Below are 86166 nucleotides of genomic sequence, written 5' to 3'. Positions count from 1 at the left end.
CTTGCCCTCGACGCGCCTCCGGCGCGGGCGCCACGCTGCCGCGCCGCGGTTGCCTCCGGAGGGTGGCTCAGTCCGCCTGGCGGCAGGCCTGGGCTCTTCGCCGGACTCCCGGTGGTTGAGGTGCGACGAGCGCCAGCGAGGAGCCTCGAAACCTCCGGGCCTTCTGGGCGGACTGCGGTGGGCACAGTCCGGTGCGCCGGTGCCGGTGGTTTCGAGGCTCGGCCACGGGCGGCCTCGCACCTCAACCACCGGCGGCTTGAAGCCGGTCGCGCTAACCCGTCCGTGACCGTGGCCACACGGTGATCCCGTGAGGCCGGTGAGGTTGTGAGGAGTAGTTGACGTCGAGGTCCACGGCGCGCGCCGGACGTGAAATGTCGCGCCACCACGATGGAGACATGACCGAGAGCCACCGCCCCGACCAGCCGCTGGAGCGGCTCGTCGTCGTCGGCTCCGGCATGGCGGCGACCCGCCTGGTGGAGGAGCTGGTGGCCCGCCGGGCGACCGAGCGCTACGCGATCACGGTGCTCGGCGACGAGCCGGTGGCGCCGTACAACCGGATCCTGCTCTCCGCCGTCCTCGAGGGCACCCACCGGGTCGAGTCGATCACCCTGCGCTCGCCCGGGTGGTACGCCGAGCACGGCATCGACCTGCGCCTGGGCGCCCGCGTGCTCGGGGTCGACCGCGACCACCGCGACGTGATGCTCGTCGACGGCACCCTCGTCGAGTACGACGTGCTCGTGCTCGCGACCGGCAGCATCCCCACGCTCCCGCCGATCCGCGGCCTGGTCCGGATGGACGGCTCGCTGCACGACGCGGTGCACGCCTTCCGCAGCCTCGGCGACTGCGAGCGCCTGCTCGCCGCGGTCACCGCCACCGACGCGGACGGCCGGCCGGCCAACCGACGCGCGGTCGTCGTCGGCGGTGGCCTGCTCGGCCTGCAGGTCGCGCGGGCGCTGGGCACCCGCGGCCTCGACACCGAGATCGTCGAGGGCGCCGAGCACCTGCTGCACCAGCAGATCAGCACGGCCGCCGGACGGATCCTCGCCCGCGACCTGAAGAAGCTCGGCGTCGCCGTCTACACCGGCGCCCGCGCGATCCGGCTGCACACCCACGACCACGCCCACGTCCACGACCCCGCCAGGGACGGCGCTCCTGCCGCCGACGCCCCCGGCGGCGTCCTCGGCCAGGGCCAGGTGCGGGTGCTCGACCCGCTGCCGCGCAACCCGGGCCGGGTCGCGCTGCGCCTGGACAACGGCTTCACCCTCGACACCGACCTGGTCGTGCTCACCGCCGGCGGGCGCCCCTCCACCGCGCTCGCCCGTGGGGCCGGCCTCGAGGTCCGGCGCGGCATCGTCGTCGACGACCGGCTCGCCAGCGTCACCGACCCGTCGGTCCACGCGCTCGGCGACTGCGTCGAGCACGCCGGGCGGACCACCGGATTCGTCCCGCCGGCCTGGGAGCAGGCCGGCATCCTCGCCGCCGCCCTGTGTGGCGAGCCGGCGAGGTACGACGGAGCGCGGGTCGTCGCCCGGCTGCGGGCCACCGACCTCGACGTCGCCGTGCTCGGCGACGCGGAGCGCGAGGTCGCGGCCGGTGGCGAGGTCGTCGAAGTGTCGAACCCGATCTCCGGCTCGCACCGCCGGCTCGTCGTCCGCGACGGCCGGATCGTGGCGGCCACCCTGGTCGGCGACCTGTCCCGGGTCGGCCTGATCACCCAGCACTTCGACCGGCAGACAGTCCTCGGCGCACGCGAGCCGGGGAACCTCCTCATGCCGGAGCGCACCGAGGAGGACAGCGCGGGCAACGTCGCCCGGGCGCTCCCCGACGACGCCGAGGTGTGCGCCTGCGCGGGCGTCACCGCCGGCCGGATCCGCGCCTGCTCGTCCCTCGAGCAGGTCCGCGACACCACCCGTGCGACCACCGGCTGCGGTGGTTGCGCCTCCACCGTCAGGGAGCTGCTCGCGACCACGAGCAGCGCTGACCTGGCGACCTCCAGGAAGGGGTCCTGACATGGCACCGCACCTCCGCAAGCAGCTGGTGGTCGTCGGCCACGGCATGGTCGGCCACCGCTTCGTGCAGGCCGCCATCGAGCGCGGCCTCACCGAGACCTACGACGTGGTCGTGCTCGGCGAGGAGCCGCGCCCGGCGTACGACCGGGTCGCGCTGACGTCCTTCTTCGAGGTCGGTGCCGAGGCCCTCTCCTTCCTCCCCGAGGGCGCGTACGACGACCCGCGGGTCACGCTGCGCACCGGCGCCGTGGTCACCGGCATCGACCGGGAGGCCCGGCAGGTCGCGCTGGCGGGCGGCGAGGTCGTCCACTTCGACGAGCTGGTGCTGGCGACCGGCGCGGCACCCTTCGTGCCGCCGGTGCCGGGCAAGGACCTCGACAACGTCTTCGTCTACCGCACCATCGAGGACCTCGAGGCGATCCGCGAGGCCAGCAGGGGCGCCCGTGCCGGTGCGGTGATCGGTGGTGGCCTGCTCGGCCTCGAGGCCGCGAACGCGCTGCACCAGCTGGGCGTGCAGACCCACGTCGTGGAGATGGCGCCGCGGCTGATGGCGGTCCAGGTCGACGACGCCGGTGGCGCGGTGCTCAAGCGCCACATCGAGGAGCTCGGCCTCACCGTCCACACCGGCGTGATGACCGAGCTCATCGACGGCGACGACGACGGCAAGGTCTCCGGGATCAAGTTCAAGGACGAGGAGACGATGCCGCTCGACATCGTCATCTTCTCCGCCGGCATCCGGCCCCGGGACGCGCTGGCCCGCGAGGCCGGGCTCGAGGTCGCCGAGCGCGGCGGGGTCCTGGTCGACGAGCAGTGCCGCAGCTCCGACGAGCACGTCTGGGCGATCGGCGAGTGCGCCGCGCCGGGCGGGCGGATGTACGGCCTGGTGGCGCCGGGCTACACGATGGCGGAGGTCGTCGTCGACACCCTGCTCGGCGGCGGGGCCGGCGCCTTCACCGGCGCGGACATGTCGACCAAGCTCAAGCTGCTCGGCGTCGACGTCGCCTCCTTCGGCGACGCGTTCGGCGCCGCCGACGACTGCCTCGAGCTGGTCTTCGCCGACGCGGTCGCCGGGATCTACAAGAAGCTGGTCGTCACCGAGAACGCGGACGGCGGCTTCGAGCTGCTCGGCGGCATCCTCGTCGGCGACGCCTCGGCCTACGGCGTGCTCCGGCCGATGGTCGGCTCGGGCATGGCGCTGCCGGAGAACCCGGAGGAGCTGATCCTCCCCGCCGGTCGCGGTGGCGGCGTCGAGCTCGGTCTCCCCGACGAGGCGCAGGTCTGCTCCTGCAACGACGTCACCAAGGCGCAGATCAAGGCTGCGGTCTCCGACGACGCCACCCTCAACGACGGCGGCCCCTGCACCGACGCCGGCTGCGTCACCCGCTGCACGAAGGCCGGCTCCACCTGCGGCTCCTGCAAGACGGTCGTGAAGAAGATCGTGGAGGACCACTTCGCCGCCACCGGCAAGACCGTCGACAAGTCGCTGTGCGAGCACTTCGCGATGACCCGCCAGGAGCTCTTCGAGGTCGTCGCCGTGCACGGCTACAACCGCTTCGACGCCATCATCGAGGGCCACGGCCGCGGTCGCGGCTGCGACATCTGCAAGCCCACGGTCGCCTCCATCCTCGCCAGCCTGCTCAACCACCACGTGCTCGACGGCAGCAACGCGACGCTGCAGGACACCAACGACGCCTACCTCGCGAACCTGCAGAAGAACGGCACCTACTCGGTCGTCCCGCGCATCCCGGGCGGCGAGATCACCCCGGACAAGCTGATCGTGATCGGCGAGGTCGCCAGGGAGTTCGGCCTCTACACGAAGATCACCGGCGGCCAGCGGATCGACCTCTTCGGCGCCCGGATGGAGGACCTGCCGAAGATCTGGAAGAAGCTGGTGGACGCCGGCATGGAGTCCGGCCACGCCTACGGCAAGTCGCTGCGCACCGTGAAGTCCTGCGTCGGCTCCACCTGGTGCCGGTACGGCGTGCAGGACTCCGTCGGCCTCGCGATCGAGCTGGAGATGCGCTACCGCGGCCTCCGCTCGCCGCACAAGCTCAAGGGCGGCGTCTCGGGCTGCGCCCGCGAGTGCGCGGAGGCGCGGTCGAAGGACTTCGGCATCATCGCCACCGAGAAGGGCTGGAACCTCTACGTCTGCGGCAACGGCGGCGCCATCCCGGCCCACGCCCAGCTGCTCGCCGGCGACCTCGACCGGGAGACGCTGATCCGCTACCTCGACCGGTTCCTCATGTACTACATCCGCACCGCCGACCGGCTGCAGCGCACGTCGTACTGGATGGACGCGATCGGCGGCCTGGACCGGATCCGCGAGGTCGTCGTCGACGACAGCCTGGGGCTCGGAGCGGAGCTGGAGGCGGCGATGGCGCGCCACGTCGACTCCTACTTCGACGAGTGGAAGGCGACCCTGGAGGACCCGGAGAAGCTCGCCCGCTTCGTGTCCTTCGTCAACGCCCCGGACACCCCGGACCCCAACATCACCTTCCGCGAGGAGCGCGGCCAGGTCCAGGCCGCCACCAACGACGGACCCGTGTCGCTCGGGTCCACGATCCCGGTCGGAGGCGCCCGATGACGATCGAGACCCAGACCGGTGTCGGCACGGCCGTGTGCCGGCTCGMCCAGGTCCGCCGCGAGGCCGGCGTCGCCGCCCTCGTCGACGGCGAGGCCGTCGCCGTCTTCCGCACGTACGACGACGAGGTGTTCGCGCTGTCGAACTTCGACCCGTTCGGCAAGGCCTCGGTCCTGGCCCGCGGCATCGTCGGCTCGCGCACGGTGCGCACCGCCGCCGGCGAGGAGGAGGTGCCGTTCGTCGCCAGCCCGCTGCTCAAGCAGGCGTTCGACCTGCGCACGGGCGTGTGCCTCGACGACCCGGCGGTCGCCGTACCGACCTGGGACGTCCACGTCGTCGACGGGATTGTCGTCGTGGGTGGCCGACGAGAGACACTGTGAGCGTGGTGACCAGCGACCAGCCGCTCTCGGGCTTCCGGATCGGGGTGACGGCTGCGCGCCGTGCCGAGGAGCAGGTCGCGCTCCTGGAGCGGCGCGGCGCGGAGGTGCTGCACGCCCCGGCGCTGTCAGTCGACCCCAACCGGATCGACGAGGTCGCCCTGCTCGACGCGACCAAGGACGTGCTGTCCCGGCCGGTCGACATCTTCGTCGCCACCACCGGCATCGGGCTCAAGTCCTGGTTCTCCGCCGCCGAGCGGTGGGGGATGCTCGAGGAGCTCACCGGCCACCTCGGCCGCGCCGAGATCCTCGCCCGCGGCCCCAAGAGCGTCGGTGCGCTGCGCCGGTTCGGCCTGCGCGAGCTGTGGGCGCCGGAGTCCGAGGAGTTCGAGGACGTGCTCGGCCACCTGCGCGGCCGCGACCTGCAGGGCCTGCGGATCGTCGTGCAGGAGCACGGGCAGTCGCTGTCGATGGCCGCGCACGCGCTGCGCCGCCTCGGCGCCGAGGTGACGACGGTCGCCGTCTACCGCGTCGAGGGCGCCGCCGACCCCGAGCCGCTCTTCGGCCTGATCGAGGAGATCGCCGCCCGCCGGGTGCACGCCGTCACCTTCACCGCCGCACCGGCCGTCGCCGCGGTCATGCAGGCCGCCGCGTCGACCGGGCACCGCGACGAGGTGGTCACCGCCTTCCAGGCCGACGTCGTCGCCTCCTGCGTCGGACCGGTCACCGCGGCCGCCTTCGAGATGTGGGGCGTGCCCTCGATCTACCCCGAGCGCTCGCGGCTGGCCGCGATGGTCAAGCAGCTCGAGGTCGAGCTCCCGTCCCGGGCCGCCGGCACCTCGCTCGAGGTCGCCGGCCACACCCTCCTCCTGCACGGCGACGACGTGCTGCTCGACGGGGTCGAGGTGAAGCTCTCGCCCGCCCCCTACGCCGTGCTCCAGGCGCTGCTCGTCAACCCGGGCACCGTCGTGTCGCGCCGCGACCTGCTCGGCGCGCTGCCGTCCGGCACCGCCGGCTCCGAGCACGCCGTCGAGATGGCCGTCGCCCGGCTCCGCGCCGCACTCGGCACCCGTTGCATCCAGACCGTGGTCAAGCGCGGCTACCGGCTGGCGGTGACCCCGTGACCGCCCCGCTCGAGGGGCTCCGGCTGGTCACCGTCGCGCACGGCACCCGCACCACCGCCGGCAACCTGGTCGCCGCCGAGCTGACCGCTGCCGCGGGGGAGCGCCTCGGCGTCGAGGCCACGACGTCGTACGTCGAGCTGTGCGAGCCGCTCCTCACCGACGTGGTCGCGACCACCGACCGGCCGACCGTGGTCGTGCCGCTCCTGCTGTCGACCGGCTACCACCTGCGCCACGACCTGCCCGGGTCGGTCGCCGCTGCGCAGCGGCCCGAGCTCGTGCGCCTCGGCGGCGCGCTCGGCCCCGACCCACTGCTCGCCTCGGCGCAGGTCGACCGGCTGCGCGAGGCCGGCGCCACGCCGGGCCAGCCGGTGGTGATGGTCGCGGCCGGGTCCTCCGACCCGCTGGCCACCGACGACCTGGAGGCGGCCGCGGCGCTCCTCGCTGCTGCGTGGGGGGCACCGGTGCGGCTCGCCACCCTCTCCGCGCTCGGCACGCGTCCCGAGCACGTCGTCCGGCCGGGGGACGCGGTCTCGCCGTACCTCCTCGCGACCGGGCACTTCCACCGCAAGGCGCGCCACGACAGCCTCGCCGCCGGTGCGTCGGTCGTCGCGGACGTCATCGGGCCGCACCCGCGCCTCGTCGACCTGGTCTGCGCCCGCGCCACCGCCCTGGTCGGGACGGGGCGCGGCCGCCTCCTGGCGGGCTAGGAATCGCGGGGGACGCCCGTCCTCAGACCTGGATGGTCGTGCTGGCGTCGATCGCGCGCAGCGCCACGGCCAGCTGGTCGGCCTCCTCGGGGAAGGCGTAGGCGTTGAGCTGCAGGACGTAGAGGTCGTCGCCGTCCGGGATCACCACGGTCTTCTGGGCGATGACGAGCTCGTGGCCGCCGTTGGAGTAGCTGCCGCTGACCTGCACGGCGTCGTAGGCGCCGAGGGTGCTGGGCGTGCCGGGACCGTTCGGCGTGAAGTGCTCGAGCTGCTCCAGCTCGCCGGGCGCCAGCTCCAGGATCTTGCCCGGGTCGGCCTCGCCCTCGATGCGCACCAGCAGGGCCAGCACCCGCGGCGGGTCGGTCGGCTCGGTGGCGGCGTCGTAGACCAGCGCGCCGTACGGCGCCTCGGCGCTGTAGTCGTCGCTCGGGCTCCAGCCCTCCGGCTGCGGCAGGTCGATGACCGGGCCGTCGTCGTCGGGACCGAGCGCGGTCTGCCCGATGCCCTCGGCGGCGAAGTAGTCGACGAGCGTCGTCGCGTCGCCCTCGTCGGTCGGCTGGTCGCTCGGCTGGTCGCTCGGCTGGTCGCTCGGCTGGTCGCTCGGCTGGTCGGTCGGGGTCTCCTCGACGTCGGGGGTGGCGTCGGGGACCTTGGACAGCACGGACGGGCTGGCGACCTTGCGCGGACCGGGATCGTCGCCGCCGCAGGCGGCGATGCCCAGGGCGAGCACCAGCACGGCAGGTGCGGCGAAGCGGGCAGGGTGGTGCACGGGTGGCTCCTCGTCGGACGGACCCGCCGCGGACGGCGTGCGGATCGGTGGTCTGCCCGGCGGGCGGCACCCCCACAAGGCGCCGCCGGCCGGTTCGCCGAGGACGCTAGGAAGCCGCGCTTGGAGTTCGCTTGGAGTCTGGTGGTGGCGTGCTGGCGGCCCGGGGGCAGGCACGTCGCCGCGGCCCGGGAATCACCGCCTAGGCGGCGATTCCCGAACTTGTTGGCCGCTGCAGCAGCCAACAAGTCCGGGAACCGGCCGACAAGTACGGCGTCCGGGGCCGGTGGGAGCCGTGGTGGCCTACGTCAGCGCGACGAGCTCGTGCAGCGTGGTGCCGGTCTCGACGATGGTCTCGCCGTCGACGGTCACCGTGAGCTCGAAGTCGGAGAGGAACCGGAAGTAGCCGGGCTGGCCGACGACCTTGTGGATGATCGGCTTGAGGAGCGCCCCGCCGATCTTCGTGCCGACGACCGGGATGTCGTCGAGCAGGTCGTGGCCGTGGATGACGTCCCGGACGTTCATCTGCAGCGTCACCTGGGCGTCGGTGACGCCGTCGGCGGAGGCCTCGGTCTCCATCCGGATCCAGGTGGGGTAGCTGCGCCGGGCGTCGGCGTTGTAGGCCGTCGGGCCCTCGGTGAGGGTGAGCTCGCCGGTCGACAGGATGATCTCGCCGTCCTTGGCCAGCATGAGCGGCTGCGACTGGTGGTGGTCGAAGCGCTTCTGGGTGCCGACCATCGCGTAGATCAGGGAGAACCGGTCGGTGTAGAGCCGGCCCCAGTGCCAGCGCTCGATGACGCGGGTCATGTTGCCGACGCCCCAGTTGTGGTCGGCGTAGCCCAGGCCGTCGACGGGGATGTCCTGGCCGTCGATCGACAGGGTGCCGGTGACCTTCGCCCGCGGCGCGGGGACGACCCACGCGAAGAAGTCGGTGTCGCCGTACTTCGTGTAGCCCTCGCCCGGCATCCACGAGGGGAGCTCGTTGGTGAAGGTGAAGTCGAACTCGACGCCGTCCTCGGCGACCTGGACCCGGTGCACCGGCAGCGGGTCGGTGCTGATCAGCTCGCAGGTGTTGTGCGCGACGCGCGCCTGGCACTTCTCGGCCGACGCCTCGAACGCCATCCGCGGGTAGTGCTTGATGATCTGGCGCCGGGTGCCGTCGGGGAAGTAGACGACGACCTCCACGACCGGCTTGCTGTTCGGCGGCTCCTCGGGGCGGCGCTTCTGCAGGAACACCACGACCGTGTGGCCGGTGTCGAGGCGGGCGTCGAAGTACCAGTGCTCGAAGGACCACTTCGAGTCGCTCGGGTGGAGCGCGTTGTCCCTGGGCTCGACGACGGTGAGCTTGCCGTCCTTGCTGCCGGGGCCGTTCCAGCCCTCGGTGATCGTGATGGCCACGGGTTGTCCTTGCCTGTCGGTGCGGTCGGTGCGGTCGGTGCGGTCGGTGCGGTCGGTGCGTTGGTGCTGCGGGTGCAGTCGGGTGGGGAGCGGGATGGAGTGGGTTGGCTCTGGTGCAGGACGTCAGCGGCGCAGCGCGCTGCTGGCGTCGAACTCGGCGCGACGCCCCTCCATCTGGGCCTCCCACCAGGACTTGCGGTGCCAGTCCATGACGTCGCCGTGCAGCTGCTTGAGCACCGGCAGCCGGCGCAGCAGCTCGACGACCGTCATCAGCGGCCAGCGGGCGAACACCAGCAGGATCCACGGGAACGCCGACGGCATGTCGTAGAGCCGGCGGGTCTCCGGTGCCATCCACAGTGCGCAGTACGCCGAGTAGATGCGGTAGTTGTACGCCGCACGCAGCCGCTTGAGGCCCGTCTGGCCCGGTCGCGGGGCGAAGGCCGCAGGGAAGGACTCGATGAGCTCCTTGCCGGCCTTGCCCGAGTCGTAGCTGCGGGCCGCGGTCGTCATCATCAGCGTCTGGACCTGCTCGATGATGGTGTCCGGCGCCCAGCGCGGCTTCACGCCGAGCAGGTGCCCCATGTAGCGGTTGAAGTGGATGAGTGCCCGCATCTCCTTCGGCGTGGTCTGCACGCCCGCCAGCCACAGGCTGAGCGCCGGCGCGACGGCGCCGCCGATCTGGGTCATCTGCTCGTAGGTCTGGCTGATCGGCAGGCCCCAGCCCTCGAAGTTCCACTCCGGGTGGTCCTTGACCCGCTTGCGGACCGCGACGTGCATGACCCGCACCTGCATGGCGGTCTTGCGGGCCTGGGAGTTCTTCTCGAAGAGCTGGCCCGGCTGGGAGACGTCGATCCAGAACTTGTTGGTCTCCAGGAACCGGCGCAGGGCGTTGTCGCCGGCGTACCCACCGGCCAGCGACAGCGGCATCGCGACCGCCCCCTCGGTGTAGATCTCGAGGGTGATGGCGCCGGCGACGCTGAACAGCATCGTGCCCCAGCGGCGCCAGGTGGCGGCGCCGAGCTCCACCAGCTCGCGGTCCACCCAGTCCGGCACGGTCTCCATGTCGGCGAACAGCGCCTTCATCGACTCCGGGGCGTCCGGGATCGACTCGATCCCGTGGTCGAGCGCCTGGTCGAGCAGCTTGCGGCCCCTGGCGTGGCCGTACTCCTTGCCGAAGAACACCTCGGCCACGAACTCCTCGGCGAGCGGGTCGCCGGCGAACTGGTCCTCGCACAGCATCCGGGCCTGCTCGTCGGTGGGGAACAGGTCGTGGCCGGTCAGCTTCTGGAAGATGCGGCGGCGACGCTGCCAGTGCGGCAGGTCCTTGCGCTCCCAGTACTTGAACCGGGTCGGGCAGACCTCGCCCGGCGCGCCGGTGGGGGCGGGGGCGGTGCTGACGTCGGTGCTCACGGGTGCTCCTCGGGAAGGGTCGGGTCGGGGGTCAGGGGGCCACCACGTGCAGCGGCAGCATCATGTCGTGGTCCTCGTGGTCGAGCATGTGGCAGTGCCACACGTAGCCGCGGACCTTGCCGTCCGCGGTGGTGGACCCGCCGCCCGGGCCGTGCTCGCCGGTGGCGGCGGGCGTCGTACCGGCCGCGGGGGCGTCGTGGCCGTTGTGCCCGTCGTGGCTGCCCTGACCGTCATGACTGCCGTGCCCGGCGGCCAGCGCCGCGCGGGCCGTGGCGCCCTGCGGGACGTAGGCGAGGTCGGGGTCGAAGCCGAGCTCCTCGGCGGTGGGCCAGCGCACCACGACGCGGGTGACGGAGTGGCCGTGGGCGAGGACGGTGTCCTTGAGCCCGGCCTCCCACGGCGCGGGCCCGGTGGGCGCGCCCTGGAGGTAGCGGTCGGGCGAGGGGGTCCAGCGCCTGCCGTGGCGCGGCCGCGGGTTGGCGGCACGCAGCGCGGCGTTGTTGATCCGCTGGCGGTCCAGGATCCGCATGTGCACGAGGTGGACGTGCATGGCGTGCGGGTCCGGGGTCACGTTGACCATGTCCCAGACCTCGGTGGTGCCCTGGACCGGCTTCTCGACGTCGGTCGTGGTGAACCCGAGGTTGTTGAGGCTCATCAGGGCCGGCGGGATGCGCAGGTCGGTGTCCTGCAGGATGCTCACGACGCGCCGGCGGGTCGGCCGGAGGACCGGTGGGAGCGCCTCGGGCAGTCCGCGGCCGCCGCGCAGCCGGGTCGGCACCGGACCGGCGAAACCGCGTGCGGCGGTCGCCCGGAACCGGCAGAACAGCGGCATGGTGACCTCGCCCAGGACGGCGGCCTGGCCGGGCGGCTTCTCGTCGTTGCGCAGCTCGACGGTCTCGCCCGCGGCCAGGCCCGCGAAGTCGACGAGGATGTCGACGCGCTCGGCGGGCGAGAGCCGCACGCTGGTGGTCTGCACGGGGGCGTCGAGCAGGCCGCCGTCGTTGCCGATCACCCAGAACTTCATCTGGTTGGAGAAGAACAGCCGCCACACGCTGAACGACCCGGCGTTGATCACCCGGAACCGGTAGAGCCCGCGGGCCACCTGCATCTCCGGCCAGACCACGCCGTTGACGAGGCCGACGTCGCCGACGGCACCGCCCTCCCACTTGCCCTGCGGGACGATCCAGGTCGAGCGGATGTTCTGCCGGCCGCCGGCGCCGAAGATCTTCTCCTGCAGCACCAGCGGGACCTCGAAGTCGCCGGCCGGCAGGCCGAGCGGGTTGTCGGGTCGCCCGGTGTCGAACTCGTCGCGGACGATGTTCATCCCGGCGAGGCCGGCGGCCACGTTGAGGCGGGTCGTCGCCATCGAGTGGTCGTGGTACCAGAGGTGGGTCGCCTCCTGGCGGGTCGGGAACCGGTAGACCAGCTCCTCGCCCGGGACGACGAAGTCGAGCGGGTGGCCGTCCTGCGAGGCCGGGGTGATGCCGCCGTGCAGGTGGGTGGTCGTGCGCGGACGGGTGCCGAAGTCGGCCGCCACGTCGTGCAGCGAGTGGTCGACGTCCCTGGCGAACGGGTGCAGCCCGAGCTCGTTGCGCGTGCGCAGGGTCCACGGCTGGTCGCGGTGGCTGACCAGGGTCGGCCCGAGGTAGGTCTGGTCGCCGTACCCGAAGCTCGGCACGGCGTCCCAGTCGCGGTGGAAGCGGTGCAGCGTCGTGCGCGCGGACAGGGTCACGTCCGTGCTGTCGATGACGGGCGGCACCGGCAGCACGTCGCGGAAGGGCTGGACCTTCGGCGAGTGGAAGAGGAGGGGAGACTTCAGCGCCGACACCTCGGCGGCGCTCGGGCGGGCGGTCGCCGAGCGCAGCACGGAGCTGGCGCCCACGATGCCGGCACCGGTGATGAAGGCGCGGCGGCCGAGGGAGGTCACGACCGGGACACTATCCCAAAACCGTACATTTGTGTACGGTTTCTTCCCGTGCCCCGACTTCGCGCCCCGTCCCGGGCCCCGCTCACGGTGCTGCTGGCGGTGCTGCTCGCGGCCGCGCTGGTGCTCGGCCTGCCGGGGCCGGCGGCCCGCGCGGACACCACCCCCTGCCGCGGTACGACGACCGCTCCGCCCGTCGTGCTGGTGCACGACCTGCTGGGCACCCCGGCGTCGGTGTCGGGCCTGGCCGCGGTCCTCGCCGCAGACGGGCGCTGCGTGGTCGCCGAGGCGTGGGGTCCGGCACCGGCCCTCGCCCCCGTGCTGCCGCTGCTCTCGAACCTGCTCCCCGCCGTGGTCTCGAACCTGCCCGGCGGGCTCGCCTCGATGGAGCAGGCCGCCCCCGCCCTGTCCCGCCGGGTGGCCGCGACCGCTGCCACCGCCCCCGCGCGGGAGGTCGACGTGGTCGCGGTCGGTGCCGGGTCGCTGCTCGCGCTGCGCTCGGTCCAGCTCACGCCGGGCCTGCCGGTGCGCCGGCTGGTCTCCGTCGGCTCCCTGTGGGACGGCACCAACCTCGCCGGGCTCGGCGACCTCGAGCAGCTCAGCCGCGACGCGGGCACCTACGACCTCGTGCTCGGCGTCGAGAAGCTGCTGATGGATGGCGCCTGCGCGTCGTGCCGCGAGCTCATCAAGGGCTCGGACTTCCTGCGCGGCCTGCAGGCCGCAGGGCTGCGCCCGGCCGGCCTCCAGCAGGTCGACGTCGTCTCGCGCACGGACGGCCTGGTCGTGCCCTGGACGTCGGGGGTGCGCGACGGCGTGTCTACGCTGGTGGTGCAGGAGCACGACCCGGCTGCCCGGTCCTCCCACTTCGCGCTGCCGCGCGACCCCGTGGTCCAGGGCCTCGTCCGGGCGGCGCTGCGGTGACCGCAGCACGGACGAAGGAAGGAGCGGTCGTGACGACCTCGGTACGCCGCTCCCGCGGCAGCCGGCTCACCGCCGACGACTGGGCCGCGGCCGCGCTCGAGGTGCTGGTCGCCGAGGGCATCGCCGGCGTCGACATCAACACGGTGTGCAAGCACGCCGGCGTCACCCGCGGCAGCTTCTACTGGCACTTCTCCGACCTCGGTGCCCTGCACGCCGCGATGGCCGAGCGCTGGATCGCCGAGACCCGCACCGTCCTCGAGCAGCTCGCCGAGCTCGACCAGCTGCCTGCCCGGGAGCGGCTGCACGCGATGACCATGCACCTGGTCGACGACTCCAACTGGGGCGTGGAGCGGGCGCTGCGGGAGTGGGCGCGCTCGGAGCCGCGGGTCGCGGAGATGATCGCCGAGGGCGACAGCTTCGTCTTCTCGCTCGTCGAGGGCGCCCTGCTCGAGCTGCGCGGTGACGCCGCAGAGGCCCGCGTCCTCGCCGGCCTGCTCGTCTACGCCGGCATCGGCTTCGCCCACGGCCAGTCGGGCCTGCCCAAGCCGACGGCCGAGGAGATCGAGGAGCTGCTCCGCCTGGTCACCCGCTGACGGGCGCCGGGCCCGGCTCAGGCCGGACGGGGCTCAGACCGGGTCGATGCTGTCGATGCGCCACTCGCCGTCGACCTTGCGCACGCCGACGAGGACGCGGACCTGGCTGACCTTGACCGGCTGGTCGGCCGCCTGGCCCTTGCTCGAGACCAGGACCTGGTCGACGAAGGCGAGCGCCACCGCCTGGTCGTCGTCGGCGGAGCGGACCAGCCCGGCGGCCCGCACGTGCGCCTCGGAGACGGCGCCCTTCGACGTCGCCAGCGGGCGCACGGTGGCCTCGAAGGTCGTCGTGTAGTCCTTCGCGAAGGCGGAGGTCATCGTGGCGGTGGCCGCGGCGAGGGAGGCGTCGAGGTCGCCGTGGTCGTAGGACAGCGCCGTGGGGAGCAGGTCCGCCACGGCCTGCAGCGAGCCCTCGGGCGCTGTCGGCACCGTGCCGGCGGTGTACGACGCGTCCTCGGCCAGCGACGGGCGCTGGGGCCGCGGGTCGGGGCGGGTCGCCAGCCAGCCGACCAGGCCGGCGGCGAGGGCGACCGCGACGAGCAGGGCGACGACGCGGCGGCTCATCCGACCTGCTCCAGGCCCGAGACCAGCCAGGTGTCGTCGGTGCGGTCGAGCACGACCCGCATCCGGTAGTGCGCCGTCTCGGCCGCGCCCCCGCTGTCCTCGGTCGTGGCGTCGACGGCGACGAGGACCTGCGCGTGGTCCTCGTGGAGGTACTCCACGGCCGTGCCCTGCTCGACGATGGTCGAGGTGATGACCAGCTCCTTCGTGGTCACCTGCTCGGCGAGCTTCTCGCGCTCGGCGCCGTACGCCTTCGCGAACTCGCCGGTGCTCAGCGCGGCCATCGCGTCGAGGTCCTCCTCGATGGTCTCGTGGTCCATGTCGAAGAACGTCGTGACGGCCGTGCGGGCACTGCTCAGCGCACCGGCCGGGGACCCGTCGTCGCGCTGCGACCACCACAGCCAGCCGGCGGCGACGAGCAGCGCGGCCAGCACCACGGCCAGGCCGAGGGAGACCACCTTGTCGCGCTGCTCGCGGCGGTCCGTCCCGCCCTCCTGAAGGTCCTCTTCCACGTCAGTCCTCGAGGTTGCGGGTCAGGAGCCAGCCGAGCCCGTCCGACCCGGTCGGCGCCGTCGGGCTGGTGACCTGCGTCGAGCGGCCGTCGGGCGTCACCATGATGCCGCTCGTCGGGTTGTAGATCGCACGGCCCCACTGTGATGCGGCCCGGTGGAGCGGCGCACCGCCCCTCGGCACGTTCTGGAAGCCGCGAACGTTCGGCCCGGTCGGGTCGTACGGCGACGAGGTGCACGTGATGTCCTCGGGGACCGGGGCGTCGTCGGGCTGGTTCGGGCCCTTGCCGTCGACCGGCGTGCCGTCGGGGTTGTAGCGCTTCTTCGACTCGTAGCCCTTCGTGCACGGCGGCGCGAGGGGGACCGTCGGCAGGACGATCGCGATGTGTGCGCTGTAGATCGGGTTGCCGTCCTCGTCGTAGTGGCAGGTCGACTCGATCGCCTTGCCGGTGACGGGGTCGAGGCTGTCGCAGTGCCGCAGCGTCTGGATGTTCTGCTCGAGGATGTGCGGGAAGATCACCAGCCCCTTGCGCAGGTGCGGGAGCCGGTCGGCCGCGACGTCGGTGATCGCGACCAGGTTGCCGAGCAGCACGGGGAGGGCGTCCTGGTTGTCGCGCAGCAGGCCGCTGAGGTCGCCCCCGGCCGCGATGCCCTGGCGGAAGACGTCGTCGAAGGTGTCGTCGAGCTCGCGCAGGCGGGTGGTCAGCGCGGCGAGGTCGGACTGCCCGGCGCGCGTCTCGCCGAGCAGGTCGACCTGGGTGTCCAGCACCCGCTGGGCACCGTCGATCAGGGCGGTCAGGTCGTCGGCGCTCTCGACCGCGCTGCGGGTGAGCTGGTCGGCGTCGTCGAGCACGGACTGCAGCGTGGGGCCGACGCCCTCGAGGCCTGCAGCTGCCTCGGTGAGGATGACGTCGAGGTCGTCGGGGTCGACCGATCCCGCGAGCGCGTCGAGGTTGCTGACCAGCGCGGCCAGGTCGGGTGGCGCGCTGGTGCGCTCGAGGGGGACGACGTCACCGTCGTCGAGCCGCGGCCCGCCGGCGGAGCCGGGCGTGAGGGCGACGTACTGCTCACCGATGGCGGACTTGCTGCTCACCACCGCGGCGACGTCGACGGGGACCTCGGCGTCGTGGCGCAGCTCGACGACGACCGTCGACGCGGTGCCGGGGCCGGGGAGCACCTCGACGACCGAGCCGACGCGGGTGCCGAGCAGCTCGACGTCGGCGCGCCGGTAGATCCCGCCCGGGTCGCTGAACTGGATCTCGACCCGGTCGGGGCCGTGGAGCAGGCTCGTGACGTCGAAGAACTGGGTGGTGCCGTAGGCGAGCGTCACCGCGATCACGCCGAGGAAGGCGACCAGCTTGAGCCGGATGGTGGAGGTCATCGGCCACCCCCGGTGAGCAGCTCGCCGAGGTCCTTCGGCGGGGCACCCTTCGCGGCGCTTCCGGTCGGCTTGAGCAGGGAGGAGAGGTCGAGGGCGCCGGTCAGCCCCTCGGTGACCTCGCCGACGATCGTGGACAGGTCCAGCGACTCGAGCAGCTCGGCCACCGTCGCGGGCTTCCTCCGCCCGCCGTCCGTCGTCCCCGCGCCGGCCGGGCTGCCCGCGTCGCCGCCGGTGCGGGCCGGGGACTGCCCGCGGCTGCCGGCCCCGCCGGGCGCCAGCTCGGCCAGCGAGGCAAGCAGGGCGTTGACGGTGTCGACGTCGATCAGCACCTGGCCGTACATGCCGGCGTAGTCACCCTTGATCGTCGACAGTGCGTTGCGCGAGAACGGGAAGGAGGCCAGCCGCTCCACGGTCTGCGACAGGTCCCGCTTGGCGAGGTTGAGCTGGGCGAGCACCGGCTCGAGGTTCTCCAGGTCCCGCACCGTGGCCGCCCGGGTGTCCCGGATCAGCGGGACGGCGGTGCGCGAGAGCCGCGAGAGCCGGCGCAGGGTGCGGGTCAGCGCGGGCCGCTGCCGGTCGAGGGCGGCCAGGCCGTCGGGCACGGCGTCCAGCGCCTGACCGATCACCGAGCGCTGGTCGGCGAGCGTGGCGCTGAGCCGGCTGAGGGACTCGAGCGCCTGCACGAGGCTGTCGCGCCGGCCGTCGAGGGTGCTCACCAGCGCCTCGAGCCGCCGGGTGGTGGTGCGGACGTCGCCGGGCTGCTCGAGGGCGGTGCTGAGCTCGCGGGAGATGGTCTCGATGCTGCCGAGCGAGCCGCCGTTGAGCACGAGGGACAGCGCGCCGAGCACCATCTCGGTGTCGGGCTGCGCGGTCGTCCGGCTGGCGGGGATCTCCGCGCCGGGGGCCAGGCGCCCGGTGGGCTCCTCGTCGGTCGGCGGGTCGAGGGCGACGTACCGCTCGCCGAGGAGGCTGGTCTCGCGCAGGGTGGCGACCGCGTTCGCAGGCAGCTCGACGTCCTGGTCGATGCGGCACACCACGCGCGCGTCGAGGTTCTCGTCGAGCTCGACCGAGGCGATGCTGCCGACGACGGTGTCGCCCGAGCGGCAGGTCGCCTTGGCGACGAGGTTGGTGGCGTCCTCGAGGGTCACCACCACCTCGTAGCCGCCGGCACCGGCGCCGCCGGGCAGCGGGATGCTCTGGGGGCCCTCGTAGCCGCAGGCGGTGGCGACCAGCGCGAGCCCGAGCAGTCCGGCGGCCGGGGACGTCCGCCGATTCACTGCCCGCCCCCTGCCGCCCGCAGGGCCGCCTGGACCGCGGCCACGATGTCACCGAGCGGGCCGTCGAGACTGCCGGTCTGCTGCCCCTTCGCGATGGCGGTGAGCAGGGTGCCGATGCTGTTGCCGGCGGCGCGCAGGGCCGCGCAGAAGGGCAGCAGCCGGGCGGCCTCGGCGCCGGTGGCCTGGGTGCACACCGCACCGAGCGTGTAGGACAGCTGCACGCCGAGGTCCTCGGTGAAGTTGCCGCGCAGGGCCAGCGAGCCGGTGCGGCCACCGACGACGCTGTCCTCGGGGTGCTCGGGGTCCCAGTTGTTCGGCGCGTAGATCGCCATCGCGTTGGCGAAGCCGACCGGGACCAGGTCGAGCAGATCGGTCAGGTCGTCGAGGTGGTCGTCCAGCGTCTGCGAGACGATGGTCAGCCCCTTGATGCTGGAGGTGATGGTGGCGCGGTTGGTGCGGGTGAACTCCCGGACCTCGCCGAGGGCCTCGGAGAGTCCCTCGACCGCGCGGGTGAGGTCGGTGCGCTGGGCCGAGAGCTGCGCGCTGACCTCGGCGAGGCTCAGCACCAGGCGCCGGACCTGGTCGTCGTTCTCGGCGAGGGTGCGGGTCAGCCGGGCGGCGTCGGCGACGACGTCCTGGGCGTCCCCGTCGACCTCGGCGAGCGTGCCGAGCGCGCGGGAGAGCTGGTGCAGGGTGGTGTTGAGCCGACGGCCGTTGCCCTCCAGTGCTTTCGCGCCGGCGGCGGTGAGCCGGGACAGGGCGCCGTCCCGGTCGGCACCGTCCGGGCCGAGTGCCACGGCGAGGTCGTCGAGCTGCTGGAAGGTCTCGTCGAGCTCGAGGGGCACGGCGGTGCGGTCCTGGCCGATGCGGGCGCCGTCGGCGAGCACCTCGCCGCCGGCCCAGGCCGGGGCGAGCTGGACGAAGCGGTCGCCCACGATCGACGGCGGGACGATCGCGGCGGTCACGTCGGGGCGCAGCCGCACGTCGGGGTCGTAGGTCATGGTCACCTCGACCGCCGTGCCCTTCACCTCGATGTCGGTGACGGTGCCGACCCGGACGCCGAGGACCTTGACCGGGGCGCCCTCGTAGAGGCTGGTGGTGCGCGGGAAGGTGGCGACCAGGGTGCGGTCCGGCGGGGTGCTGGCGCGGTCCCACGCGAGCACGCCGGCCACCACCGCGAGCACCACGGCGAGCCCCAGGACCACCCGGGCCGCCTTCGACCGCCTCGTCGCTGCCATCACTGCTTCGCCTCCACGGCCGAGGTCGCGGCCGGTCCCAGCGGCAGGCACGGCGAGGTGCTGCCGTTGAGGGCCTCGTTGAGCTGGGAGAGCACCGGGTCGAGCAGCTGGTTGACGATGGTGCGCTCGTCGGAGGCGCACACGGCGTACCCGGCGGGCAGCTTGATCGTGCCGTCGAACCACGGCCCGGTGCCACCGACGTTGGTGAAGGTCTTGCCGTAGCGCACGGTGCCCTCGATGGACTCGCCGAGCTGCTCCTCGTGCTCGCGGAGCACGTCGAGCACCCGGTCCAGCCTGGTGAGCGTCGGCTCCAGCGCCGCCTTGTTGTCGGTCACCAGGCTGCGCAGCTGAGTGGCGAAGGCGCTGGTGTCCTTGATGATCGCGGAGACCACCTCCTTGCGCCGGTCCAGCATCTCCAGCACCGCGGAGGTGTCGCCCAGCAGCTCGGCGAGCTCGGAGTCGCGCGCGGCCAGCACCTCGGTGACCTGCTCGGCGTCGCGGAACAGCCGGCGGACCTGGGCGTCCCGGCTGGCCAGCGTCGTGGAGAGCCGGCTGAGCCCGTCCAGCGCGCCCTGCGCCTCGGGGGCGGCCGCCTCGACCACCTCGGCGAGCGAGTCGAACGCCTCGGCCAGCCGGTCGGTGTCGATCCCGGCGAGCGTGCCGGTGGCCTGCTGGAGGGTCGGCACGATGTTCATCGGCGTGGTGGTGCGCTCGAGCGGGATGGTGGCGCCGGCCCGCAGCGGCTCGGTGCCGGCGGGGGTGAGCGCGACGTAGTGCTGCCCGAGCAGGGTCCGGATCTCGATGCTCGCGGAGGTGCGGTCGCCGATCTCGACGTCGTCGAGCTCGAGGTCGACCACGACGGTGTCGCGGACCAGCTCGATGCCGGTCACCTTGCCGACCTTGATGCCCGAGATGCGCACCTCCTCGCCGCCCTGGAGTCCGGACGCGTCGCTGAAGACCACGCGGTAGGGCGTGCCGGCGAACAGCGGCACCCGGTCGAGGTTGAACACGAGCAGGGTCGCGGCGACGAACAGCACGATGCCCTGCAGGGCCAGCAGCGCCGGGTAGCGGCGCCCGAAGCGGATGAGCGAGGGGACCTTCACTGCAGGTTCCCCTCCTCGGTGCCGGCGCAGATCGTCGAGCGCTCGTTGGCCGAGATCCCCGGCGAGGACAGCAGGTACTCCCCGCCCAGGAGGCGCACGTTGAGCTCGATGCCGCACATGTAGAAGTTGAACTGCGAGCCGTAGGAGCCGGTGCGGGTCTGGGCCCGGTTGCGCCGCGGCAGGCGCTGGAGGGACTCCTCGATCAGGGGTCGGTCCTTGTCGAGCACCGCGACGATGTCGGACAGGTGCGCGACGTCCTTGCGCAGCGGTCCGCGCACGTCGCGGATCAGCCCGGTGGAGACGGTGAGCAGGTTCGAGAGGTCCGGCAGGGCGGTGGAGATGGCGTCGCGGTCCTTCGCGAGGCCCTGCATGAGGTCCCGGAAGGTGACGATCAGCCGGGTCAGGCGGGCGTCGCGGTCCGCGATCGTCGACAGGACGGCGCCGAGGTTGTCGACGACGTTGCCGATGACCTGGTCGCGGTCCGCGAGCTCGGAGGTGAGGCTAGCGGTGCTGCGCAGCAGCGAGGCGTACGTCGTGCCCTCGCCCTGCAGCGTGCGGACCATCAGGTCGGCGAGGCGGTTGGTCTGCTCGGGGTCGAGCGCGCGGAAGAGCGGCTGGAAGCCGTTGAAGAGCACGGTCAGGTTGAGCGCCGGCGAGGTCCGGCCGACGTCGATGGTCGTGCCGGCCTCGAGCGGGGTGGCCCCGGGCTCCTGGCTGATCGCCAGGTAGCGCCGGCCGACGATGTTCTCGTAGCGCAGCGCCAGTGTCGCCGAGTCGTGGAGCGGCACGTCCTCGTCGACGGTGAAGGTGATCCGGGCGTGCCGGGCGTCCAGCTCGCCGTCGAGCTCGACCCCGGTGACCCGGCCGACCTCGACGCCGGATAGCCGGACCTTGTCGCCCACGGTCACGCCGGTGGCGTCGGTGAAGTTCGCGTGGAAGGTCCGGGTCGGGGCGAAGGAGATGTTGCCGACGATCGTCGCGAGCAGGCCGAACAGCGCGATGGTGACCGTCGCGAAGACGAGCATCTTGTAGGCGGAGGTGGGGATCCGCGGCTGCCTCTTCACCTCGGGCGCGGGGATGCGGACGTCAGCCATCAGGGCACCTCCAGCGGGTCGCCGCCCAGCAGCGGGGCGATGAGCAGGCCGCCGAGCTCGGCGTCGCCGCGCTCCTCGTCCTCGCCGTCTTCGCCGGCCGAGCCGTCCAGCCGGGCGAGCAGGTCGCGCGCCAGTGCCGTCGCGACCGCGAGGCGACGGCCCTCGACGTCGACGGCGCGGCTGCGGGCCGACGAGCCCGCCTGCGGCTGCGGGGTGCGCTCGTCGCCGTGCTCGCTGGTGATGACCTGGTTGGGCAGCGCCGGCAGGCTGCGGGGCAGCGCGTCGACGGCTTCGTGGACCTGCTGGCCGAAGCGGGGGCAGTGCGGCTCCCACGACCGGATCGGTGCCGGCAGGGTGTCGAGCGCGGCGTCGCTCTCCGGGTTGGACGGCAGGTCGGCGGGCGCGGAGTAGGGCTGGCGCACGATGAACATGTCGATGCTCAGCAGCACGTAGGGCCCGCGGGCGCCGGTGGTCTGGTTGCCGTGGAGGTCGACGCGGCGCAGGCCGTCGATGGAGCAGGCGAGCATGGGGGAGTACTCCGCGAGGAGCGCGGTGAGGGGCTCGCCGCGGACCACGAGCCGGACCAGGTCGTCGCGGTTCTCCGCCAGCACCTCGCGGGCGGTGTCGGACAGGTCGGTCAGGGTGGCGAGGAACCGGCCGAGCCGTTTCTCGGCCGGCACCAGCAGGTCCTCGGTGAGGGCGGTGACGTTGGCGAGGTTGGTCAGCACGTCGGGTGCGGCGGCGTCGTACCCGTCGAGGGTGCGGGCGAGCAGCCGCAGGTCGGTGTCGAGGGTGTCGAGGTGGGGGTCGAGCTCGGCGAGGAAGGTGTCGAGGTTGTCGAGGGTGTCGCGCACCTGGCCGCCGCGGCCCTCGAGCGTGGCCGCGAGCGTGGTCAGGACCGTCGAGAGGCGGGCGGGGTCGATCGCGCGCAGCACCGGCACGAGCTTGTCGTAGACGTCGCCGATCTCGGTCGCGGTCGCGGTCTGCTCGATCGTCGCCCCGTCGGTGAGCCGGGGACCGGACGCGCTGGCGGCGGCCGTGCCGCTGGCGCCCCGTCCGGCGGGGCCGGTGGTCCGGGGGAGCAGGTCGACGTACTTCTGGCCGAACAGGGTCTTCGGCACGATGGCCGCGTCGACGTCGGCGGGGATCCGCTCCAGCTCGTCGGGCTGGATGCCGAGCTCGATCACCGTGCGGCCGTCGCGGGAGCGGATGTCGCGGACCTCCCCGACGACGCGCCCCTGCAGCTTCACGTCGGCGTACTTGTTGAGCTCGAGGCCGGCGCGCGTGGTGAGGACCTCGACGTGCGCGGTGCGCTGCCAGGGCAGGTCCTTGTTGTAGGCCGCGATGCTGACCGAGACGAGCAGCGCGAGGACGACGAGGTAGCCGACACCCAGGAGGGCGTGCCGGTGCTGCTGCCAGGCGGTGGGGGCGGGCACGTCGCTAACCCGCCAGCCTGACGGTCGTCGTGGACCCCCACAGCGCGAGGCTGAGGAAGAAGTCCGCCACGATGATCATCACGATGGAGAGCCGGACCGCGCGGCCCACTGCGACCCCCACGCCGGCGGGGCCGCCGCTCGCGGAGTAGCCGTAGTAGCAGCAGACGAGGGTCAGGATGACCGCGAAGACGAGCACCTTCCCGAAGGAGTAGGCGACGTCGACGGGCGGCAGGAACAGGCTGAAGTAGTGGTCGTAGGTGCCGCCGGTGAGGCCGTAGTAGTGCACCGAGACCGCCTGCGTGGAGGCGTAGGTGCCGACCAGCGCGATCAGGTAGAGCGGGATGACGGCGACGAACGCCGCGATCATCCGGGTGGTCACCAGGTAGGGGATGGAGCGGATCGACATCACCTCGAGGGCGTCGATCTCCTCGCTGATCCGCATCGCCCCGATCTGCGCGGTGAACCCGGCGCCGACGGTGGCGACGAGCGCGTTGCCGGCGATGAGGGGCGCGACCTCGCGGGTGTTGAAGTACGCCGACAGGAAGCCGACGTACGGCTCGATCCCGACCTGCTGCAGGCCCTGGTAGCCGACGAGGCCGACCACGCTGCCGACGGCGACGACCTCGAAGACGAGGATGCCGACGGTGCCGGCGACCAGCACGAGGGCGCCGCGGCCGAAGGAGACCTCGGTGAGCAGGCGCAGCACCTCGCCGCGGTGGTGGCGCACGGCGTGCGGGACGCCGCGCAGGACCTGGCCGTAGAAGGCGACCTGGCGACCGAGGTCGGCGAGGCTCGCGTAGCCGGGCATCGCGCGCCGCTCGGCGCTGCGGGTCGTGGGTGCCACCTCAGAGTCCCTTCGGCGGGACGAGCTCGTAGTAGAGCGCCGTCAGCAGCGCGTTCGCGAGGAAGAGCACGACGAACGCGATCACGACCGACTGGTTGACGCCGTCGCCCACGCCGCGGGCGCCGCCCTTGGCGCGCACGCCCTGGTAGGTCGCGACGATGCCGGCGAGGATGCCGAAGAGGAACGCCTTGAGCTCGCCGACGTAGAGGTCGGGCAGCTGGGCGAGGGCGCTGAAGCTGGCGAGGTAGGCGCCGGGGGAGCCGCCCTGCACCAGCACGTTGAAGGCGTAGGCGCCGATGATGCCGACGCTGGTGGCGATCGCGTTGAGCAGCGCGGCGACCACGCCCATCGCCAGCACGCGGGGCACGACGAGCCGGTCGATGACGTTGAGGCCGAGGACCTCCAGCGCGTCCAGCTCCTCGCGGATCTTGCGGGAGCCGAGGTCGGCGGCGACGGCGGTGCCGGCGGCACCCGCCACGATGACCACGGTCGCGATCGGTGCGGCCTGCTGCACGATGCCGACCACGGCGACGGCGCCGGTGAAGGAGCGAGCGCCGAGCTGGTCGAAGAGGGAGCCGATCTGCAGGGCGAGCACCGCGCCGAACGGGATGGTGATCGCGCACGCCGGGAGCAGGGAGACCCGGGTGGCGAACCACGCCTGGTCGGAGAGCTCGCGCCACGCGAACGGGCGCCGGAACAGCCCGCGCAGCACCTCGAGCGCGAAGACGAGCAGCTCGCCGACCGGGACGAGGGGACGCGTCAGCACGGCCGTGCGCGCGGCCGCGCTCATGCCGCCCCTCCGGACATCGTGCCTCCCTGCCGTCGCCGGCTGCCTGCGTGACCCTGCCGCACCCTAGCCCACAACCGTACACATGTGTACGGTTATCGCCGGTTGGGCTGGTAGGCCGACCGTCCAACGGACACCGGGTCCGCGGGTCACGACGGCCGGGCGGACATCGGGACCAACGTCCCGGGCGCCGCAGGCGGGCCGCACCGGCGCCGCAAGCCGGCCCCAAGCGGGCTGCAAGCGGGAACGCCCACGCTCGGAGGGTGAACAGGAAGCTCTCCCTCGTCCTCGCCGCCGCGCTGCTGGGCCCGGCCAGCCTCGCCCTCGCCGAGAGCGCCGACGCGGCCACGCCCAGGTGTGCGGGCCTCAAGGCGACCATCGTCGGCACCAACGGGGCCGACCGCATCAACGGCACCGGCGGCCGGGACGTCATCGTCGCCCGCGGCGGCAACGACGTCGTCGACGGCCGGGGCGGCCCCGACGTCATCTGCGGCGGCGCCGGCAACGACACCATCCGCTCCGGCGCCGGCACGGGCGGCCTGCTCTACGGTGACGCCGGCCGCGACCTCGTCATCGCCCAGGCGCCCGGCATCGGCCTCTACGGCGGGGACCACGACGACGTGCTGCGCACCAGCAGGAGCGACACGCTCATCGAGGGTGGCCGCGGCGACGACCGGATCGAGGGGAGCGGGTTCCCCGACGTGATCGACGGCGGGGCCGGCAACGACCACGTCCTGGCCAACGGCGGCGCCGACCAGATCACCCCGGGGCCCGGTGTGGGCGGCNTCGAGGGTGGCCGCGGCGACGACCGGATCGAGGGCGGTGCCGGGAACGACCGGATCTACGGCGGTCCCGGCACCGACGTCCTGCGCGGCGGCGGGGGCGACGACCAGATCACCCCGGGGCCCGGTGTGGGCGGCTTCGCCTTCGGCGAGGCCGGCAACGACACGATCGTCACCGGCGACGACGGCCAGGCGCTTCACGGCGGCCCGGGCAACGACCTGATGAAGACGTCGTGGGAGGGCACCCTGCTCGACGGCGGTCCCGGGCACGACCGCCTGCACGGCGGCGCACATGCCGACGTCATCTCCGGCGGCGACGGCGACGACACGATCTCCGCGGGTGGCGGGGACGACGTCGACCTGAAGGGCGGCTTCGGCACCGACACCTGCGACGGCGGTCCGGGCACCGACAACTGCCACGGCGGCGCGCCGGGTGGTCCCGGCAACTCGCCGACCGACCCGGACACCTGCACCGCCGAGGTGATCCGCTCCTGCCGGGGCGAGGAGCTGCCCGAGCGCTGGCTGGCCACGCTGCACGGCCACGAGACGACGCCGTACGAGGTGCGCAACTGGACGGTGAAGATGGTGCTCAAGCGGGCGGGCGACCCGGCGACGACCACCTTCTGGCGCGAGGAGAGCGTCACCGGCACCTTCGACGTCAAGGGCAGCAACGAGAACTGCGCGTGGACGCACGTCGGGTCGTTCGGCGGCGCGGACTTCACCGGCGACCTCGGCCTGGTGCCGTCCGCGGACCTCTACTGGCTCGACGTCGTGGCCGGCGGCCACGGCACCTACTCGAAGAGCTGCGGCAACGGCACGACCACCACGCCGGACGAGTACTTCCAGGTCTGGGTCGCCAGCAACGGAGGACCGGACACCCTGCCGTGGGACCGCACGAAGCGCGAGATCACCGGCAGCTGGCACGAGGACGGCTACACCGACATCGACGTGGACTGGGTGGTCACTCCGCTCGAGTGAGCGGCCCGCGGCCGAGGGTCTCCGGCGTGTGCAGCCGGACCAGGAACCGCCGGGCGTGCGCGGGCGCGCGCCCGGCGGTCGCCAGCGAGACGCCCGCCATGACCGCGAACGCCAGCGGCACGCTCCACGCGGCCGGCTGGGTGAGCAGGGCGCCGGCCCAGCCGTCGGCCTGGAAGCCGAAGAGGTTCAGCACAGCGGCGCCGCCGGCGCCCAGGCCGCCGGCCGCGAGGCCGGCGATCGCGCCGGCGTCGGTGAGCCCGCGCCACCAGATCCCCAGCACCAGCAGGGGGCAGAAGGTCGACGCTGCCACCGCGAACGCCAGGCCGACCGACTGGGCCACCCCGACCCGGCCGACCAGCAGCGTCACCAGCAGCGGTACGACGACCGCCACCGCCGCCGCGAGCCGGAACGCCGTCGCGACGGAGCCGGTGGAGCCGCCCGCACCGGAGTGCTCGCCGACCCAGCGGCTGGTCACGTCCTGGGTGAGCACCCCGGAGACCGCGATCACCAGCCCGGACGCGGTCGACAGGAAGGCCGCGAACGCGCCAGCCGTGACCAGGCCGGTCAGCAGCTCGCCACCGATGCCCTGCAGCATCAGCCGCGGCAGCTCCAGGACGAGCACGTCCGCCCGGCCGTCGCGGACCAGCGGGTCGCCGTACACCCGGCCGAGTGCGGCGTAGACCGGCGGCCAGAGGTAGAACAGCCCGAGCAGGGCCAGCACCGCGAGCGTCGTGCGTCGCGCGCCGCGGCCGTCGGGGTTGGTGTAGAAGCGGACCACCACGTGCGGCAGGCCCATCGTGCCGAGGAAGAGCGCGATGATCAGCGAGTAGGTGGAGTAGAGGCCGATCGCGCCGTCGCCGGCGACCGGGTCGGACCACCCGCCGCCGAGCCCGTGCCCCGCGGGTCGCCCGTCGCCCCACCACACGACCAGCAGCACCATCGCCGGCACCAGCAGCGCGGTGAGCTTCAGCCAGTACTGGAAGGCCTGCACGAACGTGATCGAGCGCATCCCGCCGGACATCACGTTGACCACCACGACCAGGCCGACGATGACCGGGCCCACCCACTCCGGCGCGCCGATCGCCGACTCCAGGGTGATCCCGGCGCCCTTGAACTGCGGCACGAGGTAGAGCCAGCCGACACCGACGACGAGCAGGGACGACGCGGCGCGCACCCACCGCGACCCGAGCCGCGCCTCCGCGAAGTCGGGCAGCGTGTAGGCGCCGGAGCGGCGCAGCGGTGCGGCGACGAGGACGAGCAGCACGAGGTAGCCCGCGGTCCACCCGACGGGGTACCAGAGCATGTCCGCACCGCCGACCAGCAGCAGGCCGGCGATGCCCAGGAAGGACGCGGCCGAGAGGTACTCCCCGCCGATCGCCGAGGCGTTGAGCCGCGGGCGGACGGTGCGGGAGGCCACGAAGAAGTCGCTCGTGGTGCGGGAGAACCTCAGCCCCCACGTGCCGATCGCCACCGTCGCGACGGTGACGGCGAGGACCGCGAGCAGGCCGGGCAGGGCGTCGGTGCTCAGCACGGGCTCACTCCGGGCCCTCGACGAGGTCGGCGAAGTCGCGCTCGTTGCGCTCCACGCTGCGCACGTAGCGCCAGCCCAGCAGGAGCAGGAACGGGTAGACGACCACGCCGAGCAGCAGCCACGCCAGCGGCACGCCCCCGACACTGACGCCGCCGAGCTCGGGCCACAGGTGGAAGGCGAGTGGCAGCAGGCCGAGGGTGAGCGCCAGCGCGGCCAGGACGGCGATCGCCAGGCCGAGCTGCTCGCGCAGCAGCGAGCGCAGGTAGACGTCGCCGAGCGCGGTCTGCTCGTGCACGTCGCCGAGCCGGCTCGCCCCCCGCCCGGCGGCCGTGTGCCGGGGCGGTCCGGTGACCCGGACCCGCTCGGTCACCGCGCCGGGCCCCCGGCCCGGGCGCGGCGGACCAGCACGTCGCGCAGCGCACGGGAGTGCCGCCGGCTCACCGGCAGCTCGGTGTCGCCGACCATCACGGTCGTGCGCCCGGCGTCGCTGCGCACCTCGGTCACGTGGGCGAGCGCGACGAGCAGCGAGCGGTGGATCCGGTGGAAGCCGGCCTCGGCCCACTGCTCCTCGAGCGTCGTGAGCGGCACCCGCACCAGGTAGGCGTCGCCGGCGGCGGTGTGCAGCCGGGCGTAGTCGCCCTGCGCCTCCACGTGCGTGATCTCGCCGCGGTCGACGAAGCGGGTCACGCCGCCACGCTCCACGGCGACCTGGGTGTCGGGAGCCGGCTCGGGCGGGGCGCCGGCCGCGAGCACGCGTCGTACCGCCTCGGCGAGCCGCTCCGGGCGGACCGGCTTGAGGACGTAGTCCACCGCGCGCAGGTCGAAGGCCTCGACGGCGTGCTGCTCGTGCGCGGTGACGAAGACGACCGGCGGCGGCTGCTTGAAGCGGCCGAGCACCTCGGCCAGCTCGAGCCCGCTCAGGCCGGGCATCTGGATGTCGAGGAAGACGCAGTCGACCTCGCGCTCGCGCAGGATGCGCAGGGTGTCGGTCGCAGACGGGCAGGCGACCACCTCGGCCACGCGGGGGTCGGCGTCGAGCAGGTAGGTCAGCTCGTCGAGCGCCGGCCGCTCGTCGTCGACGACCAGGACGCGCAGGCCGCTCACGAGCGCATCCCGCCGACACCGCTGACGCTGACGCCGGGCGCGAACTTCGGCACCCGCACGATCACCTTCGTCCCTGCTCCCGGCGCGGTCTCCACGACGAGACCGTAGTCGTCGCCGAAGGTCGCGCGCAGCCGGGCGTCCACGTTGCCCAGGCCCACCGAGTCGAGGGCCGCGTCGCCGGCCAGGGCCCGGCGCACCTTCTCGGGGTCCTCGCCGACGCCGTTGTCCTCGACCTCGATCACCGCCTCGTGGCCCCGGTCGTGGGCGTCGATCGTCAGCTTCCCGGTCTGGTCGGCGCCCTCGAGGCCGTGCCGCACGGCGTTCTCCACCAGCGGCTGGATGCACAGGAACGGTACGACGACCGGCAGCACCTCGGGCGCGACGTTGAGCGTGACCTGGAGCCGGTCACCGAAGCGGGCCTGCTCCAGCAGCAGGTAGCGCTCGATGGAGTTCAGCTCCTCGGCGAGCGTGGTGAACTCGCCGTGGCGCCGGAAGGAGTAGCGGGTGAAGTCGGCGAACTCCAGCAGCAGCTCGCGGGCCCGGTCGGGGTCGGTGCGCACGAAGCTGGCGATCGCGTTGAGCGAGTTGTAGACGAAGTGCGGGCTGATCTGCGCCCGCAGCGCCCGCACCTCGGCCTCGATCAGCCGGTTGCGGTGGGCGTCGAGCTCGGCCAGCTCCAGCTGCCCCGACACCCACTCGGCGACCTCCTCGGTCGCGCGCACCAGGCCGGCGGTCGGGATCGGCGAGAACGCCTGCACCGTGCCGAGCACCCGGCCGTCCACGACGAGGGGGCTGACCACGCCGGTGCGCACGGGGCACCCCGGTTGCTGGCAGCCGAGCTGCGAGCGGTCGACGGTGCGGGTGCTGCCCTTCTCGATCGCGAGCAGCCCGACCTCGGCGGCCTGGTCGGCGTGGTGGGCGCCGTCGCCGTCCCAGGCGAGCACCGCCTCGGTGTCGGTGATCGCCAGTGCCGGCGTGCCGAGCAGCGTGCGCAGGTGGCGGATCGCGCGTTCCGCGCTGGTGCTGGTCAGGCCCTCGCGCAGCGCGGGGGAGGCGAGGGAGGCCTGGTGCAGCGCGCGGAAGGCCGCCCGGTCGGCATCGCTGCCGAGGTGGCCCCGTCGCCACAGCCGCCTGCTCACCCGTCCATCAAAGCGCACGACGTGGCAGGTTCTGGCACGCGAAGTGTCAAGCTTCGGCGTGCGAGGTGGCAGGCCGTGGCACGTGAGGTGGCAGAGATGGTCGTCCGGGGTGCCCGTCCGCGCGGTCCGTGCTCAGCTGCGCAGCACTCCGTCGAGGAAGTCGAAGAGCAGCGACTGCACCACCTCGGGAGCCTCCTGGGTGGGGCTGTGCCCGACACCGTCGAGCTGGTGGTGCCGCACGTCGGGGAGCCGGCGGACGACGTCCGCCGTCCAGGCGGGTGGGCGGGCGACGTCGTCGGTGCCGTTGATGACCAGTGCGGGAACCTGCAGCCCGTCGAGCAGGTCGCTGGCGTCCTCGCGCTCGACGACGCCGCGTGCCGCGTGGCACAGCCCGGGGGACAGGGAGGCGATCTGCCGGCGGAAGGCATCCACCAGGTCCGCCTTGGCGGCGTCGGCGCGAGTGGTGGCCCCGAGCATGATCTCGAGCACGACCTGCTGCAGGCCCTCGTCGAAGCCGCTGGCCTCGATCTGGTCGCAGACGCCGCCGAACGCCGCGCGCTGGTCGTCGGGCTCGTGGCGGGCGGAGCTGCCGACGAGGACGAGGGCCTGTACGGCGTCCGGCTGGGCAGCGGCGATGCGGACCGCGACGTCGCCGCCCATCGACTGCCCGAGCAGTGCGTACCGGCTCAGGCCCGCCGCCTCGAGGGTGGCCACGACGTCCTTGGCCGCCTCGTCCATGGTCACGGTCGCGGTCGCCTCGTCGGTGCGTTCGCCCTGGCCGAGGAAGGTCGGCCGGACGAACCGGAACCGGCCGCGACCGGCCTCGACCAGGTCGTCGAAGGACGACGCATCGAGGAAGAGGGAGTGCAGGCACACGACGACCGGCAGGTCTGTCTCGCCGGTGTCGCGGAGGTTCTCGTCGACCATCGTTTCGCTTCCTGTCGTCAGAGGAACGGGTGTGACCTGCACCATAGTCGAACTTGACGTCGGTCTCAACTAAAGTGGAGGAAAGTTCCGCTGAAACGAGGAGATCCCATGCCCGTCACGCTCATCAACCCGCCCGGCCTGGCCGAGCCGCCGGTCGGCGCCTACCACCACGTCGCGATCGCCAGCGGCACCCGGCACGTGTACGTCGCCGGGCAGATCGCTCGCGACGCGACGGGTGCGCCGGTGGCCACCGGTGACCTCGCCGGCCAGGTGGAGCAGGCGTACCGCAACATCGCCGTGGCGCTCGAGGCAGCCGGGGCGACCTTCGCCGACGTGGTCCGGCTGACCTTCTACGTCGTCGACTGGTCGGCGGAGAAGTTCGAGCCCCTCGTGGCCGGCATCAACCGCGCCACCGAGGAGCTCGGGGTCACGGCGCCCCCCGCGTCCCTCATCGAGGTGGTCTCGCTGTTCGAGCCCGACGTGCTCGTGGAGATCCTGGCGACCGCCGTCGTCGACTAGCACCAGCCGCGCCGTCAGCGCGCCGGGTGAGACGCACGCGGCCGGCACTCCTGCAGGGGAGTGCCGGCCGCGTTCCGGCGTGGCTCGTTCAGCGCAGCGAGAACAGCCCGGCGGCGCCCATGCCGCCCCCGACGCACATCGTGACGACCACGTGCCGTGCCCCCCGGCGGCGCCCCTCCAGGAGGGCGTGACCGACCAGGCGCGCGCCCGTCATGCCGTACGGATGCCCGATGGAGACCGCGCCCCCGTTGACGTTGAGCCGGTCGGGGTCGATGCCGAGCTCGTCGCGGCAGTGGACGACCTGGCAGGCGAACGCCTCGTTCAGCTCCCACAGGTCGATGTCGTCGACCTTGAGGTCGTGCTGCTCGAGCAACCGGGGGATGGCGAAGACCGGGCCGATGCCCATCTCGTCGGGCCGGCAGCCTGCGACGGCGATGCCGCGGTAGACACCGAGTGGCTCCAGCCCGCGGCGCGACGCCTCCCCGGCCTCCATCAGCACCGAGGCCGAAGCTCCGTCGGACAGCTGCGAGGAGTTGCCTGCCGTGACCGACGCGGCCCCGACATCGAGCACCGGCTTCAGTGCGGCCAGGCCCTCGGCGCTGGTCGTGGGCCGGTTGCCCTCGTCGGCGACGAGGGTGACCTCGCGCATCGTGACGCTGCCGTCGGCCTCGCGCACCCGCTGCACGGTCGGAAGGGGGACGATCTCCTCGTCGAAGAGCCCGCCGAGCTGGGCGGCCGCCGTGCGGCGCTGCGACTCCAGGGCGAAGGCATCCTGGGCCTCGCGACTCACGGCGTACCTGCGAGCCACGACCTCGGCGGTGCGGAGCATCGGCAGGTAGACGTCGGGCACGTTCTCGACCAGCCACGCATCCTCGGCGCGATGCTGGTTCATGTGCTCGTCCTGCACCAGGGAGATGGACTCCACGCCCCCGCCGACGACGACCTCCATGCCGTCGTGGACGATCTGCCGTGCCGCCGTGGCGATCGCCATCAGGCCCGACGCGCACTGCCGGTCGACGCTCATGCCGGGTACGCCGACGCCCAGGCCGGCGCGCAGGGCGGCCTGCCGGGCGACGTTGAAGCCGGTCGTTCCCTGCTGCATGGCCGCGCCGAGCACGACGTCCTGCACCTCGGGCCCCTCGAGGCCGGCGCGCTCGACGGCGTGCCGGATCGCGTGCCCGGCGAGCGTCTGGGCGGAGGTGTCGTTGAAGGCGCCGCGGTAGGCCTTGCCGATGGGGGTGCGCGCCGTCGAGACGATCACTGCTTCTCGCATGTCCCTGCTCCCCTCAGGCCGTCGGTCCGCCGGCGACGTACAGGACCTGGCCGGACACGAACCCGGCCTCCTCGCTGGCGAGGTAGCCGACCGCGGCGGCCACGTCCTCGGGTCGTCCGGCCCGGGCGACGGGGATGCCCGCGACGACGGTGCGGGACAGCTCCTCGAAGTCGAGCCCCATCCGGGCCGCGGTGGCACGGGTCATGTCGGTCTCGATGAATCCGGGCGCGACCGCGTTGGCGGTGACGCCGTACCGGCCGAGCTCGATCGCGAGGGTGCGGGTGAACCCCTGCAGGCCGGCCTTGGCCGCGGAGTAGTTGGACTGGCCGCGGTTGCCGAGGGCGGAGGTGCTGGAGAGGTTGACGATCCGTCCGAACCCGGCCTCGACCATGTGGCCCTGGACCGCGCGGGTCGCCAGGAAGGCTCCGCGGAGGTGGACCGACATCACCTGGTCCCAGTCGTCGAGCGTCATCTTGAACAGCAGGTTGTCCCGCAGGATGCCGGCGTTGTTGACCACCACCGTCGGGGCGCCGAGATCGGCGGTGACCTGGGCGACCGCAGCGGCGACCGCGGCCTCGTCGGTGACGTCGGCTCCGACGGCGAGGGCCTTGCCGCCCGTCCCGGAGATCTCGTCGACGAGCGGTTGGGCCGCCGTGGCGTCGAGGTCGAGCACGGCGACCGCGTGGCCGTCGTGCGAGAGTCGGCGGGCGATGGCGGCGCCGATGCCCCGGGCTCCGCCGGTGACGATCGCGACTCGCGCAGTGGTGGGCATGAGGGGTGTTCCCTTCGTCGTGGCCGGCCCGTGTGGCCGGCTCAGAATCCCGCGTCGGTGGCCACCTGGTGGGCGTGCTCGACCAGGACGTCGATGCGTTCGCGGGGAAACTCGTGTTGCGCAGCGGGTGCGGGCTCGGCCTGGGCGCGGTGCAGGATTCCCTCGGCGATGATCGCGACCTTCCAGAGTCCGAGCACGTGCCAGAAGCCGACTCCGTCCACGTCCCGACCGGTGGCCGTCGCATAGGCCTCGACCAGGTCGTCACGGGTCGCGAAGCCGGGGTGCTGGGAGGGTGCGAGGTGCTGCATCGCCGGCTCACCGGCTTGCGGCCAGTAGGCCAGCAGGGTGCCGAGGTCGGCGAGCGGCTCGCCGAGGGTGCTCAGCTCCCAGTCGAGAAGGGCCACCACCTCGCCGGTCCCGGGGGCCGTCACGACGTTGAGGACGTGGCCGTCGCCGTGGACCAGCGTCGTCTCCCGCTGGGGTGGTACGGCCGCGCGCAGGCGTTCGGTGAGGGCGTCGAGGGTCGGCAGGTCCCGGGTGCGCGACGCCTCCCACTGCCGTGTCCAGCGCCGGAGCTGTCGCTCGGCGTACGGTGCGTGGCTGGCCAGCGTGCTCAAGCCGGTGGCGTCGAGGTCGACGGCATGGACCGCGCCCAGGGTGCGCACCAGGGAGAGCCCGATCGTCCGGCGGACCTCGTGCGGGGTGGCGTCGAGAGCAGCCCTGCTGTCGAGCACGACGCCCTCGACGCAGGACATCAGGAAGGCCGGCGGGTCCTCGAGGGTGCCGTGCACGTGGGGCACGGGCACCGGGGTCGGCCCGAGGGCCGACATGATCCGCGCCTCGCGCAGGACGTCGTGGGCGGAGTCCAGGTGGGGCCCGGCCGGCGGCATGCGCAGCACCCACTGGTGGCCGGTCCGGTCGTGCACACGGAAGGTGAGGTTGGACTGCCCGGCGCCCAGCGGCGAGAGCGTCACGTCGCCGACGGGCGCCAAGCCGAGGTCAGTCAGCCAGGCGCGTACCCCGGCGGGGTCGGACGGACGGATCCGGCTAGTCATCGGCCGTCGCCTTCGGGACCAGCAGCGCGCCTCCGTCGACGACCAGGGTCTCGCCGGTCACGAAGGACGAGGCGTCGGAGGCGAGGAAGAGGACGGCCTGGGCGACCTCCTCCGGCTCACCGATGCGCCCGAGGGGCGTCGCGGCGCCGACACCGGACTCGTCCTCCTTCCAGAGCGCCTCTGACAGGCGGGTGCGGATCACGCCGGGGGCCACGGCGTTGACCCGGACCCGCGGAGCGAGCTCGACGGCCTGCTGCCGGGTGAGGTGGAGCAGGGCCGCCTTGGTCAGGTTGTAGACGCCGAGGCCGGGGGTGACGGACAAGCCACCCACGGAGCCGGTGTGCACGACCGAGCCCCCGTGCTCACCCATCCAGGCCCGAACCGCCAGGGTGGTCCACAGGATCGGTGCCCAGACGTTGACGTCGACGGTCTTCATGAATCGCGGGTGGTCGACGCCGACGAGTGCCCCGTGGGCCGGGTTCGTGCCGGCGTTGTTGACCAGCACGTCCAGCCGCCCGAACCTCTCGAGGACCAGGTCGACGCAGGCTCGGGCTGCCTCGGCGTCCGCGGCGTGCGCGCCGACCCCGAGCACGGTCCCGGCGCCCGGAGGCAGGTCGGCCGCGACGGCTGCGCGAGAGGCCCCGGTCACCACCGCGACGCGGCCGNGGACCAGGTCGACGCAGGCTCGGGCTGCCTCGGCGGTCCGGGAGGTCAGGACGACGCCGGCACCTGCGCCGGCGAGCGCGCGGACGGTGGCCAGGCCGATGCCGCGAGAGGCCCCGGTCACCACCGCGACGCGGCCGCGGAGCCCGCTCACCGGCGGACGGCGGTCGTGCTGGCGTCGCGGTGCTTGCCCAGCTCCTGGTGGGCGATGCTCCGCTTGTGCACCTCGTCGGGCCCGTCGGCCAGGCGCAGGGTGCGCAGGTTCGCCCACCACTCCGCCAGGGGGAAGTCGTTGCTGACCCCGCCCCCGCCGTGGACCTGGATCGCCCGGTCGACGACGCGCAGCGCCATGCTCGGCGCGTCGACCTTGATCGCCGCGATCTCCATCCGGGCGGCCTGGTTGCCGACCGTGTCCATCATCCACGCCGCCTTCATGGTGAGCAGGCGGGACTTCTCGATGTCGATGCGAGCCTCGGCGATCCAGTCCTGGATGTTGGCCCGTTCGGCGACCGCCTGGCCGAAGGTCGAACGGCTCAGGGCGCGACGGCAGAGCAGCTCGAGCGCCCGCTCGGCCGTGCCGATCGCCCGCATGCAGTGGTGGATCCGTCCGGGACCGAGGCGGGCCTGGCTGATCGCGAAGCCCTCGCCCTCGCCGGACAGGAGGTCCGTCACCGGAACGCGCACGTCCTCGAAGAGGATCTCGGCGTGGCCCTCCCGGTCGTGGTAGCCGAACACGGGCAGGCTGCGGACCAGCGTGACGCCGGGGGCGTCGATGGGCACCACCATCATCGACTGCTGGCGGTGGCGCGCGGCCTCGGGATCGGTCTTGCCCATGACGATCAGGACGCGGCAGTTCTTGTGCAGGGCGTTCGACGCGAACCACTTGCGCCCATTGAGGACGTACTCGTCGCCGTCGCGGACCATGCGCAGCTCGATGTTGGTCGCGTCGGAGCTCGCCACGGCGGGCTCGGTCATGGCGAAGGCCGACCGGATCTCTCCGGCCAGCAGTGGCTTGAGCCACCGCTCCTGGTGCTCGGGCGTTCCGAACCGGGTCAGCACCTCCATGTTGCCGGTGTCGGGTGCGTTGCTGTTGCACGCCTCCGGCGCCAGACGGGGCGAGCGCCCCATGATCTCGGCCAGCGGCGCGTACTCGAAGTTGGTCAGGCCGGGGCCCCAGGCGGGGTCCGGGTGGAAGAGGTTCCACAGCCCGCGGCGCCGGGCCTCGGCCTTCAGGTCCTCCAGGACCTGGGGGTGGTGGTGCGGGTCGCCGGACGCCGCCATCTGCTCCTCGTAGACGGACTCGGCGGGGTAGACGTGCGCGTCCATGAAGTCCAGGAGCTCCTCCTGGTACTTCTTCGCGCGCTCGGAGGTCTCGTAGAAGGACATCGGCACTCCAGGGGTGGTGGCGGCGGGATCAGGTTGCTAACTTGAAGTTAATCTCAATTTCAAGTTGGAGGCAACTATGACGCAGCACACGTACCCGCTCCGACCGGCCAACCTCAGCGACCTGCTGGCGTTGGTGGGCGTGGAGATCGGGCCGACCGGCTGGCGTCCGGTCGACCAGGCGGCGGTCACGGTGTTCGCGGACGTGACCGAGGACCGGCAGTGGATCCACGTCGACCCCGTGCGCGCCGCGGCCTCCCCGCTCGGCGGGACCATCGCCCACGGCCTGTTCACGCTCTCGCTCGGCCCGGCGCTGTTCTACGAGCTGGTCTCGCTGGAAGGCTTCGCCCACGGGCTCAACTACGGCTACGACCGGGTGCGCTTCCCGGCGCCGCTGCCGGTCGGGTCGCGGGTCCGGATGACCTGGCGCCTGCTCGAGGTGGACGCGGTCGCTGGCGGGATCCAGCTGCGGTCGCGACAGACCTTCGAGCGCGAGGGCGGCGACCGGCCGGTGTGCGTCGCGGAGTCGGTGGCCCGGGTCGTGCCGGTCGGCTGAGTGGGCCACGAGTCGCACGGCTCGCAGGCGCGGCGCCTTGGCACACTGGTCGAGCGATAAAGTGGCGGCCGCCGGGCCGGTCCGGCAGACGCGTGTCGACGGGAACGACGAGCCGACGAGGAGTACGGATGGCACGGGAGGCATCGCCCCGTAAGGGCCCTGCGGCGCCGGAACGCGTGCCCCCGCGCACAGCCCGTGGGGCGCGTACCCGCGCCCGCCTGGTGCAGGCGGCGCGCACGGTGTTCGAGCGTGACGGCTACCTCGACGCACGGCTGGCCGACATCACGTCCGAGGCGGGTACGGCCTCGGGGTCGTTCTACACCTACTTCGACAGCAAGGAAGAGATCTTCCGGGCCGTGCTCGAGGAGCTCGAGGACGAGATGCTCCACCCCCATGTGCGTGAGCTGAACGAGCACGACCCGATCGGCGCGATCGAGGCCAGCAATCGTGCCTACCTCGAGTCCTTCCAGCGCAACGCCCAGCTGATGCGACTGCTCGAGCAGGTCGCGACGATCGACGACGACTTCCGCGAGATGCGCAAGCGTCGCGCCGACGCCTTCATGCGCCGCAACGCGCGGGCGATCCAGGACCTCCAGGCGGCAGGCCTCGCCGACCCGACCCTCAACCCGCTGCTCGCCGCCGGTGCCCTCTCGGGCATGGTGGCCCGGGCCGCCTACACCAACTGGGTGCTCGGCGAGGACTGGGACACCGACGAGCTGGCCGCCACCCTGACCCAGATCTGGGTCAACGCGCTGAAGCTCCAGCAGCCCGAGCGCGGCTGACCGACCCAGGTCGCGCTGCCGAGCGCCCGTGCCCCCTCGGGGGCGCGGGCGCTTCTCGCATCTCCTCCCGACGTCTCGCCCGCGGGACCGGACCGGCGCCGATTCGCCCTTGAACTTGAGTCCGGTTTCAACTACGGTGCGGCGAGCCAGTGTTCCACGTCACACGGAGGAGACCCATGGTCAACATCGCGGCCGCTGTCTGGAGCCATGCCGACACCGATCCCGATCGGCTGGCGGTGCGCAGCCCCGTCGCGCAGACCTACGGGCAGCTGCGGGAGGCCAGTGCACGCGTGGCCGGCGCTGTCCGTGAGGCGGGTCTCGCGCCGCTCGACCGGGTGGTCCTGATCGCGCCGTCGGTGCCGGAGTTCGTGCCGACCTACTACGGCCTCCACGCCGCAGGGATCACCGTCATCACGATGAACACCATGTCGACGGGGCACGAGATCGGCTACGTGCTCGACGACTCCGGTGCCTCGCTCGTGATCGCGTGGCACGAGTGCGCGGAAGCGGCGCGGGAGGCCACTGCCGAGCGGAACCTGCCGCTCTGGGAGCTCCCCGCCGGCCGTCCGCCGGCCGGTCCCGCCGTCGCCCGCCCCCACGAGCACTCGGCCGACGACACCGCGCTGATCCTCTACACCTCCGGCACGACGGGCCGCCCCAAGGGCGCCGAGCTCACGGCCGGCAACCTGGTCGCCACGGTCGAGGCGTTCGTCCCGGCCCTCGGGCTGACGGCAGCGGACCGCGTCGCGACCGCACTGCCGCTGTTCCACGTGTTCGGGCAGGCGGTCTGCATGAACAGCACGCTGTCGACCGGCGCCTCGCTCTCACTGCTCTCCCCCTTCGATCCTGCTGCGATGCTGCGCCTGACCCGCGACGACCGGGTGAGCGTGCTCCTGGGCGTCCCCACGATGTGGAACGCGATGCTGCACGCGAGCGACGAGCTCGGTGCCGAGGACTTCGCCGACCTGCGCCTCGCCGGGTCCGGCGGGGCCTCCCTGCCCGCCGAGGTGATCAAGGCCTTCGAGGGCCGCTTCTCCTGCACGATCCTCGAGGGCTACGGCCTGACCGAGACCACGGGAGCCGGCACCTTCAGCGACATCCACCTGCCGCACCGGCCGGGCACCGTCGGCCTCGCGCTGCCGTCGCTCCGGGTCGAGGTGCGTGACACCGAGGGTTCCCCCGTGCCGCCGGGCGAGGTCGGCCGGGTCTTCCTGTCCGGCCCGACCCTGATGAAGGGCTACTGGAACCGGCCCGAGGCGACGGCGGCGGACCTCTGCGACGGTTGGCTCGACACCGGCGACCTCGGGCACCTCGACGCCGACGGCTACCTGACGATCGTCGACCGGGCGAAGGACCTGATCATCCGCGGGGGCTACAACGTCTACCCCCGCGAGGTCGAGGAGGTCCTCTACGAGCACCCCGACATCGTCGAGGTCGCGGTGGTGGGCGTGCCCGACCGCCACTACGGCGAGGAGATCGCGGCGGTGGTGGTGCGCGCGGACGGTGCGCGGGTCAGCGGCGAGGACATCCGCACCTGGGCCAAGGAGCGGCTCTCGGCGTACAAGGTGCCGCGGCTCTTCTCGTTCGTCGAGGAGCTGCCCCGCGGCGCCACCGGAAAGATCCTGAAGCGGGCGATCGATCGCGACGCGATCTCGCGCGGCCTGCAGGAGTCCACGACGTGATCGGGCCTACCCGAGCGGCCCGACGCACAACAGCGCCCCGTGCGCTGAGAAGGAGGTTCCCATGATGTCTCGAAGGCTGGCTGCCGGCCTGTCGTTGACGGCGCTCTCGCTGGTCGTCGCCGCCTGCGGCGGCGAATCGTCGGCGGAGGAAGGTGCCGACGAGCGCTACACCATCGGCATTGTCCAGTTCTCGTCGAGCGACGAGACGACGGAGACCGTGATCCGCGGTTACGTGGAGTACGCCGAGGAGCAGGGCTGGGAGTACAGCAAGGTCGATCCGCAGGGGTCGGTCGACCGGGCGATCAGCGCCATGAACGACTTCGTGGAGAAGGGCGTGGACGCGATCGTGGTCTCCGTCTTCCCGAGCGACTCCCTCACGGCGGGCGTCCGGGCGGCGAGCGCTGGGGACATCCCCGTGATCTCGATCGTCGGCGGCACGGCCGAGGGCGTCCCGATGAGCGCCGACGCCGGACGCCCCAACGCGGAGGAGATCTCGGACCTGCTCATCGATGACCTCGGCGGCTCGGGTGAGGTCCTCGTGCTCGGGTACTCCGCAGGCCTGCCTTGCGTCGGCCGCGAGGAGCAGCTCATGGACGCCCTCGACGGGACCGACATCGAGGTCACCCGCGAGGAGGTGCCCATCCCCGGCCAGGTCGAGGCCGGCACGCGCATCGCCCAGGGCTGGCTGGCCGACCGGCCGAAGGGGAGCGGGCCACTCGCGGTCTGGGGCTGCTTCGACGACCCGTCGCTCGGCGCGGTCAGCGCGCTGCGCCAGGCCGATCGCGACGACGTCCTCGTCTACGGCATCAACGGGACCCCGGCGGCCGTGCGGGCCGTCCGGGATGGCGACATGAGGGCGACCGCGTTCGCCGACGCCTTCGGGGTCGGCCGCGACCTCGCCGAGCAGACGCCGGCGGTGATCGAGGCCGGCCCGGGCGCCGACGCCCGTGACGTCCCGCTGCCGACCTTCCTGGTCACCGAGGACACCTACGACGAGTTCGCCACGACCCATCCCGAAGCGGTCAAGTGAGCGAGATCGTCACCACGATCGACGACGACGCCGCCGACGAGGGTGCGGTACCGCCCCTCGTCGGCGACGGCCAGGTCGGCGAGCAGCCCAGCACCGCTCGCGGGGTCCGCACCCGGGAGGCGCTGGTCGCGGCCGCGCGGCGGGTCTTCGAGCGGGACGGCTTCATCGACGCCCGCCTCTCCGACATCACCCGCGAGGCGCGGTGCTCCACCGGGACCTTCTACACCTACTTCGAGAGCAAGGAGGAGGCGCTCACGGCCGTCCTCCATGCGGCCCAGGACGACATGATGCATCCGGGCATGCCGCACGTCGACGCCGACCCGGGGAACTCCGCGGCCATCATCGCCGCTGCCAACCGCGCCTACCTGGACGCCTACGGCCGCAACGCGAGGCTGATGAAGCTGCTCGAGCAGGTGGCCACGATCGACCCGGCCTTCCGCGAGCTCCGCCTCGCCCGCTCGCGCGCCTTCGCCGAGCGCAGCGCCCGGCGGATCGCATGGATGCAGGACCACGGGTACGCCGACCCCACGCTCGACCCGTTGATGACGGCCCGGGCGCTGGCCGGCATGACCAGCCGGATGGCCTACCTGGCCCTGGCCCTGGAGGAGGACTGGAACCTCGATGGCGTCGCCGCCACCATCACCCAGCTCTGGCTGAACGCCGTCGGCGTGCCGAAGGACGACCACACCGGGCGCGGCCCCCGCGCACCGCACACCACGCAGGAGGAAGCATGACCACCATCCCAACGATCACCGGGGAGATCGGCCTCGACGACCTCGGCCGGACGCTGGTCCACGAGCACGTGTTCGTGCTGGGCGAGGAGTACCGGATCAACTACCAGGACGACTGGGACGAGGAGGAGCAGGTCGAGCGCGCCGTCGCCGCCCTCGAGGAGCTTCGTGGCCTTGGGTTCGACACGATCATGGACCCGACCGTCCTCGGGCTGGGCCGCTACATCCCTCGCATCCAGCGGATCGCCGAGCGCACGTCGCTGCAGATCCTCGCCGCGACCGGTCTCTACACGTTCAACGACGTGCCGCACCAGTTCCACTACCGCGGTCCGGGCCTGATGTTCGACGGACCCGAGCCGTTGACCGAGCTCTTCGTCAAGGACCTCACCGTGGGCATCGCGGACACCGGCGTGCGAGCAGCCTTCCTCAAGTGCGCCATCGACGAACCGGGTCTCACCCCCGGGGTCGAGCGCGTGATGCGGGCGGTCGGCCAGGCGAGCGTGCAGACGGGGGCGCCGATCACGGTCCACACGAACGCCGCCACCCAGTCCGGTCTCGTGGCCCAGAAGGTGCTCGCCGACGAGGGTGTCGACCTGCGCAAGGTCATCGTCGGTCACTCCGGTGACAGCGACGACCTGGACTACCTCGTGCAGCTCGCCGACGCGGGCTCTCTGCTGGGGATGGACCGCTTCGGGCTGGACCCGTGGATGGACACCGAGCGGCGGATCGACGTGATCGTCGAGCTGGTCAGGCGCGGCTATGCCGAGAGCATCGTGCTCTCGCACGACGCGCACTGCTTCATGGACTTCGTGCCGGAGGACCAGCTGGTTGCCGCGCTGCCGAACTGGAACTACGTCCACATCCCGCGTGACGTCCTGCCGGCCCTGCTCGAGAAGGGCGTGACCGAGGCCCAGCTCGAGACGATGCTCGTCGCCAACGTGCGCCGGCACTTCTCGTGAGCCCCCCGGGGCGTCGGTCGACCGAGCGGCGCCCCGGGCGGCAGGCCCCTGCTGCGCAGGTCGGACCAGCCTCAGTCGAGACCCTCGAGGAAGCGCAGCAGGAGCGCGTTGACCTCGTCCGGGCGTTGCTGCTGGAGCCAGTGCCCCGCCTGCGGGACGACGTGGTGGCCGCGTAGGTCGGTGCAGCTCTCGGCGAGGCGGTCGGCCGGCTGGAACCGGCGGACCAGGTCGTCGGCGCCGGTGGCGAACATCGCGGGCTGGTGGACGTGGTGGCCCCGGGCGCGGGCGAGCTCCCAGTTCCGGTCGATGTTGCGGTAGTAGCGCAGTCCGCCCGCGAAGCCCGTGCGCTCGTAGGCGTCGAGGTAGACCTGGAGGTCGTCCGGATCGATCCACTCGGGCAGGGCGGCGTCGTGGGCTCGCGCGTGCAGGCAACCGGGCGCCTCCGCGAAGAGGCCGGTGAACGTGCGGCGCAGGTCTCCCGAGAGCGCACCCTCGGCCCGCCCCGGCTCCTGGTACCAGATCATGTAGAAGTCGTCGCCCAGCCGCCGGCGCAGCACCTCCGTGGGCGGTACGGCGGCCGGCGGTCCGTGCGGGACGCTCAGTCCCACGACCGCGCGGACCCGGTCCGGGTGCAGGACCGCGGTGGCCCACGCTGCGGCGGCACCCCAGTCGTGGCCGACCAGGACGGCCCGCTCGTGCCCGAGGGCGTCGAGCAGCCCGGCCAGGTCGGTTGCGACCTGCTCGACGCCGTAGGCCGCCTCGTCGTCAGGACGGTCGCTGTCGCCGTACCCGCGCATGTCGGGCACGACCACCTGGTAGCCGGCCGCGACGAGGGCCGTGACCTGGTGGCGCCACGAGTGGCCGAGCTCCGGGAAGCCGTGGGCGAGCAGGACCGGGGGACCGGTGCCCGCGACGAGGGTGCTGAGCCGGATGCCGTTGGTCTCGACCAGCTCGACGCGGGTGGCCGGCGGGTGCGGGCCCGTGCTCACCGGTCGAGCACCCGGTCGAGGAAGGCGCGCACGGCCGCGTTGAACTCGACCGGGTTCTCGATCATCGGGTAGTGACCGGTGCCGTCGAGCGTGACGACCTCGACGTCGCCGATCCCGGCCGCGGTGGCGGCCACCTTCTTGGCATCGACCAGCCAGTCGTCGCTGCCTCGCAGGAGCAGGGTGGGTGCGGCGATGTCGGCGAGCCGGTCGCGCAGGTCGAAGGCGGCGTAGCCGGTCAGGTCTCCCTGCGCGATCCACGGCGCTGCCCGGCACAGCTGCCAGACGACCTCCTCGGCGCGGTCCGGCGGGGTCCGGCGACCGGTGAGCGATCGCGCGAACGGCTCGAGCACGACCGCGGCGTGGGTGGTGATCATGTCGAGGGTGAACTCGTCCAGCGAGGGCGTGTGGGCCGCGCCCTCGGCCGAGACGATCGCACGGTAGGCGTCAGGGCGACGAGCGCCCAGCTCCAGCACGGTGTTCCCTGCCATCGAGCAGCCGAGGACGACCGGCAGATCGAGCTCGAGCACCTCGATCAGCCGCTCGGCGAAGGCCGCGAGCTCCGTGGTGCTGGTGAATCGCCCACCCGGAGGGGGGAGGGACTTGCCGTGGCCCGGCGCGTCGACCGCGATCACCCGGAAGCGGTCGGCCAGACCGGTGAGCACGTGGCGGTACATCACAGTGTCCTGGCCGGCGGCGTGCAGGCACAGGACCGGTACGCCGTCGCCGGTCTCCTCCACGTGGACCCGCAGGCCGTCCACGTCGACGTAGCGGCCGCGGACCTCGGTCGAGGTGGGCTCGGGGGCGGGGGACGGCGCGGGCGTCGGTGTGCCGGCCAGGCGGCGCAGGGCCAGCAGCGTGTTGTGCAGCGTGCGCAGCTCGTGCATGGTCGCGACGGGATCACCGTGGGTGGTGACCGTGCCGGCCGGGCCGCCGGAGAGGAAGTCGGCCTCGCCGGCCAGCAGCGACGACCATGTGTCGGCACCGGCCTCGACGACGAAGTCGGCGCCGCCCTCGGGAGCGCCCTGCGCCACCTGCGGGGGCTCGCAGGGGATGGATCGGACGGTCAGACTGCCGTGGTCGTGGCGCAGCTCGATCGTGCCGGCGAGCCACCGAGCGTCTGCACGCCAGCGCGCGTCCGCAGCGAGCTCCTCAGCGAGCCGGGCGGCCAGTCGTGGGTCGGTGAAGAGGTCGGTCGTGCTCATCGCTCTCCTAAGTTGAAGTTGACGCCAAGTTTAGAGAGCGGCGCGGTGAGGGGCAATGGGTCGCCGCCGACTGCTGTGGTCAGGCGCTGAGCATCGCGAGCCGGCCGGCCGCTTCGTCGTACTCGCGGGCGAGGCGCTCGACGAGCTGGGCGACCGGCACGGTCCGGTCGACCGCGCCGATGCCCTGGCCGCAGCCCCAGATGTCCTTCCATGCCTTGGCGTCGGTGGTGCCTCCCGAGCCCCAGTCCATGGTGGAGGGGTCGGAGACCGGCAGGTCGTCCGGGTCCAGGCCCGCGGCTGCGATGCTGCCGCGCAGGTAGTTGCCGTGCACGCCGGTGAAGAGGTTGGAGTAGACGATGTCGGCGGCGGTGCTCTCGACGATCATCTGCTTGTACTCGGGGCGGGCGTTGGCCTCGTCGGTGGCCAGGAAGGCGGACCCGACGTAGGCCAGGTCGGCTCCGGCCGCCTGCGCGGCGAGGACGGAGCTGCCGTGGGCGATGGCGCCGGACAGGAGCAACGGGCCGTCGAACCAGCGCCGGATCTCCTGCACGAGCGCGAACGGCGACAACGTGCCGGCGTGCCCGCCGGCGCCGGCGGCCACGGCGATGAGGCCGTCGGCACCCTTCTCGACCGCCTTGCGGGCGAACCGGTCGTCGATCACGTCGTGCAGCACGAGCCCGCCGTAGGAGTGCACGGCGTCGTTGATCTCCGGGCGCGCCCCGAGCGAGGTGATCACGATCGGCACCCGGTGCTCCACGATGCGCGCCATGTCCTCCTCCAGCCGGTCGTTGGAGCGGTGCACGATCTGGTTGACGGCGTACGGCGCGACGACGGCGTCCGGGTGGGTCCGCTGGTACGCCGCGAGCTCCTCCTCGATCTGGTCCAGCCAGTCGTCCAGCAGCGAGGCCGGGCGCGCGTTCAGGGCGGGGAAGGAACCGACCACCCCCGCCTTGCACTGCGCGACCACCAGCTCCGGACCGGAGCAGATGAACAGCGGGGAGGCGACGACCGGGACGGACAGGCGGCCTTCGAGCAACGTGGGCAGTGACATCGGATCTCTCCTCGACGGGACGGGACGGGATGGGTGCGGAGGGCGGCGAGGCCGGACCGCGTGCGGTTGCGGGGGTGTCGGGTCGGTGGGTGCTAGCGGCCCAGCGGCGCCAGGCCGGGGAAGACGGGCGGTCGTCCTTCGAGGTGGCTGGCCACGCCCTCCTCGCAGTCGGGTGCGGCGAAGGAGTCGAGCATGAGTCGGTGGGCCTCGGTCGCGGCGGACTCGAAGTCGCTGTCGAGCGCCCTGTGCACCTGGGTCTTGATGAGGTGCATCGAGGTGGGCGAACAGTGGTCCGCGAGCTGCTGCGCGTAGTCCACCGCGGCGTCGAGCAGGTGGGCCGGTTCGACGAGGCGATCGACCAGTCCGATGGCTGCGGCCTCCCGCCCGTCCACGATCCGTGCGGAGAGCAGGAGGTCGAGCGCGCGGCCCGGCCCGACGATGCGGGGGAGCAACCAGGCGATCCCGTACTCGGCGATCAGGCCCCTGCGCGCGAACGCCGTCGTGAGCTTGGCGTCCGGGGCGGCGAAACGGACGTCGCAGTAGAGCGCCTCGACCAGGCCCAGGCCGGCGGCGGCGCCGTTGATCGCGGCGATGAGCGGCTTGCGCAGGAGCAGGGGACGGTGCCGGGGTGCGGCGGGCTCGGGCAGTGCGCTCGCGCCGTCCCGGCTGACGGTGGTGAGGTCGGCCAGGTCGGCCCCGGCGCAGAACCCGCGGCCGGCGCCGGTGACCACGACAGCCCGGACGTCGGGGTCGTCCTCCGCCTCGTCGAGCAGCCCGAAGTAGCGCCGCTCGAGCTCGTCGGTCCACGCGTTGAGCCGCGCCGGGCGGTTGAGGGTGAGCACTGCGACGGCGCCCCGTCGCTCGGCGAGAACGGTCTCCTGGTGGTCGAGCGCACCTGGCACAACGGACCCCTGTCAGTGGGTGCGCCTGGCTGCCCGGCGCAATCGGTCTCGGATGCCCCCAAGGATTACTTGAAGTTGACGCCAGTCTCAACTAATGTGCGGTGAAACACAACCGCGGCGGCGACGCAGGGAGCGCCGGCCCACCGCTGATCAAGCCGGCCAGCCTCGACGGCGAGGCGTGCGACGCCGGCTCGACGCCCGCGCCGTGCTCGCCGCGCCGATGCGGCGTGCTCGGGGCGTGCCTCCGGTCGGCTCCGCTGCGCGGGGCCGACCCGACAACCGGCCCCGGCCGTCACCAGTCCTGAGGAGGACCGATGATCATTCGGAGAATCGCGCGAGGAGTGGCGCTGCTGGCGGTGGTGCCCACCGTCGCGTCGGCCTGCGGGGACACCGGAGGGGGTGACGACCCGGCGTACTCGATCGGCGTCGTCCAGTTCTCCTCGAGCGAGGAGACGAGCGAGACAGCGCTCCGGGCCTACCTCGACCACGCCGACGACCAGGGCTGGGAGGTGACCAAGGTCGACCCGCAGGGCTCGGTCGACAAGGCGATCAGCGCCATGAACGACTTCGTCCAGAAGGGGGTCGACGTCATCGTCGCCACCGTCTTCCCCAGCGAGTCCCTGACCGCCGGGATCCGTGCCGCGAGTGCCGCGGGCATCCCGGTCATCTCCTTCGCCGGCGGGCCCGCGGACGGTGTCGTCGTCGACATGGACGCCGGTCGCCCGACCGCGACCGAGATCTTCGAGATGCTCCTCGAGGACCTCGACGGAGAGGGCGACCTGCTGTTCTTCGGCAACAACCAGGGCCCGCCGTGCATGGGACGGGAGGCCGAGCTCATGGAGCTGGTCGCGGGCACGGGCATCGAGGTCACCCGCAAGGAGGTGCCGATCCCGGGCCACGTGGAGGCGGCCACGCAGTTCATCCACGCCTGGCTGGCCGAGCACCCGGCCGGCAGCGGCCCGCTGGCCGTCGTCGGCTGCCTGGACGAGGCGGCACTGGGCGCGGTCAGCGCCCTGCGACAGGAGCGGCGCCAGGACGTCCTCGTCTACGGCATCAACGGCACGTCGGCGGCACTGCACGCCGTCGAGTCGGGTGACATCCGGGCGGTGTCCTTCATCGACGTCGCGGCTGCCGGGAGGACCGCAGCCGAGCGCACGCCCGAGGTGATCGAGCAGGGCACCGATGCCGAACCGAGCGTGATCCCCATCCCGGCGGTGCTGGTCACCTCGGAGACCTACGCGTCGTTCGCCGAGAAGTACCCGGGCGCGGTCCAGTGACGAGCGAGGTGGGCATGCACGACCTCGCCGTGCGCGAGCCGGGGCACGCGTCGGACGCGCCCGTGACGCACGGGGTGAGCCTGGCGATGGAGGGGATCTCCAAGCGCTTCGGCGGCGCGGTCGCGCTGGAGGACGCCTCGGTCCGCCTTCGGCCCGGCACCGTGCTCGGGCTGTGCGGGGCCAACGGCGCCGGGAAGTCGACGCTGGTGCGGATCCTGGCAGGCGTCGAGCAGGCCGACTCCGGCCGGATCCTGCTCGACGGACGGGAGGTCCGCATCGACAGCCCGCGCGCGGCGACCGCGCTCGGGCTGAGCTTCGTCCACCAGGAGCTCAACCTGGTGCCGAAGTTCACCGGCGTGCAGAACCTCGCGCTCGGTCACTCCGCCAGCCGACTGGGCCTGGTCGACGAACGACGCGTGCGTGCGCGGGCCGCAGAGGTCGCGGACATGCTCGGTCACCCGCTGGTGCTGGACGTGCCTGTCGACCGGCTGCCCGTCGCGGAGCGGTGGATGCTGTCGCTGGCGCGAGGACTGATGCGGCCGGCGAAGGTGGTGGCCCTCGACGAGCCCACCGCGTCCTTCACCGAGGAGGAGGCAGAACGGCTCTACGCGGTCATCGAGCAGCTCACCGGCAACGGGGTGGGCCTCCTCTACATCTCGCACCGGCTCGAGGAGGTGCTGCGGGTCACCGACGACATCTGCGTCCTGCGCAACGGGCGACTGGTCGGGACCTTCGAGTCCGACACCCTCGACGTCCACACCCTGACCCGCCACATCGCCGGGCGAGAGGTCGAGTCCATCGAGAGCCAGGGCCCCACGCACCCGCCCGGGGAGCGGGTCCGGCTCGCCGTGCGCGGCCTGTCGCGGGCGCCCCTGGTGAACGGGATCGACCTCGACCTGCACGAGGGCGAAGTCCTCGGCATTGCGGGACTCGTCGGATCCGGCCGCACCGAGCTCGCGCGACTGCTGATCGGCGCGGACGCCGCCACCAGCGGCACGGTCGTGCTCGACGGGGAGCCCTACGCCGTGCGCAGTCCCCACGAGGCCATCCGGCGCGGGATCTGCCTCGTCCCGGAGGAGCGCCGCAGCCAGGGGCTCGTGCTGTCCGACAGCATCGAGGACAACCTCCAGATGGCTGAGCTGGGCGCGGCTCGGCGCGGCGCTGCCCTCTTCCGGCCTCGGTCGGCGCGCAGGGTCTCGAGGTCGCTCATCAAGCGGTTCGGCGTGAAGGCCAGGTCGTCCAGGGACCCGGTCCACTCGCTCAGCGGCGGCAACCAGCAGAAGGTCGTGCTGGGGAAGTACGTCCGCACCGAGCCTCGTGTGCTGATCCTCGACGAACCCACCGTGGGCGTCGACGTGGGCGCGCGTGCCGACATCTACCGGATCATCGGCGACCTCGCTGCCTCCGGTTGCTCGGTGCTGGTCATCTCCAGCGACTTCGACGAGCTCGCGATCTGCCACCGCGTGGTCGTGGTGCGTGCCGGGACCGTCGTCGCATCGGTCGAGCGGACCGCCGCGACGAAGAACCGCCTCACCGAGCTGTGCTTCACCCCCATCGACGAACAGGAGACGTCATGACCGCGACGACCATCCAGCCCGCGCTGGTGCAGCAGCCACGCTCGGCACAGCTCTGGCTCCTCCTCGGCCGGTACGGCGCCCTGATGATGCTCGCCGCCCTGGTGCTGGTGATGTCGGCGCTCAAGCCCGACACCTTCGCCACCGGCAACAACGTGGTCAACATCCTCAACCAGAGCGCCCTGTCCGCCGTGATCGCGATGGGCCTCACCTTCACCCTCGTCACCGGGGAGTTCGACCTCAGCATCGGCAACACCGCCAGCCTCGCCGGGGTCGTCGCGTGCACGGTCATCGTGCGGCACGACCTGTCGATCCCCGTGGCGATCCTGTCCGGGATCCTCGTCGGCATCCTCATCGGCCTCCTCAACGGCTTCGTGGTGACCGTGCTGGGCGTCAACGCCCTGGTCGCCACCCTGGGTGTCGGCACCCTCGCCGTCGGCGTGAACTACGCCATCGCCGGGGGCACTCCCGTCTCGCTGAGCGACCCGGACGGCTTCCTGGAGATCAGCCTGGGCCGCTTCCTCGGCATCCCGTATCCCGTCTACATCATGGCCGGGCTCGCCCTGCTGGCCTGGGTGGTCCTCAACCGCACCGTGCTGGGCCGCTCGATGCAGGCCGCCGGCGGGAACGCCACCGCGGCCGAGCTCTCCGGCATCCGGGTGGACCGGGTCCGCGTCGTGGGCTTCGTGATCTGCGGGGCGCTGGCCGGCCTCACCGGCGTGCTGCTGGCCACCCGGACCGGGAGCGCTGCGGTCTCCGCGGGGGACACCTACCTCCTGGCGGCCTTCGCCGCAGCGTTCTTCGGCTCCGCCGTGCTCCGCGACGGACAGTTCCACATCATCGGGACCGTCATCGGCGTGATCACCGTCGCCGTCGGCTTCAACGCGATCGCCCTGCTCGGGATGGAGACCTACTGGCAGTACTTCTTCCAGGGCCTCGTGCTGATCATCGGCGTCGGGGTGGGCACCGTCGCCCGGCGCCGCGCCGCCAAGTGACCCGCACGGTGGCGCCCGGCCTGGGCGCCGCCGCCTCCCAGAACGGAGTGCTGATGACCATTCCCGACCCGACCCTCGCCGACCTGCGGGCCCATGCCGCCTCGCTGACCCTCGACCTCGACGACACCGCGCTCGAGACCTTCCGGGCACTGATGGGGCCGAACCTCGACGTCTACCGGCAGCTCGACGCCATCGAGGACGAGATCCTCGCGCCGTCGTACCCCCGCGGGGCGGCGCACCGACCGCAGGACGAGGAGAACCCCTACAACGCCTGGGCCTCGAGGATCGACGTCCCGGGCGCGGCGGACGGGCCGCTGGCCGGCCGCACGGTCGTCCTGAAGGACAACATCAGCCTCGCCGGTGCCCCGCTGCTCAACGGCATGCGCTCGATGGACGGCTTCGTGCCCGACAGCGACGCGACCGTCGCGACCCGGGTCCTCGACGCCGGCGGGCGGATCGTGGGCAAGGCGCACTGCGAGTTCATGAGCGGCTCCGGCGCCAGCCACACCAGTGCGTGGGGCCCGGTGCGCAACCCTCACCGGCCGACCCACTCGACCGGAGGCTCGTCGTCGGGCTGTGCTGCGCTGGTCGCCGCCGGCGAGGTCGACATGGCGGTGGGCGGCGACCAGGGCGGATCCATCCGGGTCCCCGCCAGCTTCTCCGGGATCGTCGGCATGAAGCCCACCCACGGGCTGGTGCCCTACACGGGGATCGCGCCGATCGACCCGACCATGGACCACGCCGGCCCGATGACGGCGACCGTCACCGACAACGCCCTTCTCCTCGGCGTGCTCGCCGGCTCCGACGGGCTGGACCCGCGCCAGCACGCACCGCAGGTCAGGGACTATCTCTCCGGCATCGAGGACGGGGTGGAGGGCCTCCGCATCGGCGTGGTCAAGGAGGGCTTCGGCCTGCCCGGGTCCGAGGCGGACGTCGACGCCGCCGTGCGGGCGGCTCTCGACGAGCTCCGCGGACTCGGCGCGGTCGTGGAGGAGGTGTCGGTCCCGGTCCAGGCGACCGGCGCGACCGTGTGGCTTCCCATCACGGCCGAGGGCGCGCTCCGCACCATCTGCCACACCAACGGCTTCGGCACCGCGGCTCGGGGCTTCTACCCGATCGACTTCCTCGACCGGCTGGGGGGATGGCGGGAGATCACCGGCGAGATGCCGCCCAACGTGATCTCGGTGCTGCTCCTCGGGCAGCACATGCACGCCCGGCACCGGGGGCGGTACTACGCCAAGGCACAGAACCTCCTGCGCCGCGCCCGGGCGTCGTACGACGACGCGCTGGGGCGCCACGACCTGCTCGTCATGCCGACCACCCCCATGAAGGCGACCCCGTTGCCCGCGCCCGACGCGCCGGTCGAGCTGGTCGTCCAGCGTGCCTACGAGACCCTGGTGAACACGGCGATCTTCGACGCGACCGGACACCCCGCGCTCAGCCTGCCCTGCGGCGTGAGTGACGGCCTGCCCATCGGGATGATGATGGTCGGTCGCCATCACGACGAGCCGACCCTCTACCGGGCCGCGCGGGCCCTGGAGCGGCACCTCGCGCTGGACCTGGTCCCGGCCGGCGGCCGGCGGGAGGTCAGCGGAAGTCGATGAGCAGCATGCCCGAGTCGTCGTCGGCCGGCGGCTCGACCGCGGGAGCGAGTGCCACGGGGACCGTCGGCTCGCCGACGTAGTCGTCCGCCCCCTCCTCGGTCGCGCTGGCCCGGGCGTCCTCGGGCTCCTGCGGCGCGGGGGTCTGCCGGATGGTCTTGGGCTGGATGCCCACCACGGCGCGGAAGCACTCGGTGACCCACGGCAGCTGCATGCCGTCCATGCCGCGGCCGAAGTCGTCGTAGAAGGCCACGACCTCGCGGACCCGCGACTCCTGGCTGGTGCGCTCCAGCACGGCGACGTCGGGCAGCGAGCGGACGAGGTCCTGCACCGACGAGCGGTCGATGACCTGCCACTGCTTGAAGCTGGCGTCCTCCGCCGGGCCGAAGTACGGCGACGCCTCGATCGCGTCGTCGAGGCCGGCGCCCGCGGCGTGGTGGCCGATCAGGTTGCCGAGCCGCTTGACCCACGGGATCCGCTCGTCGCGCACGTTGCGGACGACCGCGAAGACGCCACCGCGCTTGAGGACCCGGGCGATCTCGGGCAGCGCGCGCTCGGCGTCGAAGTGCTCGAAGGACTCGGCCGCGACGACCAGGTCGAAGGTGGCGTCCGCGGCGGGGATCTCCTCCGCGGTCGTCTGCGAGACGCGCAGCTCGGGCAGCCGCAGGGCCAGCCGGTCGAGCATCCGCGGGTCGGGGTCGGTCGCGTGCACGTCGTGGCCGAGCTCGACCAGGTGCTCGGTGAGCTTGCCCGTGCCGGCGCCCAGCTCGAGGACGGTCAGGGGCTGGTCGCCGGTGAGCCACGCCGCCGCCTCGCGCGGGTAGCCGGGGCGACCGCGGTCGTAGGCCTCGGCCACGGCGCCGAAGCAGAGCGCGGCCGGAGGTGGGGTGGTGTCGTCGGTAGCCATCACGGCGAGGGTACGGCGGCAGCGACCCCGCGTGGCGGAGGCACGCCTGAGCCGGGCCGAGGTCACACCGCCGCCGTCAGTACCGTTGGCCCGGTGACGACCGACCCGCACGCCTGGCTGATCTCCCTCGAGGGCATCCCCTCCGGCTTCGCCGGTGCCCGCGACGGCATCGACGTCGTGCTGCGCGACCGCGGCCTGCGCCGCACCAGCCCCGAGCTGACAGGGGAGTCGCTGCTGCGCGGTGCCCACGCGAGCGCCGTGCTCGAGGGGTCGTCGTCGACGCTGGCCGAGGTCCGCGCCGGGGTGGGCGACGAGGTGGCCGCGGACGCCGTGCGCGTCTCGACCGAGCTGCTGTCGCTGGTGCCGGTCGTGCGCCGCCAGCCGCTCCAGGCCTTCGCCCGCCTGCACACCCTCGCCGCCCGCGGCGTGCTGCCCGACGAGCTGCTCGGCCGCCCGCGCGACGGGGAGGCGGCGTCGAGGTTGCGCGGCATCGCCGAGCTGGTCACCGCGCCCACCCAGGCACCCGCGCTCGCCGTGGCCGCGGTGGTGCACGCCGAGCTGGTCACCGCCGCCCCCTTCGGCTCCCACAACGGCATCGTCGCCCGCGCCGCCGAGCGGCTGCTGCTCGCGGCGAAGGGCGTCGACGAGAAGTCGCTCGTCGTGCCCGAGGCGGCGCACCTGGCGCTGCGCCCGCAGTACGAGTCCAACCTGCGCGGCTGGGCGACCGGCGGCCCGGCGGGCATGCACGCGTGGCTGCTCTACGCCAGCGAGGCCTACGCGGCTGCCGCCGAGGCCAGCCCGCTGGTCCGGGACGCGGAGTAGCGGCCCGCCGCCGACGAGGGCGACGCCGCGCTACTTCAGGAACTTGCTGGTCCGCCGGTCGGCGAGCGGCTTGCCGCCGGTCTGGCAGGTGGCGCAGTACTGCAGGCTCGAGTCCGCGAAGGACACTTCGCGGACGGTGTCGCCGCACACCGGGCACGCCTCACCGGTCCGGCCGTGCACGGCGAGGTTCGACTTCTTCTCGGCCTTCAGCTCGCTGGCCGCCAGGCCGCGGGAGCGCTCGACGGCGTCGCCCAGGGTGTCGCGGATCGCGGTGAACAGCGTGGTGAGCTCGGCCTCGTCGAGGCTGTCGGCCGGCTTGAACGGCGACATCCGCGCCGCGTGCAGGATCTCGTCGGAGTAGGCGTTGCCGATGCCGGCGACCGTGCCCTGGTGGCGCAGCACGCCCTTGATCTGCTTGCGCCCGGCCTCGGCGAGGATCTCCGCCAGCCGCGCCCGGGTGAAGTCGTCGGTGAGCGGGTCCGGACCGAGGCTGGCGATGCCCGGCACGTCCTGCGGGTCGCGCACGAGGTAGAGGGCGAGCGACTTCTTCGTGCCCGCCTCGGTGACGTCGAGGCCGGCGGTCGCGTCGTCGCGCTCGTCGAGCAACACCCGCACCGCGAGCGTCGACTTCGGGCTCGGCCGCGGCGGCAGGGACGGCAGCTCGTCGCGCCAGCGCACCCACCCGGCGCGCGCCAGGTGCAGGACCAGGTGCAGGCCGCTGGCCTCGATGTCGAGGAACTTGCCGTGGCGTCGTACGTCGTCGACGAGGGTGCCCTCGATCGCGGACAGCGGTGGGTCGTAGGTCTTCAGGGCGCTGAACGCGGCGACGTGGACCCGCGTGATCGCGCGGCCGTCCAGCCGGCCCCGCAGGTCCAGGGCCAGCGCCTCGACTTCGGGGAGCTCGGGCACGTCGACAGCCTAGACACGTCCGGTGACAGGGCCGGTCCGTGGCGCCGGTCACGCGCCGGTGGCGCAGCGCTGGGACTTTGTCCTGTTTCCGGCCCCGGGCAGTGACCGGACGGCGCCTCGCCCGGTTGGAGGCGTGCCGCGGCTCGGGGACGCGGCCCACCCCCCTGTCGAAAGGCCCCTCCATGTCTCGCCGCCACCTGCCCCGCCTCGTCCTCGCGCCCGTCGCCCTTGCGACCGTCGCCGTCGTCGGCCTCGGTCCCGCCGCCTCCAGCGCCGAGGTGTGCGGGCAGCCGACGGTCCCGGCTCGCTACGAGCTCGTCGAGCACCCCGCTGTCGTGACCCACGTGCCGGCGCAGGCCCACCTCGAGTGGCGCTGGGAACGCACGGTGCCGGTGACCGAGGTCGAGCACGCCCGCGTCGTCACCCCGGCGCAGCACGTCCGGACCTGGGGCCGGGCGGTCGACACGATCGAGCGCGAGCACGTGCGCAGCGTGGTCGTGCAGGAGCACGTCCCCGGCCGGGAGGAGCAGGGCCACTGGGAGGAGCAGGTCACCGAGCCCGCGGTGGTCCGCACCCTGTGGGAGTACCGCCACCACCGGACCGGTGCCCTGCGCTGGCAGGTGCCGGGCTGGAACGCCGGTGAGCTCGGCATCGGCTGGTCCCCGACCGGCGAGGTGCGCGACGAGGTCGTCACCGAGGCGACGGTCGAGCGGGTCTGGGTGACCACCTCGCCGGCCGTGCCGGAGGTGCCGGAGCAGCGCCGGGACGAGACCACTTGGGTGGTCGACGGCGACGAGCCGCCCGCCGGCGCGACCGCCACCGGAGCGACCCGCGTCGCCGGCAGTGTCTGGGAGACCGTCGAGCTGCCCGACGGCGAGGAGCCCGACGGCGACGGCTGGGTCGCCGACGAGCTCGTCGAGACCGTCCCGGCCGAGGTCGACCGGCGGTGGCTGCCGGAGGGCGTCGCCGCCCCCGCGGGGTACGACGCCACCGGCGCCACCCGCGCCGCCGCGCCCCGCCACGAGGAGACCACCGGCGCCTCGGCCACCGCCCCGGAGGGCGAGGGCTGGACGCAGGTCGCCGGCTCCGAGGTCACCGTCGTCGACGTCGCCGCGCACGACCGCGTCGACCAGCAGGCCTGGGTCGAGCTGGTCCTGGTCAGTCCCGAGGTGCCCGGCACGCCGTGCCCGAGCGAGCCGGTGATCGGGGAGGGCGGCGACGACCCCGACGGCTCCGACGACTCCGACGACGACGTGGTCCCGAGCGACCCGCTGCCGGTCGACGACGCGGATGACGCAGACGACGCGGATGACGCGGATGACGCGGACGACGCGGACGACGCGGATGACGCGGGCGACGACGGGGACGGTGCCGTCGACGACGAGGACTACGAGGAGGCGACCGGTGACGACCTGCTCGACGGCGACGTGGTCGTCGACCAGGAGGAGGGCGAGGTCGGCGGGATCGCCACCGTGGCCAGCCCGGTGGCCGTGCTGCCGGCGACCGGCAACGGCGCCGAGCCGTGGCTGCTCGGCCTCGGCGTGGCCGGCGTGGTCGCCGGCGGTGTGCTGGTGCGCGGCAGCCGGGGCCCGGTCCGCCACCGCTGACCCGGCTTCTCCGACACGCTAGGTGAATCTAGGGCGAGCGCTAGAGACGCCGATAGCGTCGGAGCATGGACCCGATCCGCAACCCGTACGCCCCGGGCGCCGGCCAGCGCCCGCCCGAGCTCGCCGGTCGTGACCAGCAGCTCGCCGCGTTCGACGTCGTCCTGGAGAGGGTCGCCCGGGGCCGCCCGGAGCGCTCGCTGGTGCTGACCGGCCTGCGCGGGGTCGGCAAGACGGTCCTGCTCAACGCGCTGCGCTCGGCCGCCGTCCGCAAGGGCTGGGGGACCGGCAAGCTCGAGGCCCGGCCCGACCAGTCCCTGCGCCGGCCGCTGTCGTCCGCGCTGCACCAGGCGGTGCGCGAGCTCGGGCGGCCGGCGCTCGACGCCGCCGAGGCCGACGACGTCACCCAGGTGCTCGGCGTCATCCGGTCCTTCGCCCAGCGCGACGCCGGGGCGGACGCGAAGCTGCGCGACCGGTGGAGCCCCGGCATCGACGTCCCCGCCGTCCGCGGCAGGGCCGACTCCGGCGACATCGAGATCGACCTCGTCGAGCTGTTCTCCGACGTCGGCGGGCTCGCCGCGGACGCCGGCAAGGGCGTCGCGGTCTTCATCGACGAGATGCAGGACCTCGGCGCCGCCGACGTCTCCGCTCTCTGCGCGGCCTGCCACGAGCTGAGCCAGAACGGCCTGCCGTTCATCGTCGTCGGTGCCGGCCTCCCGCACCTGCCGGCGGTGCTGTCGGCGAGCAAGTCCTACTCGGAGCGGCTGTTCTCCTACCAGCGCATCGACCGCCTCTCCCGCGACGCCGCCGACCGGGCGCTCGCGGCCCCGGCGGCCGAGGAGGGCGCCGAGTTCACCGCCGAGGCGCTGGAGGCGATGTACGACGCCACCCGCGGCTACCCGTACTTCATCCAGGCCTACGGCCGGGCCGTCTGGGACCTCGCGCCCCGCACCCCGATCACCGCGGACGACGTCGCGGTCGCCGGCCCGGAGGCGGAGCAGGAGCTCGCCGTCGGCTTCTTCGGCTCCCGCTTCGAGCGGGCCACCCCGGCCGAGCGCGACTACCTGCGCGCGATGGCCGACGCCGCCGGCGACGAGGAGGACCCGGTCGGCTCGGTCGCCACCGCGGACGTGGCGGGCGTGCTCGGCAAGAAGCCGCAGTCCCTCTCCCCGGCGCGGGACTCGCTGCTCAAGAAGGGCCTGATCTACTCCGGCGAGCGGGGCCGGATCGCGTTCACCGTCCCTCACTTCGGGCGCTACCTGCGCACCCAGTCCTGACCCGGCGTGCGCCGGCGTCTCACGCGCCGTCGCTGAGGAAGCGTGCCTTCCAGTCCTCGTTGACCTGGTCGGCCTGCCGCTGCGGCGGGGGGGCCCCAGGGGGTTATAGCTGGGGCGGCTGCACCAAGGGCTCGGCACCGGGCTGGCGTTCCACGCCGAACCACTCCAGCACCCGGTTGACGGTGCCGMCCGTGTCCGCCAGCAGGTCCTCGTACTCGACCCGCAGCGGGGTGATCCCGTTCTGCGCGAAGCAGTCGTCCCAGAGCGCGTTCTGCCGCTCCAGCGTCGCGATGGCGTCCCGGATCTTGCCGGCGTCGTACTCCGGCTCGACGTCACTGCGCTGGAAGCTGATCCAGGCCTTCGTCTGGCGGGCGATGGCCAGGGAGATCCCCTGGGCGACGACGTCCCGCCGGCGGATCTGGACGTAGCGCTCGAAGTGCAGCGCGTCCAGCAGCGCGGGCTGCTCGGCGAAGCGGCGGAACTGGGGCCAGTGCGCCTTCGTGCCCCACCAGCCCGTCGGCGAGGTGCGGTGCCGGTACAGGTGTCCCAGGACCTCCTCGAAGGTCTCGACCCCGAGCCGCTGGCACCACTCCTTGCCGTGGGTGGGGTGGAGGTACTCCAGGGGTGCCCCGAGCGCGCCGGTCTCGGTCAGCAGATGTCCGAGGTAGTGGCTGCCGGATCGTCCGGTCGAGGCCATCAGCCACGTGCGTGGCGTGCCCTCGAACTCCGGCAGGTCGTAGGCCGCACCGAACTGGTCCCACCGCTCGGCGGTCGCAGGAGCCGTGGCGTCATCGGCAGGAGGGGTCGACATGATCGCTCAGGCTAGCCGTCCGGGCGCGGTCCCGCCGTCTCGCGGGCACCCGCGACGCCGCCGGCGACGAGGAGGAGCCTGGTGCAGTTCCTCCTCGCCCGTTCCCCGGAACCGCCCGGCGCCCTAGCCTGTCCGCGTGAGCGTTCCCGCCCCGGACGTGCCGCCGCCGCGCTCCTTCGCCCGCAACCTGGTCCCGACGCTGGCCTTCGTCCTGCTCGCCGGCATCGTCGGGCCGATCTTCCTCGTCGTGGGGCTCAGCCTCCCCGCCGACGACCCGAACGCCGCCTGGCTGCTCCCGGTCGGCATCGCGATCACCGTGGTCGACGTGCTGGTCGCGGTCATGGTCGCCCACCACCGCACCGACCGGCAGCGGCGGACCTGGGAGCTGCGCACCCGCGGCCGGCGGGCCCGCGGGCGGGTGCTCTCCTTCGAGCAGACCAACGTCCGCATCAACGACCAGCCGCAGGTCGTCATCCGCCTCCTGATCGAGGGCGACGACATCGCGCCGTTCGAGGCGCAGGCGCGGACGGTCGTGCGCGACGTGCACGTGCCGCTGCTGCACACCGGCGTCCTGCCGGTGCTCATCGACCCCGAGACCGACGCGTGGGAGATCGACTGGGAGGCCGCGCAGGTGGTCTCGCCCACGGCGCTTGCGGGGTCCGCGGAGCCGGAGCGACCGGCGGCCGAGCGCCTCGCCGAGCTCGACGACCTGCTGCGCCGCGACCTCGTCAGCCGCGAGGAGTACGACGCGGCGCGGGCCCGGATCCTCGAGGATCTCTGAGCCCCGGCCGGTGCCGCCGGTTAATCGTTGGCGCGGGACCGGCCGGTCGTCGTACCGTGGCAGCACCATGTGGCTGACTGCTTGACCGACTCGCGCCCGCGGCCCCGTGCCCGGCGAGTCCGACCCTCGTCGCGAAGGCCCGTCATGCCAGCCACCCCCACCATCCAGCCCGTCGTCGTCCGCGACCTGACCGTCGCCTTCGGCCGGCGCACCGTCCTCGACGGCATCGACCTCCTCGCCCAGCCCGGCCGGCGGATCGGGCTCATCGGCGAGAACGGCGCCGGCAAGTCCACGCTGCTGCGCGCCATCGACGGCACCCTGCCGCGCACCGCGCAGGTCGGCGGGACCGTCGAGGCGCCGGCGGACCGCGCCTTCCTCACCCAGGAGCCGCCGTTCAGCGACGCCGCCACCATCGAGGACGTCCTCGCCACGGCGCTGCGGCCGCTGCGGGATGCGGTCGCGACGGTCGAGGCGCTGGCGAGCCTCCTCGCCGCCGAACGGCTCGGCCTCGACCNCGCCGCCGCGCTGGAGCTGGCGCTCGCCCACGACGCGTGGGACGCCGACCGCCGGGCCCTCCTCGCCGCCGAACGGCTCGGCCTCGACCGGCTCGAGCCCACCCGGCAGGTGGGCTCCCTGTCCGGTGGCCAGCGCACCCGGCTGGCGCTCGCCACCCTGGTCACCCGCCGGCCGGGCTGCCTGCTGCTCGACGAGCCGACCAACCACCTCGACGACGACGCGGTGGCCCTGCTCGTCGACTTCCTGCGCGACCTGCCGGGCGTCGTGCTGCTCACCAGCCACGACCGGGTCCTGCTCGACGAGGTGTGCACCGACCTGGTCGACCTCGACCCGGTCGGGATGGGCACCGACGGCCGCGGCGGCCGGAGGTACGGCGGCGGCTGGTCCGCCTACGCCGCCGAGCGCGAGGCGGCGCGGCGCCGGTGGGAGCAGACGTGGGCGCAGCAGCAGGAGGAGCTCGAGCGGCTGCGCGCCGCGACCCGGATCGATGCCGGCGCGATCGCGCACAACCGCGGGCCGCGCGACAACGACAAGTTCATCCACGCCTTCAAGGGCGCGAACGTCGACCGGGCCCTGGCCCGCCGCAAGAAGGGCGCGGAGCGGCGGCTGGAGGAGGCGGAGCGGACGCAGGTGCGCAAGCCCCCGGCGCCGCTACGGCTGTCGACCGAGCTCACCGGCGGTGCTGCTGCGGGCGGCGGTGCCGGTGGGCGGGTGGTCACCGTCCGCGACCTCGAGGTCGTCGACCGGCTGCGGGTCACGGGCGCGAACGGCTCGGGGAAGTCGACCCTGCTCGGTGTGCTGTCCGGCCGGCTCGCCCCGACCGCCGGCACCGTGCAGGTCGGCGCGCAGCGCGTCGTCGAGCTCACCCAGGACCCGGTGTTCCCCGACCTGACCGCCTCGGCCGCCGACACCTACGCCGCGCTCGTCGGCTCCGACCTCGCCGTACGCCGCCCGCTGCGCTCCCTCGGCCTGCTCCACCCGCGCGAGCACCCCAAGCCGGTCGTCCTGCTGTCCGTCGGGCAGCGCCGCCGCCTCGCCCTGGCCGTCGCCGTCGCCTCCGCCCCCGACCTGCTGCTCCTCGACGAGCCGACCAACCACCTCTCCCTCGCCCTGGTCAGCGAGCTGGAGGAGGCCATCGGCCGCAGCCCCGGCACGGTCGTGGTCGCCTCCCACGACCGCTGGGTCCGCCGCCGCTGGGCCGGCACCACGCTCGCCCTTTCCGCCTCACGCGGGGCCGGTCCGCTGTAACACGTTGATCGCGGCTCTTCCCGCGCGTTGGCCGCGGCCGAGGGGCGCTGGGTGGGGCTGGAACAGTCGTGACGGGGCTGCCAGGTCGGCGTACGACGTGTTGCAGCGAGGCCGGCCGGCCGCCGTACGAGCGACCCGCAGGCTGCGTCCACAACCAAACAGGTTCCGCCGGCGTCACACGGGGCAGGAAGGCCTTGGAAGGGGACCTGCATGAACCGCACCACCGTCGTCGCGATCGCCGCCGCTGCCGTCATCGGTACCACCGGCGGGGTCACGCTCGCCGTCGCGGGCGTCGGTTCCGGCGACCGCGACCCGGGTGCCTCGGACCGCACCACGCCGGGCGGGAGCAGCACCGGCACCACCGCCACGGACACCACCGCCACCGCCACCACCGCCACCGCCACCACCGCCACCGACGGCAGCGACGGCACCGACGGCAGCGACGGCACCGACACTGCCACCCCGCAGCCGCTCTACTACGCCGACGGCGCGATCCACGACGGCGGGACCAGTGTCGCGGTGCCGACCGAGGTGGCGGCCAACGACGTCTACGAGCTCTACGCCGTCAGCGGCGGCTGGCTGGTGGTGAACGGCGAGGACGACTCCAGCAGCGACATCGTCTACACGGGCACCTACGTCCAGCAGGACGGGGCTGCCTGGCGGATCGGGGAGTGGCGCGGCGCCGCCGACATCACCGCCGACCGGCGACGGGTCGTCTACTCGGACCGGTTCAAGTGGCACGTCGCGACCTTCGCCGACCGGACGACGGAGGCGCTCGACGTCCTGGACGGCGTCGGCAAGGAGCTGCCGTTCATGGAGGTCGACACGCTGCGCGAGGGCGTCGCGATCGGGCCGGAGGGGATCATCAGCGCCTACGACGCCGGCGGCACCTCGCGGCTGGCCCAGACCGAGAAGGACCACTGGACCCACGAGGAGTGGGGACCACGGGGCGTCGACGTGCCGCTCACCTCGCCGGACGCGACCCGGGCCGTCGCGTCGTACCCGCACCCCGACCTGGCGCCCGACAGCCCGTTCGGGTCGTGCCTCACCGGCGGCGCGACCGACGACACCGGCTCGTGGTGGGAGGAGTGCGAGGTGGGCCCGGCGTCGCCGGAGCCGTGGTCGCCGTCGGGTGCGGGCCTGCTGGTCATGGGCACGGCGAGCGACGGCTGGGGCCCGTCCTGGCTGCGCGTCGTTGACCCGCTGACCGGCGAGGAGCTGAGCGAGGTCGACCCCGGCAACCTGCTCGTCCGCGGGCAGTGGGGCGACGAGACCACGGTCTTCGCGCTTGTCCTCGACGACCGCGACTTCAGCGGGCGGATCAAGGCCTGCGACACCGGGACCGGGAAGTGCACCGAGGTCAAGCGGGTGTCGGACTCGGCCGTCCTCGGGTCGCGCTGAGTGCGCGCGGACCTCGCGGCCGCCTCACCCCTCGACCCGCAGCAGCGGCCGGACCGCCTTGCGGGCGTGGTGGATGCGCGCCTTGACCGTCCCGAGTGGGGTGTCCAGCAGCCGCGCGATCTCGTTGTAGTCGAGCTCCTGGACGTCGCGCAGCACCAGCGGCTCGACGAGGTCGGGGTGGCTCTCGGCCAGCACCTCGAGCGCGTCCAGCAGGTCGAGCCGGCTGCCGGCGATGACGCTGGTGGTGCGCGGGTCGGCGTGGACCGGCAGCTCGTCGACGGCGTGCTCGGCCGCCCGCCGCTTGAGGGAGCGGTACGTCGACCGGGCGCTGTTGGAGGCGACCGCGTGCAGCCACGTGGTGAACCGGCTGCGGCCGGCGAAGGAGCCGATCTTCGTGGCGACCAGGAGCAGGGCGTCCTGGGTGGCCTCCTCGGCGTCCTGCGCGTGGAGCAGCATCCGCCCGCAGATGCGGCGGACCCGCGGCTGGACCGCGGCGAGCAGGTCCTCGAGGGCGTCCCGGTCACCGCCGGCAGCGCGGAGCGCGAGGGCGTCGAGCTCGTCCGGACCGAGCTGCTCGAGGTGCTCCATGGACCGATCTCCCGGGGTGCTGGTGCTGGTACGCCGTCGACGTCTGCATTCCCCCGGTCGGGCAGACTACGCACCGTGTCCCTGCCGGAGCGACTCGGGAGGCTCCGACGTGTCGACCGGATCGGAGCCGGTGGTTTCGCGACCGTCTGGCTCTACCACGACGACGAGCTGGACTCGCCCGTCGCGGTCAAGGCGCTCGCCGACAACTGGGCGCAGCGCCAGGACGTGTGCGACCGCTTCCTCGAGGAGGCGCGCATCCTGCGCCGCGCGGACTCCGACCACGTGGTGCGTGTCTACGACATCGGCGAGGTCGACGGGACGCCCTACTTCGTCATGTCGTACGCCGACCGCGGCACCGTCGCCGACCTCGTCGACCCCGGTGCGCCGCTGCCGGTCGGCCGGGTCGTCGACCTGCTCGCCCAGGCGGGTGACGGCGTCGGCGTGCTGCACCGCCACGGCGTGATCCACCGTGACATCAAGCCGCAGAACCTGCTGCTGCGGTCCACGCCCGACGGCGGCGAGCGGGTGCTGGTGGCCGACCTCGGCGTGGCCAAGGCGATGCTGCACGCGAGCGGGCTGACCCAGGTGGTCGGGACGCCGTCGTACATGGCGCCCGAGCAGGCCACCGGGATCGGCCTCGACCTGCGCGCCGACGTGCACGCGCTCGGCGCGGTCGCCTACCAGCTGCTGACCGGCCGGCTCGTCCGCGACGGCGGGCTCGGCGCGCTCGTGCAGCCGGCGCTGCCGCCGGCCCCCTCGAGCGTCGCCGACGTGCCGGCCGCCTTCGACTCCGTGCTGCTCCGCGCGCTCGCCGTGGACCCCGACGACCGGTGGCCGGACGTGCCGTCGTTCGTCAGTGCGCTGCGCTGGTCCGAGCGCACGTCGGTGCAGGAGGAGGCGCGGACCGACACCGCCGAGCGCCTCCCCCTGCCGCAGGACGTCGCCACCGTGCTCTCGGGCCCGGGCACAGCGACGGTCCATTCCGGCGGTGCGGACGGCGCTCCGGACCCGGTCGCCTCGGAAGCCGGGGGCGGCCCCCGCCGGCGGGTGTTGCCGCTGGTGCTGGCGTCCGCGCTCGTGCTGGCGGTGACCTTCGGCGTGGCCTTCGCGGCGACGCGGCTGGTCGGGGGCGACGACCCCGGCCCCGGGTCGGGCCGGTCCGCGAACCCCAACCTGGCCGAGGACCCCTCCCTCGGGCCGCCGGACGGCGACATCGACTTCCCGAGGCTCCAGGTGCCCAACGGCCAGGCGTACGACACCCGCGTGGTGCGCGCCGACGGCCAGGCCTGGCGCTACCCGGTGCCGGTCGGCTGGGTGGCCTACCGCGTGGCCGGTGACGGCGGCGACGGCGGGGGTTCTCCCTCTGCTTGGGGTCGTGGGGCGTCGAGCCGACGAGCACCGTCCCTGCCCGCGTCGCCTCGAAGACCGAGGAGCTCGAGGGGTCGCCGGACCTGCGCGGGGTCGACGTCTACGAGACGACCGACGACACCGTCTACTTCACCTACCGCGACGGCAACAACCGCCAGCGGTGGAACTTCTTCCGGTGGCTGCCCGACGCGGACGGGCGGATCTCGCTGGAGATCTCGGTCGCCGGGCGTCGGGCCGACCGCGAGGGGCTGACGACGCTGCTGGACGCCGTGGCCGAGGGCGCGGTCGCGCGCTAGCCCCGGCGGGTCCCGGTGACCACGGTCGCGTCGCGGTCCTCGTCCCGGTCGACGCGTGCGCGCAGGCCCTGCCCGGCCAGGACCTCGAGGGCCGCGTCGACCTGTGCCGCGGCGACCTCGGAGTGCACGCTGGCCCCGGGGCGCAGCCACTCGGGCGCGAGGGCGGCGACGCGGCGCAGCACGTCGAGGCCGTCGGGACCGCCGTCGACGCTGCCGCGCGGCTCGTGGTCGCGCGACTCCGGGGGCATCGCGGCGATGGCGCCCGTCGGCACGTAGGGGACGTTGGCCAGCAGCGCGTCCACCTGCCCGCGCAGGTCCATCGGCAGCGGCGCTGCCAGGTCACCGAGGTGGACGGTGCCGCCGACCGCGGCGAGGTTGCGGGCCGCGCAGGCGACCGCCGCCGGGTCGACGTCGGTCGCGTGCAGGGTGGTGCCGGGGCGCCGGTGCGCGAGCGCCAGGCCGACCGCCCCGCTGCCGCAGCACAGGTCGACCACCGTGGCCGGCCGGTCGGGGGCGAAGGCGGCGAGGGACCGCTGCGCCACGTCGACCAGGAACGCGGTGCGCTGGCGGGGCACGAAGACGCCGGGGTCGACCGCGACCCGCAGGCCGTCGAACGCGACCCACCCGAGCACCAGCTCGAGCGGCTCACCACCGACGCGGCGTCGTACCAGGTGCTCGAGGGCGCCGGGGTCGGGCGCCGCCTCCGTCAGCAGGCGCGCCTCCTCCTCGGCGAAGACGCAGCCGGCGGCGCGCAGGCGGGTGACGAGGTCGGACATCCCGGCCAGCGTAGGTGGACCGGGGTCAGGCCTCCGGCATCAGGATCCAGCCGGCGACGTAGAGCACGATGCCGGTGCCGAAGCCGAAGACGACCGCGGCCACCAGGAGCAGGCGCACGACGGTGGCGTCGATGCCGAAGTGGTCGGCGATGCCGCCGCACACGCCGGCGACCATCCGGTCGTGGCGTCGACGGGTCAGGCGGCGGCCGCGGGTGGAGGAGTAGTTCTCGTAGTTGCTCATGCCTCAACGGTGCCCGCTGCGCGGCGGCCACACATCGGGGAACGACCCCGGTCCGACCCCGATCCCGACCCTGAGCCGGTCCCTGACCAGCGGCCGGGTGTTGCCGCCGCAGGGGCGTGCGTGCCTGCGATGATGCTGGCATGCGACCCCAGGTCGTCGCCCACCGCGGCGCCAGTCACGACATCGCCGAGCACACCCTCACCGCTTACCTCGAGGCGATCGGCACCGGCGCCGGCGGGCTGGAGTGCGACGTCCGGCTCACCGCCGACGGGCACCTGGTCTGCGTGCACGACCGCGACCTGCGTCGTACCGCCGCGACGAAGGGGATCGTCTCCACGATGGACCTCGCCGAGCTCAACGAGCTCGACTTCGCGTCGTGGAAGAACCCCTGGTCCGACCTCGACGACGAGGCGCCGGAGGTCGACGAGCGCGGCGTACTCACCCTGCGCAAGCTGCTGGAGACCGTCGCCGACCACGACCGGCGCGTCGAGCTGGCGATCGAGACCAAGCACCCGACGCGGTACGGCGGGCTGGTCGAGAAGCGGCTCGTCGAGATGCTGCGCGACTTCGGGTGGGACCGCGCCGGGGCGCCGGTGCGGATCATGAGCTTCTCGTTCACCGCGCTCCAGCGGGTGGAGCGACTGGCGCCGGAGGTCCAGCTGGTGCAGCTCTTCGACAAGCCCAACACCTGGCCGATGCTGCGCCGGGTCATCGGCGACGACTGGGTGCTCGGCCCCGGCATCGCCATGCTGCGCGACCACCCGCGGCTGCGGGCCAGCCTGCTGCGCAGCGGACGCGACATCCACGTGTGGACGGTGAACACTGAGGCCGACCTCCAGCTGTGCCTCGACCTCGGCGTGAAGGCCGTCATCAGCGACCGTCCGCGCTACGTCCTCGACCTGCTCGACTCCCGCTTCGGGGTCGCCGAATAGTCTTCGCGCATGGCGAAGAAGAACCGCTCGAAGACGTCGGCGACCACGACCCCCGGCGAGGTCGGCCCGCGCCAGCCCTGCCCCTGCGGCTCCGGCAAGCGGTACAAGGCCTGCCACGGCGCGCCCGGCGGCGGTGACGTCTTCGTCAAGCGCCCCTTCGAGGGCCTGGCCTCCGAGTGCGACATCGTCGCGATGCGCGAGCTCGTGCCGGCCGCGACCGCCGCCCTGCCGCTGGCCGGCGAGCACGCCGACCGCACCGTCAAGCTCTGCACCCTGCTGCCGATGGCCGCACCCGCGCTGGTCCGCGACAGCGGCGAGGTGTGGCTCGGCCTCCAGGTCCAGCACGCCTTCGGCGACCCGTCGCGCGACCTCGGCGCCGTGCTGCGCGACGCGCTCGCGGCCGAGCCCGGCGCCGGCATGGTCGGCCTGACCTCCGCCCCGCCCGCCGACGCTCCGCGCCTGCAGGACCTCGTCGCCGACGGCCCGCTGGCGGTCGAGGTCCACGAGGGCTTCGACTTCTGGGTCGCCGACATGGACGCCAGCTCCGAGCTCGCCCAGGCGCTCGAGCAGGCCGAGGGCGCCGCCGCCCCGACCGCCCGGCTGACCGAGGTCACCGCGGCCTACTGGACCCGGATGGGCGCCAAGGAGCACCTGCGCTGGGTGATGCCCGAGCCCGAGGACGTCCTCCTCGACGCCCTCGCCCGGCTCCACGTCTCCGGCGACGACGTGATCGTCCCCGACGCCCGCTTCGTCGGCATGTTCCGCGCCCACGGCCTGCTCGCCCCCGTCTGGGACCTCCCCGTCGGCACCGGCCCCGAGCCGCTGGAGGAGGCCGCCTCCTCGTTCAGGGCGAAGCTCGACGAGGCCCTCGCCGCCACCTCGGACCTGACCACCGAGGAGCGCTCGGCCCGCAACGGGCTGGCCAACCGGCAGGTCACGATCCGCTGAGGCGGGTGGGGAATCACCTCTTCAGCGGCGTTTCCCTCACTTCCTGACCGTTGCAACGGTCAGGAAGTGTCAGTTTCGCCGCTGGAGCGGTGATTCCTGCAGCGACCACACCTTGAGCCGCGAGTACCCCTTCACCGACACCCGCCGCAGCCGCTTGAAGCGGTACGACGACCCGCCGTCCGCAGCCCCGGCAGCTCCGGTGGGGTGGTCGTCGTCGGCCAGGCCCGAGCGACCCGTCAGCGCCTCGTAGGCGCCCAGGTCGACCAGCACCGAGCTCGGCCGGGCCACCGAGGTGAGCCGGGCGGCGATGTTGACCACCGGCCCGAACACGTCGCCCAGGCGGGTCACCACCTCGCCGTACGCGACGCCGGCGCGGACCGCGGGGAAGGGGTCGTCGGGGTCGGCCCCACGGGCGGTGAGCTCGAGGGCGATGTCGGCCATCACGTGCGGTGAGTCGGCGACGAGGAGGAGCTCGTCGCCGATGTTCTTGATGATCCGCCCGCCGCGGTCGACGGCGATCTCCAGCACGGCCGTCTCGAACGCCTCGAGCCAGGCGACCAGCTCGCGGTCGGAGAGGGTGCGGGAGCGGGAGGTGTAGCCGACGATGTCGACGAAGCAGACCGCGAGCGGGGCGGCCGAGCCGGACGACGCCTCGGCGAGCAGCCGGCCGCCGGCGCTGAGCAGGTGGCGGCGCCACGCGTAGGACTGCAGCTGCTCGACCAGCGGCAGCACCTCGTCGGAGATCGCGAGCAGGCCCTCGGTCGGGTCGGCGCCCTGCTCGCGGGCCACGTCGGCGAGAAGCGCCACCTGCCAGTCCGCGAGCCGGGCGAAGCTGCGGCCCCACGTGCGGACCAGGCCCTCCTGCCGCTCCTCGCTGAGCACGCCGAGGCGCACCAGCGCGCTGGCGAGCTCGAGGGCGCGGACGTCTGCGTCGGTGAAGGCGACGGTGTCGTCGGGCACGTGGGCGAAGCCGAGCAGGTGCCACAGCGCGTTCGCCGTCTCCAGCGGCACGCCGGCGCGGGCGGCGACCTGCACCTGCGTCAGGTGCGGCGCCTCGCCGAGCAGGTGCTCCTCGAGCGCGCCGACGACCCCGCCGTCAGCGGCGGGGTCGTCGGTCGGGGTCACCGGCGCGGGTCGCGGGTCAGGCGCCGGAGACGCGCGACTGGGCGACGTCGACGAGGGCCTGGTGGAAGGCCGGCCACTCGGCGTCGAGCTCGCGCAGCGTCTCGTCGGTCAGGTGGATGGTGTCGAGCGGGGTCAGCGCGACGATGGTCGCGTTGCGCAGCTTCTGGCCGACGATCGCCGCCTCGCCGACGATGTCACCGGCGCCGAGCTGGGCGATCTCGACGCCGTCACGGCGGACCGAGACGGTGCCGGAGAGCAGGATGTACGCCTTGTCGGCGGGGGTGTCCTCCCAGATCGGCGACCAGCCCTCGGGGAGCTTCACCCGCCGTCCGGTCGCGCTGATCCGCGCGATCTCCTCGGGCGTGAAGTGCTCGAAGAACGTTGCCATGCTGACCCTTTCGCTGTGCCCGGCGACGTGCCGCCGCCCGGGCTCCCCATGTCCAGTCGACCTTAGCCGCCTGCGCACACCACGAGGAGTGGCGTCCCGACACCTGTGACAACGCGTCCGGGGCGGTCGCGTTACCCCACCGGCAGCGGGTCGCGCGACACCGGGCAGCTCATGCACCGCGGGCCACCGCGGCCCGAGCCCAGCTCGGAGCCCGCGATCCGGATCACCTCGATGCCTTCCTCCTCGAGCCGGGCGTTGGTGCCCTCGTTGCGCTCGTAGGCGACGGCCAGGCGCGGCGCGAGCGCCAGGGTGTTGTTGCCGTCGTCCCACTGCTCGCGCTCCGCGGTCACCGGGTCCAGGCCGGTGTCGATGCGGTGGAGGGTGTCGATCTGCATCGCCTTCGCGGCCGCGACCAGGAAGGGCTCCGGCGCAGCGACCTCCAGCTCGGGGGAGCCGGGCTCGCGCGGCGTGACGGCGTACGCCGTCAGCGTGTCCGCGATGTTCGGGTACATCACGACCTTGTCGACGTCGACCATCGTGCACACGGTGTCGAGGTGCATGGTCGCGCGTTCCTGGGCGATGGGGACGGCCAGGACGGTGCTCGCGAGGCCGCCCGCGAACACCTGCCGGGCGAGCCGCTCGGCGCCGGCCGGCGTCGTGCGCTCCCCGACGCCGACCGCGATCACGCCCGGCGCGAGCAGGAGCACGTCGCCGCCCTCGACGTGCTCGAGGTGGTGGCCGTGGATCCGGCCGGTGCGCGCGAAGCGCGGGTGGAAGTGGTAGATCAGCTCGGTCAGCTGGGTCTCGCGACGCCGTGCCGGCATCGCCAGCGACGTGATCGCCACCTTGTCGCGCAGCCACACCGAGGAGTCGCGGGTGAACAGCAGGTTCGGCAGCGGTGCGACGAGGAAGGTCTCGTCGGGCAGCAGCGAGGTCACCAGGGTGCCGGTCGCCAGGCCCGAGCGGACCTCGTCGTTGCGCACCCCGGCCGTGAGCAGGTAGGTCAGCTCCTCCGGCGAGGCGTCGGCGAACATCGCGCGCAGGTAGGCCCGCACCGGGTCGCCCAGGTCGCGCCCGCTCATCCCGGTCAGCGTGGTGTCCGTGACCGCCGCGCGGGCCGCGGGCTGCTGCAGCGTCTCGGTCAGCAGGTCGGTCAGGTTGAGCACCTCGACGTCGCGCCCGCGCAGGGCCTCCGCGAACGCGTCGTGCTCCTCCTGCGCGCGGGCCACCCACGGGATGCCGTCGAACAGCAGCCGGTCGTTGTTGCGGGGGGTCAGGCGCTGCAGCTCGGGACCGGGCCGGTGCAGGATCACTGACCGGAGCCGGCCGACCTCGCTGTCGGCGCCGAGGGGCGGGTTCGCCTGGGTCTGGGCCACCATGACGACACCTTAGGCGTCGTGGCCCGACGGGCCGGTCAGCCCTCGCTGACGCCGCGGAACGGGTCGGCGGGGTAGACGCCGAGCACCTTCACGTCGGTGGTGAAGAACTCCAGCTCCTCCAGCGCCCGCTTCAGGCCCGGGTCGTCCGGGTGGCCGTCGACCTCGGCGAGGAACTGGGTGGCGGTGAACTCGCCGTTGACCATGTAGCTCTCGAGCTTGGTCATGTTGATGCCGTTGGTCGCGAACCCGCCGAGGGCCTTGTAGAGCGCGGCTGGCAGGTTGCGCACGTTGAACACGAAGCTGGTCACCACCGGGCCGTTGCCGGCCGGTGCCGCCACGAAGTCGGGGGAGAGCAGCACGAAGCGGGTCGTGTTGTGGTCCTCGTCCTCGACGTCCTCGCGCAGGATGGTCAGCCCGTAGATCTCCGCGGCCAGCGGCGGCGCGATCGCGGCCTGGGAGAGGTCGCCGGCCTCGGCCACCTCGCGGGCGGCGCCGGCCGTGTCGCCGGAGATGAGCGGGGTCAGCCCGAGCTCGCGGATCACCTTGCGGCACTGGCCGAGCGCGTGCACGTGGCTGTGCACCGTGCGGATGGTGTCGACCGTGGCACCGGGGTTCGCCATCAGGTGGAACTGGATGCGCAGGAAGTGCTCGGCGACGATGTGCAGCCCGGACTGGGGCAGGAAGTGGTGGATGTCGGCCACGCGGCCCGCGATCGAGTTGTCGATCGGGATCAGCGCGAGGTCGCAGTCACCGCTCGCCACGGCGGCGAAGACGTCCTCGAAGGAGGCGCAGGCGACCGCCTCGGCGTCCGGGTAGTGCTGCTTGCACACGATGTGCGAGTTGGCGCCGGGTTCCCCCTGGTACGCGATGCGGGCCATGGCGTCAAGGGTAAGTCCTGCGGCTGTGCGTCCCGACGGCGGCGCGTACGGCGGGATCGCGGGCCGGCGCCGACTACGGTCTGGCCCATGGCCGTCGTCCTCTCCGCGCTCGCCCTCGTCGTCGCCGTGGCCGCCCTCGTCGTGGCCCTCCGCAACGGTCGAGCCGCCCGCACCCGCACCGCCGACGACCTGCCCGCCGACGCTGCCGGCCTGCGTCGCGAGGTCGCCGCCCTCCGGGCCGAGGCCGCCGGCGCCCTGCGCCACCTCGCCGTCGTCCGCTACGACGCCTTCGAGGAGATGGGCGGCCGGCTGTCGTGGTCCCTCGCCCTGCTCGACGACGCCGGCGACGGCGTCGTGCTCACCTCGATCCGCGGCCGCAACGAGGCCCGCACCTACGCCAAGTCCGTCGCCGCCTGGAGCAGCGACCAGGAGCTCTCGCCCGAGGAGAACGAGGCCGTCGCCCACGCCCGTATGGCCCGGAGCTAGCTGGACGCCACGCCGGCCTCCCAGTGGTCGAGGTGCGACGAGCGCCAGCGAGGAGCCTCTGAACCAGCGGGCCTGCAGGGCGGGCTGTGGTGGGCACAGCCCGGTGCACCATGGCCGGTGGTTTCGAGGCTCGGCGCCGGGGCGCCTCGCACCTCAACCACCGGCGGCTGGCGAGGGCGCCCGCGGCCGACCTGAGCCCGGTGATGGAGGCGCGAGGCTGCCCGCGGCCGGACCTGAGCCCGGTGGTTGAGGTGCGACGAGCGCCAGCGAGGAGCCTCGAAACCTCCGGGCCTCCCTGTCCCCGGTGGGTCAGAGGGTGCGGGGGACGCGGACGAGGACGCGGCCGTGGATGCACTCCATCCGCAGCTCGGTGCCGACGCCGATGGTGTCGCCGTCGAGCTGGCGGGGGACGTCGCCCGAGGCGCGGACCACGACCTTGCGGCCGGTCATCCGGGCGACGGACTCGCCGGCGTTGCGCTCGCGACGGGTCAGCACCCGCAGCACCAGCGGGATCCAGCTCAGGAACCGGCGGGGGTAGAGGAGCACGACGTCGAGCTGGCCGTCGTCGATGGCGGCGTCGGGCAGCAGCATCATCCCGCCCTGCAGGCTGCCGACGTTGCCGATCACGCAGGTGCGGGCGCGGTGCTTCGTGAACGGCATGTCGTCGATGGAGATCTCGAGCTTCATCGCCGGGAACATCAGCGCCTTCAGCGCCGACAGCACGTAGGCCAGCCAGCCGACCTTCTTCTTGATGTCCTCGTTGACGCCCTCCATGATCGCGGCGTCGAAGCCCATCCCGGCCATCACCATGAAGTGGCTCGGCTCGAGGCCGTCCCCCTCGACGGCGACCATGTCGATCGCCCGGTCCTGGCCGGTGAGCGCGACGTCGACGGCGGCCCGGATGAACAGCGGGATCTCGAGGTTGCGGGCGAGCAAGTTGCCGGTCCCGGCGGGTACGACGCCCACCGCGATCCCGGTGCCGGCGAGCTCGGCGCACACCTCGCGCACCGTCCCGTCGCCGCCGCAGACGATGACCAGGTCGGCGCCGTCGACGGCGGCCTGCTCGGCCTGCCCGGTGCCGGAGTCCTCGACGGTGGTGAGGTACCACCGCGGCTCGTTCCAGCCGGCCTCGCTCGCCATCTGCGCCACCATCGCCTGGAACTGCTCGACCGACTCGACCTTGATCGGGTTCAGCACGACGGCGAGGTTGCGCCGCGACGGGAAGGGGTCCGGCAGCGGCTCGGCCTTGGCGGCGTGGCTGCGCGGCAGCGGGTTGTAGAGCGCGACCCCGAGCACCACGAGCGCGACGCCGAGCAGGGTGCCGCCCAGCACGTCGCTGGGGAAGTGCCGCCCGAGCAGGATCCGGTCGGCGGCGACGAGCACGAACGTCAGCACCGCGACCGTGCACACGAGCCGGCGGATGGCCGCGCGCCGCACGAGCATGAGCGCGAGCAGGATGACCAGGCCGCAGAAGGCGGCCGTCGACGTCGTGTGTCCCGACGGGAACGCGTTGGAGTGCAGGAAGTACTCCGGGTCCTGCCACTGCGGGCGGCCCCGGCCGACGAGCACCTTGACGCCGTAGGTCGCGAGCGCGGAGGCCGCCATCACGATCGCGACGAGCACGCCGGCGCGGCGGTGGCCCTTGACGAACATGGCGACCGCGAGCACCGTGCTCGCCACGGTCATCCACAGCGTGCCGAAGGCGACCTCGATCCAGCGCAGCGGGTCGGCGAGCCACGACCGGTCGCCGGCCCACTCCTTCGCGTCGGCGCCGGGGGCGTCCAGGTCGGCCACCACGGACCATTCCGCAGCGACGGCTGCGGCGACCCCGGCGAAGAGCACGAGGAGGATCAGCGAGGCCAGGAGCGGAGTCTTCCGGGGACGGTCGAGCACCCACGGAGGATAGGCCACCGCGCCCCCCGGACCGCAGGTCGCGGCGACGTGGTGTTGCTGACGTGGCGGTGGCTGCCGGCCGGCCGGGCCTCGGGCCGCTGGCTACCGTGGGGGCGTGACCGACTCGTCGTACACGCCCACGCACCGCCACCTCGGCCGCTCCGGCCTCGTCGTCTCCGCCGTCGGCCTCGGCTGCAACAACCTCGGCCGCGCCGGTGCGGCCACGGAGTCGCAGGAGGGCTCGGACCGCGTCGTCCACGCCGCCCTCGACGCCGGCATCACCTTCTTCGACGTCGCCGACACCTACGGCGCCACCCCCGGCCTCGCCGAGGAACGGCTCGGCAAGGCCCTGGGGGCCCGGCGGTCCGAGGTCGTCGTCGCCACCAAGTTCGGCATGGACATGCAGGGCGTCAACGGCCCCGACTTCGGCGCCCGCGGTTCGCGCCGCTACGTCCGCACCGCCGTCGAGGCGTCGCTGCGCCGGCTCGGCACGGACTGGATCGACCTCTACCAGTTCCACACCCCGGACCCGGCCACCCCGATCGACGAGACCCTCTCCGCCCTCGACGACCTGGTCCGCGAGGGCAAGGTCCGCTACCTCGGCCACTCCAACCTGTCCGGCTGGCAGGTCGCGCAGGCCGAGTACGTCGCGCGCGAGCTCGGCGTCGAGCGCTTCGTCTCCGCGCAGAACCACTACAACCTCGTCGACCGCCGCGCCGAGCTCGAGGTGCTGCCGGCTGCCCGTGCGTTCGGCCTCGGGGTGCTGCCGTACTTCCCGCTCGCCAACGGCCTGCTCACCGGCAAGTACGCCTCCGGCCAGGCGCCGGAGGGCTCCCGGCTCTCCCGCACCCGCCAGCACCTGCTCGAGACCGCCACCTCCCCGGAGCTCAAGGCCTACTCCGAGTTCGCCCGCGAGCGCGGCGTCTCCGAGGTCACCGTCGCCATCGGCTGGCTGCTCGCCCAGGAGCCGGTCACGTCCGTGATCGCCGGCGCCACCGCCGTCGAGCAGGTCGCCGCCAACGCGCAGGCCGACCGCTGGGTGCCGACCCCCGAGGACCTGGCCGCCCTCGACGACCTCTTCCCCGCCCCGGAGCGCATCGCCTTGTTCTAGCTTGTCGGCGTCGGGAAACCGATGCGCGGGGCTGCCCGCGCGGCGGATAGCCTGAGCGGCATGATCGACCCGCGCATCCTCCGTGACGAGCCCGACCGCGTCCGTGCCTCCCAGGCCAAGCGCGGCGCGTCTGCCGACGTGGTCGACCGGGCCCTCGAGGCGGACGCCGCGCGGCGGGCCGCGATCTCGACCTTCGAGGAGAAGCGGGCCGAGCAGAAGGCGTTCGGCAAGCAGGTCGCCCAGGCCAGCGGTGAGGAGAAGCAGGCGCTGCTCGAGCAGGTCAAGCAGCTCTCCGCCCAGGTCAAGGATCTCGAGGCCGCGCAGGCCACCGCCGAGGAGGCGTGGACCAGCGCGCTCAAGGCGATCCCCAACGTCGTCGCCGACGAGGCGCCGAGCGGTGGGGAGGACGACTTCGTGGTCCTCGAGGAGGTCGGCACGCCCCGCGACTTCGCTGCGGAGGGCTTCGAGCCGCGCGACCACGTCGAGCTCGGCCGGATGCTCGGTGCGATCGACCTCGAGCGCGGCGCCAAGGTCAGCGGCAGCCGCTTCTACTTCCTCACCGGCGTCGGCGCCCAGCTCGAGCTGGCGCTGGTCAACCTCGCCATGGAGCAGGCGCGCAACGCCGGCTTCACCCAGGTCATCGCGCCGTCGCTGGTGCGCGGCGAGGCCATGGCCGGCACCGGCTACCTCGACCAGGGCGGCGGCGAGGACGTCTACCGGATCGAGGGCGAGGACATGTACCTCGTCGGCACCTCCGAGGTGCCGATGGCGGCGTACCACTCGAAGGAGATCCTCGACGGCGCCAGCCTGCCGCGGCGCTACGCGTCGTTCAGCCCCTGCTTCCGCAAGGAGGCCGGCTCGCACGGCAAGGACACCAAGGGCATCATCCGCGTCCACTGGTTCGACAAGGTCGAGATGTTCATCTACGCCTCGCTCGAGGACGCTCCCGCCGAGCACCAGCGGCTGCTGGCGTGGGAGAAGGAGTTCCTCGACAAGCTCGAGCTCGCCTACCGCGTCGTCGACATCGCCGCTGGCGACCTCGGCGCCAGCGCCATCCGCAAGTTCGACTGCGAGGCGTGGATCCCCACCCAGGGCAAGTACCGCGAGCTCACCTCGACCTCGAACTGCACCGACTTCCAGACCCGCCGCCTGGAGACCCGCGGCCGGTTCGGCGACCGTACGGCGCCGATCGCGACCCTCAACGGCACGCTGACCGCCATCACCCGCGCGATCGTCGCGATCCTCGAGACGCACCAGCAGGCCGACGGCTCGGTGCGGGTCCCGGCGGCGCTGCAGCCGTTCATGGGCGGCCTCGAGGTCCTCGAGCCGGTGCGGTCGTGACCCGGCCCGCGCCGGGCGAGCCGGGTTGGCGCCCACGGCTCGTCGCCCTCGACATCGACGGCACCCTGCTGCGCTGGGTGGCCGGGCTCGGGATGAGCCACGAGGAGGTCACCCCGGCGGTGCACGACGCCGTGCAGCGGGTCCTCGACGCCGGCGCGCACGTGGTGCTGTCCTCGGGCCGGGCGCCGCACAACATGACGGTCGTGGCCGACATGCTCGACCTGCACGGGCACGGTGAGAAGCTCTGGATCGTCGCCGCCAACGGAGCCGTCGTGCTGCGCTACCCGCCGGCCGAGGTGGTCCACGAGGTCACCTTCGACGCCCGCCCGGCCGTCGCCGCGGTCCTCCGCGAGCACCCCGAGGCGCTGGTCGCGGTCGAGGAGCGGGGCGTCGGCTACCGCGTCTCCGCCCCCTTCCCGGACGGCGAGCTCGGCGGCGAGACCATCGTCGCCGCCGTCGAGGAGATGGTCGCCGAGCCCGTCAGCCGCGTGATCATCCGTGACCCGGCGGCCACCGCCGAGGACTTCGTGAAGCTCGCGGAGCGGCTCGGCCTCCAGGGCACCGACTACGTCGTCGGATGGACCGCGTGGCTCGACCTGGCCCCGGTGGGGGTGTCCAAGGCATCCGGCCTGGAGTACGTCGCCCAGCAGCTCGGCATCGACCGCGACGAGGTCCTCTCCATCGGCGACGGCCGCAACGACATCGAGATGCTCGAGTGGTCCGGCCGGGGCGTGGCCATGGGCCAGGCGGTCGACGAGGTGAAGGAGGTCGCCGACGACGTGACCGCGAGCGTCGACGACGACGGCGCCGCGCTCGAGATCGGCCGCTGGTTCCCCGCCCCCGGATCTGGTGGGATGGACGCGTGAGCTCCCCCGCCCGACGGCTGCTCCCTGCCGTCCTGACCGCCGTGCTGACCGGTGGGCTGGCCGCCGCGCCGCTGCTGCCCGCGAGCCCGGCGGCCGCCGTGCCGTCAGCGATCCCCGCCGACTGCGGCGCCCTCGACGTCACCGACACCGACGCCGTGGTCACCGCCGCCGAGGGCACCGACGACGTCTTCCTCGGCCGGGTGGTCCGCGCCGTCACCCGTGGAGCCGGGACCGGCCCGGCCGCCGGTGGCCCGCGCAACCTGCGCTACGAGGTCGTGGTCGACCAGGCCGTCGTCGGCGACCTGGCCGCCGACCAGCGCCGTGAGCTGGTGCTCGTCGGCGTCGAGGGCCGGCAGGACCCGCTGCGCCGCTCGCGGCGCTACCTGTTCTTCACCACCGGCGAGAACTCCGAGCTGCGCGCCGACGGCTGCGAGGGCTGGGCCTCCGGCTCGATGGTCGACGCGGCCACGCTCGGCGAGATCCGCGCCGCGCTCACCGCGCCGCCCGAGCCGCCCGAGGTCGCGCTGTCGCGGCCCGACGGCGCGGGTGACCCGCCGGACCTCGGCCGGGTGGTCGCACCGGGTGCGGCGATCAGCTTGGTCGGGATCCTCGGGCTGGTGCTGCTGTCGCGGGTCGGCCGGCGCCGGTCCTGAGCCTCCGGGGACTGCTCAGAGGTACATGCCGCCGGAGCGCGGCTCGTCCTTCTGCTCCTCCTGCGGGGCACCGCCCTGCTGCGGGTGCTGCTCGCCGCCCTGGCCGCCGAGGGTGAGGCCCGGCGGGAGCGCGCGGCGGATCTGCTCGAACTGTGCCCGCGCCGCCATCTGCTGGGCGTAGATCGCGGTCTGGATGCCGTGGAAGAGGCCCTCGAGCCAGCCCACCAGCTGGGCCTGCGCGATGCGCAGCTCGGCCTCGGACGGCGTCGCCTCCTCCGAGAACGGCAGCGACAGCCGCTCCAGCTCCTCGACCAGCTCCGGCGCGAGACCCTGCTCGAGCTCGGCGATCGAGGAGCGGTGGATCGCGGCGAGGCGGTTGCGGCTCGCCTCGTCCAGCGGCGCCGCCTTCACCTCCTCGAGGAGCTGGCGGATCATGCTGCCGATGCGCATGACCTTGGCCGGCTGCTCCACCAGGTCGGTCAGCGCGCGCTCGTCGCCGTCCTCCTCGTGGTCCTCCTTGCCGCCCTCGGACTGCTCGACGGCCGACGCAGGCACCATCCCGATCGGCTGCCCGTCCGGTCCCACCACCACGATCTGCTCGTCACCGCTCTCGGTCATGCCTCCCAACCTAGCCCGACTCCCGCAACCACCGAGGTGTGAGGTTCTGCACCGCGAGGTGTGAGGCTCTGCGCCGCGAGGTGTGCGGGTTTGCACCGCGAGGTGCGCCTCATGGTGGCGCGAGGTGCGGGTTGTGGTGGTGCGAGGTGCGGGTCGTGGCTGCCCGAGGTGCGTCGTACGGCGGCTCAGGGGGTGAGCAGCACCTTGCCGATGTTGTCGCCGCCCTCGATCCGCCGGTGCGCCTCGGCGACCTCGTCGAGGGGGAGCACCGCGGACACGACCGGCCGGACCGACCCGTCGGTCACCAGCGGCCACACGTGCTCGACCACCGACGCGCAGATCCGGGCCTTGCCCTCGACCGGGCGGGCGCGCAGCGCGGTCGCGATCACGGCGCCCCGCTTCGAGAGCAGCTTGCCGATGTTCAGCTCGGCCTTCGTGCCGCCCTGCATCCCGATGATGACCAGGCGGCCCTCGGTGGCGAGCACGTCGACGTTGCGCTCGAGGTACTTCGCGCCCATGTTGTCGAGGACCACGTCGGCGCCGTGCCCGTCGGTCGCCTCCCGCACGACCTCCACGAAGTCCTGCTCGCGGTAGCTGATCGCCACCTCGGCGCCGAGCTCGCGACAGCGGGCGAGCTTGTCCTCGCTGCCGGCGGTGGTGAACACCCGCGCGCCGAGCCGAGAGGCGAGCTGGATGGCGAAGGTCCCGATCCCGCCGGCGCCGCCGTGCACGAGGAAGACCTCGTCGGGGCGCAGGCCGGCGACCATGAAGACGTTGGACCACACCGTGCACGCCACCTCGGGCAGCGCCGCCGCGGTCACCAGGTCGACGCCGTCGGGGACCGGCATCACCTGCCCCTCGGGTACGACGACGAGGCTGGCGTAGCCGCCGCCGGCGAGCAGTGCGCAGACCTGGTCCCCGACCGCCCAGCGGGTGACGCCCTCACCCACGGCGGCGACGGTGCCGCTGCACTCGAGGCCGATCACCTCCGACGCGCCGGGCGGGGGCGGGTAGTGGCCCTGGCGCTGCAGCAGGTCCGCGCGGTTGACCGCTGTCGCGGCGACCTCGACGAGCACCTCGCCCGGCCCGGGCGTGGGGTCGGGCAGCTCGGTGACGACGAGGGTCTCGGGACCTCCGGGCTCGGACTGGGTGACGGCGCGCATGGCGCCAGTTTGGCAGGACGCTGATCGCCGGCGGCGGGTCGCCGGGCCGGGCAGCAGGGCTAGACGAGGGAGTCGGAGTCCTCGTAGTCGGCGTCGGCCAGCTCCTCGAACTCGACGTCCTCGTCGACCTCGTCCTTCGCGCCGGCCGGGCGGTCCCACGACTCGGCGAGGCCCTGCGCGCGGGCAGCCAGCTGCTCCACCTCCTCGGGGTTCGCGCCCTGCTCTGCGGCGGCGAAACCGAGCAGGAAGGCGGTCACCACCCCGGCGGCCGGGTGGACGTTGTCACGGGTGATCCCGGAGAGGTCGACGAGCAGGCCCTCGTCGGCCTCGGCCTCGATGTCGAGGACGTCGCACAACTCATCGATCCAGTCGTGGAGGTTCACCGTTCCAGAGTGAGCCCTCAGCCCCGGCCTGACAAGGGTCGGGCGTCAGCGGCCCTCGGCCTCCGCGGCGAGGTCGCGCAGGTCGGTCCAGGTGTCGACGTCGCGTGCCTCGGAGCCGATCGCCGGGACGTCGACGAGGTCCAGCGGCTCGAGCAGGGCGCGGATGGAGAGGCCGTGCTGCTCCTCCCGGCCGGGCCGTACGGCGTCCAGCCGGTCGGTCTCGACGACGAACGCCAGCTGGCGCCGCCCGTCCTGCGTGAGCACCGCGCCCTCGTGCCCGACCGCGGCCTCGTGCAACCGCCGGAAGGTCGAGGACGTCAGCTTCGGCATGTCGACGGCGAGGACCGCGATCGTCGGGAACCGCCGCAGCAGCGAGTCCCGGCCGGTCAGCAGCCCCGCGGCCGGTCCGCCGTGGCGCGGGTCCTCCAGCACGAAGGTCGCCGGTCGCTCGGTCGGCACCTGGTGCCCGACGACGACCACCTCGCCCGCGTCGACCACCGCGTCCAGCGCCCGGTCGAGCAGCGACCGGCCGCCGAGCTCGATGCCGGCCTTGTCGGCGCCTCCCAGACGGGCGGCCTGCCCGCCGGCGAGGATGACGGCGGCGAATCCGGACAGTCCCAGCTCGATCACCGCACCAGTCTCCCAAGCGCCTGCCTAGGCTTGCACCGTGACCGCCCCCACGTTGCGCATCGCACTGGTCCAGGCCGCCTCCGCGCTCGAGCCGGAAGCCAACCGCGCCACGCTCGCCGAGCTCGCGGGCCGCACGGCCGACACCGACCTGATGGTCTTCCCGGAGGCGTTCGCCCGCGACTTCGGCGAGGCCGGTTCGGACGTCAGCGCGTTCGCGGAGCCGTTGGACGGGCCGTTCGCCTCCGCCGTGTCCGCGGCGGCGACCGACGCGGGCACGACCGTGGTGGCCGGCATGTTCGAGCAGGGCCCCGACCCCGAGCGGCCGTGGAACACCCTCGTCGTGCGTGGCGGTGCCGAGGCGTCGTACCGCAAGGTGCACCTCTACGACTCCTTCGGCTACCGCGAGTCCGACCGGCTCACGGCCGGTGCGGTCGAGCCGGTGGTGGTCGAGGTCGCGGGCTGGAAGGTCGGCCTGATGACCTGCTACGACCTGCGCTTCCCCGAGCTCGCCCGCGCGCTCGTCGACCGCGGCGCGGAGGTGATCGCCGTCCCCGCCGCCTGGGTCGCCGGGCCGCGCAAGGTCCACCACTGGCGCACCCTGCTGACGGCGCGGGCCATCGAGAACACCGTGTACGTCGCCGCGGTCGGCCAGCCGGCGCCGCGCTACTGCGGCCACTCGATGGTCGTCGACCCCTTCGGCGAGGTCGTCGCGGAGGGCGGGCCGGGCTCGCCGGACGAGCCCGAGGTCGTGCGCACGACCGCCGACCGCGCCGTGCTGGAGGAGGCCCGCAAGGTCAACCCCTCCCTGCGGAACCGGCGCATGTGAGGCCATGCCCTAATCTGGCTTCCCGTGTCCCGCGCCGCCTCCCGCACCTCCTCCCGGGTGCCCCTCGAGCAGCGGATCGGTGACTTCGGCGCCTCCCGGGTGCCCCTCGTCGCGTGGTGGGTCGCCGCGGTCCTCGGCACCGCCGCCCTCGTCGCCGCGACGGTCCCGGTCGGTCCCGACTGGCTCGGCTCGATCGGCTCGCTCGTCGTCGCAACGACCTTCTCCGCCGCGCTCGCCGCGCGCACCGGTGGACGCCCGTTCGTCTTCGGCGCGCTGGCGCTCGTCATCGGGGTGCTGGCCGTCACCAGCGACCAGGACGTCCTGCTGACGGGTGCCGCCGTGTGCACCTCCGCGGTCACCGCCGTGCTGGCCGTGATGTTCACGGTCCCGGCCACCGGCTTCCTCGCCGCCGCCCGCGAGTGCCTGATCGCGCTCGTCGTCGCCGGGGTGGGGGCGATGGCGACGGTCGGCTTCGAGCCGGCGATCCAGAAGGAGCGCTTCGAGTACGTCGGCCTCGGCTTCGCGCTGCTCGGCGCGCTCGTCCTGGTCCACCGACTCGGCGCCGGCTTCCACGGCCTGGGCCGCCGCGGCCTGGTCGTGGTCGCGATCGGCGGGGCGATCCTCGCCGCGACGCTGCTCTACGCCGAGCTGCTGCGCCGCTACGGCTCCTCCGGCCTCGTCGACGAGCTGCTGTCGTGGGTGACCTGGAGCCGGGAGAACCTCGGTGCCTTCCCGCGCCCGATCGAGACCGTGCTCGGCGTCCCCGCGCTCGCCTACGGCGTGCACATGCGCGCCCGCCGCCGCCAGGGCTGGTGGGTCTGCGCCTTCGGCGTCGCCGCCACCTCCCCGACCACGACCGCGCTGGCCAACCCGGCCGTCTCGGTCACCGAGGCCACCCTGTCGGTCGTCTACGGCCTGGTCATCGGCCTGCTGCTCGGCTGGCTGCTGATCCGCCTCGACCTCGCGCTGACCGGCAACGGTGGCCGACGCAGCCGCGGCGCCGAGCGCGCCGCCGCCGTACGCCCCGAGCCGAGCCGCTTCGCCCCGCTCCTCTGACCCCCGCCGCCTCCCGGAGCCTGCGGGCGGGGGCGTGACCGCCCAGGCCTTGCCAGGACCGGGTGCGGTGTGCTGGGTCGCTGGGGCGGCGGCGGGTGTGGCAGAGGGGGCGGGATTCGAACCCGCGGTAGGTCTCCCTACGACCGCTTTCAAGGCGGTTCCGATCGGCCACTCCGGCACCCCTCCATGCCCGGGCGACGCGCACGGCGCCGCGGCGGGCAGGTGCACGAGTCTAGGAGACCCCCGCGGTTTCGCCGTGCGCGCCCGCGTCTTGTTCAATTCGGCCCATGAGCAACCCCATGGCCCCGTCGGTCTCCGACTATCGCCTCGCGCCGCCGGTCATGGCGCGCTTCGTCGGGGCCTACCTCGTGCTGCTCGCCGTGGTCCTGCTGGGTACGACGGCGCTCGCCGCCGCGCTCGACTGGTCCGCCGACGTGCTCGTCGTGGTGCTCGCCGTCGGGCTGCTCGGCCTGATCGCGCTGGCGTGGTGGCTGCGTGCCGGCCTCGTCCTCGTCCGGCTGACAGACGCCGGCTACCAGGTCCGCCTGATCCGCTCCGCCGGCGTGACGGAGGCCCGCTGGAGCGAGGTCGAGGACGCCGTCGCGGCTGCCCCCAGCGACGTCGACTGCCTCGTGCTGCGCCTGCGCGACGGCCGGTCCACCACGATCCCGGTGGAGCTCGTCGCCGGCGACAAGGACGACTTCGCCCGCGACGTCCGCGAGCACCTCAAGCGCGCCGCCGCCCGCTGACCGGCAGCCCTCCGCCGACCTGGCACGCCGGGCGGAGAGGCCGGATTGGGCGCCGTACGCCGCTGCTTGTAACCTTGCTCCGCTGGCTGGTCCCTGTGGCCGGTCGAGCGGAGGAGGCGTCGCCTAGTCTGGTCTATGGCGCCCGCCTGCTAAGCGGGTTTGGGGCTACAACCCCATCGAGGGTTCAAATCCCTCCGCCTCCGCAGCGGTGAGAGATCCGCCCGGGACACCGGGCGGATCTTTTCTCGCTTCCGGGTCACCTCGAGGACGACGATCGCGACTTCGCGGCCGGATGGGTTGCCACGGCGGCCCGGATGTACCACGCTGGATGCTCCGGAGCGTGTTCTGGGGCGATCCGCTCGCCTCTTTCGACAGGAGACCAGGCAATGAAGAAGGCTGCACGTAGGTTCGCGCTCGCGACGGTTGCGTTGATCGCGTCCGTGGGCGTCGTCTCGCTGCCGACCGCAGCGGAGGCCGACACCGGCTGGCCGTCGCGCGTCGTGGTCAAGCACATCACCCGCTGACCCTGACCACCGCTGACGCCGGGCCCGGGACCACCTCCCCGGCCCGGCACCCGCGCTACGACGCGTCCGACTCCTGCCCGGCCACGCCCAGCTGACCCATCGTGTAGCCGAGCTGGAAGCGCGTCTCCGCGTCGTACTCCTCCTTGAGCTCGGCGACGTAGCCGGCGTACGTGCGCGGGCTGACGCCCAGCCGCTTGGCGCTCACGGCGTCGGCGTGGCCCTCGATCAGCATGCGGATCGTCATCGCGCGCTGCTCGGAGGCGATCTCCTTCTGCACGCTCTGGCCTGCGCTCGAGAACGGCCGGCCGCGGGCGAACGCCCGCTCGAAGACGTCGACCAGGTAGGCCACGATCGCCGGCTCGCGTACGACGACCGCCGTGGTCGGGCTGTCCGGGGCCGGGATCAGCGCCACCCGCCGGTCGACCACGATCATCCGGTCAAAGAACTCGTCGAGCGTGCGCACCTCGGCGCCGTGCTCGGTCACCTGCGCAACGTACTTGTGCGTCGCCGGGTGCCGCCGCGCGCTGTGCTGGTAGAGCGTGCGCATCACCAGTCCGCGCTGCAGGGCGGCGATGTCGCGGGCCGCCGCCTGCTGGACCGTCCGGGTGCTGCGGTTGGCCTGCGGCTGCGCCGTCAGCAGCTCCTCCTGCGCCTCGCTGACCAGCGTGGTCAGGTAGGGCTGCACCGCGTCGCCGTGCAGGTAGAGGAACGGCCCCGACTCGTTGGCCGCCGGGGAGCGGCGCCAGCTCTGGCTCAGCGCCGCGAACGCACTCGCCCACCGCGCCGACTCCTCGATCATCCGCGCGCCCTGGGTCCCCAGCGGCGTCACGACCCGCGACTGCGCCGTGCTCGGCTCCATCGGCCGCCACGTCGTCCGCGCACTGTCGAGCTGCACCAGGCCGAGCTGGACGAGCAGGTCGAAGGCGGCCCGCGACGGGGCGTCGTCGGCGACCCTCGGATCGTCTGCCGGGATCCCGCCCTCGGCGAGGACCTGCTCGTAGAGCCCGGCTCCCTCACGCTCGAAGAGCTCGCGGTCCTCCGGCCTGATCCCCACCATGTGACCATGCTTCCACAACCGGATGCGCCGCTGATTCGGCATCGGGGCACTGCCTCGGCTATTCTCTAGCGGTCGCTCAGCGACGGGCGCCTGTAGCTCAACGGATAGAGCATCTGACTACGGATCAGAAGGTTTGGGGTTCGAATCCCTACAGGCGCGCAGGGCACGAAGGGCCGCCTCCCGACCGGGAGGCGGCCCTTCGTCGTTGCCGGGCGCCGCACCGACCGCTGTCCCCGCCCGGCAGATCGACTGCCTTCCCTGCGGCCAGACCACCCCCCACGTCCGCGGTCGCACCACCGTCCTCGCCGACGGCACCGTCGCCGTCCAGTGGTGGTCCTGCACCGCCTGCGACGAGGGCGAGGCCCTCTAGACCGGGGACGACCCGTCCAGCCCACCGACGGGTCGTCCCCCACCTCTGTATCGACAGCCACGCCGCGGGTATGGGACCTGCAGTCGTGCTCGCCACGGCAAGGCCTCGGCGGAACGGGTGGGCCCCTGGTTTCGCCGGGGTCGCACCACGCCCGCACCACGCCCGCACCGCGCCCCGCACGCTCCACCTCCTCGTGCACACCGGCGGTCTCGCGCGCGCAGGCACTGTCCAGTCAGGTGTCCGGCAGCAGGCATACTGCCTCGCGGCTGATGCTCGACCCCTGATCGGAGACTGTGATGACTGACGACAAGATCGTGCTCGTGGACGGCGCCCGGACGCCGGTCGGCAGCTTCGGCGGGGTGTTCAAGGACGTCCCCGGCTTCGAGCTGGGCGCGACCGCGTCGCGGGCCGCGCTCGAGCGTGCCGGCGTGGAGGCCTCCGACATCCAGGAGGTCGTCATGGGCTGCATCGGCCAGGTCGGACCGGACGCCTACAACGCCCGCCGCGTCGCGATCGCCGCCGGCCTGCCGACCAACGTGCCGGCGTACACCGTGAACCGGCTGTGCGGCTCGGGCCTGCAGGCGATCTGGTCCGCGGCGATGGAGATGCGCTGGAACGGCCTGGACTTCACCCTCGCCGGCGGCGACGAGTCGATGACCCGGATGCCGTTCTACGACTTCGGCGCCCGCAACGGTTACAAGCTGGGCAACCGGTCGCTGGTCGACGGCACCGTGATGATGCTGACCGACCCGTTCCACGACATCCACATGGGAGTCACCGCGGAGAAGGTGGCCGAGAAGTACGGCGTCTCCCGCACCGAGCAGGACGAGTTCGCCGTGGAGTCGCAGCGCCGCGCCGCCACGACGGAGGCGAAGGCGGCGTTCGCCGAGGAGATCGTCCCGGTCGAGGTCGGCGGCCGCAAGCCGTTCACCGTCACCGAGGACGAGCACCCGAAGCCGGGCACCACGATGGAGACCCTGGCCAAGCTGCGCCCGGCGTTCCAGAAGGACGGCTCGGTGACCGCGGGCAACGCCTCGGGCATCAACGACGGCGCCGGCGCCGTCGTGCTGGCGCGCGAGTCCGCCGCAGCCGAGCGCGGCCTCAAGCCGCTCGTGGCGCTCGAGGCGGTCGCCACCGCGGCCATGGAGCCCGAGCTGATGGGCTACGCGCCCGTGCTGGCGCTGAAGTCGCTGTTCGAGCGGACCGGCACCACGCCGTCCGACATCGGCACCTTCGAGCTGAACGAGGCCTTCGCCTCCCAGGCCGTGGCCGTCATCCGCGACGCGGGCCTCGACCCCGAGCGGGTCAACCCGTACGGCGGTGCGATCGCGCTGGGCCACCCCGTCGGCGCGACCGGAGCGATCCTGTCCGTGCGCGTGGCCAAGGACCTCGTGCGCCGCGACCTCGAGCTCGGCGTGGTCACCATGTGCATCGGCGGCGGCCAGGCCCTCGCCGCCCTCTTCCGCCGCATCTGACGCCGGCGCCGAGCCCCGCAGACGCAGGAGGCCGGCGGTCCCCCACGGGGGCCGCCGGCCTCTGCTGCTCGCGTGCTGTGCGCGGTTGCGTCAGGACGACGCGAGGCTGCTGTCGAGGTCCTCGAACGCGGTCTTCATCTGGCGCAGCGAGGTCGCCATCGCCGGGATCGCCTCGAGGGCGGACTCCAGGCCGTCGCTGACCTCCTCGTAGGAGTCGAGGAACGAGACGGAGGCGGCGTTGGTGCTGAAGCTGCTCTCGGTCAGCTCCTGGAC

83 protein-coding genes and 3 tRNA genes are annotated in these 86166 nt (G+C 73.2%); 40 read left to right on the top strand and 46 right to left on the bottom strand.

The annotated features are described in order from the left end of the window. Window positions 1–395 precede the first annotated feature (395 nt). The 5 genes from L615_RS03410 to L615_RS03390 are packed head-to-tail and all read left to right on the top strand — an operon-like array spanning window position 396 to window position 6798. Window positions 396–2009, top strand: a complete 1614-nt coding sequence (locus L615_RS03410; protein ID WP_186449709.1) for an FAD-dependent oxidoreductase — start codon at window positions 396–398, stop codon at window positions 2007–2009. A 1-nt stretch (window position 2010) separates the two neighbouring features. Further along, window positions 2011–4593, top strand: a complete 2583-nt coding sequence (nirB, locus tag L615_RS03405; RefSeq protein WP_145724122.1) for a nitrite reductase large subunit NirB — start codon at window positions 2011–2013, stop codon at window positions 4591–4593. After that, window positions 4590–4970 carry a nitrite reductase small subunit NirD gene (nirD, locus tag L615_RS03400; protein ID WP_145724121.1) on the top strand — a complete coding sequence of 127 codons (381 nt, stop codon included), beginning with the start codon at window positions 4590–4592 and terminating at the stop codon, window positions 4968–4970. Before nirB ends, nirD begins: the two co-directional genes overlap by 4 nt. A gap of 2 nt (window positions 4971–4972) precedes the next feature. After that, complete coding sequence (locus L615_RS03395; protein WP_261376539.1) at window positions 4973–6091, top strand: uroporphyrinogen-III synthase; 1119 nt, start codon at window positions 4973–4975, stop codon at window positions 6089–6091. Then, window positions 6088–6798: a sirohydrochlorin chelatase gene (locus tag L615_RS03390; RefSeq protein WP_186449708.1), complete on the top strand. Its 711-nt coding sequence runs from the start codon at window positions 6088–6090 to the stop codon at window positions 6796–6798. The genes L615_RS03395 and L615_RS03390 overlap by 4 nt, the downstream gene beginning before the upstream one ends. A gap of 22 nt (window positions 6799–6820) precedes the next feature. Here the strand turns inward: L615_RS03390 and L615_RS03385 are convergent, their stop codons facing one another. The 4 genes from L615_RS03385 to L615_RS03370 all read right to left on the bottom strand — a co-directional run bounded on the left by L615_RS03385 (window position 6821) and on the right by L615_RS03370 (window position 12299). After that, window positions 6821–7567 carry an LpqN/LpqT family lipoprotein gene (locus tag L615_RS03385; protein WP_186449707.1) on the bottom strand — a complete coding sequence of 249 codons (747 nt, stop codon included), beginning with the start codon at window positions 7565–7567 and terminating at the stop codon, window positions 6821–6823. A 300-nt stretch (window positions 7568–7867) separates the two neighbouring features. Continuing rightward, window positions 7868–8962: a lipocalin-like domain-containing protein gene (locus L615_RS03380; RefSeq protein WP_145724118.1), complete on the bottom strand. Its 1095-nt coding sequence runs from the start codon at window positions 8960–8962 to the stop codon at window positions 7868–7870. A 123-nt stretch (window positions 8963–9085) separates the two neighbouring features. Further along, window positions 9086–10372 carry an oxygenase MpaB family protein gene (locus L615_RS03375; RefSeq protein ID WP_051485926.1) on the bottom strand — a complete coding sequence of 429 codons (1287 nt, stop codon included), beginning with the start codon at window positions 10370–10372 and terminating at the stop codon, window positions 9086–9088. A gap of 31 nt (window positions 10373–10403) precedes the next feature. Then, window positions 10404–12299, bottom strand: coding sequence for a multicopper oxidase family protein (locus L615_RS03370; protein ID WP_145724117.1), 1896 nt, complete (start codon window positions 12297–12299; stop codon window positions 10404–10406). A 48-nt stretch (window positions 12300–12347) separates the two neighbouring features. On the opposite strand from L615_RS03370, the gene L615_RS23065 reads away from it, so the two are divergent. Beyond that, window positions 12348–13217, top strand: coding sequence for a triacylglycerol lipase (locus tag L615_RS23065; protein ID WP_186449706.1), 870 nt, complete (start codon window positions 12348–12350; stop codon window positions 13215–13217). A 29-nt stretch (window positions 13218–13246) separates the two neighbouring features. Further along, window positions 13247–13810 carry a TetR/AcrR family transcriptional regulator gene (locus L615_RS23060; RefSeq protein WP_028656246.1) on the top strand — a complete coding sequence of 188 codons (564 nt, stop codon included), beginning with the start codon at window positions 13247–13249 and terminating at the stop codon, window positions 13808–13810. 33 nt (window positions 13811–13843) lie between these two features. On the opposite strand, the gene L615_RS03360 is transcribed toward L615_RS23060, so the two are convergent. From L615_RS03360 to L615_RS03315, 10 genes are read right to left on the bottom strand one after another with little or no spacing between them, the layout of a single operon-like run. Continuing rightward, window positions 13844–14374 (bottom strand): hypothetical protein, encoded by a 531-nt coding sequence (locus tag L615_RS03360; protein ID WP_145724116.1) that lies wholly within the window; start codon window positions 14372–14374, stop codon window positions 13844–13846. Continuing rightward, the gene (locus L615_RS03355; RefSeq protein WP_028656248.1) at window positions 14371–14883 is read right to left on the bottom strand and encodes a hypothetical protein; all 513 of its coding nucleotides are present in this window, start codon (window positions 14881–14883) and stop codon (window positions 14371–14373) included. The genes L615_RS03360 and L615_RS03355 overlap by 4 nt, the downstream gene beginning before the upstream one ends. Before the next feature lies 1 nt (window position 14884). Continuing rightward, window positions 14885–16261 (bottom strand): MCE family protein, encoded by a 1377-nt coding sequence (locus L615_RS03350; RefSeq protein WP_145724115.1) that lies wholly within the window; start codon window positions 16259–16261, stop codon window positions 14885–14887. Beyond that, window positions 16258–17538, bottom strand: coding sequence for an MCE family protein (locus L615_RS03345; protein ID WP_145724114.1), 1281 nt, complete (start codon window positions 17536–17538; stop codon window positions 16258–16260). The genes L615_RS03350 and L615_RS03345 overlap by 4 nt, the downstream gene beginning before the upstream one ends. Next, window positions 17535–18776 (bottom strand): MCE family protein, encoded by a 1242-nt coding sequence (locus tag L615_RS03340; protein ID WP_145724113.1) that lies wholly within the window; start codon window positions 18774–18776, stop codon window positions 17535–17537. Before L615_RS03340 ends, L615_RS03345 begins: the two co-directional genes overlap by 4 nt. Beyond that, a complete protein-coding gene (locus tag L615_RS03335; protein WP_186449705.1) occupies window positions 18776–19879 on the bottom strand; it encodes an MCE family protein in 1104 nt (367 codons plus the stop codon). Before L615_RS03335 ends, L615_RS03340 begins: the two co-directional genes overlap by 1 nt. Beyond that, entirely contained in the window at window positions 19876–20973 is a 1098-nt protein-coding gene (locus L615_RS03330) for an MCE family protein (protein WP_145724111.1), read from the bottom strand. The genes L615_RS03335 and L615_RS03330 overlap by 4 nt, the downstream gene beginning before the upstream one ends. After that, window positions 20973–22409 carry an MCE family protein gene (locus tag L615_RS03325; protein WP_145724110.1) on the bottom strand — a complete coding sequence of 479 codons (1437 nt, stop codon included), beginning with the start codon at window positions 22407–22409 and terminating at the stop codon, window positions 20973–20975. The genes L615_RS03330 and L615_RS03325 overlap by 1 nt, the downstream gene beginning before the upstream one ends. Before the next feature lie 4 nt (window positions 22410–22413). Next, the gene (locus L615_RS03320; RefSeq protein WP_145724125.1) at window positions 22414–23217 is read right to left on the bottom strand and encodes an ABC transporter permease; all 804 of its coding nucleotides are present in this window, start codon (window positions 23215–23217) and stop codon (window positions 22414–22416) included. Between the two features lie 37 nt (window positions 23218–23254). Next, window positions 23255–24019, bottom strand: a complete 765-nt coding sequence (locus L615_RS03315) for an MlaE family ABC transporter permease (RefSeq protein ID WP_396954702.1) — start codon at window positions 24017–24019, stop codon at window positions 23255–23257. Between the two features lie 284 nt (window positions 24020–24303). Between L615_RS03315 and L615_RS03310 the strand changes: the two genes are divergently transcribed. Continuing rightward, entirely contained in the window at window positions 24304–25800 is a 1497-nt protein-coding gene (locus tag L615_RS03310) for a calcium-binding protein (protein WP_145724108.1), read from the top strand. On the opposite strand, the gene L615_RS03305 is transcribed toward L615_RS03310, so the two are convergent. The 5 genes from L615_RS03305 to L615_RS03285 form a co-directional block, all read right to left on the bottom strand. After that, complete coding sequence (locus L615_RS03305) at window positions 25784–27331, bottom strand: cation acetate symporter (protein ID WP_315897768.1); 1548 nt, start codon at window positions 27329–27331, stop codon at window positions 25784–25786. The two genes, L615_RS03310 and L615_RS03305, sit on opposite strands and share 17 nt — an antisense overlap. A 4-nt stretch (window positions 27332–27335) precedes the next feature. Next, the gene (locus tag L615_RS03300; RefSeq protein WP_145724107.1) at window positions 27336–27701 is read right to left on the bottom strand and encodes a hypothetical protein; all 366 of its coding nucleotides are present in this window, start codon (window positions 27699–27701) and stop codon (window positions 27336–27338) included. After that, complete coding sequence (locus L615_RS03295; protein WP_145724106.1) at window positions 27698–28435, bottom strand: LytTR family DNA-binding domain-containing protein; 738 nt, start codon at window positions 28433–28435, stop codon at window positions 27698–27700. The genes L615_RS03300 and L615_RS03295 overlap by 4 nt, the downstream gene beginning before the upstream one ends. Beyond that, window positions 28432–29574 (bottom strand): sensor histidine kinase, encoded by a 1143-nt coding sequence (locus tag L615_RS03290; protein WP_145724105.1) that lies wholly within the window; start codon window positions 29572–29574, stop codon window positions 28432–28434. Before L615_RS03290 ends, L615_RS03295 begins: the two co-directional genes overlap by 4 nt. A gap of 132 nt (window positions 29575–29706) precedes the next feature. After that, window positions 29707–30501 (bottom strand): alpha/beta fold hydrolase, encoded by a 795-nt coding sequence (locus tag L615_RS03285; RefSeq protein ID WP_051485937.1) that lies wholly within the window; start codon window positions 30499–30501, stop codon window positions 29707–29709. 108 nt (window positions 30502–30609) lie between these two features. Between L615_RS03285 and L615_RS03280 the strand changes: the two genes are divergently transcribed. After that, entirely contained in the window at window positions 30610–31020 is a 411-nt protein-coding gene (locus L615_RS03280; RefSeq protein ID WP_145724104.1) for a RidA family protein, read from the top strand. An 88-nt stretch (window positions 31021–31108) separates the two neighbouring features. Here the strand turns inward: L615_RS03280 and L615_RS03275 are convergent, their stop codons facing one another. From L615_RS03275 to L615_RS03255, 5 genes are all read right to left on the bottom strand, one after another. Then, complete coding sequence (locus L615_RS03275) at window positions 31109–32293, bottom strand: acetyl-CoA C-acyltransferase (protein WP_028656258.1); 1185 nt, start codon at window positions 32291–32293, stop codon at window positions 31109–31111. Between the two features lie 13 nt (window positions 32294–32306). Beyond that, on the bottom strand, window positions 32307–33065 hold the full coding sequence (gene fabG / locus L615_RS03270) for a 3-oxoacyl-ACP reductase FabG (RefSeq protein ID WP_145724103.1): 759 nt from the start codon (window positions 33063–33065) through the stop codon (window positions 32307–32309). Between the two features lie 41 nt (window positions 33066–33106). Further along, window positions 33107–34120 (bottom strand): phosphotransferase family protein, encoded by a 1014-nt coding sequence (locus tag L615_RS03265; protein ID WP_145724102.1) that lies wholly within the window; start codon window positions 34118–34120, stop codon window positions 33107–33109. Continuing rightward, window positions 34113–34937: an SDR family oxidoreductase gene (locus tag L615_RS03260; protein ID WP_145724101.1), complete on the bottom strand. Its 825-nt coding sequence runs from the start codon at window positions 34935–34937 to the stop codon at window positions 34113–34115. The genes L615_RS03265 and L615_RS03260 overlap by 8 nt, the downstream gene beginning before the upstream one ends. Next, entirely contained in the window at window positions 34934–36169 is a 1236-nt protein-coding gene (locus L615_RS03255) for an acyl-CoA dehydrogenase family protein (RefSeq protein WP_028656262.1), read from the bottom strand. Before L615_RS03255 ends, L615_RS03260 begins: the two co-directional genes overlap by 4 nt. Window positions 36170–36245: 76 nt before the next feature. Between L615_RS03255 and L615_RS03250 the strand changes: the two genes are divergently transcribed. From L615_RS03250 to L615_RS03225, 6 genes are all read left to right on the top strand, one after another. Then, window positions 36246–36722, top strand: a complete 477-nt coding sequence (locus L615_RS03250; RefSeq protein ID WP_028656263.1) for a MaoC family dehydratase — start codon at window positions 36246–36248, stop codon at window positions 36720–36722. A gap of 128 nt (window positions 36723–36850) precedes the next feature. Beyond that, a complete protein-coding gene (locus tag L615_RS03245; protein WP_145724100.1) occupies window positions 36851–37504 on the top strand; it encodes a TetR/AcrR family transcriptional regulator in 654 nt (217 codons plus the stop codon). A gap of 176 nt (window positions 37505–37680) precedes the next feature. Further along, a complete protein-coding gene (locus L615_RS03240) occupies window positions 37681–39186 on the top strand; it encodes a long-chain fatty acid--CoA ligase (RefSeq protein ID WP_145724099.1) in 1506 nt (501 codons plus the stop codon). Between the two features lie 61 nt (window positions 39187–39247). Continuing rightward, window positions 39248–40216, top strand: a complete 969-nt coding sequence (locus L615_RS03235; protein ID WP_145724098.1) for a sugar ABC transporter substrate-binding protein — start codon at window positions 39248–39250, stop codon at window positions 40214–40216. Further along, window positions 40213–40950 carry a TetR/AcrR family transcriptional regulator gene (locus tag L615_RS03230; protein WP_145724097.1) on the top strand — a complete coding sequence of 246 codons (738 nt, stop codon included), beginning with the start codon at window positions 40213–40215 and terminating at the stop codon, window positions 40948–40950. The genes L615_RS03235 and L615_RS03230 overlap by 4 nt, the downstream gene beginning before the upstream one ends. Continuing rightward, window positions 40947–41906: a phosphotriesterase gene (locus tag L615_RS03225; RefSeq protein ID WP_028656267.1), complete on the top strand. Its 960-nt coding sequence runs from the start codon at window positions 40947–40949 to the stop codon at window positions 41904–41906. Before L615_RS03230 ends, L615_RS03225 begins: the two co-directional genes overlap by 4 nt. 71 nt (window positions 41907–41977) lie before the next feature. Here L615_RS03225 and L615_RS03220 read toward each other — a convergent pair whose 3' ends face one another. The 4 genes from L615_RS03220 to L615_RS03205 all read right to left on the bottom strand — a co-directional run bounded on the left by L615_RS03220 (window position 41978) and on the right by L615_RS03205 (window position 46050). Further along, window positions 41978–42895 carry an alpha/beta fold hydrolase gene (locus L615_RS03220; protein WP_145724096.1) on the bottom strand — a complete coding sequence of 306 codons (918 nt, stop codon included), beginning with the start codon at window positions 42893–42895 and terminating at the stop codon, window positions 41978–41980. Beyond that, entirely contained in the window at window positions 42892–44097 is a 1206-nt protein-coding gene (locus L615_RS03215) for an alpha/beta fold hydrolase (RefSeq protein ID WP_145724095.1), read from the bottom strand. Before L615_RS03215 ends, L615_RS03220 begins: the two co-directional genes overlap by 4 nt. A gap of 79 nt (window positions 44098–44176) precedes the next feature. Next, window positions 44177–45148 carry a nitronate monooxygenase family protein gene (locus tag L615_RS03210; protein ID WP_028656270.1) on the bottom strand — a complete coding sequence of 324 codons (972 nt, stop codon included), beginning with the start codon at window positions 45146–45148 and terminating at the stop codon, window positions 44177–44179. A 92-nt stretch (window positions 45149–45240) separates the two neighbouring features. Continuing rightward, window positions 45241–46050: an enoyl-CoA hydratase-related protein gene (locus L615_RS03205; protein ID WP_028656271.1), complete on the bottom strand. Its 810-nt coding sequence runs from the start codon at window positions 46048–46050 to the stop codon at window positions 45241–45243. 314 nt (window positions 46051–46364) lie between these two features. On the opposite strand from L615_RS03205, the gene L615_RS03200 reads away from it, so the two are divergent. The 4 genes from L615_RS03200 to L615_RS03185 are packed head-to-tail and all read left to right on the top strand — an operon-like array spanning window position 46365 to window position 51500. Beyond that, entirely contained in the window at window positions 46365–47327 is a 963-nt protein-coding gene (locus L615_RS03200; RefSeq protein WP_145724094.1) for a sugar ABC transporter substrate-binding protein, read from the top strand. Window positions 47328–47341: 14 nt separating this feature from the next. Beyond that, window positions 47342–48904 (top strand): sugar ABC transporter ATP-binding protein, encoded by a 1563-nt coding sequence (locus L615_RS03195; RefSeq protein WP_051485941.1) that lies wholly within the window; start codon window positions 47342–47344, stop codon window positions 48902–48904. Then, window positions 48901–49896 (top strand): ABC transporter permease, encoded by a 996-nt coding sequence (locus tag L615_RS03190; RefSeq protein ID WP_051485938.1) that lies wholly within the window; start codon window positions 48901–48903, stop codon window positions 49894–49896. The genes L615_RS03195 and L615_RS03190 overlap by 4 nt, the downstream gene beginning before the upstream one ends. A 53-nt stretch (window positions 49897–49949) precedes the next feature. Continuing rightward, the gene (locus tag L615_RS03185; protein WP_051485943.1) at window positions 49950–51500 is read left to right on the top strand and encodes an amidase; all 1551 of its coding nucleotides are present in this window, start codon (window positions 49950–49952) and stop codon (window positions 51498–51500) included. Here L615_RS03185 and L615_RS03180 read toward each other — a convergent pair. Then, the gene (locus L615_RS03180; protein ID WP_145724093.1) at window positions 51484–52404 is read right to left on the bottom strand and encodes a class I SAM-dependent methyltransferase; all 921 of its coding nucleotides are present in this window, start codon (window positions 52402–52404) and stop codon (window positions 51484–51486) included. The genes L615_RS03185 and L615_RS03180 overlap by 17 nt on opposite strands. A gap of 93 nt (window positions 52405–52497) precedes the next feature. On the opposite strand from L615_RS03180, the gene L615_RS03175 reads away from it, so the two are divergent. Beyond that, entirely contained in the window at window positions 52498–53226 is a 729-nt protein-coding gene (locus tag L615_RS03175) for an oxidoreductase (RefSeq protein ID WP_145724092.1), read from the top strand. A 30-nt stretch (window positions 53227–53256) separates the two neighbouring features. Here L615_RS03175 and L615_RS03170 read toward each other — a convergent pair whose 3' ends face one another. Further along, window positions 53257–54135, bottom strand: coding sequence for an Fpg/Nei family DNA glycosylase (locus tag L615_RS03170; protein WP_145724091.1), 879 nt, complete (start codon window positions 54133–54135; stop codon window positions 53257–53259). 182 nt (window positions 54136–54317) lie between these two features. Between L615_RS03170 and L615_RS03165 the strand changes: the two genes are divergently transcribed. Together L615_RS03165 and L615_RS03160 are read left to right on the top strand one after the other, a co-directional pair. Beyond that, window positions 54318–55742 carry a hypothetical protein gene (locus L615_RS03165; RefSeq protein ID WP_145724090.1) on the top strand — a complete coding sequence of 475 codons (1425 nt, stop codon included), beginning with the start codon at window positions 54318–54320 and terminating at the stop codon, window positions 55740–55742. 65 nt (window positions 55743–55807) lie between these two features. Further along, window positions 55808–57016, top strand: coding sequence for an ATP-binding protein (locus tag L615_RS03160; RefSeq protein WP_145724089.1), 1209 nt, complete (start codon window positions 55808–55810; stop codon window positions 57014–57016). A gap of 103 nt (window positions 57017–57119) precedes the next feature. Here the strand turns inward: L615_RS03160 and L615_RS03155 are convergent, their stop codons facing one another. After that, window positions 57120–57827, bottom strand: coding sequence for a Stf0 family sulfotransferase (locus L615_RS03155; RefSeq protein WP_145724088.1), 708 nt, complete (start codon window positions 57825–57827; stop codon window positions 57120–57122). Between the two features lie 136 nt (window positions 57828–57963). Between L615_RS03155 and L615_RS03150 the strand changes: the two genes are divergently transcribed. The 3 genes from L615_RS03150 to L615_RS03140 all read left to right on the top strand — a co-directional run bounded on the left by L615_RS03150 (window position 57964) and on the right by L615_RS03140 (window position 61773). Further along, on the top strand, window positions 57964–58608 hold the full coding sequence (locus L615_RS03150) for an SHOCT domain-containing protein (protein WP_145724087.1): 645 nt from the start codon (window positions 57964–57966) through the stop codon (window positions 58606–58608). A gap of 144 nt (window positions 58609–58752) precedes the next feature. Then, window positions 58753–60372 (top strand): ATP-binding cassette domain-containing protein, encoded by a 1620-nt coding sequence (locus L615_RS03145; RefSeq protein ID WP_145724086.1) that lies wholly within the window; start codon window positions 58753–58755, stop codon window positions 60370–60372. Between the two features lie 210 nt (window positions 60373–60582). Further along, the gene (locus L615_RS03140; RefSeq protein WP_145724085.1) at window positions 60583–61773 is read left to right on the top strand and encodes a hypothetical protein; all 1191 of its coding nucleotides are present in this window, start codon (window positions 60583–60585) and stop codon (window positions 61771–61773) included. Between the two features lie 24 nt (window positions 61774–61797). Here the strand turns inward: L615_RS03140 and L615_RS03135 are convergent, their stop codons facing one another. Further along, on the bottom strand, window positions 61798–62361 hold the full coding sequence (locus L615_RS03135) for an RNA polymerase sigma factor (RefSeq protein ID WP_145724084.1): 564 nt from the start codon (window positions 62359–62361) through the stop codon (window positions 61798–61800). A 75-nt stretch (window positions 62362–62436) separates the two neighbouring features. On the opposite strand from L615_RS03135, the gene L615_RS03130 reads away from it, so the two are divergent. Continuing rightward, window positions 62437–63981, top strand: a complete 1545-nt coding sequence (locus L615_RS03130; protein ID WP_186449704.1) for a serine/threonine-protein kinase — start codon at window positions 62437–62439, stop codon at window positions 63979–63981. Between the two features lie 40 nt (window positions 63982–64021). On the opposite strand, the gene L615_RS03125 is transcribed toward L615_RS03130, so the two are convergent. Both L615_RS03125 and L615_RS03120 read right to left on the bottom strand, forming a co-directional pair. Next, complete coding sequence (locus tag L615_RS03125) at window positions 64022–64801, bottom strand: putative protein N(5)-glutamine methyltransferase (RefSeq protein ID WP_145724082.1); 780 nt, start codon at window positions 64799–64801, stop codon at window positions 64022–64024. Window positions 64802–64826: 25 nt separating this feature from the next. Next, entirely contained in the window at window positions 64827–65042 is a 216-nt protein-coding gene (locus tag L615_RS03120) for a PspC domain-containing protein (protein WP_028656980.1), read from the bottom strand. Between the two features lie 140 nt (window positions 65043–65182). Between L615_RS03120 and L615_RS03115 the strand changes: the two genes are divergently transcribed. Together L615_RS03115 and L615_RS03110 are read left to right on the top strand one after the other, a co-directional pair. Further along, entirely contained in the window at window positions 65183–65974 is a 792-nt protein-coding gene (locus tag L615_RS03115) for a glycerophosphodiester phosphodiesterase family protein (RefSeq protein ID WP_145724081.1), read from the top strand. Window positions 65975–65983: 9 nt separating this feature from the next. Then, window positions 65984–66922 carry a DUF5926 family protein gene (locus L615_RS03110; protein WP_145724080.1) on the top strand — a complete coding sequence of 313 codons (939 nt, stop codon included), beginning with the start codon at window positions 65984–65986 and terminating at the stop codon, window positions 66920–66922. 69 nt (window positions 66923–66991) lie between these two features. Here the strand turns inward: L615_RS03110 and L615_RS03105 are convergent, their stop codons facing one another. The 4 genes from L615_RS03105 to L615_RS03090 all read right to left on the bottom strand — a co-directional run bounded on the left by L615_RS03105 (window position 66992) and on the right by L615_RS03090 (window position 70692). Continuing rightward, the gene (locus tag L615_RS03105) at window positions 66992–68047 is read right to left on the bottom strand and encodes an adenylate/guanylate cyclase domain-containing protein (RefSeq protein WP_145724079.1); all 1056 of its coding nucleotides are present in this window, start codon (window positions 68045–68047) and stop codon (window positions 66992–66994) included. A gap of 16 nt (window positions 68048–68063) precedes the next feature. Further along, a complete protein-coding gene (locus L615_RS03100) occupies window positions 68064–68435 on the bottom strand; it encodes a Crp/Fnr family transcriptional regulator (protein ID WP_028656984.1) in 372 nt (123 codons plus the stop codon). A 131-nt stretch (window positions 68436–68566) separates the two neighbouring features. Further along, on the bottom strand, window positions 68567–69814 hold the full coding sequence (locus L615_RS03095; RefSeq protein ID WP_145724078.1) for an arginine deiminase: 1248 nt from the start codon (window positions 69812–69814) through the stop codon (window positions 68567–68569). Window positions 69815–69849: 35 nt separating this feature from the next. Continuing rightward, entirely contained in the window at window positions 69850–70692 is an 843-nt protein-coding gene (locus L615_RS03090; protein WP_145724077.1) for a prephenate dehydratase, read from the bottom strand. Window positions 70693–70779: 87 nt separating this feature from the next. Here L615_RS03090 and L615_RS03085 point away from each other — a divergent pair, with 87 nt between their 5' ends. Further along, the gene (locus L615_RS03085) at window positions 70780–71178 is read left to right on the top strand and encodes a DUF4446 family protein (RefSeq protein WP_028656987.1); all 399 of its coding nucleotides are present in this window, start codon (window positions 70780–70782) and stop codon (window positions 71176–71178) included. 309 nt (window positions 71179–71487) lie between these two features. Here the strand turns inward: L615_RS03085 and L615_RS03080 are convergent, their stop codons facing one another. Then, complete coding sequence (locus L615_RS03080; RefSeq protein ID WP_028656988.1) at window positions 71488–73071, bottom strand: YegS/Rv2252/BmrU family lipid kinase; 1584 nt, start codon at window positions 73069–73071, stop codon at window positions 71488–71490. A gap of 115 nt (window positions 73072–73186) precedes the next feature. Between L615_RS03080 and L615_RS03075 the strand changes: the two genes are divergently transcribed. The 4 genes from L615_RS03075 to L615_RS03060 are packed head-to-tail and all read left to right on the top strand — an operon-like array spanning window position 73187 to window position 77042. Further along, window positions 73187–74182, top strand: a complete 996-nt coding sequence (locus L615_RS03075; protein WP_028656989.1) for an aldo/keto reductase — start codon at window positions 73187–73189, stop codon at window positions 74180–74182. 60 nt (window positions 74183–74242) lie between these two features. Then, a complete protein-coding gene (gene serS, locus L615_RS03070) occupies window positions 74243–75523 on the top strand; it encodes a serine--tRNA ligase (protein WP_145724076.1) in 1281 nt (426 codons plus the stop codon). Beyond that, a complete protein-coding gene (locus tag L615_RS03065) occupies window positions 75520–76389 on the top strand; it encodes an HAD family hydrolase (RefSeq protein WP_145724075.1) in 870 nt (289 codons plus the stop codon). Before serS ends, L615_RS03065 begins: the two co-directional genes overlap by 4 nt. Then, a complete protein-coding gene (locus tag L615_RS03060; protein WP_145724074.1) occupies window positions 76386–77042 on the top strand; it encodes a hypothetical protein in 657 nt (218 codons plus the stop codon). Before L615_RS03065 ends, L615_RS03060 begins: the two co-directional genes overlap by 4 nt. Window positions 77043–77057: 15 nt before the next feature. On the opposite strand, the gene L615_RS03055 is transcribed toward L615_RS03060, so the two are convergent. The 4 genes from L615_RS03055 to L615_RS03040 form a co-directional block, all read right to left on the bottom strand. Then, a complete protein-coding gene (locus tag L615_RS03055; protein WP_028656993.1) occupies window positions 77058–77660 on the bottom strand; it encodes a bacterial proteasome activator family protein in 603 nt (200 codons plus the stop codon). A gap of 185 nt (window positions 77661–77845) precedes the next feature. Further along, on the bottom strand, window positions 77846–78823 hold the full coding sequence (locus L615_RS03050; RefSeq protein ID WP_145724073.1) for an NAD(P)H-quinone oxidoreductase: 978 nt from the start codon (window positions 78821–78823) through the stop codon (window positions 77846–77848). Between the two features lie 59 nt (window positions 78824–78882). Further along, complete coding sequence (locus L615_RS03045; RefSeq protein WP_028656995.1) at window positions 78883–79206, bottom strand: DUF6457 domain-containing protein; 324 nt, start codon at window positions 79204–79206, stop codon at window positions 78883–78885. Window positions 79207–79251: 45 nt separating this feature from the next. Next, window positions 79252–79836 carry a molybdenum cofactor guanylyltransferase gene (locus tag L615_RS03040; protein ID WP_232221851.1) on the bottom strand — a complete coding sequence of 195 codons (585 nt, stop codon included), beginning with the start codon at window positions 79834–79836 and terminating at the stop codon, window positions 79252–79254. Between the two features lie 37 nt (window positions 79837–79873). On the opposite strand from L615_RS03040, the gene L615_RS03035 reads away from it, so the two are divergent. Then, the gene (locus tag L615_RS03035; RefSeq protein WP_145724072.1) at window positions 79874–80662 is read left to right on the top strand and encodes a carbon-nitrogen hydrolase family protein; all 789 of its coding nucleotides are present in this window, start codon (window positions 79874–79876) and stop codon (window positions 80660–80662) included. Window positions 80663–80686: 24 nt separating this feature from the next. Continuing rightward, the gene (locus L615_RS03030) at window positions 80687–81718 is read left to right on the top strand and encodes a hypothetical protein (protein WP_145724071.1); all 1032 of its coding nucleotides are present in this window, start codon (window positions 80687–80689) and stop codon (window positions 81716–81718) included. A 98-nt stretch (window positions 81719–81816) separates the two neighbouring features. Here the strand turns inward: L615_RS03030 and L615_RS03025 are convergent. Continuing rightward, a tRNA-Ser gene (locus L615_RS03025) sits at window positions 81817–81904 on the bottom strand. Between the two features lie 101 nt (window positions 81905–82005). On the opposite strand from L615_RS03025, the gene L615_RS03020 reads away from it, so the two are divergent. From L615_RS03020 to L615_RS23055, 3 genes are all read left to right on the top strand, one after another. Next, window positions 82006–82467, top strand: a complete 462-nt coding sequence (locus tag L615_RS03020; protein WP_145724070.1) for a hypothetical protein — start codon at window positions 82006–82008, stop codon at window positions 82465–82467. 112 nt (window positions 82468–82579) lie between these two features. Further along, window positions 82580–82670: transfer RNA gene (locus L615_RS03015), tRNA-Ser, on the top strand. A gap of 183 nt (window positions 82671–82853) precedes the next feature. After that, the gene (locus L615_RS23055) at window positions 82854–82991 is read left to right on the top strand and encodes a hypothetical protein (protein ID WP_186449703.1); all 138 of its coding nucleotides are present in this window, start codon (window positions 82854–82856) and stop codon (window positions 82989–82991) included. Window positions 82992–83046: 55 nt separating this feature from the next. On the opposite strand, the gene L615_RS03010 is transcribed toward L615_RS23055, so the two are convergent. Beyond that, window positions 83047–84048 (bottom strand): LuxR family transcriptional regulator, encoded by a 1002-nt coding sequence (locus tag L615_RS03010; RefSeq protein ID WP_028656999.1) that lies wholly within the window; start codon window positions 84046–84048, stop codon window positions 83047–83049. Between the two features lie 86 nt (window positions 84049–84134). Here L615_RS03010 and L615_RS03005 point away from each other — a divergent pair. Further along, a tRNA-Arg gene (locus tag L615_RS03005) sits at window positions 84135–84207 on the top strand. Between the two features lie 507 nt (window positions 84208–84714). Then, window positions 84715–85893, top strand: a complete 1179-nt coding sequence (locus L615_RS03000; protein ID WP_222430421.1) for a thiolase family protein — start codon at window positions 84715–84717, stop codon at window positions 85891–85893. 90 nt (window positions 85894–85983) lie between these two features. Here the strand turns inward: L615_RS03000 and L615_RS23050 are convergent. Continuing rightward, window positions 85984–86166, bottom strand: a 183-nt coding sequence (locus L615_RS23050) for a hypothetical protein (RefSeq protein WP_222430420.1), incomplete at its 5' end; no start/stop codon positions are given.

Origin of the sequence: Nocardioides sp. J9 (assembly GCF_007829375.1) — a bacterium.
GTDB lineage: Bacteria > Actinomycetota > Actinomycetes > Propionibacteriales > Nocardioidaceae > Nocardioides.
The sequence above is the reverse complement of the archived record's forward strand: the minus strand, read 5'-3'. Positions and strand labels throughout refer to the sequence as shown.

Coding starts and splice junctions, on each gene's coding strand:
- L615_RS03000 (WP_222430421.1), top strand. CDS start 84,715: ATGACTGACGACAAGATCGTGCTCGTGGACGGCGCCCGGACGCCGGTC.
- L615_RS03010 (WP_028656999.1), bottom strand. CDS start 84,048: ATGGTGGGGATCAGGCCGGAGGACCGCGAGCTCTTCGAGCGTGAGGGA.
- L615_RS03090 (WP_145724077.1), bottom strand. CDS start 70,692: ATGGCCCGCATCGCGTACCAGGGGGAACCCGGCGCCAACTCGCACATC.
- L615_RS03225 (WP_028656267.1), top strand. CDS start 40,947: ATGACCACCATCCCAACGATCACCGGGGAGATCGGCCTCGACGACCTC.
- L615_RS03180 (WP_145724093.1), bottom strand. CDS start 52,404: ATGGCTACCGACGACACCACCCCACCTCCGGCCGCGCTCTGCTTCGGC.
- L615_RS03245 (WP_145724100.1), top strand. CDS start 36,851: ATGGCACGGGAGGCATCGCCCCGTAAGGGCCCTGCGGCGCCGGAACGC.
- L615_RS03235 (WP_145724098.1), top strand. CDS start 39,248: ATGATGTCTCGAAGGCTGGCTGCCGGCCTGTCGTTGACGGCGCTCTCG.
- L615_RS03210 (WP_028656270.1), bottom strand. CDS start 45,148: ATGTCACTGCCCACGTTGCTCGAAGGCCGCCTGTCCGTCCCGGTCGTC.
- L615_RS03125 (WP_145724082.1), bottom strand. CDS start 64,801: ATGTCCGACCTCGTCACCCGCCTGCGCGCCGCCGGCTGCGTCTTCGCC.
- L615_RS03250 (WP_028656263.1), top strand. CDS start 36,246: ATGACGCAGCACACGTACCCGCTCCGACCGGCCAACCTCAGCGACCTG.
- L615_RS03115 (WP_145724081.1), top strand. CDS start 65,183: ATGCGACCCCAGGTCGTCGCCCACCGCGGCGCCAGTCACGACATCGCC.
- L615_RS03410 (WP_186449709.1), top strand. CDS start 396: ATGACCGAGAGCCACCGCCCCGACCAGCCGCTGGAGCGGCTCGTCGTC.
- L615_RS03095 (WP_145724078.1), bottom strand. CDS start 69,814: ATGGTGGCCCAGACCCAGGCGAACCCGCCCCTCGGCGCCGACAGCGAG.
- L615_RS03265 (WP_145724102.1), bottom strand. CDS start 34,120: ATGACTAGCCGGATCCGTCCGTCCGACCCCGCCGGGGTACGCGCCTGG.
- L615_RS03200 (WP_145724094.1), top strand. CDS start 46,365: ATGATCATTCGGAGAATCGCGCGAGGAGTGGCGCTGCTGGCGGTGGTG.
- L615_RS03185 (WP_051485943.1), top strand. CDS start 49,950: ATGACCATTCCCGACCCGACCCTCGCCGACCTGCGGGCCCATGCCGCC.
- L615_RS03190 (WP_051485938.1), top strand. CDS start 48,901: ATGACCGCGACGACCATCCAGCCCGCGCTGGTGCAGCAGCCACGCTCG.
- L615_RS03360 (WP_145724116.1), bottom strand. CDS start 14,374: ATGAGCCGCCGCGTCGTCGCCCTGCTCGTCGCGGTCGCCCTCGCCGCC.
- L615_RS03340 (WP_145724113.1), bottom strand. CDS start 18,776: ATGGCAGCGACGAGGCGGTCGAAGGCGGCCCGGGTGGTCCTGGGGCTC.
- L615_RS03255 (WP_028656262.1), bottom strand. CDS start 36,169: ATGTCCTTCTACGAGACCTCCGAGCGCGCGAAGAAGTACCAGGAGGAG.
- L615_RS03215 (WP_145724095.1), bottom strand. CDS start 44,097: ATGAGCACGACCGACCTCTTCACCGACCCACGACTGGCCGCCCGGCTC.
- L615_RS03320 (WP_145724125.1), bottom strand. CDS start 23,217: ATGCCCGGCTACGCGAGCCTCGCCGACCTCGGTCGCCAGGTCGCCTTC.
- L615_RS03100 (WP_028656984.1), bottom strand. CDS start 68,435: ATGGCAACGTTCTTCGAGCACTTCACGCCCGAGGAGATCGCGCGGATC.
- L615_RS03110 (WP_145724080.1), top strand. CDS start 65,984: ATGGCGAAGAAGAACCGCTCGAAGACGTCGGCGACCACGACCCCCGGC.
- L615_RS03120 (WP_028656980.1), bottom strand. CDS start 65,042: ATGAGCAACTACGAGAACTACTCCTCCACCCGCGGCCGCCGCCTGACC.
- L615_RS03285 (WP_051485937.1), bottom strand. CDS start 30,501: ATGGTCGACGAGAACCTCCGCGACACCGGCGAGACAGACCTGCCGGTC.
- L615_RS03330 (WP_145724111.1), bottom strand. CDS start 20,973: ATGGCTGACGTCCGCATCCCCGCGCCCGAGGTGAAGAGGCAGCCGCGG.
- L615_RS03020 (WP_145724070.1), top strand. CDS start 82,006: ATGAGCAACCCCATGGCCCCGTCGGTCTCCGACTATCGCCTCGCGCCG.
- L615_RS03160 (WP_145724089.1), top strand. CDS start 55,808: ATGGACCCGATCCGCAACCCGTACGCCCCGGGCGCCGGCCAGCGCCCG.
- fabG (WP_145724103.1), bottom strand. CDS start 33,065: ATGCCCACCACTGCGCGAGTCGCGATCGTCACCGGCGGAGCCCGGGGC.
- L615_RS03275 (WP_028656258.1), bottom strand. CDS start 32,293: ATGCGAGAAGCAGTGATCGTCTCGACGGCGCGCACCCCCATCGGCAAG.
- L615_RS03165 (WP_145724090.1), top strand. CDS start 54,318: ATGTCTCGCCGCCACCTGCCCCGCCTCGTCCTCGCGCCCGTCGCCCTT.
- L615_RS03350 (WP_145724115.1), bottom strand. CDS start 16,261: ATGACCTCCACCATCCGGCTCAAGCTGGTCGCCTTCCTCGGCGTGATC.
- L615_RS03055 (WP_028656993.1), bottom strand. CDS start 77,660: ATGACCGAGAGCGGTGACGAGCAGATCGTGGTGGTGGGACCGGACGGG.
- L615_RS03135 (WP_145724084.1), bottom strand. CDS start 62,361: ATGGAGCACCTCGAGCAGCTCGGTCCGGACGAGCTCGACGCCCTCGCG.
- L615_RS03085 (WP_028656987.1), top strand. CDS start 70,780: ATGGCCGTCGTCCTCTCCGCGCTCGCCCTCGTCGTCGCCGTGGCCGCC.
- L615_RS03195 (WP_051485941.1), top strand. CDS start 47,342: ATGCACGACCTCGCCGTGCGCGAGCCGGGGCACGCGTCGGACGCGCCC.
- L615_RS23055 (WP_186449703.1), top strand. CDS start 82,854: ATGAAGAAGGCTGCACGTAGGTTCGCGCTCGCGACGGTTGCGTTGATC.
- L615_RS03240 (WP_145724099.1), top strand. CDS start 37,681: ATGGTCAACATCGCGGCCGCTGTCTGGAGCCATGCCGACACCGATCCC.
- L615_RS03140 (WP_145724085.1), top strand. CDS start 60,583: ATGAACCGCACCACCGTCGTCGCGATCGCCGCCGCTGCCGTCATCGGT.
- nirB (WP_145724122.1), top strand. CDS start 2,011: ATGGCACCGCACCTCCGCAAGCAGCTGGTGGTCGTCGGCCACGGCATG.
- L615_RS03280 (WP_145724104.1), top strand. CDS start 30,610: ATGCCCGTCACGCTCATCAACCCGCCCGGCCTGGCCGAGCCGCCGGTC.
- L615_RS03050 (WP_145724073.1), bottom strand. CDS start 78,823: ATGCGCGCCGTCACCCAGTCCGAGCCCGGAGGTCCCGAGACCCTCGTC.
- serS (WP_145724076.1), top strand. CDS start 74,243: ATGATCGACCCGCGCATCCTCCGTGACGAGCCCGACCGCGTCCGTGCC.